Consider the following 112,287-nt stretch of genomic DNA (forward strand, 5'->3'; position numbering starts at 1 on the left):
AGGCGGTCAGGAAACCGCGCCAGTCGCTGCCGGTCAGCGCCATGCGCGTGCGCCAGCCTGGCCGCGCCTCGAACCCCCTGCAGACATGCGGCGGCAGCGATTGCCGGAAGGGATGCCGGGCGGCTTCGTCGACCAGGACAAGGGCACGTCGTTTCGTGATCATGCCGCGAGGTTAAGGCTTTGTTTACCGTGCTGCCAATGCCTCAGTTGCGGCTTTCTCTTTTCGGGACAGAACCTTGCGACTCGTCTCGCCAGGCGGCGCGCGCATGGGAAAAGGGCCGCCAGTGCGGCGGCCCTTCGGTGTTTGCCGGGGAAACGGCGCGGATCAGATGCTGTCGCCCAGGGCGCCCTTCACCTTGCCGACGAGCTGCTGGGCCTCGCCCTTCTTTTCCTGCGCCTTGCCCCGGGCGTGAAGCGCGGGATCGTCGTTGGCCTTGCCGGCAGCCTGCTTGGCCTTGCCGGCCACTTCGTTGCCAAGGCCCTTGGCCCGATCCTTGAGTTCACCCATGATCTTTCTCCTTGTTATCCGGACGGTTTTTCATCCGGCATGACAAGGGAACGAGCCCTGGCGTGATCGGTTCCGGCCACGGGCCAGAGCGTGTCAGCGCTTCGACAGGGCGATGATATAGTCCCATTCCTTGGGCTGCACGACCGCGACCGAAAGGCGTGAGAGCTTGATCAGCTCCATCTCGGCCAATGCCGGATCGCCCTTGATCTCCTTGAGCGAGACCGGGCGGGCCAGCTTTGCCACCGGCCGCACCTTCACCGCCGCCCACTTGCCTTCCGGGTCAGAGGGATCGGCCAGCCCGGCCTGGCTGACGCGGACCACGCCGACGATCTCCTTGCCGATATTTGAATGGTAGAAAAACGCCTCGTCGCCCACCTGCATCGCCCGCAGGTTGTTGGCCGCGCGGTGATTGCGCACGCCATCCCAGGTGCCTTCGCCTTCCGCGACCAGGTCGTCCCAGCCGTATGCGTCCGGTTCGGACTTCATCAGCCAGTAGTTCTTGGACATGCAACGCCTTCCGAAATTCGTTATGGGCAGGAGCGATACCGATTTCACCAGGATTGCACCACCATGGAACTTGCCGAAATCCCCGTCCTCAGCCTCGCCACCGGCCGCGACACGCTGCCGCGCGACATCGGCGAAAGCTTTCGCCGCTTCGGCTTCGCCATGGTGCGCGATCACGGCATCGACGCGGATCTGGTGGCGCGGGCCTGGGCCCAGACGCGCGCCTTCTTCGATCTGCCCGAAGCGGAAAAGCGTGGCTATTTCCTTCCCGGCCTTGCCGGCGCGCGCGGCTACACCCCGTTCCGCACCGAGATCGCCAAGGGCGCCAGCGTCCACGATCTCAAGGAATTCTGGCATGTCGGGCGCGACTTGCCGCCGGGCCATCCGCTCGCCGGATCGATGCCGCCCAATATCTGGCCCGCGCGGCCGGAAGGCTTTCGCGAGACCTTCACGCGGCTTTACGCCGAGTTCGACCGGGTCGGCGCCGAGCTGCTCTCGGCCATCGCCATCGACCTGGGGCTGGCGCCGGACTGGTTCGACCCGACCATCGCCGATGGCAATTCGGTGCTGCGCCTGCTGCACTATCCGCCGGTGACATCGGCCGAGGACGGCGCGATCCGCGCCGGCGCGCACGAGGACATCAATCTCATCACGCTGCTGCTGGGCGCGGAGGAAGCAGGCCTGGAACTGCTGGGCAAGCATGGCGAGTGGCTGTCGATCGCGCCGCCCGAAGGCGCGCTGGTGATCAACATCGGCGACATGCTGCAACGCCTGACCAACCATGTGCTGCCATCGACCACCCACCGCGTGCGCAATCCTTCGGGCGAACGGGCGCAGCACAGCCGCTATTCGATGCCGTTCTTCGTCCACTTGCGCAGCGATTTCGTGTTCCACACGCTGCCCCAATGCATCGATGCGACCCATCCCGACCGTTATCCCGAGCCGATCACCGCCGACGATTACCTGCAGGAGCGCTTGCGCGAGATCGGCCTCAAAGCGTGATGGAAAAAAGGACGCATCGATCCGTTTCCTGACCAAGACTTAACCGAAATTTCAGAGGAAACCGCTACTTCCCGCAATCAGAACGACGGGGACAGAGACGGTTGGACAAGTCGCAAGAGCGAGCCCGCATCGACGCGGATGACGATCCCGGCGCCAATTCCGGTGAACGCGATCTGGTGGCGCTGGGCATCGTCACGGCCGCGATCATCCTGTTCGTCGGCACGGGAAGCTCGATCGGGCCGGATGTCGTGCGTTCGTTCATGGGCCAGGGCAAGGGGCCGGACGGCGCGCTGCTCAACGCCTTCCTGCTCAACATCGCGCTGATCATCTTCGGCTGGAGCCGCTATCGCGAGCTGGCCAAGGAAGTGAAGCTGCGGCGCAAGGCCGAACGCCAGGCCCGCATCCTGGCCGAGACCGATCCGCTGACCGGATTCCTCAACCGCCGCGCCTTCGATGCCGCCGTCAACGGGATGATCGCCGATGCCCGGCAGCGCAACGAAGCGGTGGCGGTGCTGCTGATGGATCTCGACAACTTCAAGCAGGTCAACGACTACAACGGCCATAGCGCGGGCGACCAGCTCTTGCTCGAATGCTCGCGCCGGATCGCCGCGATCCTGCCGGCGCGTGCGCTGGTCAGCCGCATCGGCGGGGACGAGTTCGCCGCCGCCATGCCGTTCGAAAAGCACCGGCCCGAGCGGGTCGAGCAACTGGTCGGCCGGCTGGTCGATGCCATTTCCACGCCCGCGCAAGTCAACGCCACAGACATCGGCGTGACCGCCTCGATCGGCATCGCCCGATCGGATCTCGCCCCGATCGGCGATCAGGTGCGCGATCAGGCAAGCGACCTGCTCGAAATGGCGGACATCGCCATGTACCATGCCAAGCGGCAGGGCCGGAACCGCTTCTACTGGTTCGAGGCCGACATGGCCGACGAAATGCGTTTCCGCAGCGAGATCGAGGCCGGCATCCGCCGCGGCCTCGCCCGGGGCGAATTCGTGCCCTATTACGAGCAGCAGATCGACTTGCAGACCGGCGAGCTGACCGGCTTCGAAATGCTGGCGCGCTGGGACTCGCCCGATTTCGGCGTCGTCTCGCCCGAGATCTTCATTCCCATCGCCGAGGATATCGGCGTGATCGGCCAGCTATCCGAAAGCGTGATCCGCCAGGCGCTGGCCGATGCCAAGACCTGGGATCCCAGGCTGACGCTGGCGGTGAACATCTCGCCCGTGCAACTGCGCGACAGCTGGTTCTCGCAAAAACTGCTCAAGCTGCTGGTGGAAGCCAATTTCCCGCCGCACCGGCTGGAGATCGAAGTCACCGAAAGCAGCCTGCACCGCAATATCGCGCAAGTGCGCTCGCTCATCACCAGCCTCAAGAACCAGGGCATCCGCGTCAGCCTCGACGATTTCGGCACCGGCTACAGCTCGCTGGCGCAATTGCGCACGCTGCCGTTCGATCGCATCAAGATCGACCGCAGCTTCGTGACCAGCCTGGTGGAAAACCGCGACAGCGCCGCGATCGTCCATGCCATCGCCATGCTGGGCAAGGGGCTGAACCTGCCGGTGACGGCAGAGGGCATCGAATCGAGCGAAGTGCTGGAGCAGTTGCGCCAGTATGGCGACATCAAGGGTCAGGGCTACCTCTATGGCAAGCCCGCAACCGCTGAGGACACCCGGCTCTGGCTCCAGAGCCTGGGGCTGCTGCTGGTGACGGAGGCCATGGCCGCGATCCCGCACGAACAGACGCCGCAGACCGCCGCGGCGCCGCCCCGGCTGACGCGCAACGGTTGAGATCGGGCGGGACAAGGCGCGCAAACACGCATGTCCCGATGGAATCCCGCCACCGCCGCACTGGACGGCGGCGGCCCCAGCGCATAGATCGCGCTGGTCATGCGGATCGCTTTCACCAAGATGCACGGGCTGGGCAACGATTTCGTCGTGCTGGACGGGCGCACGCAAGCGCTGCCGCCGATGACGGCGCCGCTCGCCGCCGCCTTGGCCGACCGGCAGACCGGCATCGGCTGTGACCAGCTTATCCTCATCGAACCGTCCGACAGCGCCGATTTCCGTATGCGCATCTTCAATGCCGATGGCGGCGAGGTGGAAGCCTGCGGCAATGCGACTCGCGCCATCGGCGTGCTGCACGGTGTGCCCGCGCGGATCGAAACGCTGGGCGGGCTGCTTTCCGCCACGCCGATCGCTGGCGGCGCCTCGGTGGAGATGGGCAAGCCGCGTTTCGAATGGGACCGGATTCCGCTGGCCTATGCGATGGACACGCTGACCATGCCGGTGGGCTGGGAAGACCTGGACGCGCCCGCCGCGGTCAATGTCGGCAATCCGCATGTGATCTTCTTCGTGCCCGATTGCCATGCGGTCGATCTGGCGCGGCTCGGCCCGCTGATCGAGTACGATCCGCTGTTTCCCGATCGGGTGAACGTCAATGTCGCCACGATCCGCGCGCGCGATGCGATCGACTTGCGCGTCTGGGAACGCGGCGTGGGCGAGACGCGTGCTTGCGGCACGGGCGCCTGCGCCACCGCGATCGGCGCGATGCGGCGCGGGCTGGTCGATCGGCGCGTCACCGTGACGCTGGCCGGCGGATCGCTGGCGATCGCCTGGCGCGAGGATGACAAGATCGTGATGACGGGGCCCGCGACGGAAAGCTTTCGCGGCACGTTCGATCCGGCCGATTTCGGTGTGCCTGCGTGAGCGTGACGGTGCATTCGCTGGGTTGCCGGCTGAACTTGTCCGAAAGCGAGCAACTGCGCGGCGTGCTGGCCGGCACGGGCAATCTGGTCGTGATCAATTCCTGCGCGGTGACGCGCGAGGCCGTGCGCCAGACCCGGCAGGCGATCCGCCGCGCGCGCCGCGCCCATCCCGATGCGCGGCTGCTCGTCACCGGCTGCGCCGCCGAAGTGGAGCGCGAGATGCTGGCCGCCATGCCGGAAGTCGATGGCCTGGTGGCCAATACGGCAAAGCTCGATCCGCGCGCCTGGAACGTGCCCGCCGCCACGCCCCGCCCGGTCGAACGCAAGCGCTATACCCGTGCTTTCGTGCAAGTGCAGAACGGCTGCGACCATGCCTGCACCTTCTGCGTCATCCCGCAAGGGCGCGGGCCCAGCCGTTCGCGCCCGCCGGCCGACGTGCTGCGCGAAGTGGCCGCGCATCGCGACGCCGGCGTCAACGAAGTGGTGCTGACGGGCGTGGACCTCACCTCGTGGGGCGCGGACTTGCCCGGCGCGCCGCGCCTGGGCCAGTTGGCCGGTGCGATCCTGGCCACCTTCCCCGATCTGCCGCGCCTGCGCCTCTCCTCGATCGACGGTGCCGAAGTCGATGACGAGCTGTTCGACCTGCTTGCCGGCGAAGCGCGGATGATGCCGCATGTCCATCTCTCGCTGCAATCGGGCGACGATCTGATCCTCAAGCGCATGAAACGCCGGCATTCGCGCGGCGACGCGATCCGGCTGGTCGAGCGGTTGCGCGCGCGCCGGGCGGACCTGGCGATCGGTGCCGACCTGATCGCCGGCTTTCCCACCGAGGATGAGGCGATGCATCGCAACACGCTCGCGATCGTGGCCGAACTGGGCGTGGTGCATGGCCACGTCTTCCCCTATTCGCCGCGCCCGGGCACGCCCGCGGCGCGGATGCCACAAGTCGATCCGGCGCGGATCAGGGCGCGGGCGAACGCATTGCGCGCCGCCGTCGCGACCGAGCGGGCGCGCTGGCTGGGCACGCTGGTGGGCACGCCGCTTTGCGTGCTTGCCGAGAACGACGGGACCGGCCATGCCGCCAACTTCGCGCCGGTCAGGCTGCCGCCCGGCACTGGCGCGGGCACGCTGCTGCGCATCACGCCGCGCGCCATCGTCGAAGGAATGCTGCAATGAATACCGATGGCCCCGGCGATGCCTGGGCACAGCGCATCTTCGGGGGTTTCCGCAAGACCTCCGAGCGCCTGGCCGAGAACCTTTCGGGCATCGTCGCGAAGACACGCCTGGATGAAAGCCAGCTCGACGATATCGAGGACGCGCTCATCATGTCGGACCTCGGTCCGCGTGCCGCCGCGCGCATCCGCGACCGGCTGGCCGAAGAGCGGTTCGAGCGCGATGCCGATGAGCGCGCGATCATGGAAGTGGTCGCCCGCGAGATCGCCGAGATCCTGCGGCCCGTGGCCAAGCCGCTGGAGATCGTCGCGTTCCCGCGCCCGCAAGTGATCCTGGTGATCGGCGTCAACGGATCGGGCAAGACCACGACGATCGCCAAGCTGGCGCACTTGTTCCAGGAACAGGACTATTCGGTCATGCTCGCCGCGGGCGACACCTTTCGCGCCGCCGCGATCGGCCAGCTCGCCGTCTGGGCAGACCGGCTGGGGGTGGAAATCGTCAAGGGCCCCGAAGGCGGCGATCCGGCCAGCGTGGTGTTCGACGCGGTCAAGGCCGCGACCGGGAAAGGCATCGACGCGCTGATCGTCGATACCGCCGGGCGCCTTCAGAACAAGCGCGAGCTGATGGACGAGCTGGCCAAGATCCGCCGCGTGCTGGGCCGGCTCAATCCCGAGGCGCCGCACGACGTGGTCCTGGTGCTCGATGCGACCAATGGCCAGAACGCCTTGTCGCAGATCGAGATCTTCAAGGAAGTGGCGGGCGTATCGGGCCTGATCATGACCAAGCTTGACGGTACCGCGCGCGGCGGCGTGCTGGTCGCCGCGGCCGAGCAGTACGGGCTGCCGATCCACGCGATCGGCGTCGGCGAGAAGATCGACGACTTGCGCCCCTTCAACCCCGACCTCCTGGCCCGCGTGATCGCGGGAGTGGCATGATGGCACAGACACAAGCAACCGACGAAAAGCCCAAGGCATCCTGGATCAACCTGGTGGTCGATTTCGGCCCCCTGCTGGTCTTCTTCCTGGCTTACCGGCACTTCGCGCCAGCCGACAGCGACAATGGCATCGGCGTGGTCCTGGCCGTCACCAAGGGCACGGTGGCATTCATGGTGGCGACGCTGGCGGCGCTGATCGTCTCGAAATGGCGGCTTGGCCACGTTTCGCCGATGGTCTGGCTGTCGAGCGCGCTGATCCTGGGCTTCGGCGGGCTGACCGTGGTGCTGAACGATCCGGTCTATATCCAGATCAAGCCGACGGCGGTCTACCTGCTGTTCGCGGGCGTGCTGTTCTGGGGCCTGTGGCGCGGCAAGGCCATGCTGCGCTATCTGCTGCAATCGGCCTTCGAGGGGCTGAGCGACGAAGGCTGGCTCAAGCTGTCGCGCAACTGGGCCTTCTTCTTCCTGTTCCTGGCCGCGCTGAACGAGACGCTGCGGCAAGTGCTGACATTCGGCGGCTGGCTGCAAGCCAAGCTCTGGGGCTTCACCGCGCTATCGTTCCTGTTCACCTTCTCGCAATTGCCGATGGTGCTGCGCGAAGGACTGGCCGAAGAGGCCAAGGACGAAGTGCTGACCAATCCGCCGCCCGAATAAGCGCGGCGGGCCCGCCCGCTTCGGATTCGCTCAGATTTCGAGCTGGCTGCCCAGTTCGACCACGCGGTTGGTCGGCAGGCGGAAGAATTCCATCGCGCTGGCCGCGTTGCGCATCATCCAGGAGAACAGCTTCTCGCGCCAGATCGCCATGCCCGGCTTGGCCGAAGGCAGCAGTGTCTGGCGCGAAAGGAAGAAGCTGGTCTTCATCATCTCGAACGGGCCGCCGCACATCTCGGCGTGCTTGAGCGCGGCCGGAACGTCGGTCTCCTCCATGAAGCCATAGCGCATGGTCATGCGGAAGAAGCCCTCGCCCAGATCCTGCACCTCGATCCGCTCGGCATCCTCGACATAGGGCACGTCCTGCACTTCGATCGTCAGCACCACGACGCGCTCGTGCAGCACCTTGTTGTGCTTGATGTTGTGCAGCAGCGCCGAAGGCACGCCGATATTGCTTGATGCCATGAAGATCGCGGTGCCCGGCACGCGCGCGGCGCTGCCATGCGCGCTCTTGGCGAAGACGTTGAGCGGCAGCGCCGCCTCGGTCATGCGCTCGCGCATCAGGCGGCGGCCCTTGTTCCAGGTGGTGAGCAAGGTGAAGGCAATGCCGCCGATCAGCAGCGGGAACCAGCCGCCATCGCCCACCTTGGCGAAGTTGGCCGCGAAATAGGCGCCGTCCACCATGAAGAACACCACGATCACCGGCACCGCCAGCCACCACTTCCAGCGCCACATCACCAGCAGCAGCACCGCCATCAGGCAAGTGTCGATCAGCATCGCCCCGGTCACGGCAATGCCATAGGCCGAAGCCAGGTTCGACGAGTTCTGGAAGAACAGCACCAGCACGATCACGCCGGTCATCAGCGCATAGTTGACCGAGGGGATATAGATCTGGCCGACCTCGTGCTCGCTGGTGTGGCGCGTGGACAGACGCGGGATGAAGCCGAGCTGCATCGCCTGGTGCGTGATCGAGAACGCGCCCGAGATCACCGCCTGGCTGGCGATGAAGGTGGCGCATGTCGCCAGGATGACCAGCGGCAGGCGCAGCGCCTCGGGCGCGAGGACGAAGAACGGGTTCTCCATCGCTTCCGCGGCGGCGACATCGTCGAGCCCGATGATCATCGCGCCTTGCCCGAAATAATTGAGCAGCAGGCACGGCATGACGAAGCCGAACCACGAGATCCGCATCGGCCCACGCCCGAAATGGCCCATGTCCGAATAGAGCGCTTCCGACCCTGTCACCGCCAGCACGACCGAGCCGAGCGCGAGGAAGCCCAGCATCTTGTCGGTCAGGAAGAACTGCATCGCGTACCAGGGGTTCAGCGCCAGCAGGATATGCGGCGTCTGCACCAGATGGACGATGCCCAGGATGGCCAGCACGGCGAAATAGATCACCATGACCGGCGCGAACAGCGCGCCGACCTTGGCCGTGCCGCTCTTCTGGATGACGAACAGGCCGATCAGCAGGATCAGCGCGATCGGGATGACCAGCGGTTGCAGGCGCGATTCGACCACGGTCAGCCCCTCGACCGCCGAAAGCACCGAGACCGCCGGGGTGATCATGCTGTCGCCATAGAACAGCGCGGTGGCGAAGACGCCCAGCAGCACCGCGATGCCGCCATAGCGCGATTTGCTGATCTTGCCCGAAATCAGCGCGACCAGGGCCAGGCTGCCGCCCTGCCCCTTGTTGTCCGCGCGCATCAGGATGCCGACGTACTGGATCGAGACCACCAGTGTCATCGACCAGAAGATCAGGCTGACCACGCCCAGAATGTGCAGATCGTCGATCGCCAGCGGATGCGGGCCGACGAAAGTTTCGCGAAAGGCGTAAAGCGGGCTGGTGCCGATATCGCCGAAGACGACGCCAATCGCGCCGAACGCCAGCTTGGTGATATTGCCGGTGCCGGGCGTGTGCGGCGCGCGATGCACCGACTCAGCCGTGGCGGGATCGATCATCGCGGGGCTCACTCCGGCCGAATCCGACGTCGCATCAGTCATTTACCCGCCCCGTCATGGATTCGAGCACCCAGCCTTCGCAACCGCGACAAGCGCGAGCCGTTAGCAGCAAGGCTGGTACCTAGCAACGGCGATCAAGGGACTGTCCCGGACTGCTGCTGCATCGCGATGAACTGATCGAGCCGGACCAGTTTTTCCTCCAGATCGGCGCGCCAGGGCGCATCGGCCGGCGCGCGCGCGAGCAGATCGCCCCACAGCGCCTTGGCTTCGGCGAAGCGGCCCGATTGCGCCATGGCGAGGCCAAGGAACAGCGGCGGGCCGGGGCTTTCCGGCTCGGCCAGCGCCGCGCGGCGATAGGCATAGAGCGAGGCCGGGGTCAGCAGGCCATCGGCATGGGCGACCAGCGCATTGCCCATGGCGAGCCAGGCATCGCCGTTCTTCGGGTTTTCCTCCACCGATCCGCGCAGCAGCTCGGCCGCGTCGGCGAAGTGGCCGTTGCGCGCCAGGCCATCGGCGATCACCACCAGCCGGTCGGTCGGACCGATGCCGCTGTCGTCCACCTTGCGGCGCGCCTCGACCAGCGCGGCGGCATCGCCGGCATAGGTCTCCTGCGCGGCCTTGGGCGCGCCTTCCAGGCCGGGGCTGCCTTGCAGGCCATAACCGGCGATGCCGAACAGCAGCGCTGCACCGATCGCTTCCCAGCCCGATCGCGGCGCCTTGAGCACCCAGGCGATCACCACGAAAGCGGCCAGAGCCAGCAGGAAGGCCAGAACCCAGCTCATGCGCCGTCCCTTCGCGTGAAACGCCGCCGCAGCAGCAGCGCGGCCAGCGCGATCAGCACCAGTGGCAGCGCGAACAGCGGCCAGGTGAGCGACGTGACGCGCGGCGCATAGCTGACGTAATCGCCATAGCGTTCGATCAGCCAGGCGCGAATCGCCTCGGGCTGTTCGCCGGCGGCGATGCGTTCGCGCACCAGCGAGCGCATCGAACCGGCGATCGGCGCGTCCGAATCGGCAATCGACTGGCCCTGGCATTGCAGGCAGCGCAGCGATTCCATCAGTGCCTGCGCGGCGTCTTCCTGCCTGGGATCGTCAAGCTGGCGATAGGCGTAAGGCGCGGTCGATTGCTCTTCCTGCGCGGCGAGCGGCACCGCCAGCAGTGCAAACAGCAGCAAGGCCAGCAGCCGCCTCATCGCCCGGCTTCTTTCAGCTTTTCCAGGATCAGCGGCAAGTGCTCGGGCCGGATCTCGCCGATATGCTGATAGCGGATCGTGCCCTTGCCATCGATCACGTAAGTCTCGGGCACGCCCGACGAGCCGAGCGCGAGCTGCACCTTGCCATCGTCATCGGCGCCGATGCTCTGGAAGGGATCGCCGTTCTGCGCCAGGAAGCCGCGCAAGTCCTCGGGCCGGTCACGCACCGAAATGGCATCGATCGGCACGCCCATGCGTTTCAGCCGGTCAAGCTGCGGCGCCTCGACGCGGCAGGGAATGCACCAGCTGGCGAAGATGTTCAGCAGGCGCGGCTGGCCCTTGCCGAAGGCGGTGCTGGCAAGGCCGGGGCGTTCGGGCAGCGCGGGCGGCAAGTCGAAAGCGGGCAGCGGCTTGCCGATCAGCGTGCTGGCAACGTCCCGGCCGGCCGGCCGGAACAGGCCGATCAGGACCAGCACGACGAAAGCCGCGAACAGCGCGAGCGGCAGCCAGATCGTCCAGCGGCTGGTCTTGCGGGTTTGCTCGGTCATCGGCCCTGCCTCGTGCGGCGATAGGCGATCTTGTCGCGCGCGACCAGCCGGCGGATATCGCTGGCGGTCCGCCCGGCCAGCGCCAGCACGCCGCCCAGCGCGATCAGCAGGCCGCCCAGCCAGATCATCGGCACGAACGGCTTCCACCAGAGGCGCAGCTGCCAGCGCCCGTCGGTCGCCTCGCCGCCCAGCACCGCATAGAGCTGGCCGTTCCAGCGCGTGAGCAGCGCGGATTCGCTGGTCTGCTGCGGCGGCGTCCAGAAGCTGCGCGATTGCGGGCGAAGCTCGGTGCCGCGGCCATCCTGGTAGCGCGCCAGCATCTGCGCTTCGAGCGCGGTCCAGTTCGGGCCGGCCACGGGCTCGACCGCCATCAGCCGGATCGCCCAGGGCCCCACCCGCGTGGTCTCGCCCGTACGCACCGCGACCAGTTTCTCGACCGAAAAGGCGCTTTCGCTCGCCATGCCGAACAGCGCGACGGCAATGCCGAAATGCGCCAGCACCATGCCCCACACGGGCAGCGGCGTGCGGCGCAAGTTGCGGTCGCGCAAGGGCAGCACGCTGGCAACGGCAAGCCCGGCAGCCAGCACCAGCCCAAGGAACGGCAGCACGGCAACGTCGCCGATCGCCAGCACGATCGCGATCCCCGCCAGCACCGCGAGCAGGGGCAGCGCCAGCCGCTTGCGCACCCGCGCGAACGTGTCGCGCCGCCAGCGCAGCAGCGGGCCGACGGCCAGCACCACCAGCATCGGCACGAAGAAGATCGCGCTCATCGGGTTGAAATAGGGCGGGCCGACCGAGACTTTCGCCCCCATCGCCTCGGCCAGCAGCGGATAGAGCGTGCCGAACAGGACAATGCCCAGGATCGCCGAGAGCATCACGTTGTTGAGCACCAGCGCGCCTTCGCGGCTGACCGGGCGAAAGCGCTCCCCCTCGGTCACGGTCGCGGCGCGCAGGCCGAACAGGGTGAGCGCGCCGCCGATGTTGATCGCCAGCAGCGCGAGGATGAAGCTGCCCCGCTCGGGATCGACGGCGAAGGCATGGACGCTGGTGAGAATGCCCGAGCGGACCAGGAAAGTGCCAATCATCGACATCGAGAACGCGACCACGCCCAGCATCACCGTCCAGGCGCGCAGCGCATTGCGCGCCGCCAGCACGCCGCACGAATGGAGCAGCGCGGTCGCGGCGAGCCAGGGCATCAGCGAGGCATTCTCGACCGGGTCCCAGAACCACCAGCCGCCCCAGCCCAGCTCGTAATAGGCCCAATAGGAACCGGCGGTGATGCCCACGGTCAGGAAGATCCACGCGGCCAGCACCCAGGGCCGCATCGCCCGCGCGAAAGCCGGGCCGACCTGGCGCGTCACCAGCGCGCCGATAGCGAAGCTGAAGGCGACCGAGAGCCCGACATAGCCGAGGTAAAGCGTCGGCGGGTGGAACGCGAGGCCCAGGTCCTGCAGCAGCGGATTGAGCCCGTTGCCCTCGGGCGGCGCGGGCGAAAGCCGCTCGAACGGGTTGGAGGCGATCAGCAGGAAGGCATAGAACCCCAGGCTGACGAAAGCCTGCCCGGCCAGCGTCGCCAGCATGGTCGGCTCGGGCAAGCGCTTCTCGACCAGCGCGACGAAGCCGCCGGCCATGCCCATCACCGTGACCCACAGCAGCATCGAGCCTTCGTGATTGCCCCAGGCCCCGGCGATCTTGAAGATCAGCGGCTTCATCGAGTGCGAGTTCATCGCCACCAGCTTCACCGACAGGTCGGTTTCGGCGAAGACGAGGATCAGCGCGCCGAACGCGGCCAGCGCCAGCAGGCCCTGCACCACCGCCACCGGCCGGACCACGCCCGCCAGCGCCGCGCCGCGCGGGGTCAGCGCGAGCGCGCCGGCGATAAGCTGCAACGCCGCGAGCGCGGCCGCGAGCCAGAGCGCGGCAAGGCCGAATTCGGCGATCATCGGGTCTGCGCCACGACCTGCCTGGCCTGCTCGTCCGTCATGTTCTGCATTTCGCGCGGGACGTATTTCTCATCATGCTTGGCCAGCAGGTTGTCGGCCAAGAAGGTGCCGTCGGCGCCCAGCTTGCCTTCGGCGACGACGCCCGAGCCTTCGACGAACAGCGACGGCACGATGCCGGAAAACCGCACCGGGACGCGCGCCTTGCCATCGCCCACGACGAAAGCGATCGTCACGCCGTCAGCCTCGGTCCTGAGCGAGCCCTTCTCGACCATGCCGCCCAGCCGCACCGCACGGTCAGGCGCGGGCCGTTCGGCGACGATCTCGCTGGGCACGTAGAAATAGCTCGCCTGGTTGCGCAGCGCCCAGATCGCCAGCAGCGCCGCGCCGATCAGCACGACCAGCGCGATGGCCAGCAGCACCAGCCGCTGGTGCTTGGGCTTGAGGCCCATGGTGCCCGAACCGGCCATCAACGCTCCCTCACCGTGCCGCGGGCCTTGTCGCGGCGGCGCTCGGCCCGGCGCATCGACAGCCAGCTCCACGCGATCATCGCGGCGGTGCCGGCAATCCCGATCGCATAGCCGGCCCAGACGAAGGCCCACTGATCCAACGCCTCGCGCATCAGGCCCCGGCCTCCGCCATCGCCTTGCGCCGCAGCCGCGCCTCGGCCTGGATATCGGCCAGGATCGCGCGCATCCGCGCCAGCACCACGCCCGCGAAGATCAGGCTGAAGCCGATCGTCGCGAACAGCAGCGGCCAAAGATAGGCCGGGTCGATCGCCGATTTGCCCATGGTGATGCTGGGCGGCTGGTGCAGCGAATTCCACCACACCACCGAACGGTTGATGATCGGCACGTTGACCGCGCCGACGATGCCGAAGATCGCCGCGACGCGCCCGTTGCCGCCGCCATCGCGCTGCGCCGCGTCAGCCAGCGCGATATAGCCGAAATAGAGGAACAGCAGCACCAGCATCGAGGTGAGCCGGCCGTCCCACACCCACCAGGTGCCCCATGTCGGCCGCCCCCAGATCGATCCGGTGACAAGGCAGATCGCGGTGAACACCGCGCCCGGAATGGCGGCGGCGCGCGCGGCGATTCCCGCCAGCGGATGGCGCCAGACCAGTTCGGCCACGCTTGCCCCGGCGATCGTCATCCAGCCGGCCATGCCAAGCCAGGCGGCCGGCACGTGGAGGAACAGGATTCGCACGGTATCGCCCATCAGGCGGTCGGGCGGCACCTGGAACACGCCCCAGGCCAGCGCGGCGCCGGCGACCACGCAGCCGAGAATCAGGCACGCCGGGGTCAGCCACCGGGCAATGCGCAGGAAACGCGCGGGGTTGGCGAAGCCATGCATGACAGCGCCGCTTCTAGTGTCCGCCGCGCTGCGGGCAAGGGCTTGTTCGCGACTTGCGAACCGGATTCTATCGCCCGATCAGCCGCTGGGCCATCGCATCGGCCACCTGATCGGGGGAACGGCCCGTGGCGTCGGCCTCTTGCCAGATCGCCTTGAGCCGCAGCGGCACTTCGGCGACCTTGGCGTGGACTTCGGCGATATCGCAGTGATGCCCGTCGCGCCGCGCGAAATATTCGAGCGCGACGGCAATGATCCCGCCGCCGTTGATGACATAGTCGGGCGCATAGAGAATGCCGCGCTCGGCCAGCCGGGGCCCATGCTCGGGCCGGGCGAGCTGGTTGTTGGCGCCGCCCGCGACGATCGGCGCGCGCAGCCGGGAAATGCCGGCATCGTCGATGACCGCGCCCAGCGCGTTCGGGCTGAACACATCGCACACCACGTCCATGACGACATCGGCCGCCACGGTATCGGCGCCCAGCTCGCCGGCCAGCGCCGCCGCCCTGCCCGCGTCGACATCGGCCAGCGTCAGCCGCGCGCCCTCGGCCGCGAGCAACCGCGCGGCGCCGCCGCCGACGCTGCCCGTGCCTTGCACCGCCACATGCACGCCCGCCATGCTGTCGGTGCCGAGCTTGTGCGCCACCGCCGCCTTGATCCCCAGGAACACGCCCTTGGCGGTGAACGGCCCCGGATTGCCGCCCGCCGCCGCGCTGTCGGTGGAAGGCAGGCCCGAGACATAAGGCGTGCGGCGCGCCACCGCGGCCATGTCCATCTCGTTGATGCCCACGTCCTCGGCGGTGATATAGCGGCCGCCCAGCCGCTCGACCGCATCGGCGAACGCGGCCAGCATCTCGGGCGTCTTGGCCTTGTCGGGCCCGGCCAGGATCACCGCCTTGCCCCCGCCCATCGGCAGGCCGGCCATCGCGTTCTTGTAACTCATCCCGCGCGAAAGGCGCAGCGCGTCGCGCATCGCGCCGGCCGGATCGGCATAGTGCCAGAATCGCGTGCCGCCCGCGCCGGGGCCCAGGTGCGTGGAATGGAGCGCGATAATCGCGGTCAGGCCGCTGGCCCGGTCATGGACGAGCTCGACAAGCTCGTGATCGTCAAAGTCAGATTCCGTCCAGAAGGCCGCCACGCGCTCGCTCCATCGTTGTTCGCGGTGCGCTGGGGACAAAGATGATGGGGCGATCGATGGGGTTCGAACCCACGACCTCCGGTACCACAAACCGGCGCTCTAACCAACTGAGCTACGATCGCCACACACCTGCGCGCACGCTGGAGGCGCGCTGTTAGGGAACGCCACAAAACGCTGCAAGCAGCGATTGGCGCAGGCGCGCGCTCTCGCACAGGAGCACCTTTTTGCAAAGCGAAAAAGTTGTCGCGGCTTGACCTGACGCAATTTTCTTTCTTTGCGCGCGCGGCTATGTCCAAGGGCGTGAAAGCACCTCGCGAATCAACCCGGTCCCTTCTGGCCTTTCCGGGCTCGCTCCAGCCGGGGAACGGCGCGGCGCGGGTCGTGCGGTCCGCGGCCTCGCCCCCGCGACGAGCGGCGGCTGTGGCCGATCGGGTCGATCTGGGCCCCGGCTCGACGACGGCGGACTTCCTGATCCAGCACTCGGGAATGCAGCGCGTTCCCACCCCGCGCGCGGAGATGTGCACCAAGCGCGATTTCCTCGATGCCGAGGAATGCGCCGCGCTGATCGCGCTGATCGAGACGGACCGCCGCCCCTCGACGATCGCCAATTCCTATGGCGAGCAGAATTTCCGCACGAGCGAGACTTGCGACTTGCGGCACGATCACCCCGCCGTCGCCGCGCTCGATGCCAAGCTGGCGGCGATATCGGGAATCGATCCTCGCTATGGCGAACGGCTGCAAGGCCAGCGCTATGAAGTCGGGCAAGAATTCAAGGCGCATACCGACTATTTCGAACCCGATCACGCGGACTATGACGTCTATTGCAAGGTGTCCGGGCAGCGCACCTGGACCTTCATGATCTACCTCAACGATGTCGATGCCGGCGGCGCGACGCGGTTTCGCGTGATCGACAAGATCTTCCAGCCCGAACGCGGCCGGCTGCTCGCCTGGAACAACCGGCGCCCCGACGGCAGCCTGAACGCGGCCACGATGCATCACGCGATGAAAGTGCGCCAAGGCGTCAAATACGTCATCACGCGCTGGTATCGCGAACGGCCCTGGCGCTAGGAAGCCGGTTGCGCTTCCGGCCTTTGATGGACGCGCGAGGTTGACCGGCCCGGACCTGTCGCTGGCGGACCGGCTGCTGCGCCAGCCCGGCCTGCAGCGCGTGCCCAGCGGCAAGCTGGAACTGTTCATCCTGCGCGATTTCCTGCCGCCCGACTTGTGCGAGGCCCTGATCGCGCTGGTCGAGGCCCGCCGCCGCCCTTCGGAACTGGCCAACCACGATGGCGACCCCAACTTTCGCACCAGCGAGACTTGCGACCTGGACGCGGCCGAACCGGCCGTTACCGCGCTGGAGGCAAAGCTGTTCGCGCTCAACGCCATAGACCCGGCGCTGGGCGAACCGGTGCAGGGCCAGCGCTATCTGGCGGGGCAGGAATTCAAGTCGCACGTCGACTGGTTCAGCCCCACGGGCCGCGACTGGGAACGCTATTGCGGAATCTCGGGCCAGCGGACCTGGACGTTCATGGTCTACCTCAACGATGTCGCGGCCGGCGGCGCCACGCGCTTCAACGCGATCGGCAAGATCATCCAGCCCGAACGCGGCAAGCTTGTCGCCTGGAACAACCGGACCGCCGATGGCGGGGGCAACAAGGCCACCTTCCACCAGGGCATGAAAGTCAGGGCCGGGGCGAAATACGTGATCACCAAGTGGTATCGCGAACGCCCCTGGGGCTGAGCGATGCCGGCCGACGCCATCAACGATATTGCTTCTTCCCCTGCTTTGCGACCACAACCGCGCGACCACGGCCGGGCAGGTCTGGCACAAGCTGGCAGAGATGAAGGGCAACGCATGACGACCACGGATGGATTTCAGGCCTATCGCTATCACATGCGGCAGCCCGCGCTGCATGTGCGCGATGCGTTCGAACTCACCGGAAGCCCCGAACTGGCCCATATCGACCTTTGGCTGAGCGACTATTTCCGCATCACCGGGCTGAATCTGCCCTCCGCGGGCAGCGGCGAGGACGCTGCCAGAGCGAATGCCATCGCGATCACCGCACGGGCGCTGACGCTGTACGGCGAACTCGCGCGGGCCAGCGGCCTGCCCAGCTTCGATCCCGGCCGCGTGCTGCGCGTCGCCATCGGCGATGCGGGACGCGTGGACATCACCGTGGCGCTGCCGATCGTCGAGAACCTGCACGATGCGATCTTCGCCCGCCTGTTCCACGATGCGCTCCAACTCGTGCTCGGGCCGCTCTCGCTCGCGCCCTCACCCGAAACCGCGAGCACGCTGCTGCTCAGGATCGAGAACGAACTGGCCAGCAAGCTGCGCGAGACGACCGATCTCACCAGCACGACCGTGACGCTCAGCGATTTCGCCTATCGTTCTGGCGTTCCCTTCCGGCATCTGGGCGGCGGCACGATGCTGTATGGCTGGGGCGCGCGCGCGCAGATCATGCACAGCTCGACAGGGCTGGCTGATTCGGTCGTCGGCAACCGGATCAGCGGCAACAAGTTCGAGGCGGCGCGGTTCATGCGCGCGGCCGGCCTCCCCGTGCCCGAACACATGCTGGTCCAGACGCGCGAACAGGCATTGCGCGCGGCCGAGACGATCGGCTGGCCCGTCGTCGTCAAGCCGATCGACCGCGAACGTTCCGAAGGCGTCACGGCCTTCATCGACAACGAGGCGGATTTTCTCGCCGCGTTCGATTACGCGCGCGAATGGGGCGAGGCCGCGCTGGTGGAAAAGCACATCCACGGCGCAAGCTATCGCATCCTGGTGGCCAACGGCCAGGTGAACTACGTCGTGGAGCGCATTCCCAAATGCGTGATCGGCAATGGCCAGGATACCGTCGCCCAGCTTGCCGCGCGCGGCGATGCGGCGCGCGAGAAATTGCCGCCGTGGAAGCGCCTGATGCCCTTCCCGATCGACGATCTGGCGCGGCAATGCCTGGCGCGGGACGGGCTCACGCCCGATTCGGTTCCGGCCGAAGGGCAGCGTGCCTGGCTGCGCCCCATCTTCAGCAATGCCTGGGGCGGCGATGTGGCGGAAGTGACCGACCAGCTTCACCCCGAGAACGTGCAACTGGCTTGCGAGGTCACGCGCCTGTTCGGGCTGAGCATCGCCGGGGTCGACATGATCACCCCCGATCTGACGCGTCCCTGGTACGAGAACGGCGCCGTGATCAACGAGATCAACACGCGCCCGCAAATCAATTCATCGCTCCGCGAGCATCGCCTGATGCAGTTCTGGCCGCTGATGCTGGGCGGCGATGGCCGCATCCCGGTCCATCTCATCGTCGGCACGGGCGATCTGGTGGGCGCAGCGCGCGACCGGCGCAACGACCTTGGCGCCTCGCGCCACTACCTGACCACGGCGGACCGGACCGAACGGCCCGATGGCCTGCCGCTGGTCCTGGGCGCCGATACCCTGTTCGACCGGGCGATCGCGCTGATCCTGCGGCGCGATGTGCGGGCGCTGGTCCTGGCCGGCAGCCTCGATGAGATCGTGCGCCGTGGCTTGCCGGTGGACGGCATCGATTCGCTGCGCACGGTTGGGCTGGACGGAGCGGAGGCCGACGACGCCCAACGGCGCATCCGCGCGCTGATCCCCGTGGTCGAACGCGAACCCGCCGAGGCATGACGCAAAGGCCGCGCCTGCCTGCCGGGCGCGGCCTTTCGCGCGAGGGGGTTACTTCGGCGCGCTGATCACCGCGCAGGCGATGCGGCCGCCGGCATTGCCCGCGGGCTGGCTCGTGTAATCGTCCGGGTCGGCATGGATCACCAGCGCGGTCCCGTCCGCATCGGCGATCGAGCCGGGGCCCTCGCCCAGCCGGACATGCGGATTGATCACTTCGGCCTTGAGCACGCCATCGGCGCCGACATACTGGTTGGGCATGTCGCCTTCGTGCGGCCCGCCAGCCACTTTCAGCCCGTGCTGATGCCCGCCGGGCGCGAAGTGGCCGCCAGCGCTGGCAAACTTGGCGGCCGGATCGCACAGGCCCTTTTCGTGGAAGTGGAAGCCATGTTCGCCTTGCGGCAGGCCCTTGATATCGGCGGTGACGAGCACGCCGCTCGGCGTCTGTTCCAGCATGACCATGCCGATCCGCTTGCCCGTGGCATCGATCACCGCCGCGTGGGCCATGCCGGGCATCGCCGCGCCGGTGGCGGCGGCCTCGTGATCTCCGGCGCCATGCGCGGCATCGCCCTGCGCGAGAACCGGCTGCGCGCCAAGCGCGGCGGCGGCGCAAAACGTAAGGAATCGGGCGTAACGGTGCATCGTCGGTCTCCAGGTTGGGGGGAAGGCTTCCATAGCGCAATGACGGCGCGGGTGGGAAAGTTCCTCAGCACCGCGGATAATTCGCCGCGTGCCGGCCAGCCCATGGTTAACCGGCAGGCAAGCCCGTCGCGAGGCAAAGCGTTAACCAATGGCGTGAATGGTGAAAGCCGGTGGAGGCATCGACGCAAAGGCAGGAAACGAAACGATGGACGCACCGCTTGAACGGCTCTCTGGCGCGAATTCCGTGAACCGGCGCAATCGCCGGCGCGAGCCGCGCAAGGCGGCGCGGTTCGAGGCCACGCTGGAATCCTCGGGCGGATCGCGCACGAAAGTGGTGCTGGCCGATGTCTCGCGGCACGGGTGCAGCATCCGCTCGCAATCGCCCTGGCTGCACCAGGGCGCCTTCGTCTCGATCTGGCTGCGCGACGCGCCCAGGCTTAGCGCGATCGTGCGCTGGGTGCGCGACGGGACGGCGGGCATGGAATTCCTGCGGCCGATCCCCTCCGAACGTACCGAATGGATCGCCCTGATAGACGCCGATTTCTGAATGGTCGGGGCAAGGCTGAGACAGCGAAAACCGATCCCATCGGCGGCTTGCCACCGATGCGGCCCGCCAACGAAAAAGGGCGGCCCTATCGGACCGCCCCTTGCGATTGCCTTGAAGCCGGCGATCAGCCCTTCTTGAGCGTGAGGCCGCCGAAACGCTTGTTGAACTGCGCGACACGGCCGCCCTCGTTGACCAGGCGCTGGTTGCCGCCGGTCCACGCCGGGTGCGACGTCGGGTCGATGTCGAGCACCAGCGTATCGCCTTCGCTGCCCCAGGTGGAACGCGTCTGGAAGGTGGTGCCGTCGGTCATCTGAACCGTGATCATGTGGTAGTCGGGGTGCGTATCGGGCTTCATGTCGAATTCTCTTTCGCTTGGCCGGTACCGACCGGCCTGGAATTGGAAGCGGCGCGCATAGCGTCGGTCAGGGCAAAATGCAAGGTCTCGAAAGACGCTCCGCTCAGCTATCCGCGATCATCGCGGTGAAGTTGACATCGCATGTCACCTTGTCGCCGATCGAGGCCTTGCCCCAGAACTTGCACACCCGAGCCCGCTTCTGGACGAAGCCGACGCGCAGATCGAGCAGCACGCCCGGTTCGACCGGATTGCGGAACTTGGCTTCCTCGATCGCCATGAAGTAGACCAGCTTGCCGGTTCCGGCGAGGCCGAGCGTCTCGATGGCAAGAATGCCAGCGGCTTGCGCCAGCGCCTCGATCTGCAGCACGCCGGGCATGATCGGGCGGCCGGGGAAGTGACCCTGGAAGAAGCCTTCGTTGAAGCTCACCGCCTTGACCGCGTGGATCTCCTCGGCCGAAACCGAAACCACGCGATCGACCAGCAGCATCGGGTAGCGATGCGGCAGTGCTTCCAGGATCTTCGGGAAATCGTAAGCCGGGGCGGCGCTGGCCGCCCCGGTGGTATCCGTCCCGCTCATCAGCGGCCCTGCGCCGGTGCCTTCGCGGCGGGCTGGGCGGCGGCCTGCTGCTGCGCGCGCGCCTCACGAAGCTGGCGCGGCTCCCAGCCGGCCGGCGGGACGAGCTGGGCCGAGGGGATCAGCGTGTTCAGCTCGGTGAGGATATCCTGGTTGAGGTTATAGGCATTCGCGTTCACCGCGAGCACGGCCTGCGGGCTGAGCAGCAGCGAGATCTTCTTTTTGGCCATCGCGCTCTTCACCGCGGCGTCGATCTTGTCCTCGACCTGCTCGGAGACATAGGCGCGCGACATCGCCACGGGCTCAAGAATGCGCTGCAGCTCGTTCTGGCCGCTTTCCTGGATCTGCTGGATCGCATTGGCCTGCTGTTCGAGCGCGGCCTGCGTGACCTTGCCGCCCTGGCGATCGACGTTGAACTTGTCGACCAGCGGCTTGATCTGCGCGTTGAGCGCGTTGCGGCGCGCTTCGGCCTGATCGAGCTGCGCCTTGTAGGTCGTCGTGCGCTGCTGCTCGGCCGTGGTGAACGCGGTCGAATTGGCCACCACCGCTTCAAGATTGGCGATCGCGATGCCTTGCACGATCGTGCCGGCATCCTGCGCGAGCGCCGGCTGCGCGGCGACGGTGCCGGCCATCAGGCTGGCGGCTAGGGCGGACTTGAGGATGATGTTCATCAGAATTGGGTTCCCACGTTGAATGTGAAGGCCTTGGTATCGTCCCCATCCTGCTTGAGGAGGACTTTGGAGAAATCGATGCGGAAGGGGCCGAAAGGCGAATTCCAGTTGACGCCGATGCCCACCGCAACGCGCGGCTTCCAGGTATTGCCCACGAAGAATTCCTGGAACGGCGCGATGGTCGAACCGCGCGCGACGTTGGCGTTGGAGGTAAGGCAGGCCGGCGGGTTGGGGTTGGTCTGGTTCGTCACGATCGATACCGAGGTGGCGGTACAATTGCTGTCGACCGCGTCGATCTGGTTGTAAAGCGCCGCGCCGTTCGCATCGCGTTCGGGGATCAGCGTGCTGCTCAGGACCGTGTCGAGGCGGGGCTTGGTGATGCCCCAGACCGCGCCGGCATCGACGAAGATCGACGGTCGCAGCCCCAGTTCGCGCGCGCCCGAGCCCAGCGGGATCTCCAGCTCGGCCCGGCCGAGGTAGTAGTACTTGCCGCCCAGCGAATCGTCGGCCCAGTCGCTGCGCTTCTCGGAGAAGCCGTCCTCGCCCGCATCGACCACACCGTTGCCGTTGGCATCGCCGCTGATGACGCCGTCGCCGTTGGTATCCATATACGGCTTGCGCAGCACGCGCGGGCCGACGCCGCGAATGTCGAAACCGCGGATCTGCGGTTCGCCCAGATAGAAGCGGTCGGTCAGGCGGACATCGTCGACACCGGGATTGTTGCGATTCTCGAACGACTTGATCGCGCCGCCTTCGGCCGAAAGCGAGAAGATGAAACCGCCGCCCACCGGCCAGTAGCGCGATGCCTTGGCGGTCACGCGGCCATACTTGACCGAACCGGCAAGGCCGGCGAAATCACCGCTGATCGAGGCCGACATGCCGCGCGTCGGGCGCACCCGGTTGTCCAGCGTATCGTAGATCAGCGACAGGCCGATGATCGAACTGGTGCGCTTGCCGATCGCCTCGCACAGATAGCGGCCGGCAAGCAGCGGGTCGCACTGGTAGCCGCCGCCCTGACGGTCGCTGAAGAACAGCCCCTTGTCGAGCGAGATGTCATCGTAATTGAGCGTGTAGCGCGCGATGCCGGTGAGGAATTCGGTGAGCGGCAGGCCGGCGCGGATCTGGAAGCCGGTGGTCGCCTGCTGATAGGTGGTATCGCGGTCCGAGGTGTAGAAACGGAAGCTGTTGTAGTCACGCCGGTAGATGTCGACGCCCAGCGAGACGTTCTTGTCGAACACGTAAGGCTCGGTAAAGCTGGCCTCGACGCTTTTCGAATAGCGCGAATAGCTGCCCGAGATGCCGACCGTCTGGCCGCGCCCGCGGAAATTGCGCTGCTGCACCGATGCCTGGAAGATGAAGCTTTCGAGGCTGGAGAAGCCGGCCGAGAGCTGGAGCTGGCCGGTCGGCTTTTCCTCCACGTTGGCTTCCAGGATAATCCGGTCGGCCGCCGCGCCCGGCTTCTGCTCGACCTCGAACTTCTCCTGGAAGTAGCCGAGCGACTTGATGCGGTTCGACGAACGCTTGACCTGCAGCGAGTTGAACGCGTCGCCTTCGGCCAGGCGGAACTCGCGGCGCACCACCTTGTCCTGGGTCAGCGTGTTGCCGTTGACGTCGATCCGCTCGACATAGACGCGCGGCGCCTCGGCGATCACGAACTTCAGACCCATGGTGAGGTCTTCCTTGCTGCGATCGTACTGCGGGCGCACATCGGCGAAGGCATAGCCGAACGCGCCGGCGGTATCGCCAAGCTTCTCGATCGTGTCCTCGACCAGTTTGGCATTGTACCAGTCGCCGGTCTTCATCGGCAATTGCCGGGTCAGCGCGTCGCTGTCGAAATCGCGCAGCTGGCTGTCGACCTTGATGTCGCCGAACTTGTAGCGGTCGCCTTCCTCGACGACGTAAGTGATGATGAAGTCCTTCTTGTCCGGCGTCAGCTCGGCCACGGCGGACACGACGCGGAAATCCGCATAGCCTTCGGTCAGGTAGAACTGGCGCAGCTTCTGCTGATCGAACGCGAGCCGGTCGGGATCGTAGCTGGTGCTGGAACTGAACAGCTTGGTGATGCGGGCCTGCTTGGTCACCATCTGGCCGCGCAGCTCGCCGTCGGAGAACTTCTCGTTGCCGATGATGTTGATCTGCCGGACCTTCGACTTGTCACCCTCGGTGATCTCGAAGACGATATCGACGCGGTTCTGCTCGAGCATGACCATCTTCGGCTCGACGGTCGCGGCGTAGCGGCCCTGCCGCTTGTACAGCTCGATGATGCGCGCCACGTCGGCGCGAACCTTGGAGCGGGTGAAGATCTGGCGCGGCGCGACCTTGATCTCGGGCAGGATCTTGTCGCTCTTGATGCGCTTGTTGCCTTCGAGGAGGATCCGGTTGACCACCGGGTTTTCCTTCACCTCGATCGTAACGAAGCCGTTCTCGTTGGTGATCTTGACATCGGAAAGCAGCTCGGTCTCGTAGAGGTCCTTCAGCGCCTCGTCGGCCGCGGCCGACGTATAGGGCTGGCCGATGCGCAGCTTGACGTAGGACAGGATCGTCTGGGCCTCCAGGCGCTCGGCCCCGACCACCTGGATCGACCTGATCGTTTCGCCCACCACCGGCGCGCTCGCCGCAGGCGCGGCCGGTGCCGCGGCGGCCTGGGCCATGGCCGAAACGGGAAGGCCCGCCAGGATCGTGGTGCCCAGCAGAACGGCGGCTAGTCCAGACGCACGCCCGGCATCAACGCAGCGAGCCATTTCCAATCCCATCATTCCACGCCAAATCCCGTAAGCGCCTAGCGGAACACCAATCCATCCCTGCCGGGCCGTCATGCCTTGCCGCAGACAATCGCCGCCCTCTGCCCGATGGACGTCAGCCAATCAAGCAGTCAATCCCGGCGACAATGTGATCGAAAGCGAATTCCTCCCGGCTATCCCCCGAAAAACGGGAGGGCCGCCAGATCGTTGATGGTGACGAACAGCATCAGTGCCAGCACGAGTGCAAGCCCGGTACGGAACGCCCATTCCTGACTGCGCAGGCCCAACGGCTTCCGCCGCACCGCCTCGGCCGCGTAGAAAGCCAGGTGCCCGCCGTCGAGCGCAGGAATTGGCAGGAGGTTGATGAATGCCAAGTTAATCGAGATCAGCGCGACGAAGCTGACGAACTGCGGCCAGCCGAGCGTGAACTGCTCGCCCGAATACTTGGCGATCTTGATCGGCCCGCCCAGTTCCTTGACCGAGCGTTCGCCGGTGAAGATCTGGCCGACGCCGGTGGCCATCATCTTCATCGTGCCCAGGCTCTGCTCGAAGCCTAGCGCCACCGCCTCGACCGGGCCGACAGGCACGATGTCCCCGCCCCTCAGCGCGATGCCCAGCCGCCCGACGCGCACCTCCTTGCCGTCGCTGCCGCGCACGATGTCCGACTGCAGCCGCACCGGGATGGTCAGGCGCTGCCCGTCGCGCCGCACCTCGATCGGCACGACCTGCCCGGGACGCGGGGTCACCGCGGCGAGGATATCGGGATGGCCGATGACAGGCCGCCCATCGACCGCCAGCACCCGGTCGCCCACGCGGATGCCGGCCGCCCTGGCGGGCGATCCGGCCGGAAAATCATCGACGATCGGGACGATGAAGCTGATCCCCAGATCGGCCAGCCTTGCCTTGTTGCCGAATTCGTCGCTTTCCACCCGGGGCGAAAGCTTGACCGGGACGATCAGCGTGCGCCGTTCGCGCTTGACCGCCAGCGACACCGTACGGCCCGGATAAGGCACGATATATTGCGGAATATCGGTGGCGCTGTCGATCCGGTTGCCGTCCACCGCGACGATGCGGTCGCCCACCTTCAGGCCGGCGGCCTGCGCATCGGACCGGGGCATGAACGCGCCGACTTCGGGCGTCGCGACGACCTTGCCGTAAGCCAGGTTGAACGCGGCGAAGATCGCCACGGCAAACAGCAGGTTGGTCAGCGGCCCGGCCAGCACGATCAGGCTGCGCTGCCACAAGGGCTTGGCCTGGAACGTGCGCGCGCGCTCCTCGGGCGGCATCGTGTCCTGCGCGGGATCGGGCATACTGGCCGCGTTCATGTCGCCGGCGAACTGGACATAGCCGCCCAGCGGCAGCGCGGAAAGCTTCCAGCGGGTGCCGCGCCTGTCGGTAAAACCGGCGATCTCCTTGCCGAAACCGACCGAGAAGGCATCGGCCTTCACGCCGAACCACCGGCCAACCAGATAGTGCCCCAGTTCGTGAATGACGATGAGCGGCCCGAGCAGGAGGACGAAGGCGACGATCGTGGTCAGCAGCGATGGCGATGCGAGCAACTCAGGCAGACTCCGTCAAAAGGCGCGCCCTTGCCCGGGCTTCGTGATCGACGGCAAGGACATCGGACAAGCAGGCCGGCGCGGGCGGCGCGAAGGAGGACAGGACATCCTCCACATGTGCGGCAATGCGGGTGAACGCAATCTGACCATCCAGAAAGGCGGCGACCGCGATCTCGTTCGCGGCGTTGAGCACGGCCGGAATGGCGCCGCCGGCACGCGCCGCCTCGCGCGCCAGCCGGGTGGCGGGAAAGCGCGCTTCATCGGGCGCGCGGAACGTCAGTTCGCCGATCGCGGCCAGATCGAGCGGCGCGCAAGGCGTATCCATCCGCCGGGGCCAGGCCAGCGCCGAGGCGATCGGCACGCGCATGTCCGAAGGGCCAAGCTGGGCCAGCGTCGATCCGTCGCGGTATTCGACCATCGAATGGACCACCGATTGCGGATGGACGATGATGCGCAGCCGGTCGAGCCCCACCGGGAACAAGTGATAGGCCTCGATCAGTTCGAGGCCCTTGTTCATCATCGTCGCGGAATCGACGCTGATCTTCGCGCCCATGTCCCAATTGGGATGGCGCACCGCCTGCGCCGGCGTGGCGCCGGCAAGTTGGTCGGCATTCCAGTCGCGAAACGGCCCGCCGCTGGCGGTGAGCGTGATGAAGCGCACGTCGGCCGGATCGTTGGCGCACAGGCACTGGAAGATGGCGTTGTGCTCGGAATCGACCGGCAGCAGCGTCGCGCCGTGGCGGGCGACCGCGGCGGTCATCACTTCGCCCGCCGAAACCAGCGCTTCCTTGTTGGCCAGCGCGACAATGCCGCCCTGCTCGATCGCGGCCATGGTCGGCGCCAGCCCGGCGCAGCCCACGATCGCGGCGATGGTGATATCGACCGGGCGCCCCGCCGCCTCGACCAGCGCGGCCGGCCCCGCCGCCGCCTCGATCCCCGAGCCGGCCAGCGCCGCGCGCAGTTCAGGCAGATAGCGCGCATCACCCACGACCGCGATCTGGGCGGCGAATTCGCGCGCCAGGGCGGCCAGTTCGCCCACGCGGCATTGCGCGGTGAGCGCGACGACGCGCCAGCCTGCGGGATCGCGCCGCACCAGATCGAGCGTCGATGCGCCGATCGAGCCGGTCGCCCCCAGGATCGAAATCGAACGCTGCGTCACGAGTGCCCCAATAGACGCGAAATCATGAAGATAACGCCTAGCACAAAAGTAACCGATAGCAGACCATCCACCCGGTCGAACAGCCCGCCGTGGCCGGGCAGCAGCTTGCCCGAATCCTTCACCCCGGCGCGGCGCTTCATCCAGCTTTCGAAAAAGTCCCCCGCCTGCGCCACCATGGCGATCAGCGCACCCATGGCCAGCACCAGCCAGAGCGTATAATCGGTGTCCTTGCGCGTCGCGACCAGCAGCAGGATGACCAGCGCTGCCCCCACCATGCCGCCGACCAGCCCGGCCCAGGTCTTGGACGGGCTGATGGCAGGCGCGATCTTCGGCCCGCCGATCGCGCGGCCGGCGAAATAGGCGCCCACGTCAGTGCCGATCACCGCCCCGACCACGATCAGCACCGGCAAGGCGCCCATCGCGGATTCGCGCAGGACCACCAGCGTGACCGCCGCGACCGCGCAATAGACCGCGCCGCCCAGCCGCCACGCCAGCCGCGCGCCGCCCGGCGGATGGGCCAGCAACACCAGCACACCCCATTCGAAGAACACCCCGGCGGCCACCGCCACCACGAACAGCATCCAGGCCAGGCCCCCCAGCCAGAGCGCGATGCCGGAAACCGCCAGCATGGCCAGGGCCGTGACAGTCCGCACGCCAAGGTCCGATTTGCGGGCCGGCGCGCTCACCGGACGCCTTTCGGCGCGGCGAAGATCGCCTCAACGGCCGCCATAGCGTCGTTCACGCGTGGCAAAGGCATCGAGCGCTTCCTTCAGATGATCGGCGGTGAAATCGGGCCAGAGCACGGGGGTGAACCATAGCTCGGCATAAGCGGCCTGCCATAGCAGGAAATTCGACAGCCGCACTTCGCCCGAAGTGCGGATCAGCAGGTCGAGCGGGGGCAGATCGGCGGTATCGAGTTCGGCCTCGATCGTTTCGGGCGTGATCGCGCCCTTGGCCGCCGCCCTGGTCGCGGCGCGGGCGATCTCGTCCTGCGCGCCGTAATTGAGCGCGATGGCCAGGATCGTGCCGCTATTGGCCGCCGTGCGCGCCAGCGCGCCTTCGATCAGCTCGACGATATCGGGCCTGAACGCCTTGTAGTCGCCAATGATCTTCAGCCGGATATTGTTTTCCGCCATCTCGTCGAGGTCGGACAGGATGAAGCGCTTCATCAGCGCCATGAGGTCGGAAACCTCTTCCTCGGGCCGGCGCCAGTTCTCGGTGGAAAAGGCATAGATGGTCAGCGCTTCCAGCCCGAACTCGCGCGCACCGCGCACCAGCCGGCGCACGGCCTCGACCCCACGCTGATGGCCGATCGCGCGCGGCAAGTGGCGCTTCTTGGCCCAGCGGCCGTTGCCATCCATGATGATGGCGACATGCCGCGCGCGGGCGGGTTCGCTCTTCGCCATGCCCTCTACGCTCCCCTCTGGCGTCGGAGAGTCACTTGTTGAGGATTTCCTTTTCCTTGCGCGCCAGTTCCTCGTCGACGGCCTTGATCATCTCGTCGGTGAGCTTCTGGACTTCCTCCTCGCCGCGCTTGCGATCGTCCTCGGCGATTTCCTTCTTCGATTCGTCGGCTTTCAAGGCATCGTTGCCGTCGCGCCGGATGTTGCGGATCGCGACGCGCGCCTTTTCGGCATACTGGCTGCCCAGCTTGGCCAGTTCCTTGCGGCGTTCCTCGGTCAGGTCCGGGATCGGCAGGCGCAGGGTATTGCCGTCGTTGATCGGATTGAGGCCCAGCCCGGCCGAGCGGATCGCCTTTTCCACCGGCCCGATGTTGGACTTGTCCCACACCTGCACCGAAAGCATCCGTGGATCGGGCGCGGAAACGGTCGCGACCTGGTTTAACGGCATGTGCGCGCCATAGACCTCGACCGTCACCGGATCGAGCAGCGTGGCGTTGGCGCGGCCCGTCCGCAAACCGGACAGGTCATGCCGCAGCGCGTCGATCGCGCCCTTCATGCGGCGTTCGAGATCGGCCTTGTCATACTTGGCCATGGCTCAGGCTCCCTTCTGGACGATGGTCTGCGTTCCCTCTCCGGCGAGCACCCGCGCTAGGTTGCCCTTTTCGCGGATCGAGAACACGACGATGGGTATCTGGTTATCGCGGCACAGCGCCACGGCGGAAGCATCCATCACCTTGAGGTTATCCGCCAGCACCGTATCGTAATCGACCGTGTCGTAACGCTTGGCCTGCGGATTGGTCTTGGGATCGGAATCGTAGATGCCGTCCACGCTGGTGCCCTTGAGCAGCGCGTCGCACTGCATCTCGGCGGCGCGCAGCGCGGCGCCGGAATCGGTGGTGAAATAAGGCGCGCCCACGCCGGCGGCGAAAATCACCACCCGGCCCTTTTCCAGATGGCGCTCGGCCCGGCGGCGGATCACCGGCTCGCACACCTGGTCCATCTGCACCGCCGATTGCACGCGGGTGTGCACGCCGATCTGCTCCAGCGCGTTCTGCATGGCCAGCGCGTTCATCACGGTGGCCAGCATCCCCATGTAATCGGCCTGCGCGCGATCCATGCCCTTGGCCGCGCCCGCCATGCCGCGAAAGATGTTGCCGCCGCCGATGACCAGGCAGATCTCCAGCCCGGTATCCTTGGCCGCCTTCACTTCGCGCGCCAGTTCGGCGACGAATTCTGGATCGATGCCGAACTGCTGGCAGCCCATCAGCACTTCACCCGACAATTTGAGCAGAATGCGTTTGTATGCCGGCTTGCTCATGCTCGTATCATTTCGATCCTGGGGGGCTGGGTGCCCCGCATTAGGTGCGCGCGCGAAGAAAGCCAAGCATCGACTTGGGGGTGGCCGACGACTTTGCCGCACGGGTTCGCTCACCGTGCGCGCGGGAGGAATTGCGCTTGCCCCGGCACATCGCCTATCCTGACCTGCTGGCTTGGAGATTCATGATGACCAGCACCATCCCCACGATGCATTCCGCTTTCCTTACCCGCGCGATCGCCGCCGTCGCCGCCGATCCACGCTTCGCCGCGCTGCTGGCCGGCGGCTCCTATATCCACGGCGGGCTCGATGCGCACTCCGACCTCGATCTGGTGCTGATCTGCGATGAGCACCGGCATGGCGAAGTCATGGCCACGCGCCGCGCCTTCGCCGAGGGGCTGGGCGAGCTGGTCGGCGCCTTTACCGGCGAGCATGTCGGCGAGCCCCGGTTGCTCATCTGCCTTTACGGGCCGGAACTGCTGCATGTGGACCTCAAGTTCGTGACTCCCGCCGATCTCGACCGGCGCATCGAACTGCCTGCGGTCCTGTTCGCGCGCGATCCGGCCGCCATCGCGCACCGGCTGGCCAGGGCGGCCATCGCCTGGCCCGACCTGCCGCCGCAATGGTTCGAGGATCGCTGCTGGATCTGGCTGCACTATGGCGTGACCAAGCTGGCGCGCGGCGAACTGTTCGAGGCGATCGGTATGCTGGCCTTCCTGCGCGAACAGGTCCTGGGCCCGCTGCTGCATCGCCGGGCCGCCCGCCCGCAACGCGGCGTGCGCCGGATCGAGCAGGCCGGCCTCGACAGCGACGGCCGGCTGGCGGCGACCGTCGCCCGGCCCGAAGTCGCCTCGGTCCGCGCCGCCCTCATCGCCGCGATGGACCTCTACCTCGACCTGCGGAACGACGATCCGCCGGAACGCCCCGCCCCGACCATGCCGACGGCGCTGCTGGACCTGCTCGATCAGGCCGGCCGGGAGGAATAAAACTCCGCCAAAGCCCCCTCCCCTTCAGGCGAGAGGGTTGGGAGAGGGGCCGAACGAGGCGCACCCTCTCCGATGTCCGCCAAAAGCAACCGCTCCCCGCGATAAATGCCGAAACATGTTCAGCATGACGGAGGGAGGCAAACGCGGCAAAGTCCGTGAACACTCCGGCAAGCCAAGCCGGCGAACCTTCGATCGCCAAACAAAACGGGCCGGAAAGCTCTCGCTCCCGGCCCGCTTTTGCTGTGATCGCGAAGGAACCCGCCGATCAGCCCTGCACGGCCGCCGCGACTTCGGCCGCGAAATCGGTTTCCTTCTTCTCGATGCCTTCGCCAAGCTGGAAACGCACGAAGTCCTTGAGGACGATCCTGGTGCCCGCTTCCTTGCCGGCCTGGTCGACGACCTGCTGCACCGGGGTCTTGTTGTCCATCACGAAGACTTGGCTGAGCAGCGCGTTTTCCTTGGCGTATTTCGCCACGGCGCCTTCGACCATCTTTTCCTGCACATTGGCCGGCTTGCCGCTTTCGGCGGCCTTTTCAGCGGCGACCTTGCGCTCACGCTCCAGCAGCTCGGCATCGAGATCGTCGGCCGAGAGCGCCAGCGGGAACGCGGCGGCGATGTGCATGGCGATCTGCTTGCCCAGCGCTTCGAGCACGTCGGCGGCGGCTTCCGATTCCAGCGCGACCAGCACGCCGATCTTGCCCAGGTTCGGCGCGGCGGCGTTGTGCATGTACGGCACGACCAGGCCCTGCGCGACTTCGACCGTCTTCATGCGGCGGATCTGCTGGTTCTCGCCGATCGTGGCGACATTGTTGGTCAGCGCGTCGCCCACGGTGGTGCCACCCGGATAGGCCGCGCCCTTCAGCGCCTCGACATCGTCCGAGCCGGCGCCCAGCGCCACTTCGGTGGTCTTGCGCACGAAATCCTGGAACTGGTCGTTCTTGGCGACGAAGTCGGTTTCCGAGTTCACTTCGACGGCCACGCCGCGCGTGCCCGTGACGGCGATGCCGACCAGGCCCTCGGCCGCGGTGCGGCTGGACTTCTTGGCGGCGGCGGCGAGGCCCTTGGCGCGCAGCCCATCGACGGCGGCTTCGAAGTCACCACCCGATTCGTCGAGGGCCTTCTTGCAGTCCATCATCCCGGCGCCAGTGCGCTCGCGGAGGTTCTTCACGTCAGCGGCGGTGTAAGCCATCGCGTATATCCTCTTGATAAAGTTTGGTGCGCGCCGGGCCCATGGACCCGGCGCGCGACAATTCCATGACGGTCAGGCCATGGCGGTCAGGTCGCGGCCTATGCCGGATCAGGCCTCGGCGGCGTCCTCGGCCGCGAGTTCCTCGGCAACCGGCTCGTCAAACGCGCCGATATCGGCACCGCTGTCGATCACGGCTTCACGGCCACCCTTGGTCGCGGCCTGCGCGACGGCGTCGCAATAAAGGCGCACGGCGCGGCTGGCATCGTCGTTGCCGGGGATCGGGAAAGCGATGCCCTGCGGATTGACGTTGGTATCCAGCACGCCGACGACCGGGATGCCCAGCACGTTGGCTTCCTTGATCGCCAGGTCTTCCTTGTTGGCGTCGATCACGAACATCACGTCGGGAATGCCGCCCATGTCGCGGATGCCGCCAAGCGACAGCTCAAGCTTGTCACGCTCGCGCGTGAGCTGGAGCACTTCCTTCTTGGTGAGGCCCGCGGTGTCGCCCGAAAGCTGTTCCTCAAGCGTCTTGAGGCGCTTGATCGACTGCGAGATCGTCTTCCAGTTGGTGAGCATACCGCCCAGCCAGCGGTGGTTGACGAAGTGCTGGCCGCAAGCGCGGGCGGCTTCGGCGATCGGCTGCTGCGCCTGGCGCTTGGTGCCGACGAACAACACCTTGCCGCCCGCCTGCACGGTGGCCGAAACGAATTCGAGCGCGCGGGCCATGAGCGGCACCGTCTGCGACAGGTCGATGATGTGGATGCCGTTGCGGGCGCCGAAGATGTACGGCTTCATCCGCGGGTTCCAGCGGTGGGTCTGGTGGCCGAAGTGCGCGCCGGCCTCGATCAATTGCTGCATGGTGACGACGGGAGCCGCCATAATCATTTCCTTTCCGGTTTCAGCCTCTGGGAAACTGGAACCGTGCGGATATCCCGAAGGATGCTGGCCCGCTGCGGCACCGGGTATGTAGGTTTCCCATGTGGATTCGCCGCCGCCCGGCTCCGTGGATTCGGAAACGACCGATCGGCAAGCGGGCCGGCGCATAGCGCCATTCGTTCGTGAAATCCAGCGTCAATTCACCGCGCTTTTAGCGCGGCTCCGCGCGATCACCGCAGGACACCGGGCACGAAGCACCGGCTGGCGACTTGTCGGTTCGGTCATCGCGGCACAATTGGCGCTTGACAGGATGGAACAAATCACGAACACAGGCAATACGGAACATTGATAGAACGAATCGCGGATATCCACAAGCTGTCCACAGAACGTGAACAGCCCGGGGCCGCTTCGATGGAGATGGTCATGACAGCACTTGCCGCCACGCTTTTCCTCTTCGCGGGACTTCTCTCGATCGCGGTCTCGGTGTCGACACTGCGACAGGAAGGCCGGATCGCCCTCGGCCTGCGCCGGGCGCTTGCGCAATGCCCGCAGGCATCGGAAGTGCGCATCGTCGTCACCGATATCCGCGCTGCGGCGCCCCTGCGCTCCGCAGCGAAAGCGGAAATCAGGCGTCTGGCGGTGGGGACGCGGCCGGTTCGACCTGCGCGGCTCGCCGCCTGAAGCGCGCATAGGTTACGATGCCCACGGGAATCAGCAGCAGATAGATCAGCGTTATCAGCACCAGCGTCAGCCAGGGCTCGGTCAGGAGCGCGGCCGCCAGCAGCCCGACCAGCGCGATGATGCCAATCCTGATATCCCGAGGCGGCCGCAGCCGGGACCAACTCAGCGTGGGCAGGTTGGAGATCATCAGGAAGGCGATCAGCACCATCCAGCCGCTCACCGCGATCGGATTGGCGAATTCGGAACGGCCACTGACGATCCACAGGTACATCGGCAGGAACGCCAGCCCCGCGCCCAGCGGCGCCGGCACGCCGGTGAGGAAGCCCGCCTGCTTGTGCGGCTGATCCAGAACGTCGAGCCGGGCGTTGAACCGGGCAAGCCGCAGCACGCAGCAGATGGTGAAGGCCAGCGCGGAGATCCAGCCGATGCTGGGCAAGTCGCGCAGCGTCCACAGATAGACGATCAGCGCCGGCGCGACGCCGAACGAGATCGAATCGGCCAGGCTGTCAAGCTCGGCGCCGAAGCGCGTCTGCGCCTTGAGCAGCCGCGCCGCCCGTCCGTCGATCCCGTCGAGCAAGCCGGCCAGAATGATCGCCTGCACCGATTTCTCGAAATCCCCGGCAATGGCGAAGCGGATGCCGGTAAGCCCCGAACACAGCGCGGCGGCGGTGATGGCATTGGGCACGATCGCCCGGATGCTCAGGCTGCGGGCGATCCGGCGCCGCGCGTCCGCGTCGCTCTCGCCCGGCTCGTCGCCGATCACTGGCTGACGCCTTCGATCAGGGCCGCCTGCCCCACTTCGGCCAGCACGGTCTCGCCCGCCACGATCCTCTGGCCCAGCAGGACTTTCGGCTCGGTTCCCGCCGGCAGATAGACATCGACCCGGCTGCCGAAGCGGATCAGGCCGATGCGCTGCCCGCCCGCGACGATGTCGCCCGGCTTGACGAACGGCACGATGCGCCGCGCGACCAGTCCGGCGATCTGGGTGAAGCACACCATCAGCCCGTCGCCCCGCTCGATCAGGATATGCTGCCGCTCGTTCTCCTCGCTCGCCTTGTCGAGATCGGCGTTGAGGAACTTGCCGGGGATATAGATCACACGCCGCACCGTCCCGCCGATCGGCGCGCGATTGATGTGCACGTCGAACACGCTCATGAAGATCGAGACGCGCGTTACCGGATCGGTGCCGAGCGGGCGGATGCCGCTGCCATCGTCGATCGTCAGTTCGCGCGGCGGCGGCACTTTCTGGATCAGCGTGACCAGGCCATCGGCGGGCGCGACGATGAAGCGATCCTCCTGCGGCGTGACGCGGCGGGGATCGCGAAAGAAGGCCAGGACGCAGAAGGTCAGCAGCGCGAGCGGCCAGGCCAGCCATTGCCAGCCGATCGCCGCCGTCACCAGGCAGACGACGCCCACGCCAAGACCGAACTTGCGCCCTTCGGGATGGACTGCGGGCCAGCGCCAGGACGCTTCGCCCCGCCCCTGATTATCGAGAATTTCTCCGGGCATCGTGGCCCTGTACGGCTTGTCGCGCCGCACCGCAATCCCGCCGTGGCGCTTGTCCCTCGCGGCCGTTCCGGGCCCGGTTCGCGGCCCGGGGATCTGGTGGTGGACAGGGCTAGATTCGAACTAGCGTACGCTTGCGCGGGCAGATTTACAGTCTGCTGCCTTTAACCACTCGGCCACCTGTCCACACCAGTATCGCGGGCGATGGGATAACCCACCGGGATTGTGCCCCGAAGGGCACCGTCCAGCCGAGAGGCGCGCTCATGGCGAAGCGAACCTTGCCTGTCAATGGGGTGACTGGCAGGAGCGGTCATTCCCGCAAGGGATCAGGCCCGCAAGGGAACACCAGACAAGGAAGGACAAGCAATGGCCAAGCGTGAGGACGCCGACGCCGATCGCAAGCTGCGCGGCAGGGCCGGGCGAATGCGCAATGGCCGGGGAAGCGGCCGCGCGGGCCAGGGCGCGGTGCGGCTGTGGGGCCGGCACGCGGTCCAGGCGGCGCTGATGAATCCCGAACGGCGCCACCGCAAGCTCTGGGCGACGCGCGAAGGCGTCGATTCGCTGGATGGCGAATTGCCCGCCGATTTCCCGGTGGAATGGGCGCAGGCGGCCGATCTGGCGCGCCTGGTCGCGCGCGACGCGCCGCACCAGGGGCTGGTGCTGGAATGCGAGCCGCTGCCCGACCTGTTCCTGTCCGACGTGCTGGAAGGCGATGCCGCGCGGCCGCTGGTGGTGCTCGACCAGGTCACCGATCCGCACAACGTCGGCGCGATCATGCGTTCGGCCGCCGCCTTCGGCGCTTGCGCCATCGTCACGCAGGATCGCCACGCTCCGCCCGAATCCGGCACGCTGGCCAAGTCCGCCTCGGGCGCGCTGGAAATCCTGCCGTGGATTCGCGTGGTCAATCTCGCCCGCGCGCTCGATGAGGTGGCCGAGGCCGGCTACTGGCGCATCGGCCTCGATGGCGAGGCCGAATCGACGCTGGCCGATGCCTTGCCCGCCGGGCCGGTGGCCTTGGTGCTGGGGGCGGAAGGCGAAGGGCTGCGGCACAACATCACCCAGCATTGCGACGCGCTGGCGCGCTTGCCGATCGACGAAGCGATGGAAAGCCTGAATGTGAGCAATGCCGCCGCGATTGCGCTATATGCGGTGGCCACACGCTGAAAAGCCCTGGGGGATGCCGCCATGAAGAACCTGCCGTTCCGCCGCGCCGCCGCCGGCACGCTTGCCATCGTGCTGGCGCTGCTGGTTTCGGCCTGCTTCCTGGCGCCCGGCCGGTTCACCTCCGCGCTGGAAGTGCGCAAGGATCGCGGGTTCAGCTTCAGCTATGCGGGCGAGCTTTACCTGCTGCCGCTGCGCCAGTCCTCGCAGCAAGCCGTTTTCACGCCACAAACCTGCAATGAGACTGACAGCGGCGCCGAGCGCGCCTGCACCGGCGACGAGATCGCTCAGCAAAAGGCCGATTGGGAAACCCGGCAAAGCAAGGACAAGCACGAAGCGGCCGCGGCGGCCGGGCTGTTCGGCGGGATCGATCCCGCCGATCCCGGCGCGGCCGAGGAGATCGCCGCCAAGCTGCGGCGGCAGACCGGCTGGCGCAAGGTCGAATACAAGGGCGATGGCCTGTTCGTGGTCGATTTCGCGATCACCGGCAAGCTCGGCCACGATTTCACTTTCCCCACGATCGAGGGCTTTCCCATGGCCAATGCCTTCGTCCAGGTCTCGCAGCGCGGCGACGGGACGGTGCGGGTCGATGCGCCCGGTTTCGGCCCCGCGTTGGGCGGGCTGGGCGCGGCCGGTCTGATGCAGGCGGCGGCCGCTTCGGATTCCAGCGGCAAGCCGGGCGCGGAGGCCATGCCCACGGTGGATGGCACATTCACGGTCAGGACCGATGCGGCGATCCTCGCCAACAATACCGATGAAGGCCCCCTGGCCGATCCGCGTGGCAAGGCGCTCGCCTGGAAGGTCAGCAGCCGCACCACCACCGCGCCGACCGCCCTGCTCCAGTTGCAGCGTTAAGGCCAATGTCCGCCCATCCGATGGGCCAATACTATCGCTCCCAAAGAAAAACGCCGCGCTGGTTGTGACCAGCGCGGCGTGAATCTGATGGGTTGCCTGCGAGGCGAGCAGGCCGTTCGGGACGATTAGTTGACCGAATCCTTCAGGCCCTTGCCGGCCTTGAACTTGGGCTGGCTCGATGCCTTGATTTCCATCGGCTCGCCCGTGCGCGGATTGCGGCCGGTCGAAGCCTTGCGCTTGGCGACGGAAAACGTGCCGAAGCCGACCAGACGCACTTCGTCTCCCTTCTTCAGCGCTCCGGTGATGGCATCGAAGACGCCTTCAACCGCCTTGGTGGCGTCGCTGCGGGTCAGACCGCTGGAATCCGCGACGGCGCTGATGAGATCGTTCTTGTTCATTATGGGAACCCCCTAACCTTTCAGTTGAACAGGTAATTTTTGAATCGCCTCTCGACTGCGCGGGAATTGAGCCTCTTTTGGACGCAGTGTCAAAGCGAAAAGCCGCAGCGGAAAGCCGTTTTGTCCAGTTTTTCCGCCATTTTCGAAGTGATTCGGGATTGTGCGACGCAGCATCGGGAAGCACCGCAAGCAGCGACTCGAATTGTCGTATTCGAGTCGCCGCAATGCAGCAATTCTAGTGTGCGGTAGTGGACGGTGCCGGCGTGGCCAGCGAAGGCGCCACGGCCTGGCTCGCCAGCTCGTCCGCTTCGGTCCATTCGATCGGCGCCACGGGCTCGATCAGCGCCCGCGCCAGAACTTCGTCGACGTGGCTGACCGGGATGATTTCCAGCCCTTCCTTCACGTTGTCGGGAATCTCGGCGAGGTCCTTGCGGTTCTCTTCCGGGATCAGGACGGTGGTGATGCCGCCGCGCAGCGCGGCAAGCAGCTTTTCCTTCAGCCCGCCGATCGGCAGCACCCGGCCACGCAGCGTGACCTCGCCGGTCATCGCGATATCCTTGCGCACCGGAATCCCGGTGAGCGTCGAGACGATCGAAGTGACCATGCCGATGCCGGCGCTCGGCCCATCCTTGGGCACCGCCCCTTCGGGCAAGTGGATGTGGATGTCCTTGCGCTGGAACACCGAAGGCTTGATGCCATAGGCCGGGCTGCGCGCCTTGACGAAGCTGAAGGCGGCCTGGATGCTTTCGCTCATCACTTCGCCCAGCTTGCCGGTCGACTTGATCGCGCCCTTGCCGGGAACCGTGACGCTTTCGATCGTCAGCAGTTCGCCGCCCACTTCGGTCCAGGCCAGGCCCGTGACGGCGCCGACCTGATGCTCTTCCTCCGACACGCCGTGGCGGAATTTCCGCACGCCGGCGAAGTCCGAAAGATTCTCGGGCGTCACCGTCACCTGCTCAGCCTTGCCTTCGAGAATCTGGCGCAGCGACTTGCGCGCCAGCCGCGCGATCTCGCGCTCCAGCGTGCGCACGCCGGCTTCCCGCGTGTAGTAGCGGATCAGATCGCGCAGGGCTTCTTCGGTCAGGGTGAACTCGCCAGGCTTCAGGCCGTGCGCTTCCACTTGCTTGGCGATCAGGTGACGCTCGGCGATCTGGACCTTTTCGTCCTCGGTATAGCCTTCGAGCCGGATGATCTCCATGCGGTCAAGCAGCGCCTGCGGCAGGTTGAGGCTGTTGGCGGTGCACACGAACATCACGTCCGACAAGTCGAAGTCCAGCTCCAGGTAATGGTCCTGGAACCGGGCGTTCTGCTCGGGATCGAGCACTTCGAGCAGGGCCGACGCCGGATCGCCGCGGAAATCCTGCCCCAGCTTGTCGATCTCGTCGAGCAGGAACAGCGGGTTGGCCTTGCCGGCCTTGCGCAGATTGGTGACGATCTTGCCCGGCAGCGAGCCGATGTAGGTGCGCCGGTGGCCGCGAATCTCCGCCTCGTCGCGCACGCCGCCCAGCGACTGGCGGACGAATTCGCGCCCCGTCGCCTTGGCGATCGACTTGCCCAGCGAGGTCTTGCCCACGCCCGGCGGGCCGACGAGGCACAGGATCGGCCCCTTCAGCTTGTTGGTGCGCGCCTGCACGGCGAGATACTCGATGATCCGGTCCTTGACCTTGTCGAGCGCGTAGTGATCGGCATCGAGCACGGCTTGCGCCTGTGAGATGTCGCGCTTCAGCTTTGATTTCTTGCCCCAGGGCAGGCCCAGCAGCACGTCGAGATAGTTGCGGATGACGGTCGCTTCCGCGCTCATCGGCTGCATCGACTTCAGCTTCTTGATCTCGGCCAGCGCCTTGTCGCGGGCCTCCTTCGAAAGCTTGGTCTTCTCGATCTTTTCCTGCAGCTCGGCGATCTCGTTGGCTTCCTCGCCATCGCCGCCGCCCAGCTCGTTCTGGATCGCCTTGAGCTGTTCGTTGAGGTAATATTCGCGCTGGGTCTTTTCCATCTGGCGCTTCACGCGGCCACGGATCTTGCGCTCGACCTGCAGAACGCCAAGCTCGCCTTCCATGAAGGAATAGACCATTTCCAGCCGCTTGAGCGGATCGGCCTCCGACAAGACCGCCTGCTTGTCGGCAACCTTGGCGCTGAGCTGCCAGGCCACGGTATCGGCCAGCTTGGCGGCATCGTCGATATCGCCAAGCTGTTCGCCCGCGTCTTGCGACAGCTTCTTGTTGAGCTTGGCGTATTCGTTGAACTGCTCGACCACCGAGCGCATCATCGCGGCCACTTCATTGCCCGAAGCGCTGACCGGCTCGATCTTCTCGACTTGCGCGACCAGCATGTCGCCATCGGCGGTGGTTTCGGCGCGCAGGCCTTCCAGCCGGGCGCGATCCTGCCCTTCCACCAGCACGCGCACGGTGCCGTCGGGCAGCTTGAGCAGTTGCAGCACGCTGGCGATGACGCCGGTTTCGTAAAGATCGTCGCGATCGGGATCGTCGCAGCCGGGATCGAGCTGGGCGAGGAGGAAAATGTCCTTCTCGCCAGCCATCGCCGCTTCGAGCGCGGCCACCGACTTCTCTCGGCCCACGAACAGCGGCACCACCATGCCGGGGAACACGACGATGTCGCGAAGGGGAAGGAGGGGGAGCAAAATCACAGGCATATCCATTCACATAGAACGCGTTAACCGCGCCTTGCCGGACGGGTCCGGCGTTCTTGCCGAATATGGTACGCCTCTCCCCGCGGCGCAATGGTGGGCACGCCAGGCTTGTGGATGGGCACGCGGGCAGCGCACGCCGGGTACCGGCCCGCCCGGCTCCCGGCCCAAAAAAGGGCTGTCGCCGCCGATCCGGGCGAGACGTGAAATATGACGGTTGGATGACAGATAAGGGAGCTAACCATTTGTCCCAACACGAATTATCAACGATTTCTGCTTACCGATTGTTTGCGATCACTCATCCGGGTTGCAGCAAGGACAAGACAGATAATGATGCGCGGGATTGCATCCCTTCCGGCCCGCTTGTGGAACGGCGTGGTCGGCTCGCTGGAACGGCGCCTGGTCTCGGCCATCGTCGTCATCATCGCCTGCACGGTGGGGCTGCAGGTGGTATCCCAGGACCGCGCCCTCGCGCTGCGCGAGGAAAGCGACGAACTGCGCACGGCGGTGAGCATGTCCGAGCATGGCGAGCAATTGCTCAAGGCCATGATCCAGTTCCACCTCGCCTCGCGCAACGCGCTGGATATCGACACCGACAGCGAAGGCGCCGCGCATTACGCCGCCGACCTGACCGACACCGCCATGCAGATCGAGGAGCATGTCAACGCACTGCGCCTCGATGGCCTGGCCGCGTACGACATGCAGAGCCGCAGCACGGTGTTCAGCAATCTCGACCGGCTGGTCGGCCAGGTGATCGACCGGCCGCAAGGCCGCTCGCGCGCCGACGAGATCGCGATCGAGCGCCGGCTGGACCGCATGATGGAAGTGGCCAACCGGGTGCACGAGGAAGCCGAGCGGCGGCGCGACACCGCCTATGGCCGCGTCGAGCAATCGACGCGCCAGTGGTATCTGCTGGTCTCGCTGGTCGGGCTGCTGACGCTGGGCTTCACGCTGGCGATCCTGGTCGATGTCAGCCGCAATATCCTGCCGGCGCTGCGGCGGATGCACCGCTCGCTCGAACGGCTGGCGGACGGCGATCTGGAAATCGAGATCGAGCCGTTCCGCCTGCGCGAGCTGAGCGCGCTGTCCCGCTCGCTCGAAACCTTCCGGCGCAATGCCGTGGCGGTGAAGAATCTGGCCTTCACCGATCCGGCGACGGGCCTGCCCAATCGCCGCGCCTTCGTCGAACAGGCGGGCCGGCTGCTTGCGCAGGGCCCGCGCCTGCCCGGATCGCGCCAGATCGTCGCGCTGATCGACATCGACAAGTTCAAGTATATCAACGACGATTACGGCCACGCCTCGGGCGACATGCTGGTCCTGCTGCTGGGCCGGCGGATGAAGGCGTTCCTGGGCGAACAGTCGATCGTCGCGCGCGTGGGCGGCGACGAGTTCGCCGTGCTGGTCGAAGTGCCGCAAGGCACGGTTCCGGCCAACTTGTGCGGCGAGCTGATCGCCGCGATGCGCGCGCCGTTCGATTTCGAAGGCTTCGCCATCGCCGTCACCGTCTCGCTGGGCTTCGTGGAGGCGCAGCCCGATCACGCGGCCGAGGTCAACCGGCTGCTGCACCAGGCGGATCTGGCGCTTTATGCCGCCAAGCGCGAAGGCCGCAACCGCGTCAGCGCGTTCACTCCGCCGCTCGAGCAGGAGCGCGAGGTGGACCGCGCGCTGGAACGCGATCTGGCGCAAGCGCTGGCGCGCGGCGAGCTGCGCATGGTCTACCAGCCGATCTGCCCGATCCGCGACGATGCCTGCGAAGTGGAAGCGCTGGTGCGCTGGAACCACGCCGTGCTGGGCGAAATCTCGCCCGCGCAGTTCATCCCGGCGGCCGAGCGCAGCGGCCAGATGCCGCAACTGGGCGCCTGGATCATCGAACGCGCGCTGTCCGATCTCAGCCGCTGGCCGACGCTGACGATGAGCATCAACCTTTCGCCGCTACAGCTTCAGCAGGACGGTTTCGTCGGCTTCCTGCTCGATTGCTGCCGCCGCAACCGCATCGAGGCGCACCGCGTCTTCCTGGAAGTGACCGAGACGGTCTCGATCGAGCGCAACACGCGCGCGCTGCTGACGCTGGAACTGTTGCGCAACGCCGGCTTCCGCATCGCGCTCGACGATTTCGGCACCGGCTATTCCTCGCTGTGCATGATGAAATCGTTCCGCTTCGACCGGCTGAAGCTGGACCGCACGCTGGTGAAGGATCTGGGCACCGACGCGACATCGCGCGCCGTGTTCGACGCGGCGGTGCAGATGGCCCGGCAGATCGGCGCCGAAGTGGTCGCCGAAGGGGTGAGCGACGAAAACCTCGTCGCCCCCGCGCTGGCGGCCGGCTGCACCCATTTGCAGGGCTTTCATTTCAGCCGCCCGATCGAGGCCGAAGCGATCGAGGACTATTACCGCGCCTCGCAAGCCGCCGCGCGCCAGATCGCCTGAGGCGCGCTCAGAACGGCAGCTTGAAACCCGGCGGCAGGCCCATGCCTTGCTGCGCCTTGGCCATTTCCTCGCCGGCCACGCTATCCGCCTTGACGCGCGCGTCGTTATAGGCGGCGGCGACCAGGTCTTCGAGGATCTGCTTTTCGGATGGCTGCATCAGGCTGTCGTCGATCGCGACGCCGATCACCCGCCCCTTGGCCGAGCAGCGGATCCTGACGAGGCCGCCGCCCGAAAGCCCTTCCACTTCCAGCGTATCGAGCCTGGCCTGGGTCTCGGTCATCTGTTTCTGGATCGTCTCGGCCGCCTGCTGGGCGGCCTGGATCATTTCTTCCATCGATTTCATCAGCGTCTCCAGTTGCGATTGCCGCCATGGGCGGCCTGACGGTCTTCCCCCACCAGTTCGGCGTGGGGAAAGGCCGCGAATGTGGCTTCGACCAGCGGCGAACGGCGCACCGCTTCGGCATCGGCGGCCTGCCGAGCCTCGTCCTGCTCGACCAGCGTCGGCGCGCCCTCGCCGGCCGCGCGCTCCACCTGCCAGCGTTCGCCGGTCGCCTTGGCCAGCGCGGCCCGCAGCACCGGCGCGATATCCTCTTTGAAGCCCGGCGGCTGGGCATAGCGCAGCAGGCCCGGCGCCAGTTCGATCACGCGCACCTGCATCCGCATCACGCTGGCGGCGACATGTTCGTGATGGTGCTCCACCTGCTCGACCAGCGCGGCCCAGCGCGGCGCGGCCTGCGCCACCGGCGCGGCAGCGGGCACCGCCGCCTGTCCGGCCATGTCGGGCGACGGCGCGCGGCTGGCCAGTTCCTCGATCCTGCGCGCCAAGGTGCCGGGATCGGGCATGTCGGCCGCGTGCATCACGCGCAGCAGGGCCATCTGCGCCGCGACCAGCGGGTCGGGCGCGCTTTTCACTTCCTCATGCCCTTTGAGCAGAAGCTGCCAGAGCCGGTGCAATTGCCCGGCCTTGAGCGATCCCGCCCAGCCTTCGATCGCCGCGCGCTCCTCGGCCGAAGGCGCGTCAGCCGCCCCGCCCGAGACTTGCGCCACGGTGACGCGGTGCGCCAGGTCCATGATCCCGCGCATCAGCGCGATCGGCTCCACCCCCAGCGCGAACTGGTGCGCGACAAGATCGAGCAGGCCCGGCCCATCGCCTTCCAGGATCGCGGCGAGCAGCTTGCGCTGCGCGCTCTTGTCGGAAAGGCCCAGCATGTCGCGCACTTGCGCCGCGCGCACCCGGCCCTCGCCGTCCAGATCGGCATGGGCGATCGCCTGATCGAGAATCGAAAGCCCGTCGCGCACCGAGCCTTCGGCGGCGCTTGCCACCATGGCCAGCGCCTCGTCCTCGGCTTCGACGCCTTCCTTGACGCAGATCCGGGCGAAGTGCTCGGCCAGCATCGCGGTGGGGATGCGGCGCAAGTCGAAGCGCTGGCAGCGCGAGAGCACCGTGACCGGCAGCTTGTCCACCTCGGTGGTGGCGAACAGGAACTTCACATGCGCCGGCGGTTCCTCAAGTGTCTTCAGCAAGGCATTGAAAGCATTGCGTGACAGCATGTGGACTTCGTCGATGATATAGATCTTGTAGCGCGCCGAGACGGCGGCATAGCGCACCGCCTCGATAATCTCGCGCACGTCATCGACGCCGGTATGGCTGGCGGCATCCATCTCGATCACGTCGATATGGCGGCCTTCGGCGATCGCGGTGCACGGCTCGCACACGCCGCAAGGATCGATCGTCGGGCCGCCGGTGCCATCCGGGCCGATGCAGTTGAGCGCCTTGGCGATGAGCCGCGCGGTCGATGTTTTGCCCACGCCGCGCACGCCGGTCATCAGGAAGGCATGGGCCAGCCGGTCGCGCCTGATCGCGTTGGCCAGCGTCTGCACCATGGCTTCCTGCCCGATCAGCTCGGCGAAGGTCTGCGGGCGGTACTTGCGCGCCAGCACGCGATAGGGCTGCGCGGGCGCCGGAGCGGCAGTCGGTGCGGCAGCCGGCGCGACTTTCGCGGCGGGCGGGGTTTCGGGCTGGACGGGGGCCGCGGGCGCCGCCGCAGGCTCACCACCGAACAGCGCCGACTGGCCAGCCGCTTCCAACTCCGCGGCACTCGGCGAGCCCTCGTTCTCGTCCTTCCAGGGCGGGGTATCGCCGAACATGTCGCGTGAATCGTCCATCACCGCTGAAGGTAAGCCCTGGGGTGCGAATTGTCAGGAGAAAAGGAGGAGATCGGGTGAAGGAGCCGAGCGACCCGCCGCAATCCGTTGTGGCTGCTTCCTTCCGGACCTGACCAGGTTGGCGAACGCAAACGTCCACCCGACTCCCGGCGGCGCATATGGCGGGCGCGGCGGCCTTTGTCCAGACCGGCGTGAGCAAACGGGCAAGGCCGCCCGAATCCTACCGGAAGTTGTCGGCGTAGGCCTGGAGCTTCAGCCGGCGCGGCGGCGAGGCATGGACGGTGGCGGCAATGCCATGGCGTTCGGCATAGGCCAGCGCCGCCTCCCGCGTGGGGAAGCGCAGTTGCACCTGCTGCTGCATGTCGCCCGATCCGGCCCAGCCCATCAAGGGATCGGGCGTTTTCGCCTCGGCCGGGACAAAGTCCAGAATCCACTGGTCGACTTGCGCCTTGCCGGACTGCATGGCGTTCTTTGGTCGCTGGAAGATGCGTGCGCTCATGGCCCGTGCTTTGCCCACGAATCGGCCGACAAATCAAGCCGGCAATTGCGCCGATCCGCCACCCGATCGGCACATTCAGCGCCGGCCCGCCTCGAAGGCGTTGCGGGTCTTGAGGCTGGGGTCTTCCGCCCAGGGCTCGTCCGGCCAGCGGTGGCGGGGGTAGCGGCCTTTCATCTCGCGCTGGACCTCGCGCCACGAGCCGCGCCAGAAGCCGGGAAGATCGCGCGTCGCCTGGATCGGCCGGCCGGCGGGAGAAGTCAGCTTGAGCAGCAAGGGCTGCGGCGGCTGGCCGAAATCGGGATGGCGATCGAGCCCGAACAGCGCCTGCACGCGCACTTCCACGCAAGGGCCCGCCTCATCCTCGTAATCGATCGCGTGGTGCGTGCCGGCGGGGCTGACGAATTCGGCCGGGGCAAGCCGTTCCAGCCGCTGCTGGTCGTCCCAGCCCAGCCGCCCGCGCAAGGCTTCGTGCAGCGCCGCCTGGTCGATCGTGTCGAACCGGCGCCCGAGCAAGGGCCCGGCCCAGTCCTCAAGCTCGGCCAGCAGCGCTTCGTCCGCCAGCGCCGCGATGCCGGCATAGCGCGCGCGCTTGCACAGGGCGAGGCTGGCTTTGGAAAACGGCAGCAGGCCCAGCCCCTGCTCGCGCAGGCGCGCGGCGGCGAAGGCGGCAAGTGCCGCATGGTCGGGCGCGGGATCGGGGCCGCTGGCCAGCGTGATCGCCCCAAGCCGCCGTTCGAGCCGCGCCTCGATCCGGGCTTCGGCCGCGTTCCAGCGCAGCACCGAACGCCGCTCGATCCGCTCACCCAGCCCGCGCTCCACCTCGCCCGGTTCGAGCGGGACGGCAGCCAGGATGCGCGCGCCTTTCGCCTGCCCTTGCGCATCGCCGATCACCAGCCATTCGCTGGTCGCCAGCGGCGAGGCGGGATCGAGCATATAGCCCCTGCCCCCGGCCGAAAGCCAGGTCTCGCCCGAGGCATCGCGGCGCCTGGCCACCATGTCGGGCCGGCCCAGCGCCAGCAGCAGGCCGGGCGAGGCTTCGTCGGTTCGCCCGGCACTGGCCGCCGGCGCCATCCGTTTCTGCGCCCGGCGGGCCCATCCTTCGGCCAGCTTGCGCGCGGCCTGCGCGCGCGACGAGCGATCCGCGTTCCAGCGCGCCAGACGTTGGCCCAGATCCTCGCCCCGCCCGCCCAGCCCGCGCTCCTGCAGCAGCAGGACGAGCCTTGCCGCCACATCGGCCGCGCCGCGTTCGGCCCCACGCAGCACGGTCGCGGCCTGCGCGGGGTCCATCGGCAAGCTGGCCACCTTGCGGCCGAACGCGGTGATGCGCCCTTCCCCGTCGAGCGCGCCCAGCGCTTCGAGCTGACCGCGCGCGGCGGCGAGCGCGGGCGGCGGCGGCGGATCGAGCCAGGCCATGCCTGTCGGATCGCCCGCGCCCCATTGCGCCAGCGCCAGCGTCAGCGGCGCAAGGTCGGATGTCTCGATCTCGGGCGGATCGAATTCGGGGCGGCCGGGATGCGCCGCCTCTTCCCACAGGCGATAGGCCACGCCCGGCCCTTGCCGCGCGGCGCGGCCGGCGCGCTGCGCGGCCGAGGCGCGGCTGGCGCGATGCGTGACGAGCCGCGTGACGCCCGCCGCCTTGTCGAACTCCGCGCGGCGCGACAGGCCGGCGTCCACCACCACCGCGACGCCATCGAGCGTCAGCGAGGTCTCGGCGATCGCAGTGGCGAGCACGATCCGCCGGCGCCCTTGCGCGTCACGGCGAATCGCGGCGCGCTGTGCGGCGGGGTCGCACTGGCCGTGCAGCGGCAGGATCAGCGCGGAAGGCAGGCGTTCCGCCAGCCGCTCGGCGGTACGCTCGATCTCGCGCACGCCGGGCAGGAAGGCGAGGATGTCGCCCGCCTCCTCGCGCCATGCCGTCAGCACGGCCGAAGTCATGGCGTCCTCGATCCGCGCTTCGGGGCTGGCGCCGAGCCAGCGGATCGCCAGCGGATGGGCCTTGCCCGCGCTCTCGATCACCGGCGCGCCCGCAAGCAGCCGCGCGAACCGCGCGCCGTCGATCGTCGCGGACATGACCAGCAGGCGCAGATCGGGCCGCAGTACCTGCTGGCTCTCGATCGCCAGCGCAAGGCCGAGATCGGAATCGAGATGGCGTTCGTGCGCCTCGTCGAACAGGACGGCGGAAATGCCGGCAAGCTCGGGATCGTCGAGCACGGTGGCCACGAAGATCGCCTCGGTCATCACCAGCACGCGCGTCTTCGCCGAGCGCCGGGTGTCGAGCCGGGTGACATAGCCGATCGTCTCGCCCGCCTGCTCGCCCAGCATGTCGGCCATGCGCTCGGCGGCGGCGCGCGCGGCGACGCGGCGGGGGGAAAGCAGGATAACCGTGCCCGTGCACCAGTCCTCGCCCAGCAGCGCGGGCGCGACGGCGGTGGTCTTGCCCGCGCCCGGCGGCGCGATCAGCACCGCCCCCGCCCGCGCGCGCAGGGCTGCAAGCAGGTCGGGCAGGACGGCATGGATCGGCAGATCGCTCATCATGCGGGTTTAGGGCGATGGTGAGCCGAGCGCCATGGCGGGAATAGGGCGGGGATAGAGCAGTCTGGTTTTGCGTTCAGTAGCGGCGTGCGACGGCGAATTCGGCGGCTTCGGCCATGGCGCTGCGGGCTTCGCAGGCCGGGAAGCCGGCGATCGCGTCGATCGCGCGCTGGGCATAGTGGCGCGCACGTTCCCGCGTGGCGGCGACGCAATCGTGCCGGTTGATCAGTTCCACCGCGTGGGCCAGATCCTCATCCTCGGTGCGGAAGCCGGCGATGGCCTCTTCCCAGAACTTGCGCTCTTCGGCGGTGCCGCGCGCATAGGCCAGGATCACCGGCAGGGTCATCTTGCCTTCACGGAAATCATCGCCCTTGTCCTTGCCCGATTCCTGGCTTTCCGAATCGTAGTCGATCGCATCGTCGACCAGCTGGAAGGCGATGCCGAGATTGCGGCCATAGGCGTCGAGCGCGCGCTCTTCGGCCTCGCTGCGCTCGGCGACCACGGCGGCGATCCGCGTGGCGGCGGCGAACAGCGCGGCCGTCTTCGATCCGATGATCGAAAGATAGCGTTCCTCGCTCGTCTCGATGTGACGCTGCGCGGTCAGCTGGTCCACTTCGCCCTCGGCGATCACCGAGGCGGCGTTGGACAGGATCTTGAGGACGCGCAGGCTGCCGTCCTCCACCATCAGCTCGAACGAGCGGGTGAACAGGAAATCCCCCACCAGCACGGTCGCCGGATTGCCGAAGACGATGTTGGCCGCCGCCTTGCCGCGCCGGAGGTCTGACCCGTCGACCACATCGTCATGCAGCAGCGTGGCGGTGTGGATGAATTCCACCGCCGCCGCCAGCTTGTGATGGCGCGTGCCCTGATAGCCGCACAGCTCCGCGCCCGCGACCGTCAGCATCGGGCGCATCCGCTTGCCCCCGCCGGAAATCAGGTGCCCGGCCAGCGCCGGGATCAGCGGAATCTCGCTCTGCATCCGTTCCAGGATCACGGCGTTGACGCTGTTCATGCCCGCAGCGGTCAAGGCAAGGATGGGGGCCAGTGACGGTTGCGACCCACGCGGACGCAGGGATACGACTTCAGCGCTCATGGTTTCGCGCATTGCGCGTTGCATCGCGGCAAGGCAAGCCCAAAGCCACGATTGGCATCCCCCTTCGGGTCATGCTAGCGCATCGCGCGATGACTTCCGATGACGCCACCAACGCTCCCGCGATTGATCCCGTTCTCGCCGGCTATCGCGCCAGCATCGACAATATCGATGCCGCGCTGATCCACATGCTGGCCGAGCGATTCCGCATCACCAAGGCCGTGGGTGCCTACAAGGCGGACATGAAGCTGCCGCCTTCCGATCCGGGGCGCGAGGAAAAGCAGATCGCCCGGATGCGGCGCCTGGCCGAAGACGCGCAGCTCGATCCCGAATTCTCGGAAAAGTTCCTGCGCTTCGTCATCCAGGAAGTGATTCGCCACCACGAACAGGCGCAGAACGCGCAAGAGTAAGCCCCGCGGGAACGCAATCCGCGTCCGCGCGTTGGAAATCCGGGCTCACTCAGCCAGAGCCCGGAAACAAGACGCAAGGAACGCGTGATGAGCACCACGGAGCTGGTGACGGGAGCAGTGATCGCCATCATCGTGCTGGCAGTAGCCGGGCTGATGCGGTGGCACCGCGCCGGGATGCAAGGCGAGCAGGCCAGCGCGATGCCGCGTCGCGCGGCCAGCCCGGCGCCTTTCGGGCAGGAGCCGGCCACCCAGACGATCGTGCCGCTCAATCCCCAGCTTCGCGAGCATTTCGTCGGCGCCTGGCAGAAGATCCAGGCCCAATACGCCGATGATCCGGCCTATGCCGTCACCCGCGCGGACGACCAGCTGCGCGAAGTGCTGACGGCGCGCGGCTTCGCGGTCGGCCGTTTGGATGCCATGATGGACGCGCTCTCGCGCGAGCGTCCCGATATCTCCGAGCATTATCGCAAGGTACACGAAATCGGCCGCCTGCGCCGCTGCGGCGCCGCCGGTTCGGAACATCTGCGCATCGCCATGACGCATTACCGCGTGCTGTTCGACGATCTGGTCAACGAGCCCGAAGTGCGGCGCAATCCCGATCCGGCCGCGTGGCCCTCAGCCGCTGCTCGCACGCGGTAGCCGCAGGCGCACCAGCAGGCCACCCAGGTCCTCGCTCTCGTCAAGCTCGACCGTGCCGCCATAGATTTCCACGACATCGCGCACGATGGCCAGGCCCAGCCCGGTGCCGGGCTTGCCAGTATCGAGCCGTGCGCCGCGATCGAAGATCCGGCCCCGCTCGGCGGCGGGAATGCCCGCGCCATCGTCCTCGATCCAGATTTCGCACATGTAGGGATCGGGCGCCTCGTCCACGGTTACGAACACGCTGCCGCCGCCATACTTGGCCGCGTTCTCGATCAGGTTGCCGAGGATCTCCTCCAGGTCCTGCCGTTCGACCGAGACGGTAGCGTCATGATTGCCGGCCAGATCGAAGCGGGTGTTCTCGTACAGGCGCTCGACCGCGCGCAGCACCGCTTCCAGACTGGTCCAGACATTGGCGCGTGACAGCCCGGCCGCGCGCCGGCCCACCGCGCGCGCGCGCGCCAGATGGTGATCGACCTGCCGGCGCATCACCGCCGCCTCGCGGATCACGGTGTCGGCCAGGTCCGGGGCCTTGGCGGTGGCCGCGTTCATCACCACGGTCAGCGGGGTCTTGAGCGCGTGCGCCAGATTGCCGGCATGGGTGCGCGCTTCCTCGGCCTGCCGATCGGTGTGCGCGACCAGCGCGTTCACTTCCTCGACCAGCGGCTGCACCTCGCGCGGCAGCGGCCCTTCCAGCCGGCTGGCGCCGGTGGTGCGCATCCGCTGGATCGCCCGGCGCACATGGCGCAGCGGGAACAGGCCGTACCAGGTCTGCAGCCCGGCCATGACCAGCAGCCCGAAGCCCAGTGCGACGAACGAATAGATCAGGATCGCGCGGAACGACTTGATCTGGTCATCCAGGTTCTCGCGGCTGGCGGCGACAGTGAACATCCATTGGGTATTGCTGCCCGGCAGAATGATCGAGCGCTCCATGATCCGCAGCCTTTCGCCGGGGAACTGCGCGCTGTCGAAGACATGCGGCCGGCTGTCGAAATGATCGGCCGGCACGTCAAGGCTGCGATCCCACAGCGATCGCGAGGGGAAATCCTCGTGCCCGGCGGCGCGGATCTGCCAGTAGAGTCCGCTGTTCGGCTCCAGGAAGCGCTGGTCGCCCAGCGGGCGGTTGAAGAACACCTCGCCATCGGGGCCGATCTCGGCCGAGCCGATCATGCCGGTGAGCATGTAGCCAAGCTGCTCGTCGAAATTGCGCGTCACCAGCGAGGTCAGCGTGCGATCGAGCGCCAGGCCGCCGAACAGCAGCAGGATCGAGATCCAGCCCGCCGCGATCAGCATCATGCGCCGGGCGAGCGACCCGGTGTGGCCCGCGGGCCGCCGCGCGGGCGCGATAGCGGCGGGCGGATCGCCCGTCGCGTCAGCCTCGCGGCGCGTCGGCGGGATCGTCGAGGCTGTAGCCAAGGCCGCGGATCGTGGTGATGACATCGGCGCCCAGCTTCTTGCGAATGCGCGTGACGAAGACCTCGATCGTATTGGAATCGCGGTCAAAATCCTGATCGTAGATATGCTCGATCAGCTCGGTGCGGCTGACCACCTTGCCCTTGTGGTGCATGAGGTAGGACAAGAGCTTGTATTCCTGCGCGGTGAGCTTCACCGGCTCGCCCGCCAGCGTGACCCGGCCCGAACGGGTATCGAGCCGCACGCCGCCGGCCATCAGTTCGCTCGAGGTATTGCCCGAAGCGCGGCGGATCAGCGCGCGCAGGCGGGCGATCAGCTCTTCGGTCTGGAACGGCTTGGCCAGGTAATCGTCGGCCCCGGCATCGAGCCCGGCCACCTTGTCGGACCAGCTGTCGCGCGCGGTCAGCACCAGCACCGGGAAATTGCGGCCTTCGCGGCGCCACATGCCCAGCACGGTCAGCCCGTCGATCTCGGGCAGGCCCAGATCGAGGATGACCGCGTCATAGTCTTCGGTCGAGCCGAGGAAATGGCCGTCCTCGCCATCGGGCGAGAGATCGACGGCATAGCCGTTCTGCTCCAGCGTGGTCTTGAGCTGGTTGCCGAGCGTGGGCTCATCCTCGACGATCAGGATGCGCAAATCCGGTCTCCCCTTTCGAACCCCCAGTGAATCATGAACGAAATGGGGGCTAAGCCAGGCAGCGTCAAGCGATCGGCTCCCGGCATTCAAACTAGCGCGACATCGAGATGATCTGCCCGGACCGGGCATCGACATCGACAAAATAGACTTTTCCGTTCTGGATGAACTTGAGCCGGTAAGCCATTGCCGCCGGATCGTATTCCGGGCCCAGGTATTGCATCCCGGACATCCGGGGCAGCACCTTGCGCTCGATATCGCGCAGGCTCTGGACATTGCCGGCTTTCAGATCCTTGCGCACTTCTCCCTGTTCGTTGCCGGATTCGGCATGGGCGGTGATCGTGCTGGCGGCCAGGGCGAGGCACAGGAGGGCGGCAAACTGCTTCATTGTGCCGCGATGCCTAAGTGCGGCGGCTTGAACAAGCCGTGAATGTGGCGAAATGCGGCAAAGGCGGCCCACGCTCCCCGCTTGTCAATGCCATGCCCCCACCGCTAGGGCGCCTGCCATGGCAATCGCACCGATCCTAAGCTGGGAAGGCCTTGGCCTGATCCAGGGCTCCGGCTGGCTGTTTCAGGACCTTGACCTGAACATCGGCCCGCGTGACCGGCTGGCGCTGATCGGCCGCAACGGCGCGGGCAAGACCACGCTGCTGCGCCTGATCGCCGGGCAGGTGGAGGCGGACCGCGGCAAGCGCTCGGTCCAGCCGGGCACCAGGATCGTCACGCTGGAGCAGGACCCGTTCTTCACCGGGTTCGACAAGCTGATCGATTTCGCCACCCACGGGCCGGACGCGCCGCCGCGCCATGCGGTGGAAGCGATCGCGGACCAGCTCGGCATCGATCTGGAACGGGCCGCGGAAAACGCCTCGGGCGGCGAACGGCGCCGTGCCGCGCTGTGCCGCGCGCTGGCTTCGGAGCCCGACCTGCTGCTGCTGGACGAGCCGACCAACCACCTGGACCTTGCCGCGATCGACTGGCTGGAAGCCTGGCTGCAACGCTATACCGGCGCCTTCGTGGTCATCAGCCATGACCGCACGTTCCTCACGCGCCTGACCCGCGCGACCTTGTGGCTCGATCGCGGCAGCCTGCGGCGCAAGGAAGTGGGCTTTGGCGGCTACGAGGCCTGGGAAGAACAGGTCTATGCCGAGGAAGCGCGCGCCGCCGAACGGCTTGACGCGCGGCTCAAGCTGGAGGCGCACTGGCTGGAACGCGGCGTCACCGCGCGGCGCAAGCGCAACCAAGGCCGGCTGGAAAAGCTTTACGAGATGCGCGCCCAGCGGGCCGCGATGATCAATCCCACCGGCACCGCCAAGCTTGCCATCGCCGCCGACGACAGCAAGACCAAGTCGGTGATCGTCGCCGAGCATGTCACCAAGCGGTTCGGCGACCGGACGGTCATCCGCGATTTCTCGCTGCGCATCCAGCGCGGCGACCGGATCGGCGTGGTCGGCGCCAACGGTTCGGGCAAGACCACGCTGCTCAAGCTGCTGACCGGCGAGATCGCGCCCGACGAAGGCACGGTGACGCTGGCCAAAACGCTGCACGGCACGGTGATCGACCAGCAGCGCAGCCTGCTTTCGCCCGAAAAGCGCATTCGTGACGTGCTGGCCGAAGGCGGCGACTGGGTGGACGTGCGCGGCGTGCGCAAGCATGTGCAGGGCTATCTCAAGGAATTCCTGTTCGATCCCGGCCTGGTCGATGCCCGGATCGGCACGCTTTCGGGCGGCGAACGCTCGCGCCTGTTGCTGGCGCGCGAATTCGCCCGCAAATCGAACCTGCTGGTGCTCGACGAGCCGACCAACGACCTCGACCTCGAAACGCTCGACCTGCTGCAGGAAGTGATCGCCGACTACGAAGGCACGGTGCTGATTGTCAGCCACGATCGCGACTTCCTCGATCGCACGGTGACGGTGACGCTGGGGCTCGACGGTTCGGGCGATATCGACGTGATCGCGGGCGGCTATGCCGACTGGGAAGCCAAGCGCAGGCAGCGGATCATGCCGGCCAGGGCCGCCAGGGCGAAAGCCGCGCCCGAAAGCGCCCCGCCCCCTCCCCCGCCAGCGAAAAGGACCAAGCTCTCCTACAAGGACCAGCGCGACTACGATCTGCTGCCGGCCCGGATCGAGGAACTGGACGCCGCGATCGCGCGCGACGAGGCGGCGCTGGCCGACCCGGAGCTGTACAGCCGCGATCCCGCGAAGTTCGCCGCGCTGACCAGGGCGCTGGACAGCGCGCGCGCCGAAAAGGACGCGGCCGAAATGCGCTGGCTCGAACTGGCCGAGCAAGTCGAAGGCTAGGTCCATGGCCCTCCGCCTTCAGGGAAGAGGGTTGGGTGAGGGGGAACAAAGCCCCCGCCCTCACCCGATCCGGTAGAAATCCGCCACCCGGTCAAGCGCCAGGCTGAGCACCAGCTTGCCGCTGCGCACCGGCCAGCCGAGCGCCTTTTCCGTGTCCGGCAATCCCTCGCCCGCGCAAGCCACGCGCCACAGCACGTCGCACAGGCCCGGCCCGGCAGCGGCGATGGCGCCATCGAACCGCGCTTTCGCCGCGATCTGGCGCTCGGTCGGGCTCAGGCCGGGATCGGTGCCGCCTTTGATCCGCACCGGATCCCAGCGCATCGTCACTCTGGGCGAAAGCTGGGCGAATTCCCAATCGGCGCGCAACCGTTCGCCCGCCTCGAACTGCCGGTCGCGCAAATGGCCGCGCGCGTGCAGCCAGGTCAGCGGCGATTCGGCGAGGTTGACCGTCACGCTGCGCCGCCCGCGCCGGGCACCGCCGCGTGCCGGGCCGGCCTCGGTCAGTTCGCGTTCGACCAGATGCTGCTTCATGCCGTTGCCCTCGCTCTGTGATCCGCGGGCAACTTGCCAAAGACAATAGGCTGTAGGAAAGTTGAAAACCAAATCGGTTAAGGAGGCGGCATGATCAACCGGATTCGCGATGTCCGCATCCAGCAGGGCCTGACACTGGCGGACGTGGCCGCGCGCTGCGATCCGCCGACCACGGCGCAGACCATCGGCCGGCTGGAAACGGGCACGCGCAACCTGTCGCTGGTCTGGATGAACCGCATCGCCGCCGCGCTGGAGGTGGCGCCCGAAGCGCTGCTGCGCAGCGAATCGGCGCCGGCCGCGCGGCTGATCGCCACGCTGACCGAAGCGGGCGCCGAAGCGCTGCGCAGCCCACGCGACGCGGTGCCGCCCAGCGCGGCGGACGGCGACGGGGCGATGCTGGTCATGGCGGTGGAAGTCAGCCGGGGCGATTATCGCGCCGGCGACCAGATCTGGCTGCGCGAGGTGCCGCCCGAGGATTTCCCCCGCCAGATCAATCGCGACGTGCTGGTGCCCAAGCCGGGCGGACGCTTCGCGTTCGGCCGCCTGTTCGATCGCGACGGCAGCCGCATCGCCCTGCTCCCGCCCGGCAGCGGCCAGCGGCAAGTGGTGATCGAAAGCCCGCCGTGGATCGCGGTGGCCGAAACGCTGATCAGAAAGCTCTAGCTCCCGTGCGAATCCTGTCCATCGCCACACTGTTTCCCAACCCGGTGCGCCCGTCGTTCGGCATTTTCGTGGGCAACCAGATGCGCGCGGTGGTGGCGCGCGGCGATGTCGATCTCACCATGGTGAGCCCGATCGGGATGCCCCCCTGGCCGCTCTCGCACCGCGCGCCTTATGACCGGCTGCGCGCGATCCCGCTTGAAAGCGGCGCGGTCGGCCTGCCGGTGCACTATCCCCGCTTCACCCTGATCCCCAGGATCGGCGGCGACAGCAATCCGGGGCGGATCGTCCGGGCCGTGCTGCCGCTGGTCCGCGCGATGCACGCGCAAAAGCCGTTCGACCTGGTCGACGCGCAGTTCTTCTTTCCCGATGGCCCGGCAGCGGCCGTGATCGCGCGCGCGCTGGGCCTGCCGCTGACGATCAAGTCACGCGGCGCGGACATCCATTATTGGGGTGCCCGCCCGCGCGCGCTGGCGCAGATGCGCGAAGCGGCGGCGCAGGCGGCGGGCCTGCTCGCGGTCAGCCAGTCGCTGCGCGCCGACATGGTCGCGCTGGGGATGCCGGCCGATCGCATCGGCGTGCATTACACCGGGCTCGACCGCGAGCGCTTCCGCCCGATCGAGCGCGGCGCGGCACGCGCGCTCGTTTCGGCCCTGCCCAACCTCGGGATCTGGCCGGAAGGGCCGCTGATCGTCACGCCCGGCGCGCTGATCGCGCGCAAGGGCCAGCGCCTTGCCATCGCCGCACTGGCGCGCTTGCCCGAGGCGCGGCTGGCGCTGGCCGGCACAGGCGAGGATGAGACTGCGCTCAGGGCCTATGCCCGCGAATGCGGCGTGGCCGACCGGGTGCATTTCCTCGGGCTGGTGACGCATGACGTCCTGCCGCAGTTGCTTTGTGCCGCCGATGTCGTGGTGCTGCCTTCGGCCAGTGAGGGGCTGGCCAATGTCTGGGTAGAGGCGCTGGCCTGCGGCACGCCGATCGTCATCCCCGATATCGGCGGCGCGCGCGAGATCGTGCGGGATGGTTCGGCCGGGCGACTGGTCACGCGCGATCCGGCAGCGATCGCGACGGCCGTCAGCGACATCCTGCGCGACCCGCCGTCGCAGGATGAGGTCGCCGCCAATGCCCGGCGCTTCAGCTGGAGCATCAACGCGGAAAACCTGGTCTGCTTCTGGCGCGACGTGCTTGCCGGCAGGAAGCCGGGCGAACCGGCGCCGGGCTGAGAGGTTGTCTGGAAATGCACGGAAGAGCGCATTTCCTGGCGGCACCGGCCCACTCCCCCGCCCGGCCTCCCATAGAATACTGCCGTTGGGAGGCCGGGCGGGGGAGTGGGCCGGTGCCGTCATGCGCCAAGAGGCGCATCTCCAGACAGTCCCTGAAACGAAACTTCAGCCGCGTTCGCGAGCGACGCGATCCTGCCGGTCAGCGTTGGTCTCGGTGGCCACGAAGCTGTCCGAACTGACGCCCAGCCAGATCAGGATCGGCGCCGCCATGTAGATCGAGCTGTACGTGCCCACGAAAATGCCCAGCACGATCGCAGCAGTCAGCCCGAAAAGGCTTTCCGGCCCGAAAAACAGCAGCGGGATCAGCGCGATCAGCAGCGAGGCCGACGTCATGACCGTGCGCGCCAGCGTCTCGTTCACTGAAAGGTCGAGCAATTCGGGCAGCGGCATCTTGCGGAATTTCTTCAGGTCTTCGCGGATACGGTCGTAGACCACGATCGTATCGTTGAGCGAATAGCCGATCAGCGCCAGGATCGCCGCGACGATCTGCAGGCTGAATTCAAGCTGGAACAGCGCGAACATGCCCAGCGTCAGCGAAACGTCGTGGAACAGCGCGAACAGCGCGCCCACGCCGAACTGCCATTCGAACCGCACCCAGATATAGATCGCGATGGCCAGCATCGCCGCCAGCAGCGCATAGAACGCCTTCTGCCGGAACTCGCCCGAAACCTTGCCGGAAACGGTATCCTTGCCATCGATGCGCGTATCGGGATGCGTCTGCTGCAGCTTGGCGACGATCTCGTTCGACATGCGCTGCGCAGCGCTGTTGTCATTTGCCGCGCTGTCGGGCAGCGGCACGCGGATCGAGACCGAGTTGGGATCGCCGAACCGCTGGATCACCGGATCGCCGTAGCCCAGCGCCTCCACTTCCTCGCGAAGCTGGGCGATCGGCGCTTCCGCGCTCCTGGTGAACGTGACGCGGATTTCCTGGCCGCCGGCGAAATCGATGCCATAGTTGAGGCCCCTGGTCAGCACCAGGCCCCAGCTCGCGGCGATCAGGATCATGCTGACGACGTAGAACGGCACCCGCCACTTCAGGAAGTGGATGTTGGTGCTGTCGGGGACGAGTTTGAGCAGCTTCATGGCCAGTTCCCCTCAGACGTGCAGTTCGGTCGGCCGCGCCTTGCGCAGCCACGTGGCAACCCACATCCGGGTCAGGGTCACGCCGGTGAAGACGCTGGTGAACAGGCCGATGATGAGAACCACGGCAAAGCCGCGCACCGGCCCGGTGCCGAACAGGAACAGCAGCACACCGGCGATGAAGTTGGTGACGTTGGCGTCATAGATCGCGCGGCTGGCTTCCTTGTAACCGTTCTCCACCGCAGCGATCACGCGCCGGCCTTTCCTGCGCTCCTCGCGCATACGTTCATAGATCAGCACGTTGGCGTCCACCGCCGCGCCGATCGTCAGCACGAAGCCGGCGATGCCCGGCAGCGTCAGCGTGGTGTTCATCACCGCCATGATGCCCAGGATCATCAGCACGTTGATGACCAGCGCGATCGTCGCGTAGATGCCGAACCGGCCGTAAGTGAAGATCATCAGCAGCACGACGCCCAGCGAGCCGATCGTCATCGCGATCAGGCCCTTGCGGATCGAATCGGCGCCCAGGTCCGGCCCCACGGTGCGTTCCTCGACCACGGTGAGGTCCACCGGCAGTGCGCCCGAGCGCAGCGAGATGGCCAGCTGATTCGCCGTTTCCACCGTGAAATTGCCGGAAATCTGCGCGCTGCCGCCCAGGATCGGCTCGTTGATGTTGGGGGCAGACAGCACTTTGCCGTCAAGGATGATGGCGAAAGGCCGATTGACGTTCTGGGTGGTGAGTTCGGCGAACTTGCGCCCGCCTTCCTGATCGAACGTGATCGAAACGACCGGCGCGTTGTTCTTGGGATCGAACGCCTGCTTGGCGTCGGTCAGCCGGTCCCCCTTGATGCCGCCAAGGCGCCGCACCGCGATCGCCGGGGCGCCGGCGCCTTCGCGCGGATTGGCGTAAGGCACGATCTCGCTGCCCGGAGGCGCGATGCCCTGGGCGATATCATTGGGCGATGCGGTGACGTCCACCAGCTTGAATTCCAGCTTGGCGGTCTGGCCCAGCAGGCTCTTGAGCGCGGAGGGGTCTTGCAGTCCGGGGACCTGCACGACGATCCGCTCCTCGCCCTGGCGGATGATCGTCGGTTCGCGGGTGCCCAGCGCGTCGATGCGCTTGCGCACCACTTCGGTCGCCGAATCCATCGCATTGGTCACAGCCTGTTCCAGCCCCTCGCTGGTCGGCGTGAGGATGAAGCGGCTGCCGTCCACCACCTTGATATCCCAGTCGCGCTGGCCGGTCAGGCCCGCGCCGGTGGTCAGCGGCAGGATTTCCTCCCGCGCGGCGTCAACTTGCGAAGGGTCCTTCAGCATGAAGGAAAGCCGCCCGTCGCTGCGCGAAATGTCGCCGATGGCGATTCTCGGTTCGGCCAGCCGCATCCGGCCGCGCACCGATTCCTCCATGTTCTCGATGCGCTGCTGCGCCACCTGGCGCTTGTCCGCTTCGAGCAGGATGTGGCTGCCGCCGGCCAGGTCCAGCCCCAGGTTGACCATCGGATCGGGCAAGGCGCTGGGCCAGGGCACATTGGCGATCGAACAGAGCGAAGGCAGCGCGGCGGCCATCGCGACGATCGTCAGCCCCCAGTACCAGACCCTCTTCCACAAGGGAAAATCAAGCATCGCCCAATGGCCTCTTCCCGAAAACGCTTCTTGCCGAAACCAGCGACGGCGCGCCGCGCTCAGTCATTCGCCGCTGCGGCGCCGGCGGGCGGATTGACATCGGCGATCGTGCTCTTGAGCGCCCTGACACGCACGCCGTTGGCGATCTCGATCTCGGCATAATGATCGTCGACCCGCATCACCTTGCCGACGATTCCGCCCCCGGTCAGCACTTCATCGCCTTTCTTGATCGTGGTGAGCTTGGCCTGGTGCTCCTTCTGCCGGCGCATCTGCGGGCGCAGGATGAGGAACCAGAAGATCACGCCCATCGCCACAAGCGGCAGGAACTGCATCCACGCGGGCGGCGCCTCGCCGGTGGAACCGGCGGCGGACAGGATGGAGAGGATGGACTGGTTCATGGAACGATTCAGACTTTCTCGTAACGCTGGGATGCCGGCGAATCGGCCTGTCGGGACACGCTGTCCCGGCAACCGTCGGCCGGAGCAATTTGCGCGCGGTTAGCAACAAAGCGGCGGGCTGGCAACGCGCCGCCTTGCCGCCCTGTCGCACCCCGTGCGTCAGACGCTTGCGCTCTGCATCGCGCCTGCCTATAGGCGCTGGCCTCGGTCGGGACGTAGCGCAGCCTGGTAGCGCATCACACTGGGGGTGTGGGGGTCGGAGGTTCGAATCCTCTCGTCCCGACCAATTTCGAAGGCCTTGGGCACTGCCATGCACCCCGCAGTGCCACGCCTGCCCTTCAGATGACGTCAGCACGGCGGCACACGCACCTTGCCTTTGCCGTGGGATTCGGGCTCGAGCCGCGCCTTTCCCCTGTTCAGCCGCCCGGTTTCAAGCCGCGGAGGCGGTTCGTCCGCTTATCGTGGCCAGCGTGTGCAGGGCGATCATGCGTTCCTCGTCGGTGGGGATGACCCATAGCCTGACGCGGCTGTCCGGCCGGCTCATCAGCGCCGCGTTGACCGCATTCGCGGCTTCATCGATCGCGATGCCCAGCCAGGCGAGCCGGCGGCAGATGCGGCTGCGGACATCGGCGTGGTTCTCGCCAATGCCGGCGGTGAAGACGATTCCGTCGATTCCGCCCAGGGTGGCGGCCAGCGCGCCCGTCTCGCGCGCGGCGCGCCAGGCGAACAGGTCGATCGCCTCTTCCGCTTCCGGCGCGGCGCTCGCCGAGAGCACCCGCATGTCGCTGGAAATGCCGGAAACGCCCAGCAGGCCCGACTGGAGATAGAGCATCTGCTCCACTTCGGCGGCGGTCATCCCCGCTTGCGTCTGCATGTGCAGCACCACGCCGGGATCGAGCGCGCCGCAGCGCGTGCCCATCATCAGCCCGTCGAGCGCGGTGAAGCCCATGGTGGTATCGACGCTGCGGCCCGCCTGCATCGCGCAGAGGCTGGCGCCGTTGCCCAGATGGGCGGCCACCACGCGCCCGGCCGCCAGCGCCGGGTCCAGCTCCGCCAGCCGGCGCGCGATATATTCGTAGGACAGGCCGTGGAAGCCATAACGCCGGATGCCCTGGTCATGCAGGTGGCGTGGAATCGCCATGCGCGCGGCGACAGTGGGCTTGTCGTGATGGAACGCGGTGTCGAAGCAGGCGACTTGCGGCAGGCCGGGCCGGAGCGTGGCGATGGCGCGGATCGCGGCAAGGTTGTGCGGCTGGTGCAGGGGCGCGAGCGGGCAAAGCGCTTCCAGCCGTTCCAGCAGCGCCGGATCGACCAGCCGGGGGCTGGCGAATTCGGTGCCGCCATGGACCACGCGATGCCCGATCGCGATCACTTCCCGTTCGCCGAGATGGCCGCCTGCCCACTCGAACAGATAGGCGAGCAACTGCGCGTGCGTGAGGTCGGCCGCGTCCGGCCAGGCCTGTTCGTGCAGGACGGCGCCCTCGGCCGAGCGGATGGCCAGGCGCGGCGAAATGCCGATGCGTTCGATCTTGCCGCCCGCCGAAAGCGCCGGCGCGGGATTGTCGCCATCCAGCGCGAACAGGGCGAACTTGATGCTGGACGAGCCGGAATTGAGGCTGACGACGGCCTTCATGCCGCCGCGCCTTCCGGCAATCCGGGCGCCGCCTTGGGCGCGGCGCGCGCCAGCAGCACCGCCATGGCGCAGGAGGCCAGGCGCGTGCGCAGGCTGTCGGCCCGGCTGGTGAGGATGATCGGCACGCGCGCGCCCAGCACCACGCCGGCGGCATCGGCGCCGCCCAGGAAAGTGAGCTGCTTGGCCAGCATGTTGCCGGCTTCCAGATCGGGCACCACCAGGATCTCCGCCTTGCCGGCAACGGGCGAGACGATGCCTTTCTCCTTCGCCGCCGCATCGCTGACGGCATTGTCGAAGGCGAGCGGGCCATCCAGCAGGCCGCCGGTGATCTGGCCGCGTTCCGCCATCTTGCACAGCGCCGCGGCGTCCAGCGTCGATGGCATCATGGGATTGACCGTCTCCACCGCCGCCAGGATCGCCACCCTGGGTTCGGACAGGCCGATGACGTGGGCAAGATCGATGGCGTTGCGGATGATGTCCGCCTTTTCCTCCAGCGTCGGCGCGATATTGATCGCCGCGTCGGTGATGATGAGCGGGGTGGGATGGCCCGGCACGTCCATCACATAGGCATGGCTGATCCGTCGCTCGGTCCGCAAGCCGGCCGCGTGCGAGACCACGGCGCCCATCAGTTCGTCGGTGTGGAGCGATCCCTTCATCAGCAGCCTTGCTTCGCCCGATCGCACCAGCGCGACCGCTTTCGCGGCGGAATCGTGGCTGTGCAGGCTGGGCACGATGCGGAAGCCGGCGATGTCCTTGCCCGCTTCCTCGGCCGCCTTGATGATGCGGGCTTCGGGGCCGACCAGCAGCGGCTCGATCAGCCCGGCCTCGGCCGCTTCCACCACGGCGGCGAGCGCGGCGGCCGAGCAGGGATGCGCGACGGCGGTGGGCATCGGGCTGCCCGATGCGGCATCGATCAGGCGGTGGTAGCCGTCGTGGTCGGAGAGCCGGATATCCGGCAGAGCGATCCGTGCGCGGCGGATCTTCTCGGTCGGCGCCTTCACCTCCGCCTCGCCGGTGATGACCGTCTCGCCATGCTGGTTCACGCAGAGGCAGTCCAACAGCAGGACGTTCCTGTCCGGCTGCTTGTGCGTCACCGTTACCGAGGCGGTGATGCTGTCGCCGATGCCCACGGGGCGAACGAAGTGAAGCGATTGCCCGAGATAGATCGTGCCCGGCCCCGGCAGTTCCGTGCCCAGCACGGCCGAGATCAGCCCGCCGCCCCACATGCCGTGCGCGATCACGCGGCGGAAGAAATCGGTCCCGGCGAAATCGGCATCGAGATGCGCCGGGTTCACGTCCCCGGAAACCAGCGCGAAAAGCTGGATATCCCTTTGCGACAGGGTGCGCGTCACGCTGGCGGTATCGCCCACCCTGATTTCGTCGAACGTCCGGTTCTCGATCATTTCGGCGCCGGTCATCCGCCTATTTCTCCAGCACGTAGCGGCCGGGCGCATCGGCGATCGGCGGATAGCCCTTGTCCGGCGCGCCCAGCGGCGGCGGGGCGCCCGGCTCGCCCGAGCGCGCGTCGAGCCAGCGGCCCCATTCGAGCCACCACGATCCCTCCTTTTGCGGCGCGCGCGTCAGCCAGTCGTCGGGATCGTGCGAAGGGCCGCCCGCCTCGCGGGTCAGCACGCGATAGCGCCGGCCCGCGTGGCCCGGCTCGGAAACGATGCCGGCGTTGTGGCCGCCGCTGGCCAGCACGAAGGTGATCTCCGCCCCGGTCAGCAAGTGGATCTTGTGGACCGAATGCCACGGCGCGACATGATCGCGTTCCGTGCTGACCACGAAGAGAGGCGCATGGATATCGGACAGCACGATCGTGCGGCCATCGACCTTGAACTTGCCTTCGGCCAGATCGTCGTCGAGGAAGAAGCGCGTCAGATATTCACTGTGCATCGCATAGGGCATACGCGTGCCGTCGGCATTCCAGGCCATCAGGTCGATCATCGGCTCGCGCTCACCCATCAGGTAGGTTTCCAGCACGCGCGACCAGACCAGATCGTTCGAGCGCAGGATCTGGAAGGCGCCGCCCATCTGGCTGCTGTCCAGATAGCCCCGGCTCCACATCATGGCTTCCAGCACGTTGAGCTGCGCCTCGTCGATGAACAGGCCCAGTTCCCCCGGCTCGCTGAACTCGGTCTGCGCGGCCAGCAGCGTGACGCTGGCCAGCCGGTCATCCCCGTCGCGGGCCATGGCCGCCGCCGCGACCGAGAGCAGCGTGCCGCCCAGGCAATAGCCCGCCGCGTGGACCCGCGCGGCACCCGTGATCGCGCAGATCGCATCCAGCGCGGCCATGGGCCCCAGCCGGCGATAGGCATCCAGATCGAGATCGCGATCCTGGCTGCCGGGATTGTGCCAGGAGATCATGAACACGGTATAGCCCTGCCCGGTCAGCCAGCGCACCAGCGAGTTTTCCGGCGACAGGTCGAGAATGTAGTATTTCATGATCCACGCCGGCACGATCAGGACCGGCTCGGGCCGGACCTGGTCCGTCGTCGGCGCGTACTGGATCAGTTCGATCAGGCGGTTGCGCCACACGACCTTGCCCTTGGCGGTGGCGACCGTCTCGCCGACCTTGAAGTGCTCGGCGCCCACCGGCGGCTCGCCCCGCAGCGTGCGCTCCATGTCCTCGACCAGATGGGCAAAACCATCGATCAGGCACTTGCCGCCGGTTTCCACGATGCGGTGCTGCAGCACCGGATTGGTGGCGATGAAATTGGTCGGCGCGAACAGGTCGAGCATCTGGCGCGCGGCAAAGGAGACTTGCGCCTCGTGCTGCTTCGAAACGCCGCCAATGCCGGTGGTGGCCGCATGCCACCACTGCTGGCTGAGCAGGAAGGCCTGCGCGATCTGATCGAACGGCACCTGCTTCCACGCCGGATCGGCAAAGCGATGGTCCTGCGGCAGCGGCTCGATCGCGGGCCCGGCGGCGGGGTCGCAGGCGCAACGGCCCAGATAATCGAACAGGCGAAGGTACTTGCGGGCCATCTTGGCGCCAAGCTGCATCTGCTTGCCCGGCGAGCTGGCCAGATGCATCGCCCAGTCCGAGGCGGCCAGGACCATCGTGGCCGGCGAGAGCCCGCGCGTCGCCTGCGCGATCGCGGCGAGGGCCGCGCGGTCGAGCGTTTCGGCGATGCCGTCCAGCGGATCAGGGGTGTTGTCTTTCGGCATTGCCTGTCTTTCCATCGAGAGTGCTTGAAGTGCCTGCGTCAGGGTGATGCACCGGCCCTGTTGCGGCTTTGAGAAAGGGCAGCCCTTCGATGAGCAGATCGAGGGCCCGTTCGATATAGGCGGCCTTGGCCTTGGGCGTATTGGCCAGTTCGCGCCGCACCAGGATGCGGCTGCGCGGCACGGTGATGAGCATGTCGAACAGATGGCCGGCCAGGAAATCGAGCTCGCCCTCGTCCTTGCCCTTGCCCTTGCCCTTGCCCTTGACCTTGCCCTCGTCCGCCAGCCCGTCGCATTGCGCGATGATCGAACGGAACACGCCGATCCACGGCGCGGTCCACTGCGGCGGGAATGGCTGGCTGCGGCCGGGCTCCAGCGCGGCGATCTGCCGCGTCAGGGCCTCGAAGCGGATCGCCCTGGGCGTGAGCGTGGCGTCGAGCATCCTGCAGGCGGCATGATGCAGCCTTTGCCTCGGGTCCGCCGCCAGTTCCTCGACCCGGATCTCTTCCAGGAAGGATGCGCGATCGGGCTCGATAATGGCCCGCAGCAAGCCCTTCTTCGAGCCATAGCGCAGGTAGAGCGTCCGCTTGCTGACTTGCGCGGCGGCGGCAATGCCCTCCATGCTCGTCCCCTCGATGCCGTGGCGGGTGAACTGATCGAGCGCGACGTCCAGGATATGCGTGCCCAGGCGCCCGGCGACGTCCTGCGGTGGCCGGCCGGCCCTGGGGCCGCGATCGGGCAGCGGCCTTGCATCGATGGGCAGCGCGCTGTCGCGCATCGCGGTTATCCAGCCTTTCTTCCGGCAATCGGAGTTGACGACCTCTTCGCAAGTGCAATATATATACCATAGAGTGTACATAATGAAGCCCTCAGGGATGGCCCCTGGCCCGTTTTAGCGAATCCCCGATGGCAGCGAACCCAAGGCAGACCCGCATCATGACGACCGCGCCGTGACCTTGCGGTACCTTGTTCCGGCACGGCCCGCGCGCCTCATCGCGGCCTCGCTGCTGCTCGCGGCATCGGCGTGCTCGTTTGCGCCGCAGCACGTCCGTCCACCCCAGCCCGTGCCCGACCGCTATCCGTCGGAGACGGCCGAGGGCCCTTCCATCGCGCAAGCCGGCTGGCGCGATTTCTTCCCCGATGCCGAGCTGCGGCGGCTGATCGGGGAAGCGCTGGCGAACAACCGCGACATCCGCGTCGCCGCCGCCCGCGTGGCCGAGGCGCGCGCCGCCTGGCGCATCGAAGGCGCCTCGCTCTATCCCCAGCTCGATGCCGTGGCCACCGGCACGCGCGGCCGCAGCCTGTTCAACCTGCCGGAAGTGGGCGCCACTCCGATCGAGACCCGGCAGATCAGCGCCCAGCTCAGCGCCAGCTGGGAAATCGACTTCTGGGGGCGCCTGCGCGCCCTGCGGGACGCGGCGCGCTGGCAATATCTCGCCACGGAGGAATCGCGCCGGGCGGTAGCCACCGATCTGGTGGCGCAAGTGGCCAACGGTTACCTGCTCGAACGCGAATATGGCGAGCGTAGCGCGCTGGCCCGCGCCTCGATCGATTCGCGCGAGGAAACGCTGCGGATCATGCGGCGGCGCTACGAAGTGGGCTCGGGCTCGAAGCTCGACATGACGCAGGCGCAGACGCTGCTCGCGCAAGCCCGCATGACCTTGCAGGCGCTCGAACAGGATCGCGCCGTCAATCGCAATGCGCTCGCCCTGCTGGTGGGGCACCCGATCGACATCGCGCCGGGCTCGCTCGACCTCACGAAAATGGCCGATCACATGGCGCTGCCGCCCGGCCTGCCCTCTGACCTGCTTGCCAACCGGCCCGACATCATGGCGGCCGAGGATCAGTTGCGCGCCGCCAATGCCAATATCGGCGCGGCGCGCGCGGCCTTCTTCCCCAACATCAGCCTGACCGGCGCCTACGGCACCATGAGCGACGCACTCGACGGCCTGTTCGCGGATGGCAGCAAGGCGTGGAGTTTCGCGCCCAGGATCAGCCTGCCGCTGTTCAACGCCGGCCGCCTCAAGGGCAATCTCGGCGTTGCCGAAGCGCGGCGCGACCAGGCGGTCGCCGAATACGAACGCACCGTCCAGTCCGCCTTCCGCGACGTGTCCGACGCGCTCGTCCGCCGCCGGCAGCTCGGCCTGCAGGTCGATACCACGCGCGAGATGCTGCAAGCGCAGCGCGAACGGGCACGGCTGGCGCAGCTGCGGTTCGACAATGGCCGCTCGGCCTATCTCGAAGTGCTCGATGCCCAGCGCGACCTGTTCGACGCCGAGCAGACGCTGGCCCAGCTCCGCCGCGCCGAGATCGCCACCGCGGTCGCGCTCTATTCGGCGCTGGGCGGCGGCTTCGTGGCCGACCCGACATTCGACATCGACGCGGCGCAGAACAGCAAGGAACAGGCGAAATGACCGTGGCAAGCAGAACCTGGCTCATCCGCGGCGGCATCGCGGCCGCCGTGGCCGTGCTGGCGGTGATCGCGTGGTCGGTGCTGAAGCCCGCCGGGCTGCCCGACGGCATCGTCAGCGGCAATGGCCGCCTGGAAGCGGTGGAGATCGACGTTTCGGCCAAGACGCCGGGCCGGATCCGCGAGATCGTGGCGGATGAAGGGCAACTGGTGAAGGCGGGCCAGATCGTCGCCTATATGGACACCGATGTCCTGCGCGCGCAGCTTGCCGAGGCCCAGGCCCAGCTCGCGCAGGCGATCAACGCCGTGCAAATCGCCGAGACACAGGTGATCCAGCGGCAGAGCGAGCGCGCCTCCGCGCTGGCCACCGTTCGCCAGCGCGAGGCCGAGCTGAACGCCGCGCGCAAGCGGCTCGGCCGGTCGGAAACGCTGGCGCGCGAAGGCGCGACGCCGATGCAGGAGCGCGATGATGATCGGGCCGCCGTCGAAGGCGCCTCGGCCACGGTCGAGGCCGCGCGCGCGCAGCTTGCCTCGGTCGATGCCGCCATCACCGTCGCGCGCAGCCAGGTGATCGGCGCCGGCTCCAACGTCGATGCGGTGCGCGCCACGATCGAGCGGATCAAGGCCGATATCGCCGACAGCGACTTGCGCGCGCCGCGTTCGGGCCGGGTGCAGTATCGCGTCGCGCAGCCGGGCGAAGTGGTCGCGGGCGGTGGCCGGGTGCTGAACCTGGTCGACCTGTCGGATGTCTACATGACCTTCTTCCTGCCCGAAACGGTGGCCGGGCGCGTCGGGCTGGGCAGCGAAGTGCGCCTGGTGCTCGATGCCGCGCCCGAATACGTGATCCCGGCGAAGATCAGCTTCGTCGCCGATGTCGCCCAGTTCACCCCCAAGACGGTGGAAACCGAAAGCGAGCGCCAGAAGCTGATGTTCCGGGTGCGCGCGCGGATCGATCCGGCGCTGCTGCGGCGGCATATCGACCATGTGAAGACCGGCCTGCCGGGCATGGCCTATGTCCGCGTCGATCCCCGCGCGCCATGGCCGGCCAATCTGGCCAGGGTGGTGACGGAGTAGCCTTCATGGCCTCCCGGTCCTGCCCCGATCCCGCGGCGCCACCCGATTCCGCCGAGCCTGTCGTCCGCCTTGCCGGCCTGCGCCAGCATTACGGGAAGACACAGGCCCTGCGCGGGCTGGACCTGGACGTGCCGGCGGGCATCATGGTCGGCCTGATCGGGCCGGACGGGGTGGGCAAGTCCAGCCTGCTGTCGCTGATCGCCGGGGCCCGCGCGGTGCAGGAAGGCCGCGTGCGCGTGCTGGGCGGCGACATGGCCGACCGGCGCCACCGCGAAGCCGTCTGCCCGCGCATCGCCTATATGCCGCAAGGGCTGGGCAAGAACCTTTATCCGACGCTTTCCGTCGAGGAGAACCTTCAGTTCTTCGCCCGGCTGTTCGGCCATGACGCGGCCGAGCGCCGCCGCCGCATCGACGAATTGACGCGCAGCACCGGCCTTTTCCCCTTCCTGTCGCGCCCGGCCGGCAAGCTCTCGGGCGGGATGAAGCAGAAGCTGGGGCTCTGCTGCGCGCTGATCCATGACCCGGACCTGCTGATCCTGGACGAGCCCACCACCGGTGTCGATCCGCTGGCGCGCGCGCAGTTCTGGGATCTGATCGCGCGCATCCGCCGGCAGCACCCGGGCATGAGCGTCATCGTCGCCACCGCCTATATGGACGAGGCGCAGCGGTTCGACTGGCTGGTGGCAATGGACGATGGCGCGCTGCTCGCCACCGGCACCCCCGCCGAGCTGCTGGACCACACCGGCAGCACCTCGCTGGAAGCGGCCTTCATCGCGCTGCTGCCCGAAGAGCGCAAGCGCGGCCATGCGCCAGTGGTGATCCCGCCGCTGGCCGCCGACGCGCAGGATATCGCCATCGAGGCGCGCGATCTCACCATGCGGTTCGGCGATTTCGTGGCCGTGGACCATGTCAGCTTCCGCATCCGCCGGGGCGAGATATTCGGCTTCCTGGGCTCCAACGGTTGCGGCAAGTCCACGACGATGAAGATGCTGACCGGCCTGCTGCCCGCCAGCGAGGGGCAGGCCTGGCTGTTCGGGCGCGCGGTCGATCCCCGCGACATCGCCACGCGGCGGCGAGTCGGCTACATGAGCCAGGCCTTCTCGCTGTATGGCGAGCTGACCGTGCGGCAGAATCTCGAACTGCACGCGCGGCTTTTCCATGTGCCGGCGGACGCCATCCCCGGCCGGGTGGCCGAGATGGTGGAGCGCTTCGGCCTGGAGGCGGCGCTGGACGACTTGCCCGAAAGGCTCCCGCTCGGCATCCGCCAGCGCCTCTCGCTGGCGGTGGCGATGGTGCACAAGCCCGAGCTGCTGATCCTGGACGAGCCGACCTCCGGCGTCGATCCGGTGGCGCGCGACGCCTTCTGGCGGCTGCTCGCGGAGCTGTCGCGGCGCGACAAGGTGACGATCTTCATCTCCACCCACTTCATGAACGAGGCCGAACGCTGCGATCGCATGTCGATGATGCACGCGGGCCAGGTGCTGGACAGCGACACGCCCGCGCGGCTGGTCGAAAAGCGCGGCGCGGCCACGCTGGAAGAGGCGTTCATCGGCTATCTGGTCGAGGCCGGCGGCGACGAGCCCGACGGCGAGGACGAGACCCCGCCCGCGGTGCCCGCGCCCCGCGATCCGCCCGCGAAGCGGCGCTGGTTCAGCGTGCAGCGGATGCTGAGCTATGTCTGGCGCGAAACGCTGGAACTGCGGCGCGATCCGGTGCGCGGCACGCTGGCGCTGGCCGGTTCGGTGATCCTGCTGCTGGTCATGGGCTTCGGCATTTCCATGGACGTGAACGACTTGCGCTACGCCGTGCTCGATCGCGACCAGAGCAGCATCAGCGAGCGCTATCAGCTCGACATCGCCGGATCGCCCTATTTCATCGAGCAGCCGCCGATCACCGATTATGACGACCTGGACCGGCGCATGAAAAGCGGCGAACTGGCGCTTGCCGTCGAGATTCCGCCCGGCTTCGGACGCGATCTCCTGAGAGGCCAGCCCGTGGCGATCGCCGCCTGGTTCGATGGCGCCATGCCGCAGCGGGCCGAAACCGTGCAAGGCTATATCCAGGGCCTGCACCAGCACTGGCTGTCCGGGCAGATGACCATGGCCGGCGTGCCGGCCGGCGCGTCGGTCTCGATCGAGAACCGCTATCGCTACAACCCCGATGTCGAAAGCCTGCCCGCCATGGTGCCGACCGTGATCCCGCTGCTGCTGCTGATGCTGCCGGCGATGCTGGCGGCACTGGCGGTGGTGCGCGAGAAGGAGATCGGCTCGATCATCAATCTCTACGTCACGCCGGTGACGCGCGCCGAGTTCCTGCTGGGCAAGCAGTTGCCCTATGTGGTGCTGGCCATGGTCAACTTCGCGGTCATGGTGCTGATGGCGGTTTTCCTGTTCGGCGTGCCGCTCACCGGCAGCCTGCCGGCGCTGGTCGCCGCCGCGCTGATCTATGGCCTGTCTGCCACCGGCATGGGGCTGCTCGCCTCGGCCGTCACGAAAAGCCAGATCGCCGCCCTGTTCCTCGCCATGGTCGGCACGCTGATCCCGGCGGCGACGTTCGGTGGCATGACCGATCCGGTCTCCTCGCTGGAAGGGCCGGGGCGGATGATCGGCGAGATCTATCCGGCCACCCACATGTTCACGATCAGCCGGGGCGTGTTCAACAAGGGGCTGGGCTTTGCCGATCTGGGCGGCTCGTTCTGGCCGCTGCTGCTGTCGGTGCCGGTGATCCTGGGGCTGGCGATCGCGCTGCTGAGAAAGCAGGAGCGCTGAGATGCGCCAGACGCTGTCCAACATCTATCGCCTGGGCGTGAAGGAGCTGTGGAGCCTCTGGCGCGATCCGATCATGCTGGTGCTGATCGTCTTCACCTTCACCTTCGCGGTCTACAGCGCGGCCTCGTCCATGCCGGAAACGCTGCACAAGGCGCCGATCGCGGTGGTGGATGAAGACCAGTCGCCCCTGTCGCAGCGCATCGTCTCCGCCTTCTATCCGCCGCACTTCATGCCGCCGGCGATGATCGCGCCCGCGCAGATCGACCCCGGCATGGACGCGGGCGTCTATACTTTCGTGCTCCACATCCCTTCCGGGTTCCAGCGCGACGTGCTGGCCGGCCGGCCGGCCGAGATCCAGCTCAACACCGATGCCACCCGCATGACCCAGGCCTTCACCGGCAGCGGCTATATCCAGCAGATCGTGCTGGGCGAGGTGAGCGAGTTCATGAGCCGCCATCGCGGGACGGCCGCATCGCCGGTGACGCTGGAAACGCGCGCCCGCTTCAATCCGACGCTGGACAAGAGCTGGTTCGGCAGCCTCTCGCAGATCATCAACCAGATCACCATGCTCTCGATCATCCTGACCGGCGCGGCCCTGATCCGCGAGCGCGAGCATGGCACGATCGAGCACTTGCTGGTGATGCCGGTGACGCCGTTCGAGATCATGGCCAGCAAGATCTGGGCGATGGGCCTGGTGGTGCTGGTGGCTTCGTTTCTGTCGCTGACATTCGTCGTGCGCTGGCTGCTGGGCGTTCCCATCGCGGGATCGCTGCCGCTGTTCTTCACCGGGGCGGCGCTGGTCCTGTTCGCCACGACCTCGATCGGCATCTTCATGGCCACCATCGCGCGCAACATGCCGCAGTTCGGGATGCTGGCGGTGCTGGTGCTGCTGCCGCTGCAGATGCTGTCCGGCGGCACCACGCCGCGCGAAAGCATGCCCAGGCTGGTGCAGGACATCATGCTGGCCGCGCCGACCACGCATTTCGTCGAACTGGGCCAGGCCATCCTGTTTCGCGGCGCGGGGATCGACGTCGTCTGGCCGCAGCTCATCGCCGTCACGGCGATCGGCGCGGTGTTCTTCGGCATCGCGCTCGCACGCTTCCGCAAGACCATCTCGTCGATGGCCTGAACGCCTTGTCCGGGCATTGCCGGGGCAGGCCTTGCCCCGGCAATGCCCCGGCAATGCCCCGGCCATCCGCCTCAGGCGAACTCGCTCAGCGGTGCCGGCGTGGTGACGAGCACCTGATCGCCCAGCAGAAGCTGGTTGGTGGCGGGCGAATAGATCAGCTCGCGCCGGTCGCCGGCGAAATCGATGTCCATGCCCGCCGGGCCCGCCGGCAGCGAGATCAGGTAGTGCTGGCTTTCGATGACCGCGCCCGAACCATAGCGCTGCACGGATTCGATCGCATCCGGCTCGTCGTCGAGCAGGAGCAGATCGCCGCCCTGGTTGAACGAGGGGTCGAACGTGACATCGCCATAAGTCAGGTGGACCGTCTCCGCCCCGTCGGTCGTCCCGAACACGTCGAGTACGCCGCCGGCGATGACCGTGCCGCCCTCGCCCAGCAGAATCTGGGCGGCCGCGTCCGGGGTGATCTCGCCATCGGTGGGCGTGCCGGCCTCGGCGGCGGCGGTGATCGGGGTCAGCGTCGCGTTCACCACCTGGCTGCCCAGCATCATGGCATGGGCCTGCGCGTCGATCGCCAGGGTGCGGGCGCCATCGTCGAACACCAGCGTCAGCCCTTCCGCGCCCGCCGGTATCGCCAGCAGCGTATCGCCATCGAACAGCAGCGCGTTCGAACCCTCGCTGGAGACCAGCCAGTCGGCCGCCTCGCCCGACAGGCGGATCACGTCGCCGCCGCCGTTGAACGAGGGATCGAACGAGATCAGGCCCGCGACGTCGAGCACGGTCACGTCCTGGAACCCGGCCGTGCCGTAGACTTCGCCGCTGCCGCCGATCTCGCCGGCCCAGCCGTCGGTCGTGACCAGGCGCCACTCGGCGGCATCGCCAAGCGGGAGCACCGCGATCGTCGCGGTGAAGCTGTCGCTGCCGCCATGCCCGTCGCTGACCGTGACGAGGATCGCGTCGATGCCGGTGAAGCCCGCGTCGGGCGTGTAGACCAGCCCGCCGTTGACCAGCGCCAGCGTGCCATGCGCCGGATCGGAAGGCGTGTAGGTGAGCGTATCACCATCGGCATCGGTGGCCGAGATGCCGAAGGCAAGCGACTTGCCCGAAAGCGTCGACAGCGCGGCCGTGTCGGGATCGAACACCGGCGCCCGGTTGTCGCGCGCCAGAATGTCCACCGTTACCGTCCCCAAGGTCGAGGTCGTGCCGTCCACCACGGTGTAGGTAAAGCGGGCGCTGCCCACGAACCCGGCATCGGGAGTGAAGATCACCGTGCCATCGCGCAAGGCGACCGTGCCGTGCGTGGCGCCCGAGACCTGGACCAGAGCCAGCGCGTCACCCTCGGCGTCGCTGTCATTGGCCAGCAGGGCGGCGGCGCTGACGCTGACCGCGGTGTTGACGCGCGTGGACAAGTGATCCTCGTTCGCCATCGGCGCGTCGTTGACCGGCGTGATGGTGAGCAGGAAGCTGTCGGACGCGCTCGCCACGCCGTCGCTGGCGGTGACGGTGATGGTCAGGCTGCCGTTGAAATCGAGCGGCGGAGTGCCGCTGAAAGCGCCCGTCGTCCCGTTGAAATGCAGCCAGGCGGGCAGCGCATCGCCATTGGGCAGCCGCGCGGTGTAAGTCAGGCTGTCGTTGTCGGGATCGGTGAACGCGCCCGAAGGCAGCGCGAACGCGATCGCCGCATCCTCGGGCGAGGAGACGTCGGGCAGCGCCTTGACCAGAAGCGGGCTCCGGTTGCTGACCACCTCGTCCTGGCCCTGGATGTTGAGGCGAAGCTGCGCGGTATCGACCAGGCCATGGGCGTCCTGCACCTGATAGGTGAACGCGTCCACGCCGAACTGGCCGGCATTGAGCGCCTGCGTCGCCGCGCGACCCTGATCGAGCGTATAGCTCCACGAGCCGTCCGCCGCGATGGTCAGTGTGCCGTAAACGCCGTCGAGGACCAGTTCCTCATCCAGCACGAGCAGCGTGCCCTCGGCGCTTTCCAGCCCGGTGCGCGCGCCCGTGACCGTCAGCGTCTCGCCAAGGCCCAGCGCCAGATCGGCATCGGTGTCGTTGGTCAGGACATTGCCCTCGGCCGCCGAATTGCCATCCTCGACCAGCGCCGGGCCGGTGTTGCCGTCATCGACGCCGATCGGCGCGTCGTTGACCGCCGCCGAGGCGCTGACCGTCACACCGCCAAACTTCAGCCGTTCGACGCTGACCAGCGTGTCGGTGCCCTCATCGCCGACGGTGTCGGTCACGGTCGCGCCGCCATCGGTCACGTCATAGTCGCTCCACGCGCCGGCATAGGCCGCCGTGTCAGAACCTTCGCCGCCATCGATATCGTCGTCGCCGCCATTGCCGGTGATCGTGTCGTCCCCGCCCTTGGCATGGAAGCTGTCGTCCTCGGCCGCGCCGACCAGCGTGTTCGCCTCGCCATTCTGGACCTGCACCGAATAGAACGTGACCGAGTTGCCGATCTCGTTGCCGCTGATCAGCAGCGACTGGCCGATCGGGCTGTGCGCGGCCGAAACGAAAGTCTGCACCTCCGGCCCCAGATCCTCGGCGGTTTCGGGCTTGTAGGTGACGAAGACCGCGTTTTCCGGGTCGGTCACGTCATAGACCATGAAGCCGCCGACGCGTTCGAGGCCGACGAAGGCATAGAGCCGCCCGTCGATCTCGCCGATGGTGACGCCTTCTGGCTCGGGGCCCTTGTCGTCGGAGCGGGTATCGACCGACGAGGGACTCACGCTCTGGTTGGAATTGAACAGTTCGGGGTGCGTCGCCGCGATGATCGATTCGAACTCACCGCCCGTCTCGCGCACCTTGGTGATCGAGCCATCGGCTTCCTGCCGGAAGATCGAGATGCCACGGCCGCCCAGCGTGTAGATCTGGTCGTAATCGCCATCGCCGTCGGTATCGCCCAGCTTGGTCAGGATGTTGAGCCGGCCCAGTTCCTCGTCCGCTTGCAGGCTTGCCGCGTCGGGGAACGCGGTGGGATCGAGCGTGACCGACTTGAGCCGCGCGATATCGGTTTCCTCGATGCCGCTGCCGACGCGGGCATCGCCTTCGTTGGCGGTGACGAAATAGGTCGCGCCGCCGATGGTGAAGCTGGCGATCGCGTCGGGCTGGAGCAGGCCGAACACCGGCGCGGTGTGGATGTCGATGCCGCCGTCCCGGTCACTGGTGTCCAGCGCATTGCCGGCCAGGCTGCGATCGACGGTGCCCAGCGGCTGGATCGCGATCGGGCGATCGGCCGAGGCGTCGGTCAGGTCGATGACCGCGACCGCGTTGACTTCCTGCAGCGTCACGTAAGCGCGCGTGCCGTCGGGCGAGACGGTGATGTATTCGGGCTCGATATCGGCCGATGCGGCCTGGCCGGGATAGAGCGCGAGGCCCTGATAGGCCAGCGCGCCTTCCGAACCGTTGAGCGCCGCGAACGAGATCGTATTGCTGACGCTGGCGGCCGCCGCGCCGCCCGACATGTCGATGATGCTGACCGTGCCGACCGGATTGTTGGCCAGCGAGATCGCCTCGGCCTCATTGGCCACCAGCAGCTTGGTGCCATCGGCGCTGAACGTCACCTGATCGGGCAGCACGCCCACTTCGATCAGGTTCAGCAGCGTGTGGGTCGCCGCGTCGAACAGCGCGACGTGGCCCGGCTCGCCCGGCGTGACGTTCTCGTAAGCCACGGCGATCACGCCGTTCTTGATCGCCACCGAGTTCACGCCGCCCGGCTTGTATTCGGGCAGACCCGAAAGCGCGATCGGCGTTTCGTTGACCAGCGCGCCGGCGGCGGTGATCGAATGCACGTTGACCGTGTTGCCGTTGACGTTGGTGGCGTAGACCTTGCCGTTCTCGTAAGCGACGCTTTCGGCCCCGGCGCTCGCGCCCTGGATCGCGCCCAGGCGGACCAGCACGACATCGTCGCTGGCTTCCGGCGTCGGCACCTGACCTTCAAGCGATTGCGCCGGATCGTAGATCGTGATGCCGCCGATCGTGGTGTGATCGCTTTCGGTCACGGTGATCGCCAGCACGCTGGGATCATGGTCCGACGCGCGCGTTTCGGCATAGGCGAATTCGGCATTGGCATGGACGATATCGAGCCGCGCCTGATCGAGCAGGTTGAGCGACACGAACGTCTGGTCCAGTTCCTGCGCGTTGCCTTCGAACAGGTAGGAATAGCGCTCGGTCGGGTCCAGCGAGAGCGACATCGCGGTCATCCCGGCATCGAACAGCGGGGCCAGCGATTCCTCGTTGGTGAATTCGTTGAGATCGCCCAGCACGATCACTTGCGTGTCGCTGTCCAGGCTTTCGACATAGTCGGCGACGGCCTGCGCCTGGACCAGCCGCTCGGCGGCGCTGCCGTTGATCGAAGGCTGGGTCTCGCCGGTGAGCGGGCTGGACCCGCCCTTCGAGCTGAAGTGGTTGTTGACGAGGGTGAATTCCTGATCGCTGAACCCGAAGGTGGCGATCAGCGGCACGCGCGAGCCGGCGAAATCGGTGGCGGCGTCCGGCGTGGTCTGGACCGAGCCGGGGACGAGATCGACGCGCGCGGCATTGTAGAGATAGGCCACGCGGATATTGCCGCCCGGCTCGCCGCCGACCTGGTTATCGACGATGAACGGGTTGTCGACCCAGGTGTAGGTCGGGCCGCCAGCGGCGGCGATGGCATCGACCAGCATCTGCAGCGTCACGCTGGCCGAAACGGTGTGATCGTTGGCCGCGCCCGAATTGTCCTGGATTTCCTGCAGGGCGATGATGTCGGGCGCCTGCAGGTTGTTGACGATCTGCTCCGCGATCAACTCGAAGCGACCGTCGGCCACGTCGCTGTCGCCATCTGTATCATTGGGATCGAGGTTGAGCACGTTGTACTGCGCGATCGTCAGCGTGTCGCTGTCGCTGACCAGCGCGGTCGTCTCGGTGGCCAGCAGCGAGGGCGTCGCCACGGTCACGGCGGTCGTCGGCAGCACTTCGAAATTGCCGAAGTTGTAGCTGACCACGCCGGTGATCGAATGGAGCACCGCGCCGGCATTGACGATCGGCGTGCCGCCCGGCGTGAAGGCCGGGTCCGCGTCGATCTGGATGCGCTCGGGGTTGTAGTCGGAGCCCGGTCCGGTGTTGGTCACGGCAAGGCCGTCGCCAAAGCTGCCCCGGCTCACCAGCACGTCGCGCTCGGCCAGGTTGGTGGCGTCGAGCCCGTTGTCGGCGACTGTCCAGATCTCGCCGAATTCGTTGGTGCCCGAAACCACCAGCGGGTTGTTGATCGTGACCAGCATCCCTTCGAGGCTTTCATAGAAAGCCATGCCCTCGGTCACCGATTCGGTGGGGGCCAGACGGCCGCCCTCGCCGATCACGGTCGCGCTCGGCAGCGCGTTGCTGTGGCTCAGCACGCTGAGCGAGGTGATCGTGGTGAGTTCGGTGGTCGAAAGGTTGCCGGTGCCGGCGCCGCCCGGAATGTATTCGGCCACGGTGGCGGTCACGCGTGCCTCGTCGCCCACCACGACGGTCGGGGCGGTGGAGGTGAACACGAAGATCGCTTCTGACGTCATATTGTCGGCATCGGCGTCGGCATCGCGCGCCTGCAGGTAGAACCCGTTCGCGGCAACCGCCGTGACGATGCCCGATGTCGTGACGCTCTGGCCGACGAGCGGCGAGTTCAGCCCCGCGCCCTGGATGTCGTGGATCGCGACGAGCGAGAAATCGTCGTTGGTGATCGTGCCGGTGCCTTGCGCGGTGGCGATGGCCGCGCCGGCCGGGTTGGTCAGCGTGACGCTCAGCGTCTCGTTGGCCTCGACCGTGGTGTCGCCGTTGATGGTGACCGTGATCGTCTTGGTGGTCTCGCCCGGCGCGAAGCTGAGCGTGCCGCTGGTGGCCACGTAGTCATTGCCCGCGACCGTCGCGCTGCCGTCAGCCGTCGCGTAATCGACCGTGACGGTCGATGCCGCCGCGGTGTTGAGCGAGACGGTGAACTGGAGCAGCGTCTCGCCCGAATTGCCTTCGGCGATGCTCACGCTGTCGATCGCAAGCGCGGGCAGCGCGCCGGCGGTGGTGAACGGCGTGCTGCTGAACGGCACGTCGGGGTCGGTGCTGTCGCCACTCTGATCGCCGCCGGCATCCTGTGTCGCCCAGTTCGAAGCGGTGTTGATCAACTCGCGATAGCTGCCCAGGCTCGCCTCGCCGCTGCGTGCGCCGGTGTAGGCACCGATATCCGCATCGGCATCGACCGCGCCGAGATCGACCGCGTTGACGCCATAAGTCAGGCCGGTGTTGGTCAACGAACCGCTCGACCCGCCGTTGTTCGAGACGGCCGAGAGGAAAACCGTCGGCGTGCTGGCGCTGCCGAGGTAGGCATAGACCATCTCGCCGCTGGCGCCGAGCCCGCGATTGCTGCCGCCGCCCGCGATCGGGATGACGACATCGCCGTGATTGCTTGTCGCCGTGCCGCTGCCGATATCGTCGATCGTGATGATCGTGCCGGCGGTGATGTCGGACGTCGCGGTCCACGACCAGGTGCATTCGTTGGTGTCGGCCCAGCCGGTGCCGTTCCACTCGTTGTCCGAGAAATAGATCACCTGGCCGGCGGCGATGTCCTTGAAGGCGACGAAGGCCAGGTTGTCGTTGCCATCGGCATTGAAGCCGACGAAGGCGATGTCGCCGGCCGCGCCCAGCGCGGTGGCGAAGGCGCTGGTATCGAACGGCACGTCGGGAGCGGTGCTGTCGCCGCCCTGGTCGCCGCTGCCGTCCTGCGTGATCCAGTTCGCGGTATCGTTGATCAGCGCACGGTAAGCGGCGAAGTCCGCCTCGCCGCCGCGCGGCCCGACATAGGCGCCGATATCCGCGCCGCCGTCGATCGTGGCCAGATCGACCGCGTTGACGCCGTAAGCCAGGCCAGTGCCGGTCAGCGCACCGCTCGACGCGCCGTCGTTGGAGATCGCGGACAGGAACACCGTCGGCGTCGTCGCGGTGCCGAGATAGGCATAGACCATCTCGCCACTGGCCGAGAGCCCGCGATTGGAACCGCTACCCGCGATGGGGATGACGACATCGCCGTAATTGCTCGCCGCCGTGCCGCTGCCGATATTGTCGATGGTGATGACCGTGCCCGCCGCGATGTCGGCGGTCGCCGTCCACGACCAGGCGGATTCGTTCAGGTCCGCCCAGCTGGTGCCGTTCCACTCGTTGTCGGTGAAATAGATGACCTCGCCCGCCGTAATGTTCTTGAACGTCACGAAAGCCAGATTGTCGTCGCCATCGGCGTTGTATCCGATGAACGCGATATCACCCACTTCACTCAGCATTGCCCCAACTCCTCAGGATCGCGGCGGCTCCCCGTCGCGACATGCCATCACAGTTCCGCTTGTCCCCATGGCCTGCCGCGCCGGGAGCCCCCCAGATCGGGGCGGACTAGACAGGCAAAGTGACACTGGCGTTGAGGCGGGATGACGAAATAACGTCTGTTATGTGACTAAGCCCCCGATCGCGGGCCGGATCGGCGCATAACTGCCATCCATGCGGGCGGTGGGCGCGACAGCGCGGCGCGGCAATGCCCGGCGCGCACAAAGCCTTTTCCTACATGCACCGATTTGGTTATCTGATTGCGGGCACGTGAACCACGGAGTGTTCGTCCCATGCCCATCCTCGAATCGCTGATCGGCCCGGTCGCCAAGATCCTCGACAAGATCATTCCCGATCCCGAAGCGCGCGCCCGCGCCAAGCTCGAACTGCTCAAGCTTGAGAACACGCAGGAAATGCAGCTTGTCCAGACGCAGCTTTCGGCGATCGTCGCCGAAGCGAACTCTACCGATCCCTGGACCAGCCGCGCGCGCCCAAGCTTCCTTTACGTGATGTACGCGATGATCCTGTGGGCCTTGCCGATGGGCCTGATCGGCGCGGTCAGCCCGGCCACCGCGCAGGCCATCGCGGCGGGCATCTCCGGCTATCTCAACGGCTTGCCCGAGCCGCTCTATGCCCTCTTCGGCACCGGCTATCTCGGCTATTCGGCGATGCGCCAGTGGGGCAAGGCGCGCGGCACCGACAAATAGCCCGCCATTAGCAAAAGCGAAGGCATTTGCCGCTAAGCCTGCCTTTTCGAAGAACCGTTCAACGCACGGGAGTGCTGCCTTGCCACGGAAATGGGCGCGATACCTGATGGCTGTGCTGCCGGCGCTCGCGCTGGCGGGCTGCGGCAGCTCGGCGCGCGAGGAAGAACTGGCGCAGCAGCTTGCCGCCGCCCAGGCCGAGGCCAAGGCGGCGGCCCATGCGCGCAAACAGGCCGAAGCGGCGCTGGCCCGCGCCAGCCAGAACGACGGCGCCCTGTCCGACTTCTATGGCGACAGCATGAGCGACGGCGACGCTTCGCCCGACGATTCCGACGCCGAGGATGGCGGCAACGCCGAAATGGCCCCGGCCCCCAATGTCTCGGCGGTCGATGGCGGCGACATGCCCGATACGCCGGGCGCCAGTCCGATGTTCGTCACGCCCGAGGCGTGATCGGGATTCCCGCGCGGGCTTGCGCGGCCCGGCGCCTGGGCTAGAGACTGCACGCTCCACCGGGAATCGGCGCGCGGCGCGGGTTGCCATGGCGATCGCGGCGAAAGGGCTTGGGATAAATGGCGCAAAAGCTGGTCTATGTGCTCAACGGGCCGAACCTGAACCTGCTCGGCCTGCGCGAGCCGGAGATCTATGGCAGCGACACGCTCGACGATATCGCCGGCCAGCTTGAGGATCGCGCGCGCGAACTGGGCCTCGCGATCGAGATGCGCCAGTCGAACCATGAGGGCCATCTGGTCGACTGGCTGCACGAAGCCCAGGCCGAAGGCGCGCAGGGCGTGCTGCTCAACGCCGGCGCGCTGACCCACACCAGCCTGGCGCTGTACGACGCGATCCGCGCGGTAACGCCGCCGGTGATCGAAGTGCACTTGTCCAACCCCCACGCGCGCGAGGAATTCCGCCACAAGTCATGGGTGGGCATGGCCGCCAAGGGCACGATCGCGGGCTTCGGCGCGAAAAGCTATCTGCTGGCGCTGGAAGCAGTGGCCGGGCTGTAAGCGGATTGGGCCGGCCCATCCGGTGAAAAACCGCTGTAGCGCGCTGGCGGAACGGCATATCCGGTAACGATGGATCGGCAACTCATCATCATCTGCCTGCTGACCGCGGGCATCAACCTGATCGGCACGCTGGCCTATGCCGCGCGAATCGCCGGCGTGCGCACGGGCCGCATCGCCATGAGCTTCGCGCTGTTCAACATGCTGGTGCTGGTCAGCCGCACGTCGAACAGCTTCCTGGGCCCCTTCCTGGCCAAGCGCATCGAATCGCGGCTGGCGACCGGCGGCGGCGATGCGCTGGCGGACGACTTCCGCGTCGTCCTGGCCAGCGCGACCTGCGCGGTCTTCGTCGGCATCCTGCTGGTGCCCACCGGGCAGCGCCTGTTCGCGCGGGCGATCGGCTATTTCCAGCGCAACCGCTCGACCATGCGGATGATCCTGCGCACCGCCACGCCCGCCGGGCTCAACGCCATCCGCCAGTCGGTGGCGATCCCCAAGGCCAGCCATATCCATGATCTGACGCGCACGCGCGGCGTGGGCTGGGGCGTGCTGGCGGCCAACGTGCTGGCGCAGGCGCTGATCACTGTGGGCGTGCTGGCCTCGCTCTATGCCGGCTACCTCAATCCCGAATATCGCGTCACCGCCTCGCAATTGTCGGCCGTGATCAACGGTTTCGCTACGATCCTGCTGTTCGCGCTGATCGATCCGCAACTTTCGGTGATGACCGACGACGTGGTGGAAGGCCGCATCGATGCCGCCCTGTTCCGCCGCACGATCGTGTGGATTTCGCTGAGCCGCCTGTTCGGCACCGCGCTGGCGCAGTTGCTGTTCCTGCCGGCGGCCGGCGCCGTCGCGTGGATCGCCTACTACGTCTAGCGCGCTATTCCAGCGGCACGCCCGGCAGTTCCTTGGCGGTGCGGATCGTCAGCGATGTCTTGACGCTGGCGACATTGGGCGCGGGCGTGAGCTTGGACGTGAGGAACTCCTGGAAGCTCTGCAGATCGCGGCTGACGATCTTGAGGATGAAGTCGATCTCGCCGTTCAGCATGTGGCATTCGCGCACATCGGGCAGCGTGCGCATATGTTCCTCGAACTGGCGCAGCGCTTCCTCGGCCTGGCTCTTGAGGCTCACCAGCGCGAAGACGGTGATGGTAAAGCCCAGCTTGGAGGCATCGAGCTCGGCATGGTAGCCCTTGATGATGCCCGCTTCCTCCAGCGAGCGGACCCGGCGCAGGCAGGGCGGCGCGGTCAGCCCGACGCGCTGGGCCAGCTCGACATTGGTGATCCGCCCCTCCGCCTGCAATTCCGCGAGCAGGCGGCGATCAATATCGTCGAGATTGGCCATGTTGTCGTCCCTGATGCCCCACCGCTTTGCACCCCTAACCGACTGTTGGAATTTCCACAGTGGCTCTGGCCCTCTCACGGTAATAATATTATCTCCTAGCGTAATCGTCCCGCTTTGCAACGCTGTTCCAGACTGTGCTTCCGCTGACACCGGGGTTTGCTAGGAGACAGGATCGAACCGGATCGCCACACCCGTCCCGTGCCCTTATGGTCGCGGGCCCTTTGGAGCATGGATGCACTTCGACGATCGCCTTGCCACGGTCCTGCGCTTGCCAGTGCGAGGGACCGCGCTTGCGCGCATCCAGTACCGGCAATTGCTCGATATTCTGGGCAGCGTTCCGGCGAACGGGCATTCGGGTTCGGTCGAACCGGCTTATGCGCGGCTCCGCGAACTGGGCCAGGCGGTGCCCGTGGCCGAGCGGGCGCGGATGCTGCGCGATCCGGTCGCGCGCCTGCGCAATCCGCGCCTGATCGCGCTGCTGGCCGAGGAAGACCCGGCCGTCGCCACCGCCGCCATTGCCGCCGCCCGCATTGCCGAGGATGACTGGCTGGCGCTGATCCCGGCCCTGCCGGTGCGGGCGCGCGGCATCCTGCGCCATCGCCGCGATCTGGGGCCGCGCGTCGATGCCCTGCTCGATCGGCTGGGCATCACCGATCGCGGCCTGCCCCCATGCGAAACCGATTCGGCCCTGCTCGGCGCGCAAGGCGGGAACGTGATGCAGCTCGCGCTCGATCAGGCCATCGCCGAGCCGGAGGAACCGGCAGCGCCTCCGGCCGAGCCCGATTCGGCGGCCACCGTCCATGTCCTGCCGGCTCCGCCGCCGCCAGCCGATGCCGGGATCGGCGCGATCGTGCGCCGGATCGAGGAATTCCGCCGGTCGCGCGAACATGCCGCCATCACTCCCGAAACGGGCGACGCGCCGCGCCTGCCGCTGGACGATGCCGTGCCCGAACCGCAGGCGAAAGTCTCCGCCTTCGATTTCACCACCGATGCCGCCGGGCGGATCGTCTGGGCCGATGCGCCGGTGGCGCCGATGGCGGTCGGCCTGCGGCTCGGCGCCACGGACCGCGATGCGCCGGCGCGCGCGTCGCTCGCGCTGGCCGGCGCGATCCGCTATCGCCAGCCGCTGCGCGATGCGGCGATCACGCTGGAGGGCGCGCGCGCGATCGCGGGCGACTGGCAGATCGACGCCCTGCCCCGCTTCGATCCGGTGAGCGGCCGCTTCACCGGCTATACCGGCCGTTTCCGCCGTCCCGCCACGATCGACGGCCTGCCGACGCAGCCGCCGCCATCCAGCGAGGCGGACCGGATGCGCCAGATCCTGCACGAGCTGCGCACGCCCGCCAATGCCATCCAGGTCGCGGCCGAGATCATCCTGCAGCAGCTTTTCGGACCGACCCCGCACGAATACCGCGCGCTCGCCTCGGCGATCATCGGCGATGCCGCGCATGTCTTCGCCGGTTTCGACGAACTGGACCGGCTGGTGAAGCTCGACAGCGGCGCGATGACGCTGGAGCCGGGCACGGCCGACCTGGGGCAAGTGCTGACCGGCACCGTCGCGCGGCTGCGCGCCTGGACCGATCCGCGCCGCAGCGGCTTTGCCCTCAGCGTGACCGAAGACGGGCTGGCCGTGGGCCTCGATCCCAACGAGGCGGAACGGCTGGTCTGGCGCCTGCTGGCCGCGCTGGCCGGCATGACCGGGCCTGACGAAGTGCTGGCGCTTCGCGCGCAGGCCAGCGGCGGCGCGGTGATCGCCAGCGTCGCGCTGCCGGCCAGCCTGGCCGGGCTGAGCGACGCGGAACTGCTGGGCGGGGCGATCGCCCGCCCATCCTCGCTTTCGGCCGGAATGTTCGGCATCGGCTTCACCTTGCGCCTCTCCGAAGCGGAGGCGAAGGCGGCTGGCGGCTCGCTAAAACGATATGCTAACGAATTGCACCTAACGTTGCCCGGGTTGACCGCGGCCGCCTCGGGCCATAGCCAAGACTGAGACGCAATCGCAGGACCGCTTCGCCACGCGCGGACGATGCCGCGGGGGATAGGGGTGAAATTGCCAGTGCCGGGAAGCAGCCTCCTGGATCTGCCGTCCGCCGAGCAGTTCGTGCGGTTCCGCGAGGATTTCGGCCAGCGCTTCATCGTGACGGTCGATACCGAAGAGGAATTCGACTGGAACGCGCCGCTCAATCGCGAACGGTTCGGGCTGGTGACGATCCCGGCGCTCCGCAAGTTCCAGCAATTCTGCGATGGCTTCGGCGTCGTGCCGTCCTACATGCTCGACTATCCGATTGCCTCCGCCCCGCCCGCCGCCGAAGCGTTGCGCGGCGCGGTGGCCGATGGCCGCGCCGAGATCGGCGTCCAGCTCCACCCCTGGGTGAGCCCGCCGTTCGAAGAAGCGGTCAATGAATTCAATAGCTTCGCCGGCAATCTTCCGCCCCGGCTCGAAAATGCCAAGTTCGCCCGCCTGCGCGATGCGATCGAGGGCAATTTCGGGGCGGCGCCGCTGATCTATCGCGCCGGGCGCTATGGCATCGGTCCGCACAGCGCCGCGATGCTGAAGGAGCATGGCCTGGCCATCGACACTTCGGTGCGCGCCCTGTTCGATTACAGCTATGCCGGCGGCCCCAATTTCCGCAACCATCCGCTGCGGCCCTATTGGGTGGATGCCGAACGCACGCTGATGGAACTGCCGCTGACCACGGTGTACTGGGGCCTGCTGCGCCAGGCAGGCAATATCATCTATCCGCACATGTGGCGCACGCCCTCGGTGCGCGGCCTGCTGGCGCGCGCCGGCCTGCTCGAACGCATTCCGCTGACCCCCGAAGGCGTGACGGCCGAGGAAGCGATCCGGGGCGTGGACATCGCGCTGGACGATGGCCTGCCCGTGCTCGTCTTCTCGTTCCACAGCCCCTCGCTCGCCCCCGGCCACACGCCCTATGTGCGCAGCGACGAGGATCTGGACGCCTTCTATGACTGGTGGCGCACGCTGTTCGGCTACCTCGCCTCGCGCGGGGTGCGGCCCACCTGCGTGCGCGAGATCATGGCGTCGGTCGCGCTTGCCTAGCGCCCGGCGGCGCTGTAAGCGGCGCTGTCCTGACGGCGCGGCGCGCCGGCGGGCACGGCGATGCAACGCGCGGTTTGGGGCCTGTAGCTCAGCGGTTAGAGCTGGCCGCTCATAACGGCTAGGTCGCGGGTTCGAATCCTGCCGGGCCCACCACCGCCGCAAGCGGCCGCCGAAAGGGTCGGCCGAAAGGGTCGGGGAGTAGCGCAGCCTGGTAGCGCATCTGCTTTGGGAGCAGAGGGTCGCAGGTTCGAATCCTGTCTCCCCGACCAATTCGCCACTTCGGCGGTTCGATTGAATATTTGCCTGAGTGCCATCATTTCCCGGCCTCGGGATTTCGGCAAGAAAATCAAACGGTTTCCTGAACTCCACGGTCAATTCGCCATTGGCGTAGGAACAGTTCGATAGAACCAGATTCAGAAAGCGCTGTTTGATCGCCAATGGCTGTTTTGCGAAGCCTGCGTGGGCGTTCCGGACCACTTCGAGCAGCGCGATGCCATCATCGACCAGATCGCTCTCGGCGTCGGCCAGAGTTGCAAGCTCCTGAATGCAGCGATGCTGCTCCTCGCGCCACTGCTGTGCCAGACGATCATGGAATTCGGCCGTGATCTTGCCGTCCATCTTGTCGATGTAGAGCGTATCCAGCCGGCGAGTGAGCCGATCGGCTTCGGCGCGGAGCTTGCTGACGCGATCGTCGCGCTCATTCTGGGTGTGGGATGCGGTCTCCTTCAAGGCCCGGCGAATGAGCGAGAAAGCCTCGTTGTCCAGATTGAGCCGGCGGAGAACCTCCTCGAATTTCTCGTCGAGAACCTCCTCGCGAACATAGCGCTCGGGACACCGCGCCTTGAACCGGGAGCAGTGGTAATAGACATAGCGCTTCTTCTTGATTTCCGCCGTGACCGCGCAGCCGCAATGGCCGCAGGTCATGATGCCGGTATAGGCGAACTGGTGCTTGTTACCGTGGACGTTGGAGATGCTCCGCCCGTCGAGCAGTTCCTGAACGTTGGACCAGGTCTCGAACGACACCAGCGGCTGATGCGACCCCTGATAGATCTTGCCCTTCCACTCGAAAGAGCCGGTGTAGATCCGGTTGCGGAGGATCTTGTGGATGGTGCTGGTCGCCAGTGGACTCCCGCTTTTCCGGTATCGCAGCCCGGCCATCTTCGCCTTCTGCGCCGCCTCCTTGATCGAATACTGCCCGCTCTCATACCAGGTGTAGAGGCGCGCGATCAGCGGCCCGAGCTGAGGGTCGATGGCGATGATCTTCTTACCGTTCTCGCCGACAACGTTGGTGTAGCCAAGCGGCGCGGCGGACGGCCAGATGCCCTGCTCGGCCTTTTCCATCAGGCCCTTCCGGGCTTCTTCCGACAGGTTATCGATGTAGTTCTTCGCCATCAGCACCTTGATGCCATGCATGAACTTCTCGGATGACCGGGAATCACCGGTCAGCACGATGCTTTCCTTGACCAGATGGATGTCCAGCTCGAGATCGTCGATCGTGACCCAGTCCTTGAGGTTGCGATAAAGCCGGTCGGTCTTCTCGACCAGGATGGTCTTCACGTTCTGATGGGTCTTGAGATAGCGCAGCATCGCGGTGAAATTCGCGCGGCCGGCACGCTTGGCGGTTTCGACATCGACGAACTCGGCAGCGATCGAAAAGCCGTTGGCGACCGCATACTCGCGCAGAAGTTTCTCCTGGGCGGGAATGGAGAATCCCTCCCGCTCCTGTTCAGGGGTCGAGACCCGCGCATAGAGTACCGCCCGCTTGAGGGGGCCTGTCTCGGATCTGGCGGCTAGTGTTTTCGCTCGTGGTCTGGCCATACGTCATTCCTTTCGCAAACACCTTACCCCCTTCCCTCAAATTATTGAATATGAGCGATAAAGTTCGAAGTGCATCCCGGATACCCTTGGCCGGCACCTCCAAGTTCTGCTCCCCAATCGGAAAATGCCTACGTCTTCCAATGGGATATGATTTGTCCAAATCGGAGGTATCTATTCAGGAACTCCACAGCCTCCGCTCTTTCGATCACCCGGCCGTACTTTTTGGAAAAGTACCGCTGCGCGTCATCGACCAATTGCTGGGAGAAACGCTGGCCTACCGGAACTATCGCGTCGGGGGGCAGAGCCGCCAATTCGGTGCTCCCGCCATCGGGTGGGTCGGCGGCAGCGGAAAGCGGAACGATGTCCGGCGCTGCCCCGACTATGATGTCAGAATTCGGTGGCGATGCAGCGGGCACCAATTGCATCGGTGGCGGCGAACCAGCCATCCGGGCTCTGCCTGCTCGGCGACGACGAACCATCGCGCCTAGCTCCAGACGATCAGAAGGCTGGGTAAGCAGATTGAAGCCGGAGCAAAGTCACGGCGACGCGAGGCCGCCTCGCGGTCATGAAGCAACATACAAAGGCCCTGTCCTGTTGCGGGCCCTTGCCATGAGTTGAGAAGCCTCATGGATATAATGCACGGCTCTAGCCGCTTCAATGACCTGCTTCGCTGCGCGAAGACGCGAGAAACTCTGGATAAGCCGCACAAAACGACGACCAGGTCTCGTGACGCCCGGCACACGCGCGGCTAGTAGGCCTTTTCCATTTTCCCGAAGAAAGGTTCCCCATGAACAACAACGACATCGCCGACAAGATTGCCGCCGAGCACGGCGTGACCAAGGCCGACGCCCGCAAGATCGTCGACTCGGTGTTCGCCTCGGTCGCCGACGGCGCTGCTGCCGGCGAAGAAATCGCCCTCTCCGCCTTCGGCAAGTTCAAGGTCAAGGCGACGCCCGAGCGCGAAGGCCGCAATCCTTCGACCGGCGCCACGATCAAGATCGCCGCGGCGAAGAAGCTGACTTTCACGCCGGCAAAGGCGATCAAGGACCGCCTCAACGGCTGACCGGATCGAGGAGCAATGGGCCTTGCCTATTGCTCCTCGCTATCATCATCGAGCGTCCCGCCACCGGCCATGGCGAACAACCCCTCGCCGAAGCGCCGGCGAAGATGGCTGGCGACGCTCAGCGCATAGCGCCGTTGCCGCCAGGCGGTCGGGCTGTGATAGACGCCGACCGCCTTCCAGTAATCGCCGGTCTGATGCAGCGCGGACAGAAATATCCAGCGCGCAGCCTCGGCATTGAAGCATGGATCATAGCGCAGCCATGTCCGCACCTGATCGCCCGGCCGTCCCAACAGCCGGGCAAGGCGCGGCACCCAGCCGGAATTGATCTGGAGCACGCCGAGGTCATGGGTGCCGTTGGTGTTGGCGATCTCGGCTCCAACCCAGCCCGCCTCCTGATCTCTCAGGCCCCACAAGGTCTTTTCCAGCCAAGCCCTTCCCTGGGATGCCTGACGAATGCAGCGGGCAACCTCGGGTTCGTGGCGAACCGGACCGGCGGAACGCGCGATGGCCGGGGGTGCGGCAAGGCACAATGCGCCCGCTCCCACCAGAATGAGATGTTTGAATTTCATGGGTCAACTCCATCGATAGAAACCAGGCGTCTGGCGGTCAGCAGCTTCGCCAGCACGGGATTGCCCATCATCGCTCCGGCCCACGTGAAGGCTCAGGCTGATAGACAGGTGCGGGCTGATGGACCGGCTCGGGCTGAGGCGCGGGTTGGTGCGCGGGTTGGTGCGCGGGTGCGTCCTGCCGAACCGGACCCTGCTCCGCCGCGCTGATGGCTGGCGCGGATCGATCAAGAATGGATTGCAGGATGCGATCCATACGCTCGGCCAAAGGCAACACGCGCTGAGCCAGCCGCTCACCCAAGCTATTGGGTGGTCGCGGCGCACGATCAAGTCGACGCTGTATCTGCCGATCGCGCCGTTCCTGCCGGAGGCGTTCCTGTTCCTCGCGAGCCTGACGCAGGCTATCGGGATGGCGCGCGGCCAGGGCCTTGGCGCTATCCTTATCGAGCCGCCCGAGCCCTTCGAGCGATGAGGTCTTCTCACCCGAATTGCGCGCGAGCTTCACCGCGAGCTTGTCCGCGTTCTCGGTCCACAGCTTCACGCCGTAACGGGCACGGGTGATGGCGGTGTAATAGTTCTGCCCGTTGACCAGGCCCGACTGCACGGGCGCCAGCACATAGACCCGGTCGTAGGTCTTGGACTGGGCCGAATATACCGTCTCGGCATAGCCATGGTCCCAGGTGCGGTGCTTGGAGAGATCGACATCCTGCACGCGCTCGCTGCGATCCCAGCGGATCGTGGCGATAGGCCCGTCGAGTTTCTCGACCGTGCCGCGCTGGGCGTTCTTGAGATCGAGGTCCTTGTTCGCGAGCCGCCACTGGATGCGATCACCCTCGGCGAGACTTCTGTCTTCGGGCTTGGCGAAGACATTGACGACGCGCGCTGATCCCAATCGTGGATCCCAGCGGATCACGCGCCCGCTCTCATCGACCAGCTTGACGATCTGCCGCCCGTTGGCGTCACGTCCCAAGCCCTGCACCCGATATTCGGTGCCCTGCGCCAGGCCGAGCCCGACATTGTCGCGCGAGAAGGTCACGACCTGCCCGCCGGAATAGAACCGGGCCATGTGCTTCTGTTCGTCGGTCAGTCCTGAAGGAGTGAGCACCTGCAGCCGTGTGTCCTCGGCGGCTATGCTGCCTTCACGCTTCAGCACCTCGCGTATCTGGTCGTTGACGACGAGCCGGGTGGCATTGTCGAGCACCAGGATGTTGGTGCTCTGCCGGGTCTGCGACTTGAGGCGGGTCCATTCGGTGACCAGCCCCTTCGCCAGCGCCTCCGTATCGACACCGCTCACCACCTTGTCGAGCGCGGCCAGTGATCCGGCATAATCCGCGTTCCGTGCCGCGGTGACGGCCTCCTTCATCTGGCGGGTTTCCTGCCGGACTGCTTCAGTGAGCTGGGTGGTCGGCAGGCCAAGGCGCTGGAGCAGCCAGAAGGCCTTGCCCTGCTCGATCGCGCCGGTCTGCTTGTTGTCACCGAGGAACAGCGCGCGCGCGCCGGTCTCACGGCTGATCTCTAGGACGCGAAGGGCCTGCCGATTACCGAGTTGGCCCGCCTCGTCGACAACCAGCAGATGCGACGCCGTGATCCCACGCCCGCCACCGGCGAGCAGGCTGGCGATGGTGCGCGATTCGATCCCGGCCTTGAGACCAAGTTCCGCCGCTGCCGAGGACGTCGGCGCCAGCGCGACTGCGGTCGTGCCGGGTTCGGCCGCCTCGACCAGCACCTTCACCAACGTCGATTTGCCCGCCCCTGCCACGCCATGGACACCGTTCACCCGGTCCCGCGAGGTGGCGATGGCGGCCAGCGCCTGTTCCTGCGCCGGATTGAGCCCCGCCCTTTCGAGCGCCGCCAACAACCGGTCCGCAGATGCAATCGGGCGCGCATCGTCGAGCGACAGCGCCAGATGCATGGTCAGCTTTTGTTCCATCCGCGCCGTCGCCCGGCTCGTGCGCCCGCGGGTCAGATCGCGGTCGCCGGTCTTCTCGCGCGTCGCGAGCAATTTGCGCCGGTCCTCATGCGCTTCGGCGAGAGGCCGCACATCCTCGAGGCGCACTTCGCCGACATGGCTGGCAAGGCCAAGCCGCAGCATCTGGCCGAGGTTGTTCACCGCTTCGCGCGATTCGGCCTGGCGGATGCCGAACAGCATGGCTCTGGCCGATACGGCTTTGCCGGCGGGAAGGTCGCGCTCGCCGATCTTGTCGGCCGCGCCCCGCAAGAGCGTCAAAGCGTCGGCATGGGCCTTACAGCGCTCCTCCCAGCGATCGTGCAGCGCTTCGAGGCCGATCTTCTCCTTGCCTGGTCGGGTTGCGTAAAAGGAGCGCTGCCGCTCCGCCTGCCCTTGATGCCCGTGCTCTTTGGCATGGGCGTTGATCTGCTCGGCGCGCTGCGAGAAGTTCCGGATCAGGCCTTTGGGGACATCCCTGATCTCGAACAGACCGCTGCGGGGATCGCGCTCGATCTGGTAGCCTAGCTCGCTGAGGCGATGGGCAAGATCGTTGCGGTAGATCTGCCCCGCCGTCATCTGCTCGGCGAACATGGCGCGAGTCTCGAGGCTGGCCATGGGATCGCCGGCGGCCTCGTTGGTCATGTTGAGCACGACGACGTGGGTGTGGAGATGCGGGTCGAGTTCCCGGCTCGCGTGCTCGGTGAAACGGGCGTAGATCAGGCGGCCGGTGGTATGATGCCGGATCTCACCCTCTTCGCGGCGGCGCAGGCTGGCGTGTTCTTCGAGATACGCAATCGCGCTGCCCACGGCCCGCTCGTGCGCGGCGACGATCCGTTCGTCGCCCGCCACCAGCGCCATGATCGAGACCGACTTGGGCGCGTTGACCGCGAAGTCCCAGCCCGGATGATGCTCGATCTCGCCGTCGGACCGATGACGGCCGAGTTGCTGCCCCCCGACCTGGCCCGCCAGCAGCGCCTTGAACACCGCCGGATCGACCTTGCCCGAGAGACCGAGATCGGCGGCGAGTGCCCCGCCCCATTCGGAATGCTCGTCGCCGCCCTTGGTGTAATAGTCGCCGACCGTATAATAGCGGGCGATATTGGCCGGCGTGCCATGCAAGCGAACCGGATTGATCACGCCGGCTTCGATTTTTCACGCGGACTATCGGCCTCGCCGTGCTGGACCAGCTTGGCGGTGATCTCGCCCTGCTTGGCCATCACGATGGCCCAGGCCTTTCGAGACGGCAGCTCCAGTTCCTCGGGCGTTGCATGGATGTAGTCATCGACCGAGAACGGGATATCGGCAGGGGTTTCCGGGCTATCGGCAGGCGTGGGCGTTGCGGGCTCGTTGGACGGGAACAGGTCGTTCTGATCGGCTGAACCTGTCTCACCCGTCCGGCCCTTCCGGCGCCTTGCCGGTGGCAGCATGGGCTTGGCCGCTGGCAACGGCGCGGCCGATGGCTCCGGCGGTGTTGGCTTCTGTGACGGTTGCGGCGGATTTGCCTGCCGATGGGCTCCTTTCTGCCGGGCCTCCTGCGCTTCGCGCTCGGTGGCTTCGCGCAGCGTCGACTCGGCCTGCGCCAGCCGGATCAGTTCCTCGGCCTTAGGATGGGGTTTGGGTGGCTCCTCGCGCTCGATGAATCCCGGCGCGATGTCGGGCAGATCGTTATAGCTGTCGGCGAACTGAGCGACGGGCAAGCGGCGGCCGAAACGCAGGTAGCCCGAGAAATTGGGCAGGTCCCGCACCTGGCTCGAGATCACCAGCGGCCGCGTCACCTGCATGCGCGACAGGTTGATGCCGTCGCGCATGTCGTTGACGCCGTAGCTCATGCCCTCGTTGGCCTCGATCTGCTCGACCTGGCCGAGGTTGGCAGAGATGTGGTCGGCGGTGTCCCCGTCGTTGGCCCGCAGCGCCACCCAGGTCGAGCAATAACCGGTGATCGCCATGGCTTCGGGCTTGGTGTAGGTGGAAACGAGCTGCGGAAAGGACTGGAACCCGAGGATGCCGCAGCCGCCGTATTTGCGGGCGCGGGCGAGGAAATCCGAGAGCGACGGCAATTTCTGCAGCGTGGTCAGCTCGTCGATCACGCAATAGAGCCGCCGGTGGATATCAGGCTTGAGGCTCATGATCGCGCTGATGGCGATATCGAGCCAGACGGTGATCAGGGGGCGCAGCGAGGGCAACTGGTCGGCCTTCACCGTGATGAACAGCCAGCTTCCGTCGTTCCCCTTCTCCACCCAGTCGCGGATGGAAAAGCCGTCCTCGGTATCGTCGAGCCAGGAGAAGCTGCGCATCACCGAGGCGAGTTCGGCCTGAATGCCCGCCGAGGTGCGCTCGCCCTCGGTCGAGATGAACGCCGCCGCCTCGGTGCCGGTGACGAAGGCCGCGAGATCCTTGAGCTTCGAGCGCAGCAGGCGGAACATCAGCACCGAGATGAACGTGTGCTTCTGCCGAGCCAGTTTCCGCATCACCGCGACCAGCGTGCCGCGCGACGCCTTCGCCCAGAACGGATCGCCATGCGGCTCGGGGATCGTGGATTCGGCAATCTGGTCGTAATGGTAGTCGCGCGGGACATCGACCCATGGCGACCAATGCGCGGTGCGCGCGTCGAGCGGGTTAAGCAGCGTATCGATGCCGGGCCGGTAGAACTTCTCGACGAAAGTTCCGGCCGTATCATAGACGATCGCCCGCTTGCCGTCGGCGCGAATTCCGGCGAGCATCTTCACGATTATGTTGGTCTTGCCCGAGCCGGGCGCGCCGCAGAGCAGCAAATGCTCGGGCTCATAGGCTGTCGGCATGGCTACGCCGCCGATCGTGATCGGCCCCTTCTTCTCCCGCCGCAGCGCCTGTCGCAGTTCCTTGATCGTGCCGAAGCGCGCGCCGCGCAGATATTCGTTGGAGCCGAGGCCCTTGCCGGCGCACGTGAAGTAGAACCAGGCATATCCCATCGCCGCGAGCACGAAGATACCCGACAGCAGCGCGCCGTGGATCAGGTAGACCTCGAAACTGTGCAGCGTGTGCTTCGCGAGCTCAGAGGCGAGCAGCCAGTCGGCCGAGGTCTTATAGGTGGTCCCGTCCGGTGTTCTGAACAGAACGGGATCGTTGGTGCCGCCTGCTGCATCGACCTTGATCGAGGCTTCGGCGAGCTTGACCAGCACGAAGCGTTCGTAGGCGGTGGACTTCTCCATCGCGTACCAGGCGATGCCCATCACCCAAAGGACCAGACCCGCCAGCACCGTTTGGTAGAAAACCTGTGTGGTCATCCGCAGATTGTGGACGGTGGCCTGTCCGCCGCGGGTCCAGGAGCCGACGGTGTCGTTGCGGAAGATGCTCATGGCCGCGCCCCTTCCGGCACCAGCCCGCGTTCGGCGAGAATCGCGCGGGCATCCGCCATGCCCTGCTCGAGTGCTTTGGGTGACTGCTGACCGACGAAGGTCGCAAGGATCGACAGCATCTGCAGCGCCGTCGCCAGGATCTCATCCTGCGAGGAATAGACGTAGCGGTGTTGCGGATCGGCGGCCTGGGTCAGGACACTCCGACAAAAAGTTGAAACCGGCAGGCCAGCCCCATGAGCACGGCGCGCAAGACGCGCGTACAGCGCCTCATCGACACGGATGTTCAGTTTGGTCATGCAGAAACTCCGTTGAACAGAGCTTCTGCCTGGGTCGGTAAGCCCGCTCCTTATAGGTGGCGGGTGGATTGGTTTCAAGCATTCGCATGGAGCAATGATCTTCCATTGCCATTGATTGCGTGTTGTATTCCCTTGGCGGTCCCGCAAAGAAAATTCTGGAAACTTTCACATTTTGGAAGTATCAGGAACTTCATGTCCTCCCTGGCACAGCAGATTAAGGCGGCAGGTCTCGCCGATCATATCCTGAGCGAACGCCAGTTGGGCCGCTTGCTCGGCGGCGGCGATGCGCGGCGTTATGGCCTGGTCAATCGCGCGCTCAAGGATGGCTCGCTGCTCCGGGTCAAGCGCGGCACCTATCTGTTGGGCTCTCGCTATCGCAGCGAAACGGTCCATCCCTTCGCGATCGCGCAAAGTCTTCTGCCCGGCAGCTATGTCTCCTTCGAAAGCGCGCTCGCTTATCATAGCTGGATTCCCGAAGCGGTCTTTGTCACTGCCAGCGTCTCGCCAGGCCGCAAGACGCTGCATTATGAGACGCCGGACTTCGGCACCTTCGATTTTCGCCCGCTGGCCATCGCCGACTATCGCTTCCTGACCGGCGTTGATCGGATCCCGATCGGCAACCTCACGGCGTTCGTCGCGCAGCCCCTGCGCGCGCTGATGGATCTCGTCGCACTGCGCAAGCAGCCATGGACGGGGATCGACTGGGTCATCCAGGGCATGCGCATCGAGGAAGAAAGGCTTGCCTCGCTCCGTCGCAAGGACTTTGCCAAGCTCCAATCCGTCTACAAGCACAAGGCGGTCAACGCCTTCCTCGCCGCGCTGGAAAGCGCCGTACTGCCGACCAGAAAGCAATCACCAGCCCATGATTGACATCATCAAGGAAAAACTGCGCGGATATGAAGCCGCCAATGCGCTCGAGGAGGAGAATGCCGTCAAGGAAATCCTCCAGGAGATCGCGCTCTATTCCCTGTGGCGCGGCGATTTCTTCAACGTCGCCTTGTTCCAGGGCGGCACCTCGCTGCGCATCCTGCACGGCCTGCCTCGCTTTTCGGAGGATCTGGATTTTCTGCTGCGCGTGCCTGACCCGGATTTCGACTGGTCGCCCTATCTCAAGATACTGGTCGAGGTCTTCGAGCAGTTCGGGCTCAAACTCGACGCGCTGCCCAAGACGAAGATGGACACCGCGATCCGGCAGGCCCTGCTCAAGAATGATTCGATCGCAAGCCAGCTCGACCTGTCCTTCGCGGGAACCGGCAAACCCCGGACGATCCGCATCAAGCTAGAGATCGACGTGAACCCGCCCGCTGGCTCAGGCGAGGATGCGACCTATCTCGACTTCCCGGCCGATCATGAAGTGCGTCACCAGGACCTGCCGTCCAACTTCGCGCTCAAGATCCATGCCCTGCTCTGCCGCGGCTTCCTCAAGGGCAGGGATTGGTATGATTTCTCCTGGTATGTCGCCAGGGGATCCGCGCCCAACCTCGCTCTGCTCCGCACCGCGCTGATTCAGGCCGGTCCGTGGGCGGGAGACGAGAGCATTGCCGTCGACTTGCCTTGGCTGAAACAGGCGCTCGGCGACACAATCGCGAAGATCGATTGGAACGCGGCGGCCGAGGATGTGCGCCGCTTCCTGCGCCCCGCCGAAGCCAAATCGCTCGATCTGTGGAGCGAGCGTTTTTTCATGACAAAACTGGACAGGCTCACGGCTGCCAAATGACGATCGAAGAGGATGTGTCGCTTTGCTGATTGAAACCGTCACCATCGCGGGCTTCCGCTGCTTCGGGCCCGACCCGCTTGCGATCGAAATCGCGTCGGATATTACTGCGGTGGTCGGCCCCAACGCGTCGGGAAAAACGGCGCTGTTGCAAGCCTTGTCCAAGCTGTTCGGCGTGACCCGCGCGCAGCGGACGGTGCAGCGCTCCGATTTTCACCTGGGCGCCGAGGACGATCCCGATGATCGAGACCCCAAGAATCTCTTCATCGATGTCCTGATCGGCCTGCCGGAACTGAGCGATGGCACCGCGACGCCGGAGACCATCGCGCCAGCATTCCGGCGCATGCACATTGCGCGAGCGGGCGATGATCCAGTCTGCCGGCTGCGCTTCGAAGCGCGATGGGAAGATGACGGTACAGTCGAAGGCGAAGTGTCGCAGGACCTGTTCTGGGTCGAGACGCTTGACGACGATCCGCCGGCCGACAAGTGTCATCCGGTATCGGCAGCCGATCGCGGCCTGATCCAGCTCTATTACACCCCCGCCAGCCGCGATGCTGCCGCGCAGATCCGAGCCACGGCGGGAGCGCTGGCCGCGCGTCTGCTGAGGGCGATCGAATGGTCTTCCGACACAGAAGACGCCGTCACCGAGGCCAGTGAGACGCTGACCGAAGCCTTTGAAGGAGAGGCTGCGATCGCGTCGATCGGCCAGGCCCTCCAGCAACGCTGGGCAGGACTGCACGATGATGTTGTCGATACCAAGCCTCGCCTCAGCCTGGTCAGCCGTCGCTTCGAGGACGTGGTGAGCCGGATCGCGGTCATTTTCGAGCAAGGTCCGGATGGCCATGAGCGCGGGCTCGACGCGCTCAGTGATGGACAGCAATCGCTTTTCTATTTCGCGCTGGCTGCGGCGGTCTTCGACCTCGAACGCGCCGTGGTCGCCGGGACGGTGGATGGATTCCGCGACGACACCATGCGAATCCCCGCTCTGACGCTGTTTGCGCTGGAGGAACCGGAAAACCATCTCTCGCCTTACTTCCTGGCGCGCATCGTTCGGCAGTTCCGCACCCTGACCGAAGATGGCAGAGTCCAGGCCCTCATCACCAGCCATTCCCCGGCGGTGCTGAGCCGGGTCGACCCCCGCGAAGTGCGCTATTGCCGCTGTGATCCGAAAACGCGCATATCGACGGTCAAATCCATCAAGCTGCCCAAAGGCGCGAGCGAGGAAACCAAGTTCGTCCGCGGCGCGCTGCTCGCCTATCCCGAACTCTATTTCGCGCGGTTCGTGGTTCTCGTCGAAGGGGATTCGGAACGCATCGTGCTGCCCAAGCTGGCCGAAGCGCTCGATCTGCTGGTCGATCCGGCCTTCGTTGCGATCGTGCCGCTGGGCGGTCGTCATGTACAGCATTTCTGGCGGCTGCTCACCCAGCTCGGTATTCCCTATGCTACCCTGCTAGACCTCGACCTTGGCCGCAAGGGCGGCGGCTTCGGCCGGATCAAGACCGCCATCGAGAAGCTGATCGAGCGAGGCGAGCAAAAGAACAAGCTGCTCCAAACGACGAATGGGATGCTCTCAGATTCCGAGTTCGCCAAGATGCACGAGTGGACCGAAGTCCAGCATCTTTCAGGCTGGGTCGATTTCCTGCAGAAATATGGCGTTTATTTCTCCTCGCCGCTCGACCTCGACATGGCGATGCTCAAAGCCTTTCCCGCGGCGTATGAGGCGGTGATCCCGGCAGGCGGCGGGCCAAGGATGGCCAAGGACAAAGCGGCCGAAGCGGTGCTCGGTACGGCTGGCCCGGGCCTGACTGCCTGGACGGGACCCTATGCCGGTTATGAGGAGTTGTTCCCTGCCTATCGTTATCATTTCCTGACGCAGAGCAAGCCAGCGACTCACCTGGCCGCCTTGGTTCATATCAAGCGGAAGGAGTTGATCGCCAGCATGCCGCCCGTCCTAAAGGCGCTGCTCGAGCATGTCGCCAAATCGCTGCGGCGGGATTAAGCATGTTGGTCCTGTCTCGGCGCGTTCGACCCGATCAATGGCAGCCTGTCGGCGTCGCCGCACTGGAGGCGAACGCGCTCGACGTCGTGCGATCGAGCGACAATCGCTCCGTGATTGCTGGCCCCGGCGCCGGGAAGACAGAATTGCTGGCGCAGCGGGCCGCCTATCTGCTCCAGACCGGCACCGCTCCGCGCCCGCGCCGCATATTGGCGATCAGCTTCAAACGCGATGCCGCCGTTAATCTCGCGGCGCGGGTGGCGCAGCGCTGCCATCGCGACCACGCTGGCCGCTTGGACTCGATGACATTTGACGCCTTCGCCACGGGATTGATCGACCGCTTCGGCCAAGCGCTTCCGTCTCGCTGGCGTCCCACGCCTGACTATGAGATCATCTTTCCCGGCGAGCGGGATTTTCGCGACTTTCTCCAGAATCAACTCGGCTCACCGCCTGTCAGCGTTGGCACTTATGCCGATCTCCAAGCGATCGCCGTCAAATCCTTCGAACGGCGACATCTTGTCGGCACACGTCTGCCGGCCGGTGGTTGGGACAGCCCGACGCCAGCGCAATGGGCGGCCGACCAATATTGGCAATCGTCATTGCATGGCGCTTCCAAAAGCTACCTCTCTTTCCCGATGATCGGACGCCTCGCCGAACTGCTCCTGCGGGTCAATCCGATGGCGCGCGAGGCCCTGCGGCTGACCTACCCGCATCTGTTCATGGACGAGTTTCAGGACACGACCCAGATCCAATATGATCTGGTGCAGACCATCTTCATGGGAACCGGCACCGTGATCACAGCGGTCGGCGACAACAAACAGCAGATCATGCGCTGGGCCATGGCGATGGATGCGCCCTTCGCGGCTTTCGAAGCCGATTTCGGGGCAACACGCACGCCGCTCTATAACAATTACCGTTCCTCCCCCAATTTAGTGCGCATCCAGCATGTGCTGGCCCAAGCGCTTGATGCGAAGTCGGCCAAGTCCGTCGCCATGGCGGCTGGCTCGATCACCGGCGAGAGCTGCGCGATCTGGGATTTCTCGTCGGCGCAAGCCGAAGCAACGCACCTCGCCGCCTTTGTCGCGGCAGAGATGAAAACCCATGATCTTTCGCCTCGCGATTTCGTTCTGCTCGTCCGGCAGAAAGCGGGAGACTATGCGGCCGTACTCGAACCGGCCTTCGCAGCCCGAGGGATTCCGCTTCGCAACGAGGCTGGGATGGTCGGGCAAGTCATGCTTCAGGAACTGCTCGCCGAGGAGGTCTCCGAACTGCTTGTCGCCATCCTGCGACTTGCGGTGTGTCAGGCCAGCGGTCGGTACTGGACTTTATGCCAGGACAGTCTGGGTATCTTGCGGGGCATCGCGCCGGATGACGAGGCCGCTCAGGCGCGTCTTGCCAGTGATCTCGACAGCTTCGCACTCGATTTGCTTGCGGCGCATGTCAGTCCTCCCGTCGGCAAGCCAAACGTCCGATCCGTGGTCGACAGGATAATAAGCTGGATAGGGCGGGACCGCATTGTCGCGGCCTACCCCGCCTACCGGCAGGGCGGATGGCTAGACAAGGTGATCGACGCAGCGGCTGGGCATCTGCACATATCCGCAGGCAACGGCGTGGACTGGGAAACGGCGCTCGATACCTATGAAGGGCTCCATGCCATTCCCTTGATGACGATCCACAAGAGCAAGGGTCTCGAGTATCACAGCGTGATCTTCGTCGGTCTTGACGATGGTGCCTGGTGGAGTTTCGACAAGGATCAGATCGAGGCTACGGCGGGATTTTTCGTTGCCTTCACGCGCGCCAAGCAGCGCGTCCTGTTCACCTATACGGCGCACAGGGGCAATCGAAGCAAGATCGCTACGCTTCACAATTTGCTCCGGTTAGCAGGCATCCAAACCCACCAGATTGCCTGACCAAAGATTCAGGCACGCGCCGCGCGAACGATGACCTTGTCGATACCTTGTTCTGCCGCGAAACGCTTCGCCCTCTCGATCGCTTCGGACATGCGCCAGTCGAAGCCTGCCGAGCCGCCGGTATCGCCTTTGGCGCTATCGAAAAAATAGCCCTTTTTCATGCCGCCAAAGCCGCGATGCACGACCAAGGCAACATGGCGCTCGGCAGGGATGTCGTCAGTTGGCGACAGATAGATAATCGCGGTCATTAACCCTCCGCTCGGCTGTCCAGGAGATGCCGCTCATGCTTTCTTGCGCGAATCCGCAAGACTGGAACATAGAATGAACAAAATGGCAATTCAATGAGCCCTTCCCCGGTTTTACGCCAGAGGGCGACAAAACGCTCTAGCGTAGATCCAGTGAACGGTTAATCATCGGACAGATGAGTGGAGACGATTATAGTATCGAAATAGCGATGGATGATTTCGCGCGGCGGTTTTCGATGCGGCCTGCGAAGTTGATGTGGCTCCTGGGCGCCGGCGTTTCAGCGTCAGCTGGGATCCTGACAGCCTGGGATATGATCTGCCGGTTCAAACGGGAACTGTACATCACCCAGCGCAAGGTCTCTCCTCAGTCCGTCGCCGATCTCTCTTCACCGGCAATACTCGCAACCCTCGATGCTTTTCTGGCCGAATCCGACACATTGCCAGAACCTGGCGCGCCCGACGAATATTCGGCGCTGTTCGAGGCCACCTACCCGCAAGAACAGGACAGGCGGACTTATATCGACCATATGATCCGGGGGATGAAGCCGACCCACGGACATCTGGCGCTGGCCGCTCTTCTTCGTGCCACCCATTGCAACATCGTGTGGACAACCAATTTCGACCATCTTCTCGCCGATGCCTGCGCGCGCACCTTCGACACGACGGCGGCATTGAATATGGCGTCGCTCGACGGGACGCTTCTGGCGGGAGAGTTCATTTCCGAGCAGCAATGGCCCATCGAGATCAAGCTGCATGGCGATTTCCGGTCGCGGCGCCTGAAGAACACCAGCGAGGAGTTGCGCCATCAGGATGCACAATTCCGCAGGCAGCTCGTCGACGCATGCCGTCGCTTCGGTCTTATCGTTGCCGGCTATAGTGGCCGCGACTCCTCTGTAATGGATGCGCTGGAAGAGGCGGTTGGCGAACACGGCGCCTATCCCAACGGTCTGTTCTGGATGCATCGCGGCGAGGCAGCTCCGTTCGAACGGGTCACCCGGCTAATCGCGAAAGCCAGAGCCGCCGGTCTCGAAGCAGGGATCGTCCGGATTGAGAATTCGACGAGGCGATGATCGATCTGCTGCGGCTGCTGCCGGATATCGACACGTCCCTCCTTCGAGCGGAAGGTCAGGAGCGGCGACGCTTCTCGGCTGCCCCCGCACCTTTGGGCAAAAAATCCTGGCCGGTCCTGCGCATGAACGCAGTGCGTGTGACACGTCCGGTGAATTGCCGTAAGATCGTCTGCGAGATCGGCGGCGGCAAGGATGTGCGCGAAGCCGTCGAAGCAGCCGAAGGGAGGATCATCGTTGCCCGGACGCGCGCGGGAGTCCTCGGCTTCGGGAGTGATGATGAGTTCCGGCGGGTCTTTGCCCCCTTTAGCATTACAGAGTTCGGCATTGCCACCTTCGAGGATCGCCGTCTGCGCTATGATTCACAGGAGCGGGGATTGCTGCGCCGGGCGCTTGTCGCCGCCATTGCGCGGACCCATGACATGGAGGCGCGCGCCAGAGGCTCCGCCGATATATTGGCGCCGCGGGTGCCCGGCGACCCAGCCTGGCAGGGTCTGCGCGATGTGATCGGCGGCCCGATCGTCGGCAGCGTCCCTCGCAAGCGCGATATCACCTGGCGCGAAGGTATCGGCCTGCGATTGGACTGGGCCAGCGATCAGCTCTGGCTGCTGCTGGAGCCCAGGATCATCTTTGATGGCGGCAGCGAGGAAACCAAAGCCATCACCGCCGATTTTGCGCGGGAGCGGACCGCACGCCGCTATAATCAAATGCTCGACAAACTGATCAATTATTGGTCGCGCAGATTCGCTGGCCAGAATCTGCGTGCCCTTGCGATCGGCGATGGGCTGGACGCCGCCTTCGACGTCGATCGCCAGTCGGCTTTCTCATGGGCAGCCAAGCCATGACCAGCCAACTCCAACATCATGTCCGGCTGCCGGAGCCCAATCTGCTGTTCCATCCGGACCGGCCGAGCGATCGCGACATCCATCCGCTGCGCGGACTGGCCCGTTTCGGGCCCTATTCGAGCATGTTCACCCCGTCCCCCATCCGCGTGGCGACGCTTGCGCCTTCCGGGGAATCGCAGCGTCTCTTCGAGTTCCTGAGGGAACTCAACCAGCCTGCGAGACCGCAGGAGCGAACTGACTATCTTCCGGACTGGGCTAGTTTCAACAGCGTCTTCCAGACGCACCTCGCGCCAGCTGCAAGCCATTGTCGGCGGGAACTCGATGCCCAACTGGACGGAGAGTTGAAAGATTGCCCTGCAGCGGGCCTGCTGCTTGCCGAACGGCTCATCCGTTCAATCCAGTTGCTCGACGCCAACCGCGCAGATTTTGACGTGCTGTTCATCTATCTTCCTGAACGCTGGTCTTCCGGCTTTTACGGAGCCGATGATTTCGATCTGCATCACCAGCTCAAAGCCTTCACCGCCGCGCGGCAGCTGCCCATTCAGATTGTGCGGGAAGACAGCGCACTATCCTATCGATGCCGGGCCAGCGTCATGTGGCGGATCGGCCTCGCGCTCTACGCCAAGGCTGGCGGCGTTCCCTGGAAACTGGCCGATGTGGAGCCGGACACGGCTTATATTGGTATCTCCTATGCGCTCCGGCCCGCAGAATCGGAGCTTGCCCGCTTCGTGACCTGTTGCAGCCAGGTCTTCGACGCCGATGGTGCTGGTCTGGAATTCATCGCCTATGACACCGGCGATGTGAACGTGCAGCGGGAGAACCCGTTTCTCTCGCATACCGAGATGTTTCGGGTCATCACCCGTTCGCTGGACCTTTATCGCCGGCGCCACGGCGGTCGACCACCAACGCGCGTGATGATCCACAAATCCACGGAGTTCAAGGAAGCGGAAATCGAAGGCTGTTTCGAGGCGCTGAAGCATATCGAGGCGGTCGATCTTGTCCAGATCGTCGAGGACAATGGCTGGCAGGCGGCGCGGTGGGAACAGGACCGTAACGATCCTGAGAAATCACAAGCTGACGGGTATCCGGTGAAACGCGGAACCTTGCTCGGGCTCAGCGGCAAAGACGCGCTGCTCTGGATGCATGGGGCAGTCGATGGCTTCGGGCGCCGCCCCTATTTTCAAGGTGGCAAAGGCACACCACGACCGTTGAGACTGGTCCGACATGCCGGGCACGGAACATGGGATGATACCGCGAGAGCCGCGCTCGCGTTATCGAAAATGAACTGGAACAATGACGGACTTTACGATCCGCTGCCCGTCACGATGAGCTATGCGAAGACCTTGGCGCAGGTAATAAAACGGATGCCGGGAATGGGGAAAGGCACCTACCAGTTCCGATTTTTCATGTGATGGCGACGGCCAGGATCGACACTCAGCCTATCAAAAATTACCCGCTGAGCGTCGTACGACCACCACGGCATTTTGTAAGGCTATGTCAACGAGTTATTGATTTGGAGCGAACTCGGTGGGGGACGCGGACCACAAGCTCGGTCTGTTTTCATGATCCGCGTACCACTGAATTAACTACCTGATTCAACGAGCGATTCGAACTGCAGCACCCGTGCGTGGGGTGCATTACAAACGGCCTTGCGCCGTGCGTTCGCCCAAGCGCAGCAGTTCACCTGCTGCGAGACCTCGCCACGCGAGGCGCGGGCAACACCCGGCAGGGTCCCTTTTCTATCCCGGCGGAGCGCCGGATCATACTCCATGAGCGAATGGAGCCGCTGATATTCGGGTCTGTATCTTGCGTTCATGGGGATCACTCCCAACATGGATGATGTGGCGGGCAGACCATCGACCAAAGGAAGATGGACATGCCCAAACTGACGGAAAGAGATCGGCTTGCGGAACTGGAAGCACGCCAGCGCAAGGCCGCCGATGATGTAGAAAAGGCCCGCCGCGCTCTGCGCGGCAAATATGCGGATGTGATCCGCGAACTGCCTGTCGAAAAGCTGACCGAGCGCGAATTGCGCGACGTGGTAATGCAGGCCATCCGGGTGGGCGGCGCGGCGGCAACGACAGCGCTCAAACCCCTGCCCGACCTGAAACCCTGACAATCCAACAATCACCCGAAGGGTGTCCCTGCGACGAGCACGGCGGAGCCGCGCGCAGGAGGCCGGGGCCGCTCTTACGGCACCGCATCGGTTCCGCGACGGACCCGTTTACGGGTCCCTGAGCGGGACCGAGCTTCCCGGCAGTAAAAGAGAAGGAGGATCGGCCCGGTGAACCGGACCGATCCTCCCACACTCCCCTCAAGCGGCCTTGCGCTGCTGGGCGAGGCAGATGAAGTGCGCCGGGATTCCCTTCGCCCTCACCTCCCGCGCGAGATGCGATTGCAGTCCCGACCCCTGCGCGACCACGGCCTCGACCGGACGCAGCGCCAGCAGTTGCTCGTTGCGGCGGAACCCGGCTTGCTTGCCCAGCTTGCGGTTTAGGGTGAAGGCGATGAGGCGCACGCCCCGGCTCGCTGCCCATGCCGCCGCCATGGCATCGCACCCCTTGTCCTGCGCCGACGTCGCCAGCACCATCGCCGGGATACGCGCGTGCACGCTGTCGAGCCTGTCCCAGATCAGTGCGTGGTCGTTCCAGCCTTCAGCGCCCCCGGAGAAGATCACCACCGGGGCCTGTGGGTGGTGCGCGTCGATCCTGCGCTGGCGGCGTGCGGCGAGGTAATCCTGCGCGGCAATCACCGAGGCGGTGCGCTTGCTCGACACCAGCGATCCGCGCGGGGTAGACCACGGCCTTCCGGTCTCGGCATGGAAGGTGGCGGCGGCGTGATCGCGCATGCAGGCCACCGCATCGCGCGCTTCGTCGAGGGACTGGCAGAGCGTCTGCGCCTCTTCCAGCTCGTTCATCATCACCTCGCTGCCGTCAGCTTCGCGGATCAGGCCCTTGACCTTCATCGCGGCCTTGTCGGCCTCGCCATCGAGCTGTCCGGCGACCCGGTGGAAGGCATGGACGATCCCCCAGGCGAGCCGGTCGGACAGGTCTTCGAGGCGGCTGTCTCGCAGCACATCGAACATCGTGCGCACCAGCATTTCGGTGGCGAGCTGGACCTGCATCGCGTCGGGCATGTCGTTGGTGATCACCTCGTCGGCCACGCTGATCCGGTAGCCATCGACGGTTTCGGTGAAGCTGTGTGCGAATGGTTCGGTGACTTGCGCGCTTTCTTCGGCGACGAAATCAGCGATCTCCGAGAACGAGCGGACGGAACGATATGCCTTGGTCATCATAACCTCCTTGAAAAATTGAAAGAGGTCATTTCTTCGGCACGGGCTCCGAGCGGCCGGGTCAAGGATCGGGCGAAGCCCGACCGGCGCAGCCGGCGATGGGGGTCACGATTTTTTCGGGCGGCCACCGGGCAGGCAGGAGAATGCTGTGTTCGACCCGCCCGGAAAAATGGTGAGGCCCTGTCGTCCTTGAGGCGGACGCGGTCCCGTGCCACACTAAGAAGACTTGAGAGAAGAGAGGAGGCTTGAGAATCTGGGGCTCGATGCCCCTGATTCTCAAATGGCTGCTTTCAGGCGCGACCTCTCGTCCAAACACCCATAACGGCCTATCGACCGCGATCTGCCCTCCCCTTTTGGCATAAAAAATGCCGACCGCGCGGGGATGCGCGGCCGGCACGAATGGGTGGGATGACAGTTCCCGATCAGGCGGCGTGGCGTCGCCTCGTGACGGTCACCCGCGGGACATTGGCTACCGGAGCCTGATCCGCCTTGCGGAAGGCATGGATCGGCACACCCGCCTTGCGAAGCGCCTGATAGAGATTGGCCTGAATGCCCGATCCCTCGCCCAGCACGGCCTCGACGGGTTTCAGATCGACCAGCTTGCGGTTGCGCGCGAAGGGGGCGGCACGGCCCGATCCGCTGAGCGTATAGGCAACCAGCGGCACGCCATTGTTCGCCGCCCATGCTGCGACGATCGCGTCGAAGCCTTTGCGCTGCGCGGTGGTCACCAGCATCATATGAGGGATACGCTCATGGATGGTATCGAGCCGCGCCCAGACCGGTTGCCAGTCGTGCCATTCGGCATGGCCGGAGGCAACGACGATCGGGCCTTTGGGGGTATGGCGCTCGCGCCGTTCGAGATCGCGGCCGCGCAGGAAATCCTGCACCGCGACCTGCGTGGCAGTCGAGGCCTTGGACGCGCGCGAACCTTTGGCGGGCGACCACGGCCAGCCCGATTGCGCGCGATACATCTCGGCGGCATAGTCGCGCATGCATTCGACGGCCTCGCGCTGTTCGGCGGCCGACTGGCAGAGGAGCTGCTTCTCCTCGAGTTCCGAACTATAGACTTCGGACATGTCCGGGCGGTGGGCCAGATCGCGGATTTCGTCAGCGAGGGAATCCTCGCGGCGTTCCAGTTTGCCGGCAACGAAGTGGAACGAGTTGACGAAGCCCCAGGCGATTTCCGCGGCGATGGGTTCGAGCCGCGTGCCGGCGAAGAGGTCGAAGATGGTGGCGATGACGGCCCCGCATTCAGCCTGTGCCGCCAGCGGCTCGGGCATGTCATGCTCGCCAGGCGCTTCGCCCGGTTCGACGATGGAGAGCGGAATGGGATCGCCGAAGGCCCGTTGGAATTCCGGGCTGGCGGTGATCGCCGCATAGAGGCTGGGCAGGTCCGCAAGGCTGCTCACGCGGCGCGAGGATTGTTCGGTCATGGTGGAGACTCCCGATTGTCGGGGAAAAGAAAAGGGCCGGAGAAGCGCGAACTTCCCCGGCCCGGTTGAGGCTGATGCGGCTGGCGTCAGAACGCGATGTCGTCGTCCGCCGGCGCCATCTCGCGGGTCATCGTGCCGTCGTCCCCGACGGTGCTGTCCCCGAACCCGCCGGTATCGCCGCGATCATAGCCGCCGCGGTCGCCCTGCCCCTGCATGTCGTAGTTGCTGGAACCGAAGCCGGACCCACCAGCATCGGAGCGCAGCGTGTCACGCCGCCATGCGATCGCGTATCCGTCGCGTTCATTGCCGAACAGCGCCACGGGCAGCGGTTCGGGGAGGCTCGGATCGTCGATATTGCCGGCGAGGAACACCTCCCCGGTCTTCTTCATTTCCGCTTCCCAAAGCGCGCCGATCTGGACCCAGCGCCGGGCGACATTGAGCGCCACCACCTCGAAGCGCGGCGCACGCGGATTCTGGCTCTCGACGGGGCGCAGACCGATGCGGGGCAGATCGATGGTGCGGGTGGCGATACGGCCCATCAGACGACCATTCTGGAGCGAAACTTCACCGATATTCATGACACTTGACCTTTCGAATATCGCTCGGAACCCTTTCCCGGCGACACTCCTCAAGATCCTCCTCTCCTCTCCGGCGCGGCCGCGCAGCCTGGCGCGACCCTCTCCATGACGCGCGAACTCACCGCCCGCGCGACGCCTCAAGCCCCCCTTTCCCCGTGCGCGCCACATGCCCGCTCGCACCAACCGTCCGCGTTTTGCCTCCGGGCGACCGGGTTTCCTGTTCTCACCGAACAACAGGCGACGCGCTGCGCGGGGCAAACACTGCTCAGTCTGGCCCTATCTCTTCGTGCTATGGGGCCAGTGGATGATTACGCTGCTCCCCGGAAGGAGACGGCGGCGTGGGCAAACCGAACTCGGCAATCCTCGAGGCTTTTCTGGAGTTCGAGATTTTCCTGATTGTTCTGGAAAGCTTCGATCCCGCCGAGCATGTCGAGGATCTGGTGAGGCTCGCCGCATTCTCGGTCGCCGACGAAAAGGTGCATAACCTTGATCGCCACGCTCAGCAGCCATCGATTAACCGAAAGACAGCAAGCCGCCTTTCGTGCGCGCGTAGCGCGCTACGAAGCGCTGGGGACACCGGATTTGCGCGCCTTGCTCTACCCGAGCGGATGCACGCCAGCGCGGCAGTCTGTCCTGAATGCCAACTGACGCGGGTGTGTAGCGTAGAAATCCGGCGCTGGCCGGATAGCCGAGAGCTTTGCGAACAGCCTGCTATTCGGGGCGTTGGCCGATCCATTCGAGCTGCAAGCGGTTCGTCCCGGAAAGCGTGCCTTCGACGATCACGCCAACGGCGTCGAAACCGCGCAGATCATCGCTACTGATGAGCCGGAGGATGCGCCCGTCATCGGCTTCCAGCATCGGGCTGTGGCCGTTCATATGCAACACGCCGACAAGGCGGCGATAATTTCCCGGCGCACGCGGCATATCAGCATGATGTCCCGCGGTGCGAACGGGAACCCGGCAAAAATCCGGGCAGGCGCGGCAAGGCGCAGGAGTAAACAGCTTGTCGCATGGGGATCTCATGGCGGTTCAGCCGCCGATTGGCAATGCGCGGCAGCGCTTCAGCGTGGTTCCGGCGTGCTCAGGCGCTACCCGCCACCGAATTCAATTCCGCGACATGTCGCGCAGCTCGTGACCGCCAAGATTTGCCCGCAGACGATTTTCCGCGGCGATCATCTCTTCGCGGGTGGCGAGGATTTCGCTGGTATAAGCACCACGCGCGAACATGTCGGCGTCGCAGGGGGGCAACGCTACATAGGCTGGAGGCCAGCGGCAAAGGAGTAACCACGGCCAGTCCGGTTCCGTCGGAGCGTAGCGGCGATGACGATGCAATCGCCGGCAATGGCTGATGGGCGGCGGTCGAAAAGGTCCGGCAGGACCATCTGCGCGCGCGGCGCGGTGAGAAAGGCGTCCATATCACGCAGTTCCTCGCTGGTTTCGAGGATGATTGGGTAATAGCGGCCCAGCGGCAGATTGGCCCCGGCATAGACGGCAGCACGTCGATCAGCAGGATATCGGGCAAGGTGGGTGCTGCGCGAGCATAATAGCGCCGGCGCGCGGCAAGATGGTCGGTGAGGCGCATAGACGCGATATGCCCGTGGCGCATGGCTGGTCAAGGAGCCGAGGCATCACTTTGAGGCCGATTCCCGCTGCCAACGGCGTCACCGCCGATCCGGCCCAAGAAATGGATGGGCGCTTGCCCGCACTTGTGGCATAACGCCGCAGCCACGTCCGGCTTGAACATCGGCGTGGCCGCATTGTGCGTGAACACTGGGTCGCCGACTATGTCGGGCGGCCCACGGAATAAAATACCCGTGCGCGCCGGTTCGCTTGGCGTGGGGAATACGTGGGGCGCGGTTCCCCAGTGTTCACGCGTGTTCAACCGTCCCGGCGCCAGCGCAAGCTGGCGGGAGACAAACGAACACGCGTGAACGGCTGGAACCGCTTAACGTCGGCGGGATTCGTTCCGCCGGCGGGTCACTGCTGCAAGACAGGACGGCCTATGCATGTCGGACAGGGATGAAGATCACAAGGCGGTAGTGCTGGCGCAGGGCAAGGCTCTCGCCATTCTCTCGGTGATGCTGGAACGCGACCGGCCTTTCCGTGCCCGCGAATATGGCGAATATCTCGGAACGTTCGCGGCGATCACGGGAGAAGTCGAACATCGGGAGGCGACGATCCTCGCAAGCTGGTCTGATATCGTGATGGAACTGGCCAACACGATTTCCAGATCACCGGGAATGAGCAGCCTTCAGGGATAGCGAGCCCACCTGGCAGTCACCGCTCGCCCGGCGATTGGATAAGGTCTATCCTGCCGCCATGGCTGATATCGATCCTCATACCCTGCGAGTCGCAGCCGATCTGGTGCGGGGCCGCATGCAGCGGCTTCACATGGATCCGCGTATGGACGGCTTGCAGCGCCTTGGCGCGGCGCGTGTCCTCAAGCAATTGGCGATCGATCTCGACGTTTCGGCCGCTCATATGGGCAAGCCGTCCCGGATTCGGGCACGCAAGGCGGGATCATAGCGGGTTCGTCTTGTTCGCGGGTTCAGGCTGACAAGCGATCGACCCCGGCGTTGAAGCGCTCGATCCAGTCGCGCATCATAGGGCGCTGGGCCAGGGGCAGTGCCGCCGCCATGCGTTGGAAATCGACCAGATCGACCGGCGCGCCCGCGATGATCGCATCGATTTCACCTGCGCCCAGCAAGGCTCTCTCGCGAATGAAGGCCGTCATCGACCCCGGTCTGGCGCGGGTGGAGCGGTGCCAGAGCCCTTCGACAGTTCTCAGCCGCGGCGCCGCTCTGGCCTCCAGCAGCACGATCAGCCGCAGCGCCCAGCGCGGCAGCGTGGCGACCTCTTCCGGGCGCATGGCGGCACAGATCACGCAGCTCGATTTAACCGGTATGGGCAGACCTTCCGCCTGAATGCGCGCCGTGCAGGCATCGCGATCCCAGCCCCATTCGCGCAAGGGATAGCGAAAATCATAGCGAGGGTCTTCGATACCCTCGCGGTGGGCATAACGGCGGCTGTCGGCTGGCGAAGCGTCATAACCGATCAGCTTGACCACCTTGTCGCCCCGCGCCCAGGCCGCCAACGCCGTTGGCCAGTGTTCGACCCAGCGGTTCTGAGGAAAGATCTTCCATTTGACGCTGCACGATTTTCGGTTGAACGAGGCAGATGGTAGCGTTGCGTTGGTCAGGCAATTTTCAAGGATGGTGAAATAGGGCGGCCAGTTCTTGAAGCGGCGCGGCTGGTAGCGCACGACATGATGCTCGATGCCATGATCGTCCATCCAGTGCTGGAAGAGCGGCAGAAAGTGGTAGGTTTCCGGGCGCTCCGCGCCGGGGTCCGCCGTGAGGACAACGTCCAGACGCTGTCTGCGCGCCACCCATTCGATAATCATCGCGGTGCTGTCGACGCCCATGCCCCATGCGGCGACCACCGGCGCGCCTCGACGCGCGGTCACGCGACCATCGCTAGCCAGCGATCTGGCCATTCGGGCGGTCGCATGGTAACCTGATAGGCCTGTAGCGGAGCCAGTCCCCGCACGACATAGTGAGGCACTCCCGTCGCTTGGCGAAGTTGAAGCGCCGTCCTGTAGGCATGATCGAAACCGCTCAGCCGCTCTCTCAGAGGCGACAGCTGCGGCGATAGGATGGGCATGGGACAAGGCGGACGGGCGAGCGTCATACGGCGGTTCCCTTGGTATCGACGGGCCGCTCGACCAGCAGCGCGTCAGCTTCGCAGTCCTCGCAGTAGGCAGCATCGAACACCGCGCCGAGGGTCCAGCCCTGGGCGCTTTCGTCCCAATGCGCCCAGGCGTCGCGCATCACGCGGCTACCCCCACAGGATCGGCAGCATTGGGTGATGGTTCCGGGTGGCGGCAAGACGGCAGCGGTATCGTCCTGGGCCGTCGCTCCCGTCCCTTCCCCGTCAACCGCCGGGAAAACCGGAAATGCCGGGCTGGGCCGCTCATCGCGGTCGAACCACAGCCAGTTGGCGCCCATGCGGCGGGCATGGTTCATCAGAGTCCACAGTTCCGGTGAAATATCGTCGGGCCTGTCGGAGAGATCGTCGAACAGTCCCAGATGAACCGCGAAGCCATATTGGTGCGCCTCGATCGAGAGGCTGGGATGTTCGATGACGATCCGGCCCTGTCGCTGCGTCGCGGTGCGGATCAGCAGATCGATAGCTTCGCGCTCGGCAAGAGGAAGGTGCGCCGTCGAGCAGGCGTAATTGGAAAAGCGGCGCATGGCCGGTCTCCTTGGCAGGTTGTGGGTAGGATGAAGGGAGCCCGCCAGCAGGCGGGAACCGCGATCAGACGGTCTCGGGGTCTGGCAAGAATTCGACGCTCAGCGTGCCCTGTCCCAGATCGATCCGGAC

The 112,287-nt window shown here is 66.2% G+C and carries 104 protein-coding genes, 5 tRNA genes, 1 other RNA gene and 1 pseudogene (2 of these 111 only partly in view); 43 read left to right on the forward strand and 68 right to left on the reverse strand.

The features are described from left to right. The 3 genes from PYV00_RS09985 to PYV00_RS09995 form a co-directional block, all read right to left on the reverse strand. Positions 1-163, reverse strand: the 5' portion of a protein-coding gene (locus PYV00_RS09985; RefSeq protein ID WP_275228119.1) for a hypothetical protein. 41 nt of this gene lie to the left of the window's left edge; only the first 163 of its 204 coding nucleotides appear in the window; it begins with the start codon at positions 161-163; its stop codon lies beyond the left edge, outside the window. A gap of 162 nt (positions 164-325) precedes the next feature. Then, positions 326-508, reverse strand: coding sequence for a CsbD family protein (locus tag PYV00_RS09990; protein WP_275228120.1), 183 nt, complete (start codon positions 506-508; stop codon positions 326-328). A gap of 93 nt (positions 509-601) precedes the next feature. Then, positions 602-1,015 carry an EVE domain-containing protein gene (locus tag PYV00_RS09995; protein ID WP_275228121.1) on the reverse strand — a complete coding sequence of 138 codons (414 nt, stop codon included), beginning with the start codon at positions 1,013-1,015 and terminating at the stop codon, positions 602-604. Positions 1,016-1,078: 63 nt separating this feature from the next. Here PYV00_RS09995 and PYV00_RS10000 point away from each other — a divergent pair, with 63 nt between their 5' ends. The 6 genes from PYV00_RS10000 to PYV00_RS10025 all read left to right on the forward strand — a co-directional run bounded on the left by PYV00_RS10000 (position 1,079) and on the right by PYV00_RS10025 (position 7,482). Next, entirely contained in the window at positions 1,079-2,014 is a 936-nt protein-coding gene (locus PYV00_RS10000; RefSeq protein ID WP_275228122.1) for an isopenicillin N synthase family dioxygenase, read from the forward strand. 101 nt (positions 2,015-2,115) lie between these two features. After that, a complete protein-coding gene (locus tag PYV00_RS10005; RefSeq protein ID WP_275228123.1) occupies positions 2,116-3,804 on the forward strand; it encodes a putative bifunctional diguanylate cyclase/phosphodiesterase in 1,689 nt (562 codons plus the stop codon). A gap of 99 nt (positions 3,805-3,903) precedes the next feature. After that, a complete protein-coding gene (gene dapF / locus PYV00_RS10010) occupies positions 3,904-4,722 on the forward strand; it encodes a diaminopimelate epimerase (RefSeq protein ID WP_275228124.1) in 819 nt (272 codons plus the stop codon). Beyond that, positions 4,719-5,897 carry a MiaB/RimO family radical SAM methylthiotransferase gene (locus PYV00_RS10015; RefSeq protein ID WP_275228125.1) on the forward strand — a complete coding sequence of 393 codons (1,179 nt, stop codon included), beginning with the start codon at positions 4,719-4,721 and terminating at the stop codon, positions 5,895-5,897. The genes dapF and PYV00_RS10015 overlap by 4 nt, the downstream gene beginning before the upstream one ends. Beyond that, on the forward strand, positions 5,894-6,829 hold the full coding sequence (gene ftsY, locus PYV00_RS10020; protein ID WP_275228126.1) for a signal recognition particle-docking protein FtsY: 936 nt from the start codon (positions 5,894-5,896) through the stop codon (positions 6,827-6,829). Before PYV00_RS10015 ends, ftsY begins: the two co-directional genes overlap by 4 nt. Then, positions 6,829-7,482, forward strand: coding sequence for an inner membrane-spanning protein YciB (locus PYV00_RS10025; protein WP_275228127.1), 654 nt, complete (start codon positions 6,829-6,831; stop codon positions 7,480-7,482). The genes ftsY and PYV00_RS10025 overlap by 1 nt, the downstream gene beginning before the upstream one ends. A 30-nt stretch (positions 7,483-7,512) precedes the next feature. Here the strand turns inward: PYV00_RS10025 and PYV00_RS10030 are convergent, their stop codons facing one another. From PYV00_RS10030 to PYV00_RS10075, 10 genes are all read right to left on the reverse strand, one after another. Then, positions 7,513-9,477: a potassium transporter Kup gene (locus tag PYV00_RS10030; RefSeq protein ID WP_275228128.1), complete on the reverse strand. Its 1,965-nt coding sequence runs from the start codon at positions 9,475-9,477 to the stop codon at positions 7,513-7,515. A gap of 92 nt (positions 9,478-9,569) precedes the next feature. Beyond that, positions 9,570-10,217 (reverse strand): tetratricopeptide repeat protein, encoded by a 648-nt coding sequence (locus tag PYV00_RS10035; RefSeq protein WP_275228129.1) that lies wholly within the window; start codon positions 10,215-10,217, stop codon positions 9,570-9,572. Continuing rightward, positions 10,214-10,627 carry a cytochrome c-type biogenesis protein gene (locus PYV00_RS10040; protein WP_275228130.1) on the reverse strand — a complete coding sequence of 138 codons (414 nt, stop codon included), beginning with the start codon at positions 10,625-10,627 and terminating at the stop codon, positions 10,214-10,216. The genes PYV00_RS10035 and PYV00_RS10040 overlap by 4 nt, the downstream gene beginning before the upstream one ends. Continuing rightward, complete coding sequence (locus tag PYV00_RS10045) at positions 10,624-11,175, reverse strand: DsbE family thiol:disulfide interchange protein (protein WP_275228131.1); 552 nt, start codon at positions 11,173-11,175, stop codon at positions 10,624-10,626. The genes PYV00_RS10040 and PYV00_RS10045 overlap by 4 nt, the downstream gene beginning before the upstream one ends. Next, entirely contained in the window at positions 11,172-13,118 is a 1,947-nt protein-coding gene (locus PYV00_RS10050; RefSeq protein ID WP_275228132.1) for a heme lyase CcmF/NrfE family subunit, read from the reverse strand. The genes PYV00_RS10045 and PYV00_RS10050 overlap by 4 nt, the downstream gene beginning before the upstream one ends. Beyond that, a complete protein-coding gene (gene ccmE / locus PYV00_RS10055; RefSeq protein WP_275228246.1) occupies positions 13,115-13,567 on the reverse strand; it encodes a cytochrome c maturation protein CcmE in 453 nt (150 codons plus the stop codon). The genes PYV00_RS10050 and ccmE overlap by 4 nt, the downstream gene beginning before the upstream one ends. A gap of 17 nt (positions 13,568-13,584) precedes the next feature. After that, complete coding sequence (locus tag PYV00_RS10060) at positions 13,585-13,737, reverse strand: hypothetical protein (RefSeq protein ID WP_275228133.1); 153 nt, start codon at positions 13,735-13,737, stop codon at positions 13,585-13,587. After that, complete coding sequence (ccmC, locus tag PYV00_RS10065; protein ID WP_275228134.1) at positions 13,737-14,468, reverse strand: heme ABC transporter permease CcmC; 732 nt, start codon at positions 14,466-14,468, stop codon at positions 13,737-13,739. The genes PYV00_RS10060 and ccmC overlap by 1 nt, the downstream gene beginning before the upstream one ends. 67 nt (positions 14,469-14,535) lie before the next feature. Next, positions 14,536-15,600, reverse strand: a complete 1,065-nt coding sequence (locus PYV00_RS10070) for a Glu/Leu/Phe/Val family dehydrogenase (RefSeq protein ID WP_275228135.1) — start codon at positions 15,598-15,600, stop codon at positions 14,536-14,538. A gap of 45 nt (positions 15,601-15,645) precedes the next feature. Next, a tRNA-His gene (locus PYV00_RS10075) sits at positions 15,646-15,722 on the reverse strand. Between the two features lie 364 nt (positions 15,723-16,086). Here PYV00_RS10075 and PYV00_RS10080 point away from each other — a divergent pair. The 3 genes from PYV00_RS10080 (at position 16,087) to PYV00_RS10090 (ending at position 19,249) form a co-directional block, all read left to right on the forward strand. Then, on the forward strand, positions 16,087-16,668 hold the full coding sequence (locus tag PYV00_RS10080) for a prolyl hydroxylase family protein (protein ID WP_275228247.1): 582 nt from the start codon (positions 16,087-16,089) through the stop codon (positions 16,666-16,668). 40 nt (positions 16,669-16,708) lie between these two features. After that, entirely contained in the window at positions 16,709-17,341 is a 633-nt protein-coding gene (locus tag PYV00_RS10085; protein ID WP_275228136.1) for a prolyl hydroxylase family protein, read from the forward strand. Positions 17,342-17,455: 114 nt separating this feature from the next. Further along, on the forward strand, positions 17,456-19,249 hold the full coding sequence (locus tag PYV00_RS10090; RefSeq protein ID WP_275228137.1) for an ATP-grasp domain-containing protein: 1,794 nt from the start codon (positions 17,456-17,458) through the stop codon (positions 19,247-19,249). A gap of 48 nt (positions 19,250-19,297) precedes the next feature. Here the strand turns inward: PYV00_RS10090 and PYV00_RS10095 are convergent, their stop codons facing one another. Beyond that, positions 19,298-19,885, reverse strand: coding sequence for a superoxide dismutase family protein (locus tag PYV00_RS10095; protein ID WP_275228138.1), 588 nt, complete (start codon positions 19,883-19,885; stop codon positions 19,298-19,300). Positions 19,886-20,090: 205 nt separating this feature from the next. Here PYV00_RS10095 and PYV00_RS10100 point away from each other — a divergent pair, with 205 nt between their 5' ends. After that, complete coding sequence (locus PYV00_RS10100) at positions 20,091-20,432, forward strand: PilZ domain-containing protein (RefSeq protein WP_275228139.1); 342 nt, start codon at positions 20,091-20,093, stop codon at positions 20,430-20,432. A 124-nt stretch (positions 20,433-20,556) separates the two neighbouring features. Here PYV00_RS10100 and rpmE read toward each other — a convergent pair whose 3' ends face one another. The 10 genes from rpmE to pyrH all read right to left on the reverse strand — a co-directional run bounded on the left by rpmE (position 20,557) and on the right by pyrH (position 30,212). Further along, positions 20,557-20,787, reverse strand: a complete 231-nt coding sequence (gene rpmE / locus PYV00_RS10105) for a 50S ribosomal protein L31 (protein ID WP_275228140.1) — start codon at positions 20,785-20,787, stop codon at positions 20,557-20,559. 103 nt (positions 20,788-20,890) lie between these two features. Continuing rightward, on the reverse strand, positions 20,891-21,364 hold the full coding sequence (fabZ, locus tag PYV00_RS10110) for a 3-hydroxyacyl-ACP dehydratase FabZ (protein ID WP_275228141.1): 474 nt from the start codon (positions 21,362-21,364) through the stop codon (positions 20,891-20,893). After that, complete coding sequence (locus PYV00_RS10115; RefSeq protein WP_275228142.1) at positions 21,364-22,032, reverse strand: OmpH family outer membrane protein; 669 nt, start codon at positions 22,030-22,032, stop codon at positions 21,364-21,366. The genes fabZ and PYV00_RS10115 overlap by 1 nt, the downstream gene beginning before the upstream one ends. Continuing rightward, on the reverse strand, positions 22,032-24,773 hold the full coding sequence (gene bamA, locus PYV00_RS10120; protein ID WP_275228143.1) for an outer membrane protein assembly factor BamA: 2,742 nt from the start codon (positions 24,771-24,773) through the stop codon (positions 22,032-22,034). Before bamA ends, PYV00_RS10115 begins: the two co-directional genes overlap by 1 nt. A 173-nt stretch (positions 24,774-24,946) precedes the next feature. Continuing rightward, on the reverse strand, positions 24,947-26,332 hold the full coding sequence (gene rseP / locus PYV00_RS10125) for an RIP metalloprotease RseP (protein WP_275228144.1): 1,386 nt from the start codon (positions 26,330-26,332) through the stop codon (positions 24,947-24,949). 1 nt (position 26,333) lies between these two features. Further along, positions 26,334-27,491: a 1-deoxy-D-xylulose-5-phosphate reductoisomerase gene (dxr, locus tag PYV00_RS10130; RefSeq protein WP_275228145.1), complete on the reverse strand. Its 1,158-nt coding sequence runs from the start codon at positions 27,489-27,491 to the stop codon at positions 26,334-26,336. Further along, positions 27,488-28,177: a phosphatidate cytidylyltransferase gene (locus tag PYV00_RS10135; protein ID WP_275228146.1), complete on the reverse strand. Its 690-nt coding sequence runs from the start codon at positions 28,175-28,177 to the stop codon at positions 27,488-27,490. The genes dxr and PYV00_RS10135 overlap by 4 nt, the downstream gene beginning before the upstream one ends. A gap of 30 nt (positions 28,178-28,207) precedes the next feature. Next, complete coding sequence (gene uppS, locus PYV00_RS10140) at positions 28,208-28,897, reverse strand: polyprenyl diphosphate synthase (protein WP_275228147.1); 690 nt, start codon at positions 28,895-28,897, stop codon at positions 28,208-28,210. A 31-nt stretch (positions 28,898-28,928) separates the two neighbouring features. Then, positions 28,929-29,486, reverse strand: coding sequence for a ribosome recycling factor (gene frr, locus PYV00_RS10145; RefSeq protein WP_275228148.1), 558 nt, complete (start codon positions 29,484-29,486; stop codon positions 28,929-28,931). Between the two features lie 3 nt (positions 29,487-29,489). Then, positions 29,490-30,212, reverse strand: coding sequence for a UMP kinase (gene pyrH / locus PYV00_RS10150; RefSeq protein ID WP_275228149.1), 723 nt, complete (start codon positions 30,210-30,212; stop codon positions 29,490-29,492). A 185-nt stretch (positions 30,213-30,397) separates the two neighbouring features. Here pyrH and PYV00_RS10155 point away from each other — a divergent pair, with 185 nt between their 5' ends. Continuing rightward, on the forward strand, positions 30,398-31,195 hold the full coding sequence (locus PYV00_RS10155; RefSeq protein WP_275228150.1) for a hypothetical protein: 798 nt from the start codon (positions 30,398-30,400) through the stop codon (positions 31,193-31,195). 265 nt (positions 31,196-31,460) lie between these two features. On the opposite strand, the gene tsf is transcribed toward PYV00_RS10155, so the two are convergent. Together tsf and rpsB are read right to left on the reverse strand one after the other, a co-directional pair. Then, a complete protein-coding gene (gene tsf / locus PYV00_RS10160) occupies positions 31,461-32,384 on the reverse strand; it encodes a translation elongation factor Ts (protein WP_275228151.1) in 924 nt (307 codons plus the stop codon). Between the two features lie 108 nt (positions 32,385-32,492). Then, on the reverse strand, positions 32,493-33,263 hold the full coding sequence (gene rpsB, locus PYV00_RS10165; protein WP_275228152.1) for a 30S ribosomal protein S2: 771 nt from the start codon (positions 33,261-33,263) through the stop codon (positions 32,493-32,495). 408 nt (positions 33,264-33,671) lie between these two features. Between rpsB and PYV00_RS10170 the strand changes: the two genes are divergently transcribed. After that, the gene (locus tag PYV00_RS10170; protein ID WP_275228153.1) at positions 33,672-33,941 is read left to right on the forward strand and encodes a hypothetical protein; all 270 of its coding nucleotides are present in this window, start codon (positions 33,672-33,674) and stop codon (positions 33,939-33,941) included. Here the strand turns inward: PYV00_RS10170 and pssA are convergent. The 3 genes from pssA to PYV00_RS10185 all read right to left on the reverse strand — a co-directional run bounded on the left by pssA (position 33,886) and on the right by PYV00_RS10185 (position 35,633). Beyond that, on the reverse strand, positions 33,886-34,701 hold the full coding sequence (gene pssA, locus PYV00_RS10175; RefSeq protein ID WP_428981626.1) for a CDP-diacylglycerol--serine O-phosphatidyltransferase: 816 nt from the start codon (positions 34,699-34,701) through the stop codon (positions 33,886-33,888). The two genes, PYV00_RS10170 and pssA, sit on opposite strands and share 56 nt — an antisense overlap. Continuing rightward, positions 34,701-35,450 (reverse strand): phosphatidylserine decarboxylase, encoded by a 750-nt coding sequence (locus PYV00_RS10180; protein ID WP_275228155.1) that lies wholly within the window; start codon positions 35,448-35,450, stop codon positions 34,701-34,703. The genes pssA and PYV00_RS10180 overlap by 1 nt, the downstream gene beginning before the upstream one ends. 97 nt (positions 35,451-35,547) lie before the next feature. After that, positions 35,548-35,633: transfer RNA gene (locus tag PYV00_RS10185), tRNA-Tyr, on the reverse strand. Between the two features lie 180 nt (positions 35,634-35,813). Here PYV00_RS10185 and rlmB point away from each other — a divergent pair. Together rlmB and PYV00_RS10195 are read left to right on the forward strand one after the other, a co-directional pair. Further along, on the forward strand, positions 35,814-36,611 hold the full coding sequence (gene rlmB / locus PYV00_RS10190; protein ID WP_275228156.1) for a 23S rRNA (guanosine(2251)-2'-O)-methyltransferase RlmB: 798 nt from the start codon (positions 35,814-35,816) through the stop codon (positions 36,609-36,611). Between the two features lie 21 nt (positions 36,612-36,632). Beyond that, positions 36,633-37,463 (forward strand): hypothetical protein, encoded by an 831-nt coding sequence (locus PYV00_RS10195; protein ID WP_275228157.1) that lies wholly within the window; start codon positions 36,633-36,635, stop codon positions 37,461-37,463. A 125-nt stretch (positions 37,464-37,588) separates the two neighbouring features. On the opposite strand, the gene PYV00_RS10200 is transcribed toward PYV00_RS10195, so the two are convergent. The 3 genes from PYV00_RS10200 to lon all read right to left on the reverse strand — a co-directional run bounded on the left by PYV00_RS10200 (position 37,589) and on the right by lon (position 40,511). Beyond that, positions 37,589-37,861, reverse strand: coding sequence for an HU family DNA-binding protein (locus PYV00_RS10200; protein ID WP_275228158.1), 273 nt, complete (start codon positions 37,859-37,861; stop codon positions 37,589-37,591). 12 nt (positions 37,862-37,873) lie between these two features. Continuing rightward, positions 37,874-38,035: a hypothetical protein gene (locus tag PYV00_RS10205; protein ID WP_275228159.1), complete on the reverse strand. Its 162-nt coding sequence runs from the start codon at positions 38,033-38,035 to the stop codon at positions 37,874-37,876. Positions 38,036-38,096: 61 nt separating this feature from the next. Beyond that, positions 38,097-40,511: an endopeptidase La gene (lon, locus tag PYV00_RS10210; RefSeq protein ID WP_275228160.1), complete on the reverse strand. Its 2,415-nt coding sequence runs from the start codon at positions 40,509-40,511 to the stop codon at positions 38,097-38,099. A gap of 327 nt (positions 40,512-40,838) precedes the next feature. Between lon and PYV00_RS10215 the strand changes: the two genes are divergently transcribed. Then, positions 40,839-42,932, forward strand: a complete 2,094-nt coding sequence (locus PYV00_RS10215) for a putative bifunctional diguanylate cyclase/phosphodiesterase (RefSeq protein WP_275228161.1) — start codon at positions 40,839-40,841, stop codon at positions 42,930-42,932. A gap of 7 nt (positions 42,933-42,939) precedes the next feature. On the opposite strand, the gene PYV00_RS10220 is transcribed toward PYV00_RS10215, so the two are convergent. The 6 genes from PYV00_RS10220 to PYV00_RS10245 all read right to left on the reverse strand — a co-directional run bounded on the left by PYV00_RS10220 (position 42,940) and on the right by PYV00_RS10245 (position 49,222). Next, positions 42,940-43,275, reverse strand: a complete 336-nt coding sequence (locus PYV00_RS10220) for a YbaB/EbfC family nucleoid-associated protein (protein ID WP_275228162.1) — start codon at positions 43,273-43,275, stop codon at positions 42,940-42,942. Beyond that, complete coding sequence (locus PYV00_RS10225; protein WP_275228163.1) at positions 43,275-45,098, reverse strand: DNA polymerase III subunit gamma/tau; 1,824 nt, start codon at positions 45,096-45,098, stop codon at positions 43,275-43,277. The genes PYV00_RS10220 and PYV00_RS10225 overlap by 1 nt, the downstream gene beginning before the upstream one ends. 55 nt (positions 45,099-45,153) lie before the next feature. Further along, an RNA gene (gene ffs, locus PYV00_RS10230) (signal recognition particle sRNA small type) lies at positions 45,154-45,248 on the reverse strand. Between the two features lie 70 nt (positions 45,249-45,318). After that, entirely contained in the window at positions 45,319-45,597 is a 279-nt protein-coding gene (locus tag PYV00_RS10235) for an ETC complex I subunit (protein ID WP_275228164.1), read from the reverse strand. 75 nt (positions 45,598-45,672) lie between these two features. Then, a complete protein-coding gene (gene hrpB / locus PYV00_RS10240; protein ID WP_275228165.1) occupies positions 45,673-48,129 on the reverse strand; it encodes an ATP-dependent helicase HrpB in 2,457 nt (818 codons plus the stop codon). Positions 48,130-48,205: 76 nt separating this feature from the next. Further along, positions 48,206-49,222, reverse strand: a complete 1,017-nt coding sequence (locus PYV00_RS10245; RefSeq protein ID WP_275228166.1) for a polyprenyl synthetase family protein — start codon at positions 49,220-49,222, stop codon at positions 48,206-48,208. Positions 49,223-49,311: 89 nt separating this feature from the next. On the opposite strand from PYV00_RS10245, the gene PYV00_RS10250 reads away from it, so the two are divergent. Together PYV00_RS10250 and PYV00_RS10255 are read left to right on the forward strand one after the other, a co-directional pair. Next, positions 49,312-49,629 carry a chorismate mutase gene (locus PYV00_RS10250; protein ID WP_275228167.1) on the forward strand — a complete coding sequence of 106 codons (318 nt, stop codon included), beginning with the start codon at positions 49,312-49,314 and terminating at the stop codon, positions 49,627-49,629. 87 nt (positions 49,630-49,716) lie between these two features. Further along, positions 49,717-50,268 (forward strand): hypothetical protein, encoded by a 552-nt coding sequence (locus PYV00_RS10255; protein ID WP_275228168.1) that lies wholly within the window; start codon positions 49,717-49,719, stop codon positions 50,266-50,268. On the opposite strand, the gene PYV00_RS10260 is transcribed toward PYV00_RS10255, so the two are convergent. The 3 genes from PYV00_RS10260 to PYV00_RS10270 all read right to left on the reverse strand — a co-directional run bounded on the left by PYV00_RS10260 (position 50,245) and on the right by PYV00_RS10270 (position 52,703). Further along, positions 50,245-51,564: a sensor histidine kinase gene (locus PYV00_RS10260; protein ID WP_275228248.1), complete on the reverse strand. Its 1,320-nt coding sequence runs from the start codon at positions 51,562-51,564 to the stop codon at positions 50,245-50,247. The genes PYV00_RS10255 and PYV00_RS10260 overlap by 24 nt on opposite strands. Before the next feature lie 76 nt (positions 51,565-51,640). Then, positions 51,641-52,318 carry a response regulator transcription factor gene (locus PYV00_RS10265; RefSeq protein WP_275228169.1) on the reverse strand — a complete coding sequence of 226 codons (678 nt, stop codon included), beginning with the start codon at positions 52,316-52,318 and terminating at the stop codon, positions 51,641-51,643. Between the two features lie 91 nt (positions 52,319-52,409). Then, entirely contained in the window at positions 52,410-52,703 is a 294-nt protein-coding gene (locus PYV00_RS10270) for a PepSY domain-containing protein (protein WP_275228170.1), read from the reverse strand. A 118-nt stretch (positions 52,704-52,821) separates the two neighbouring features. Between PYV00_RS10270 and PYV00_RS10275 the strand changes: the two genes are divergently transcribed. Beyond that, positions 52,822-54,612 (forward strand): ABC-F family ATP-binding cassette domain-containing protein, encoded by a 1,791-nt coding sequence (locus tag PYV00_RS10275; protein WP_275228171.1) that lies wholly within the window; start codon positions 52,822-52,824, stop codon positions 54,610-54,612. 60 nt (positions 54,613-54,672) lie between these two features. Here the strand turns inward: PYV00_RS10275 and PYV00_RS10280 are convergent, their stop codons facing one another. After that, the gene (locus tag PYV00_RS10280) at positions 54,673-55,143 is read right to left on the reverse strand and encodes a DUF6456 domain-containing protein (RefSeq protein WP_275228172.1); all 471 of its coding nucleotides are present in this window, start codon (positions 55,141-55,143) and stop codon (positions 54,673-54,675) included. Between the two features lie 90 nt (positions 55,144-55,233). Here PYV00_RS10280 and PYV00_RS10285 point away from each other — a divergent pair, with 90 nt between their 5' ends. Beyond that, on the forward strand, positions 55,234-55,806 hold the full coding sequence (locus tag PYV00_RS10285) for a helix-turn-helix domain-containing protein (protein ID WP_275228173.1): 573 nt from the start codon (positions 55,234-55,236) through the stop codon (positions 55,804-55,806). 5 nt (positions 55,807-55,811) lie between these two features. After that, positions 55,812-57,026, forward strand: a complete 1,215-nt coding sequence (locus tag PYV00_RS10290) for a glycosyltransferase (protein ID WP_275228174.1) — start codon at positions 55,812-55,814, stop codon at positions 57,024-57,026. A 165-nt stretch (positions 57,027-57,191) separates the two neighbouring features. Here PYV00_RS10290 and secF read toward each other — a convergent pair whose 3' ends face one another. The 3 genes from secF to yajC are packed head-to-tail and all read right to left on the reverse strand — an operon-like array spanning position 57,192 to position 60,187. Next, a complete protein-coding gene (gene secF, locus PYV00_RS10295; RefSeq protein WP_275228175.1) occupies positions 57,192-58,169 on the reverse strand; it encodes a protein translocase subunit SecF in 978 nt (325 codons plus the stop codon). Positions 58,170-58,181: 12 nt separating this feature from the next. Beyond that, on the reverse strand, positions 58,182-59,789 hold the full coding sequence (gene secD / locus PYV00_RS10300; protein ID WP_275228176.1) for a protein translocase subunit SecD: 1,608 nt from the start codon (positions 59,787-59,789) through the stop codon (positions 58,182-58,184). A gap of 59 nt (positions 59,790-59,848) precedes the next feature. Further along, positions 59,849-60,187: a preprotein translocase subunit YajC gene (gene yajC, locus PYV00_RS10305; protein ID WP_275228177.1), complete on the reverse strand. Its 339-nt coding sequence runs from the start codon at positions 60,185-60,187 to the stop codon at positions 59,849-59,851. A gap of 209 nt (positions 60,188-60,396) precedes the next feature. Here yajC and PYV00_RS10310 point away from each other — a divergent pair. Further along, positions 60,397-60,473: transfer RNA gene (locus PYV00_RS10310), tRNA-Pro, on the forward strand. Between the two features lie 144 nt (positions 60,474-60,617). Here PYV00_RS10310 and PYV00_RS10315 read toward each other — a convergent pair. From PYV00_RS10315 to PYV00_RS10330, 4 genes are read right to left on the reverse strand one after another with little or no spacing between them, the layout of a single operon-like run. Then, complete coding sequence (locus tag PYV00_RS10315; RefSeq protein ID WP_275228178.1) at positions 60,618-61,820, reverse strand: acetate/propionate family kinase; 1,203 nt, start codon at positions 61,818-61,820, stop codon at positions 60,618-60,620. Beyond that, on the reverse strand, positions 61,817-63,238 hold the full coding sequence (locus tag PYV00_RS10320; protein WP_275228179.1) for a bifunctional enoyl-CoA hydratase/phosphate acetyltransferase: 1,422 nt from the start codon (positions 63,236-63,238) through the stop codon (positions 61,817-61,819). Before PYV00_RS10320 ends, PYV00_RS10315 begins: the two co-directional genes overlap by 4 nt. Positions 63,239-63,242: 4 nt before the next feature. Next, positions 63,243-64,991: a PHA/PHB synthase family protein gene (locus tag PYV00_RS10325; RefSeq protein ID WP_275228181.1), complete on the reverse strand. Its 1,749-nt coding sequence runs from the start codon at positions 64,989-64,991 to the stop codon at positions 63,243-63,245. Continuing rightward, positions 64,969-65,766: a TetR/AcrR family transcriptional regulator gene (locus PYV00_RS10330; RefSeq protein ID WP_275228182.1), complete on the reverse strand. Its 798-nt coding sequence runs from the start codon at positions 65,764-65,766 to the stop codon at positions 64,969-64,971. The genes PYV00_RS10325 and PYV00_RS10330 overlap by 23 nt, the downstream gene beginning before the upstream one ends. Before the next feature lie 172 nt (positions 65,767-65,938). On the opposite strand from PYV00_RS10330, the gene PYV00_RS10335 reads away from it, so the two are divergent. The 4 genes from PYV00_RS10335 to PYV00_RS10350 are packed head-to-tail and all read left to right on the forward strand — an operon-like array spanning position 65,939 to position 72,369. Next, positions 65,939-67,402, forward strand: coding sequence for an efflux transporter outer membrane subunit (locus tag PYV00_RS10335; protein WP_342803804.1), 1,464 nt, complete (start codon positions 65,939-65,941; stop codon positions 67,400-67,402). Then, complete coding sequence (locus PYV00_RS10340; protein WP_275228183.1) at positions 67,399-68,472, forward strand: HlyD family secretion protein; 1,074 nt, start codon at positions 67,399-67,401, stop codon at positions 68,470-68,472. Before PYV00_RS10335 ends, PYV00_RS10340 begins: the two co-directional genes overlap by 4 nt. Positions 68,473-68,477: 5 nt before the next feature. Further along, positions 68,478-71,240: a ribosome-associated ATPase/putative transporter RbbA gene (gene rbbA, locus PYV00_RS10345; protein WP_275228184.1), complete on the forward strand. Its 2,763-nt coding sequence runs from the start codon at positions 68,478-68,480 to the stop codon at positions 71,238-71,240. A gap of 1 nt (position 71,241) precedes the next feature. Further along, complete coding sequence (locus PYV00_RS10350; protein WP_275228185.1) at positions 71,242-72,369, forward strand: ABC transporter permease; 1,128 nt, start codon at positions 71,242-71,244, stop codon at positions 72,367-72,369. Between the two features lie 71 nt (positions 72,370-72,440). On the opposite strand, the gene PYV00_RS10355 is transcribed toward PYV00_RS10350, so the two are convergent. Then, positions 72,441-79,649 carry a choice-of-anchor I family protein gene (locus PYV00_RS10355; protein ID WP_275228186.1) on the reverse strand — a complete coding sequence of 2,403 codons (7,209 nt, stop codon included), beginning with the start codon at positions 79,647-79,649 and terminating at the stop codon, positions 72,441-72,443. Between the two features lie 330 nt (positions 79,650-79,979). On the opposite strand from PYV00_RS10355, the gene PYV00_RS10360 reads away from it, so the two are divergent. From PYV00_RS10360 to PYV00_RS10375, 4 genes are all read left to right on the forward strand, one after another. Continuing rightward, positions 79,980-80,393: a holin family protein gene (locus PYV00_RS10360; RefSeq protein ID WP_275228187.1), complete on the forward strand. Its 414-nt coding sequence runs from the start codon at positions 79,980-79,982 to the stop codon at positions 80,391-80,393. 106 nt (positions 80,394-80,499) lie between these two features. Next, positions 80,500-80,841: a hypothetical protein gene (locus PYV00_RS10365; protein WP_275228188.1), complete on the forward strand. Its 342-nt coding sequence runs from the start codon at positions 80,500-80,502 to the stop codon at positions 80,839-80,841. Between the two features lie 119 nt (positions 80,842-80,960). Further along, entirely contained in the window at positions 80,961-81,398 is a 438-nt protein-coding gene (gene aroQ, locus PYV00_RS10370) for a type II 3-dehydroquinate dehydratase (RefSeq protein ID WP_275228189.1), read from the forward strand. A gap of 69 nt (positions 81,399-81,467) precedes the next feature. After that, positions 81,468-82,271, forward strand: coding sequence for a lipid II flippase Amj family protein (locus PYV00_RS10375; RefSeq protein ID WP_275228190.1), 804 nt, complete (start codon positions 81,468-81,470; stop codon positions 82,269-82,271). Between the two features lie 4 nt (positions 82,272-82,275). On the opposite strand, the gene PYV00_RS10380 is transcribed toward PYV00_RS10375, so the two are convergent. Beyond that, positions 82,276-82,740 carry an Lrp/AsnC family transcriptional regulator gene (locus PYV00_RS10380; protein ID WP_275228191.1) on the reverse strand — a complete coding sequence of 155 codons (465 nt, stop codon included), beginning with the start codon at positions 82,738-82,740 and terminating at the stop codon, positions 82,276-82,278. A 232-nt stretch (positions 82,741-82,972) separates the two neighbouring features. Between PYV00_RS10380 and PYV00_RS10385 the strand changes: the two genes are divergently transcribed. The 4 genes from PYV00_RS10385 (at position 82,973) to PYV00_RS10400 (ending at position 86,067) form a co-directional block, all read left to right on the forward strand. After that, positions 82,973-84,727, forward strand: coding sequence for a sensor histidine kinase (locus tag PYV00_RS10385; RefSeq protein ID WP_275228192.1), 1,755 nt, complete (start codon positions 82,973-82,975; stop codon positions 84,725-84,727). Positions 84,728-84,793: 66 nt separating this feature from the next. After that, positions 84,794-85,798 (forward strand): polysaccharide deacetylase family protein, encoded by a 1,005-nt coding sequence (locus tag PYV00_RS10390; RefSeq protein ID WP_275228250.1) that lies wholly within the window; start codon positions 84,794-84,796, stop codon positions 85,796-85,798. 77 nt (positions 85,799-85,875) lie between these two features. Next, positions 85,876-85,951: transfer RNA gene (locus PYV00_RS10395), tRNA-Ile, on the forward strand. A gap of 39 nt (positions 85,952-85,990) precedes the next feature. Beyond that, positions 85,991-86,067, forward strand: a tRNA-Pro gene (locus tag PYV00_RS10400). A gap of 565 nt (positions 86,068-86,632) precedes the next feature. On the opposite strand, the pseudogene PYV00_RS24400 reads toward PYV00_RS10400, so the two are convergent. After that, positions 86,633-87,616: pseudogene (locus PYV00_RS24400) on the reverse strand (recombinase family protein); the annotation flags it as partial. 787 nt (positions 87,617-88,403) lie between these two features. Here PYV00_RS24400 and PYV00_RS10415 point away from each other — a divergent pair. Next, entirely contained in the window at positions 88,404-88,679 is a 276-nt protein-coding gene (locus PYV00_RS10415; RefSeq protein WP_275228195.1) for an HU family DNA-binding protein, read from the forward strand. A 26-nt stretch (positions 88,680-88,705) separates the two neighbouring features. Here the strand turns inward: PYV00_RS10415 and PYV00_RS10420 are convergent, their stop codons facing one another. The 4 genes from PYV00_RS10420 to PYV00_RS10435 all read right to left on the reverse strand — a co-directional run bounded on the left by PYV00_RS10420 (position 88,706) and on the right by PYV00_RS10435 (position 94,824). After that, positions 88,706-89,248 carry a lytic transglycosylase domain-containing protein gene (locus PYV00_RS10420; protein WP_275228196.1) on the reverse strand — a complete coding sequence of 181 codons (543 nt, stop codon included), beginning with the start codon at positions 89,246-89,248 and terminating at the stop codon, positions 88,706-88,708. Between the two features lie 67 nt (positions 89,249-89,315). Beyond that, positions 89,316-92,330, reverse strand: a complete 3,015-nt coding sequence (mobF, locus tag PYV00_RS10425) for a MobF family relaxase (protein WP_275228197.1) — start codon at positions 92,328-92,330, stop codon at positions 89,316-89,318. Continuing rightward, positions 92,327-94,528, reverse strand: coding sequence for a type IV secretion system DNA-binding domain-containing protein (locus PYV00_RS10430; RefSeq protein ID WP_275228198.1), 2,202 nt, complete (start codon positions 94,526-94,528; stop codon positions 92,327-92,329). Before PYV00_RS10430 ends, mobF begins: the two co-directional genes overlap by 4 nt. After that, complete coding sequence (locus tag PYV00_RS10435) at positions 94,525-94,824, reverse strand: CopG family transcriptional regulator (protein ID WP_275228199.1); 300 nt, start codon at positions 94,822-94,824, stop codon at positions 94,525-94,527. The genes PYV00_RS10430 and PYV00_RS10435 overlap by 4 nt, the downstream gene beginning before the upstream one ends. A gap of 192 nt (positions 94,825-95,016) precedes the next feature. Here PYV00_RS10435 and PYV00_RS10440 point away from each other — a divergent pair, with 192 nt between their 5' ends. The 4 genes from PYV00_RS10440 to PYV00_RS10455 are packed head-to-tail and all read left to right on the forward strand — an operon-like array spanning position 95,017 to position 100,444. Beyond that, positions 95,017-95,694: a type IV toxin-antitoxin system AbiEi family antitoxin domain-containing protein gene (locus PYV00_RS10440; protein WP_275228251.1), complete on the forward strand. Its 678-nt coding sequence runs from the start codon at positions 95,017-95,019 to the stop codon at positions 95,692-95,694. Then, positions 95,687-96,541, forward strand: a complete 855-nt coding sequence (locus PYV00_RS10445) for a nucleotidyl transferase AbiEii/AbiGii toxin family protein (RefSeq protein ID WP_275228200.1) — start codon at positions 95,687-95,689, stop codon at positions 96,539-96,541. The genes PYV00_RS10440 and PYV00_RS10445 overlap by 8 nt, the downstream gene beginning before the upstream one ends. A gap of 22 nt (positions 96,542-96,563) precedes the next feature. Next, positions 96,564-98,537 carry an ATP-dependent nuclease gene (locus tag PYV00_RS10450; RefSeq protein ID WP_275228201.1) on the forward strand — a complete coding sequence of 658 codons (1,974 nt, stop codon included), beginning with the start codon at positions 96,564-96,566 and terminating at the stop codon, positions 98,535-98,537. 2 nt (positions 98,538-98,539) lie between these two features. Then, a complete protein-coding gene (locus PYV00_RS10455; protein ID WP_275228202.1) occupies positions 98,540-100,444 on the forward strand; it encodes a UvrD-helicase domain-containing protein in 1,905 nt (634 codons plus the stop codon). An 8-nt stretch (positions 100,445-100,452) separates the two neighbouring features. On the opposite strand, the gene PYV00_RS10460 is transcribed toward PYV00_RS10455, so the two are convergent. Continuing rightward, positions 100,453-100,692: a hypothetical protein gene (locus PYV00_RS10460; RefSeq protein WP_275228203.1), complete on the reverse strand. Its 240-nt coding sequence runs from the start codon at positions 100,690-100,692 to the stop codon at positions 100,453-100,455. A gap of 206 nt (positions 100,693-100,898) precedes the next feature. On the opposite strand from PYV00_RS10460, the gene PYV00_RS10465 reads away from it, so the two are divergent. From PYV00_RS10465 to PYV00_RS10480, 4 genes are all read left to right on the forward strand, one after another. After that, positions 100,899-101,759: an SIR2 family protein gene (locus PYV00_RS10465; RefSeq protein WP_275228204.1), complete on the forward strand. Its 861-nt coding sequence runs from the start codon at positions 100,899-100,901 to the stop codon at positions 101,757-101,759. Further along, entirely contained in the window at positions 101,756-102,601 is an 846-nt protein-coding gene (locus tag PYV00_RS10470) for a hypothetical protein (RefSeq protein ID WP_275228205.1), read from the forward strand. Before PYV00_RS10465 ends, PYV00_RS10470 begins: the two co-directional genes overlap by 4 nt. Further along, entirely contained in the window at positions 102,598-104,013 is a 1,416-nt protein-coding gene (locus PYV00_RS10475; protein ID WP_275228206.1) for an argonaute/piwi family protein, read from the forward strand. The genes PYV00_RS10470 and PYV00_RS10475 overlap by 4 nt, the downstream gene beginning before the upstream one ends. A gap of 464 nt (positions 104,014-104,477) precedes the next feature. Continuing rightward, on the forward strand, positions 104,478-104,717 hold the full coding sequence (locus PYV00_RS10480) for a hypothetical protein (protein WP_275228207.1): 240 nt from the start codon (positions 104,478-104,480) through the stop codon (positions 104,715-104,717). A 198-nt stretch (positions 104,718-104,915) separates the two neighbouring features. On the opposite strand, the gene PYV00_RS10485 is transcribed toward PYV00_RS10480, so the two are convergent. The 7 genes from PYV00_RS10485 to PYV00_RS10515 all read right to left on the reverse strand — a co-directional run bounded on the left by PYV00_RS10485 (position 104,916) and on the right by PYV00_RS10515 (position 109,520). Next, a complete protein-coding gene (locus PYV00_RS10485) occupies positions 104,916-105,893 on the reverse strand; it encodes a DUF2493 domain-containing protein (protein ID WP_275228208.1) in 978 nt (325 codons plus the stop codon). Positions 105,894-106,315: 422 nt separating this feature from the next. Then, positions 106,316-107,326 (reverse strand): DUF2493 domain-containing protein, encoded by a 1,011-nt coding sequence (locus PYV00_RS10490; protein ID WP_275228209.1) that lies wholly within the window; start codon positions 107,324-107,326, stop codon positions 106,316-106,318. 86 nt (positions 107,327-107,412) lie between these two features. Then, positions 107,413-107,904 carry a DUF736 domain-containing protein gene (locus tag PYV00_RS10495; RefSeq protein ID WP_275228210.1) on the reverse strand — a complete coding sequence of 164 codons (492 nt, stop codon included), beginning with the start codon at positions 107,902-107,904 and terminating at the stop codon, positions 107,413-107,415. Between the two features lie 308 nt (positions 107,905-108,212). After that, on the reverse strand, positions 108,213-108,401 hold the full coding sequence (locus tag PYV00_RS10500) for a hypothetical protein (protein WP_275228211.1): 189 nt from the start codon (positions 108,399-108,401) through the stop codon (positions 108,213-108,215). A gap of 214 nt (positions 108,402-108,615) precedes the next feature. Then, a complete protein-coding gene (locus PYV00_RS24360) occupies positions 108,616-108,927 on the reverse strand; it encodes a DUF5818 domain-containing protein (protein WP_342803805.1) in 312 nt (103 codons plus the stop codon). A gap of 81 nt (positions 108,928-109,008) precedes the next feature. Next, positions 109,009-109,131 (reverse strand): hypothetical protein, encoded by a 123-nt coding sequence (locus tag PYV00_RS10510; RefSeq protein ID WP_275228212.1) that lies wholly within the window; start codon positions 109,129-109,131, stop codon positions 109,009-109,011. A gap of 23 nt (positions 109,132-109,154) precedes the next feature. Continuing rightward, a complete protein-coding gene (locus PYV00_RS10515; protein ID WP_275228213.1) occupies positions 109,155-109,520 on the reverse strand; it encodes a hypothetical protein in 366 nt (121 codons plus the stop codon). A gap of 390 nt (positions 109,521-109,910) precedes the next feature. Here PYV00_RS10515 and PYV00_RS10520 point away from each other — a divergent pair, with 390 nt between their 5' ends. Continuing rightward, positions 109,911-110,165 carry a hypothetical protein gene (locus tag PYV00_RS10520; RefSeq protein ID WP_275228214.1) on the forward strand — a complete coding sequence of 85 codons (255 nt, stop codon included), beginning with the start codon at positions 109,911-109,913 and terminating at the stop codon, positions 110,163-110,165. A gap of 16 nt (positions 110,166-110,181) precedes the next feature. On the opposite strand, the gene PYV00_RS10525 is transcribed toward PYV00_RS10520, so the two are convergent. The 4 genes from PYV00_RS10525 to PYV00_RS10540 all read right to left on the reverse strand — a co-directional run. Continuing rightward, positions 110,182-110,385: a hypothetical protein gene (locus PYV00_RS10525; RefSeq protein WP_275228215.1), complete on the reverse strand. Its 204-nt coding sequence runs from the start codon at positions 110,383-110,385 to the stop codon at positions 110,182-110,184. Positions 110,386-110,452: 67 nt separating this feature from the next. Further along, on the reverse strand, positions 110,453-111,400 hold the full coding sequence (locus PYV00_RS10530) for a hypothetical protein (RefSeq protein WP_428981624.1): 948 nt from the start codon (positions 111,398-111,400) through the stop codon (positions 110,453-110,455). Positions 111,401-111,590: 190 nt separating this feature from the next. Next, positions 111,591-112,157 (reverse strand): hypothetical protein, encoded by a 567-nt coding sequence (locus PYV00_RS10535; RefSeq protein WP_275228217.1) that lies wholly within the window; start codon positions 112,155-112,157, stop codon positions 111,591-111,593. A 64-nt stretch (positions 112,158-112,221) separates the two neighbouring features. Then, positions 112,222-112,287: the 3' portion of an ATP-binding protein gene (locus PYV00_RS10540; protein ID WP_275228218.1), read on the reverse strand. 1,752 nt of this gene lie beyond the right edge of the window; only the last 66 of its 1,818 coding nucleotides appear in the window; its start codon lies beyond the right edge, outside the window; its stop codon occupies positions 112,222-112,224.

Origin of the sequence: Novosphingobium album (ex Liu et al. 2023) (assembly GCF_029076845.1) — a bacterium.
In the GTDB taxonomy this organism is placed as follows: domain Bacteria; phylum Pseudomonadota; class Alphaproteobacteria; order Sphingomonadales; family Sphingomonadaceae; genus Novosphingobium.

Excerpts from the sequence above, each read along its gene's own strand:
- PYV00_RS09990 (WP_275228120.1), bottom strand. The coding sequence starts at position 508 with ATGGGTGAACTCAAGGATCGGGCCAAGGGCCTTGGCAACGAAGTGGCC.
- PYV00_RS09995 (WP_275228121.1), bottom strand. The coding sequence starts at position 1,015 with ATGTCCAAGAACTACTGGCTGATGAAGTCCGAACCGGACGCATACGGC.
- PYV00_RS10000 (WP_275228122.1), top strand. The coding sequence starts at position 1,079 with ATGGAACTTGCCGAAATCCCCGTCCTCAGCCTCGCCACCGGCCGCGAC.
- dapF (WP_275228124.1), top strand. The coding sequence starts at position 3,904 with ATGCGGATCGCTTTCACCAAGATGCACGGGCTGGGCAACGATTTCGTC.
- ftsY (WP_275228126.1), top strand. The coding sequence starts at position 5,894 with ATGAATACCGATGGCCCCGGCGATGCCTGGGCACAGCGCATCTTCGGG.
- PYV00_RS10025 (WP_275228127.1), top strand. The coding sequence starts at position 6,829 with ATGGCACAGACACAAGCAACCGACGAAAAGCCCAAGGCATCCTGGATC.
- PYV00_RS10030 (WP_275228128.1), bottom strand. The coding sequence starts at position 9,477 with ATGACTGATGCGACGTCGGATTCGGCCGGAGTGAGCCCCGCGATGATC.
- PYV00_RS10035 (WP_275228129.1), bottom strand. The coding sequence starts at position 10,217 with ATGAGCTGGGTTCTGGCCTTCCTGCTGGCTCTGGCCGCTTTCGTGGTG.
- PYV00_RS10040 (WP_275228130.1), bottom strand. The coding sequence starts at position 10,627 with ATGAGGCGGCTGCTGGCCTTGCTGCTGTTTGCACTGCTGGCGGTGCCG.
- PYV00_RS10045 (WP_275228131.1), bottom strand. The coding sequence starts at position 11,175 with ATGACCGAGCAAACCCGCAAGACCAGCCGCTGGACGATCTGGCTGCCG.
- PYV00_RS10050 (WP_275228132.1), bottom strand. The coding sequence starts at position 13,118 with ATGATCGCCGAATTCGGCCTTGCCGCGCTCTGGCTCGCGGCCGCGCTC.
- ccmE (WP_275228246.1), bottom strand. The coding sequence starts at position 13,567 with ATGGGCCTCAAGCCCAAGCACCAGCGGCTGGTGCTGCTGGCCATCGCG.
- PYV00_RS10060 (WP_275228133.1), bottom strand. The coding sequence starts at position 13,737 with ATGCGCGAGGCGTTGGATCAGTGGGCCTTCGTCTGGGCCGGCTATGCG.
- ccmC (WP_275228134.1), bottom strand. The coding sequence starts at position 14,468 with ATGCATGGCTTCGCCAACCCCGCGCGTTTCCTGCGCATTGCCCGGTGG.
- PYV00_RS10080 (WP_275228247.1), top strand. The coding sequence starts at position 16,087 with ATGCAGCGCGTTCCCACCCCGCGCGCGGAGATGTGCACCAAGCGCGAT.
- PYV00_RS10090 (WP_275228137.1), top strand. The coding sequence starts at position 17,456 with ATGACGACCACGGATGGATTTCAGGCCTATCGCTATCACATGCGGCAG.
- PYV00_RS10095 (WP_275228138.1), bottom strand. The coding sequence starts at position 19,885 with ATGCACCGTTACGCCCGATTCCTTACGTTTTGCGCCGCCGCCGCGCTT.
- PYV00_RS10100 (WP_275228139.1), top strand. The coding sequence starts at position 20,091 with ATGGACGCACCGCTTGAACGGCTCTCTGGCGCGAATTCCGTGAACCGG.
- rpmE (WP_275228140.1), bottom strand. The coding sequence starts at position 20,787 with ATGAAGCCCGATACGCACCCCGACTACCACATGATCACGGTTCAGATG.
- fabZ (WP_275228141.1), bottom strand. The coding sequence starts at position 21,364 with ATGAGCGGGACGGATACCACCGGGGCGGCCAGCGCCGCCCCGGCTTAC.
- PYV00_RS10115 (WP_275228142.1), bottom strand. The coding sequence starts at position 22,032 with ATGAACATCATCCTCAAGTCCGCCCTAGCCGCCAGCCTGATGGCCGGC.
- bamA (WP_275228143.1), bottom strand. The coding sequence starts at position 24,773 with ATGGCTCGCTGCGTTGATGCCGGGCGTGCGTCTGGACTAGCCGCCGTT.
- uppS (WP_275228147.1), bottom strand. The coding sequence starts at position 28,897 with ATGGCGAAGAGCGAACCCGCCCGCGCGCGGCATGTCGCCATCATCATG.
- frr (WP_275228148.1), bottom strand. The coding sequence starts at position 29,486 with ATGGCCAAGTATGACAAGGCCGATCTCGAACGCCGCATGAAGGGCGCG.
- pyrH (WP_275228149.1), bottom strand. The coding sequence starts at position 30,212 with ATGAGCAAGCCGGCATACAAACGCATTCTGCTCAAATTGTCGGGTGAA.
- PYV00_RS10155 (WP_275228150.1), top strand. The coding sequence starts at position 30,398 with ATGACCAGCACCATCCCCACGATGCATTCCGCTTTCCTTACCCGCGCG.
- tsf (WP_275228151.1), bottom strand. The coding sequence starts at position 32,384 with ATGGCTTACACCGCCGCTGACGTGAAGAACCTCCGCGAGCGCACTGGC.
- rpsB (WP_275228152.1), bottom strand. The coding sequence starts at position 33,263 with ATGGCGGCTCCCGTCGTCACCATGCAGCAATTGATCGAGGCCGGCGCG.
- PYV00_RS10170 (WP_275228153.1), top strand. The coding sequence starts at position 33,672 with ATGGAGATGGTCATGACAGCACTTGCCGCCACGCTTTTCCTCTTCGCG.
- PYV00_RS10180 (WP_275228155.1), bottom strand. The coding sequence starts at position 35,450 with ATGCCCGGAGAAATTCTCGATAATCAGGGGCGGGGCGAAGCGTCCTGG.
- rlmB (WP_275228156.1), top strand. The coding sequence starts at position 35,814 with ATGGCCAAGCGTGAGGACGCCGACGCCGATCGCAAGCTGCGCGGCAGG.
- PYV00_RS10195 (WP_275228157.1), top strand. The coding sequence starts at position 36,633 with ATGAAGAACCTGCCGTTCCGCCGCGCCGCCGCCGGCACGCTTGCCATC.
- PYV00_RS10200 (WP_275228158.1), bottom strand. The coding sequence starts at position 37,861 with ATGAACAAGAACGATCTCATCAGCGCCGTCGCGGATTCCAGCGGTCTG.
- PYV00_RS10205 (WP_275228159.1), bottom strand. The coding sequence starts at position 38,035 with ATGCTGCGTCGCACAATCCCGAATCACTTCGAAAATGGCGGAAAAACT.
- lon (WP_275228160.1), bottom strand. The coding sequence starts at position 40,511 with ATGCCTGTGATTTTGCTCCCCCTCCTTCCCCTTCGCGACATCGTCGTG.
- PYV00_RS10215 (WP_275228161.1), top strand. The coding sequence starts at position 40,839 with ATGCGCGGGATTGCATCCCTTCCGGCCCGCTTGTGGAACGGCGTGGTC.
- PYV00_RS10220 (WP_275228162.1), bottom strand. The coding sequence starts at position 43,275 with ATGAAATCGATGGAAGAAATGATCCAGGCCGCCCAGCAGGCGGCCGAG.
- PYV00_RS10225 (WP_275228163.1), bottom strand. The coding sequence starts at position 45,098 with ATGGACGATTCACGCGACATGTTCGGCGATACCCCGCCCTGGAAGGAC.
- PYV00_RS10235 (WP_275228164.1), bottom strand. The coding sequence starts at position 45,597 with ATGAGCGCACGCATCTTCCAGCGACCAAAGAACGCCATGCAGTCCGGC.
- hrpB (WP_275228165.1), bottom strand. The coding sequence starts at position 48,129 with ATGAGCGATCTGCCGATCCATGCCGTCCTGCCCGACCTGCTTGCAGCC.
- PYV00_RS10245 (WP_275228166.1), bottom strand. The coding sequence starts at position 49,222 with ATGAGCGCTGAAGTCGTATCCCTGCGTCCGCGTGGGTCGCAACCGTCA.
- PYV00_RS10250 (WP_275228167.1), top strand. The coding sequence starts at position 49,312 with ATGACTTCCGATGACGCCACCAACGCTCCCGCGATTGATCCCGTTCTC.
- PYV00_RS10255 (WP_275228168.1), top strand. The coding sequence starts at position 49,717 with ATGAGCACCACGGAGCTGGTGACGGGAGCAGTGATCGCCATCATCGTG.
- PYV00_RS10260 (WP_275228248.1), bottom strand. The coding sequence starts at position 51,564 with ATGATGCTGATCGCGGCGGGCTGGATCTCGATCCTGCTGCTGTTCGGC.
- PYV00_RS10270 (WP_275228170.1), bottom strand. The coding sequence starts at position 52,703 with ATGAAGCAGTTTGCCGCCCTCCTGTGCCTCGCCCTGGCCGCCAGCACG.
- PYV00_RS10275 (WP_275228171.1), top strand. The coding sequence starts at position 52,822 with ATGGCAATCGCACCGATCCTAAGCTGGGAAGGCCTTGGCCTGATCCAG.
- PYV00_RS10280 (WP_275228172.1), bottom strand. The coding sequence starts at position 55,143 with ATGAAGCAGCATCTGGTCGAACGCGAACTGACCGAGGCCGGCCCGGCA.
- PYV00_RS10285 (WP_275228173.1), top strand. The coding sequence starts at position 55,234 with ATGATCAACCGGATTCGCGATGTCCGCATCCAGCAGGGCCTGACACTG.
- secF (WP_275228175.1), bottom strand. The coding sequence starts at position 58,169 with ATGAAGCTGCTCAAACTCGTCCCCGACAGCACCAACATCCACTTCCTG.
- secD (WP_275228176.1), bottom strand. The coding sequence starts at position 59,789 with ATGCTTGATTTTCCCTTGTGGAAGAGGGTCTGGTACTGGGGGCTGACG.
- yajC (WP_275228177.1), bottom strand. The coding sequence starts at position 60,187 with ATGAACCAGTCCATCCTCTCCATCCTGTCCGCCGCCGGTTCCACCGGC.
- PYV00_RS10315 (WP_275228178.1), bottom strand. The coding sequence starts at position 61,820 with ATGAAGGCCGTCGTCAGCCTCAATTCCGGCTCGTCCAGCATCAAGTTC.
- PYV00_RS10320 (WP_275228179.1), bottom strand. The coding sequence starts at position 63,238 with ATGACCGGCGCCGAAATGATCGAGAACCGGACGTTCGACGAAATCAGG.
- PYV00_RS10325 (WP_275228181.1), bottom strand. The coding sequence starts at position 64,991 with ATGCCGAAAGACAACACCCCTGATCCGCTGGACGGCATCGCCGAAACG.
- PYV00_RS10330 (WP_275228182.1), bottom strand. The coding sequence starts at position 65,766 with ATGCGCGACAGCGCGCTGCCCATCGATGCAAGGCCGCTGCCCGATCGC.
- PYV00_RS10340 (WP_275228183.1), top strand. The coding sequence starts at position 67,399 with ATGACCGTGGCAAGCAGAACCTGGCTCATCCGCGGCGGCATCGCGGCC.
- rbbA (WP_275228184.1), top strand. The coding sequence starts at position 68,478 with ATGGCCTCCCGGTCCTGCCCCGATCCCGCGGCGCCACCCGATTCCGCC.
- PYV00_RS10350 (WP_275228185.1), top strand. The coding sequence starts at position 71,242 with ATGCGCCAGACGCTGTCCAACATCTATCGCCTGGGCGTGAAGGAGCTG.
- PYV00_RS10355 (WP_275228186.1), bottom strand. The coding sequence starts at position 79,649 with ATGCTGAGTGAAGTGGGTGATATCGCGTTCATCGGATACAACGCCGAT.
- PYV00_RS10360 (WP_275228187.1), top strand. The coding sequence starts at position 79,980 with ATGCCCATCCTCGAATCGCTGATCGGCCCGGTCGCCAAGATCCTCGAC.
- PYV00_RS10365 (WP_275228188.1), top strand. The coding sequence starts at position 80,500 with ATGGCTGTGCTGCCGGCGCTCGCGCTGGCGGGCTGCGGCAGCTCGGCG.
- aroQ (WP_275228189.1), top strand. The coding sequence starts at position 80,961 with ATGGCGCAAAAGCTGGTCTATGTGCTCAACGGGCCGAACCTGAACCTG.
- PYV00_RS10375 (WP_275228190.1), top strand. The coding sequence starts at position 81,468 with ATGGATCGGCAACTCATCATCATCTGCCTGCTGACCGCGGGCATCAAC.
- PYV00_RS10380 (WP_275228191.1), bottom strand. The coding sequence starts at position 82,740 with ATGGCCAATCTCGACGATATTGATCGCCGCCTGCTCGCGGAATTGCAG.
- PYV00_RS10385 (WP_275228192.1), top strand. The coding sequence starts at position 82,973 with ATGCACTTCGACGATCGCCTTGCCACGGTCCTGCGCTTGCCAGTGCGA.
- PYV00_RS10415 (WP_275228195.1), top strand. The coding sequence starts at position 88,404 with ATGAACAACAACGACATCGCCGACAAGATTGCCGCCGAGCACGGCGTG.
- PYV00_RS10420 (WP_275228196.1), bottom strand. The coding sequence starts at position 89,248 with ATGAAATTCAAACATCTCATTCTGGTGGGAGCGGGCGCATTGTGCCTT.
- PYV00_RS10430 (WP_275228198.1), bottom strand. The coding sequence starts at position 94,528 with ATGAGCATCTTCCGCAACGACACCGTCGGCTCCTGGACCCGCGGCGGA.
- PYV00_RS10435 (WP_275228199.1), bottom strand. The coding sequence starts at position 94,824 with ATGACCAAACTGAACATCCGTGTCGATGAGGCGCTGTACGCGCGTCTT.
- PYV00_RS10440 (WP_275228251.1), top strand. The coding sequence starts at position 95,017 with ATGTCCTCCCTGGCACAGCAGATTAAGGCGGCAGGTCTCGCCGATCAT.
- PYV00_RS10445 (WP_275228200.1), top strand. The coding sequence starts at position 95,687 with ATGATTGACATCATCAAGGAAAAACTGCGCGGATATGAAGCCGCCAAT.
- PYV00_RS10455 (WP_275228202.1), top strand. The coding sequence starts at position 98,540 with ATGTTGGTCCTGTCTCGGCGCGTTCGACCCGATCAATGGCAGCCTGTC.
- PYV00_RS10460 (WP_275228203.1), bottom strand. The coding sequence starts at position 100,692 with ATGACCGCGATTATCTATCTGTCGCCAACTGACGACATCCCTGCCGAG.
- PYV00_RS10465 (WP_275228204.1), top strand. The coding sequence starts at position 100,899 with ATGGATGATTTCGCGCGGCGGTTTTCGATGCGGCCTGCGAAGTTGATG.
- PYV00_RS10470 (WP_275228205.1), top strand. The coding sequence starts at position 101,756 with ATGATCGATCTGCTGCGGCTGCTGCCGGATATCGACACGTCCCTCCTT.
- PYV00_RS10475 (WP_275228206.1), top strand. The coding sequence starts at position 102,598 with ATGACCAGCCAACTCCAACATCATGTCCGGCTGCCGGAGCCCAATCTG.
- PYV00_RS10480 (WP_275228207.1), top strand. The coding sequence starts at position 104,478 with ATGCCCAAACTGACGGAAAGAGATCGGCTTGCGGAACTGGAAGCACGC.
- PYV00_RS10485 (WP_275228208.1), bottom strand. The coding sequence starts at position 105,893 with ATGACCAAGGCATATCGTTCCGTCCGCTCGTTCTCGGAGATCGCTGAT.
- PYV00_RS10490 (WP_275228209.1), bottom strand. The coding sequence starts at position 107,326 with ATGACCGAACAATCCTCGCGCCGCGTGAGCAGCCTTGCGGACCTGCCC.
- PYV00_RS10495 (WP_275228210.1), bottom strand. The coding sequence starts at position 107,904 with ATGAATATCGGTGAAGTTTCGCTCCAGAATGGTCGTCTGATGGGCCGT.
- PYV00_RS24360 (WP_342803805.1), bottom strand. The coding sequence starts at position 108,927 with ATGAGATCCCCATGCGACAAGCTGTTTACTCCTGCGCCTTGCCGCGCC.
- PYV00_RS10510 (WP_275228212.1), bottom strand. The coding sequence starts at position 109,131 with ATGTTCGCGCGTGGTGCTTATACCAGCGAAATCCTCGCCACCCGCGAA.
- PYV00_RS10520 (WP_275228214.1), top strand. The coding sequence starts at position 109,911 with ATGTCGGACAGGGATGAAGATCACAAGGCGGTAGTGCTGGCGCAGGGC.
- PYV00_RS10525 (WP_275228215.1), bottom strand. The coding sequence starts at position 110,385 with ATGAGCGGCCGAAACGTCGAGATCGATCGCCAATTGCTTGAGGACACG.
- PYV00_RS10530 (WP_428981624.1), bottom strand. The coding sequence starts at position 111,400 with ATGGCCAGATCGCTGGCTAGCGATGGTCGCGTGACCGCGCGTCGAGGC.
- PYV00_RS10535 (WP_275228217.1), bottom strand. The coding sequence starts at position 112,157 with ATGCGCCGCTTTTCCAATTACGCCTGCTCGACGGCGCACCTTCCTCTT.